Annotated in this window: 63 protein-coding genes, 1 tRNA gene and 5 pseudogenes (1 of these 69 running past the window's edge); 31 read left to right on the forward strand and 38 right to left on the reverse strand. The window is 41.6% G+C overall.

Going from position 1 to position 115,343, the window contains the following annotated elements; translation table 11 throughout:
- Positions 1-446: 446 nt before the first annotated feature.
- The 3 genes and pseudogenes from APHWEB_RS07160 to APHWEB_RS04145 form a co-directional block, all read right to left on the reverse strand.
- Positions 447-731: a hypothetical protein gene (locus APHWEB_RS07160; RefSeq protein WP_020849393.1), complete on the reverse strand. Its 285-nt coding sequence runs from the start codon at positions 729-731 to the stop codon at positions 447-449.
- Positions 732-837: 106 nt separating this feature from the next.
- Positions 838-1,110: pseudogene (locus APHWEB_RS06940) on the reverse strand (P44/Msp2 family outer membrane protein); the annotation flags it as partial.
- Positions 1,111-1,156: 46 nt separating this feature from the next.
- A pseudogene (locus APHWEB_RS04145) lies at positions 1,157-1,697 on the reverse strand (P44/Msp2 family outer membrane protein); the annotation flags it as partial.
- Between the two features lie 399 nt (positions 1,698-2,096).
- Here APHWEB_RS04145 and APHWEB_RS06450 point away from each other — a divergent pair.
- A complete protein-coding gene (locus tag APHWEB_RS06450; protein ID WP_155237143.1) occupies positions 2,097-2,279 on the forward strand; it encodes a hypothetical protein in 183 nt (60 codons plus the stop codon).
- A 314-nt stretch (positions 2,280-2,593) separates the two neighbouring features.
- On the opposite strand, the gene dprA is transcribed toward APHWEB_RS06450, so the two are convergent.
- Entirely contained in the window at positions 2,594-3,706 is a 1,113-nt protein-coding gene (gene dprA / locus APHWEB_RS04155) for a DNA-processing protein DprA (protein ID WP_044104119.1), read from the reverse strand.
- A gap of 228 nt (positions 3,707-3,934) precedes the next feature.
- Between dprA and APHWEB_RS06455 the strand changes: the two genes are divergently transcribed.
- Positions 3,935-4,099 carry a hypothetical protein gene (locus APHWEB_RS06455; protein ID WP_011451018.1) on the forward strand — a complete coding sequence of 55 codons (165 nt, stop codon included), beginning with the start codon at positions 3,935-3,937 and terminating at the stop codon, positions 4,097-4,099.
- Between the two features lie 266 nt (positions 4,100-4,365).
- Here APHWEB_RS06455 and fabF read toward each other — a convergent pair whose 3' ends face one another.
- Both fabF and APHWEB_RS04165 read right to left on the reverse strand, forming a co-directional pair.
- Positions 4,366-5,637: a beta-ketoacyl-ACP synthase II gene (fabF, locus tag APHWEB_RS04160; protein ID WP_011451016.1), complete on the reverse strand. Its 1,272-nt coding sequence runs from the start codon at positions 5,635-5,637 to the stop codon at positions 4,366-4,368.
- A gap of 129 nt (positions 5,638-5,766) precedes the next feature.
- Positions 5,767-6,081: an acyl carrier protein gene (locus tag APHWEB_RS04165; RefSeq protein ID WP_020849015.1), complete on the reverse strand. Its 315-nt coding sequence runs from the start codon at positions 6,079-6,081 to the stop codon at positions 5,767-5,769.
- Between the two features lie 812 nt (positions 6,082-6,893).
- Between APHWEB_RS04165 and APHWEB_RS04170 the strand changes: the two genes are divergently transcribed.
- Both APHWEB_RS04170 and APHWEB_RS04175 read left to right on the forward strand, forming a co-directional pair.
- Positions 6,894-9,566 (forward strand): ankyrin repeat domain-containing protein, encoded by a 2,673-nt coding sequence (locus APHWEB_RS04170; protein ID WP_020849014.1) that lies wholly within the window; start codon positions 6,894-6,896, stop codon positions 9,564-9,566.
- Entirely contained in the window at positions 9,556-9,831 is a 276-nt protein-coding gene (locus tag APHWEB_RS04175) for a hypothetical protein (RefSeq protein WP_011451013.1), read from the forward strand. Before APHWEB_RS04170 ends, APHWEB_RS04175 begins: the two co-directional genes overlap by 11 nt.
- Positions 9,832-11,042: 1,211 nt before the next feature.
- On the opposite strand, the gene APHWEB_RS06805 is transcribed toward APHWEB_RS04175, so the two are convergent.
- Entirely contained in the window at positions 11,043-11,186 is a 144-nt protein-coding gene (locus APHWEB_RS06805) for a hypothetical protein (RefSeq protein WP_155370112.1), read from the reverse strand.
- Positions 11,187-11,216: 30 nt separating this feature from the next.
- Positions 11,217-11,387: a 50S ribosomal protein L33 gene (gene rpmG / locus APHWEB_RS04180; RefSeq protein WP_011451011.1), complete on the reverse strand. Its 171-nt coding sequence runs from the start codon at positions 11,385-11,387 to the stop codon at positions 11,217-11,219.
- A 195-nt stretch (positions 11,388-11,582) separates the two neighbouring features.
- Here rpmG and APHWEB_RS04185 point away from each other — a divergent pair, with 195 nt between their 5' ends.
- The 3 genes from APHWEB_RS04185 to APHWEB_RS04195 all read left to right on the forward strand — a co-directional run bounded on the left by APHWEB_RS04185 (position 11,583) and on the right by APHWEB_RS04195 (position 14,451).
- Positions 11,583-12,257, forward strand: coding sequence for a phosphatidylglycerophosphatase (locus APHWEB_RS04185; RefSeq protein ID WP_230474282.1), 675 nt, complete (start codon positions 11,583-11,585; stop codon positions 12,255-12,257).
- 143 nt (positions 12,258-12,400) lie between these two features.
- Positions 12,401-12,874, forward strand: a complete 474-nt coding sequence (locus APHWEB_RS04190) for a disulfide bond formation protein B (protein ID WP_011451009.1) — start codon at positions 12,401-12,403, stop codon at positions 12,872-12,874.
- Positions 12,875-13,092: 218 nt separating this feature from the next.
- A complete protein-coding gene (locus tag APHWEB_RS04195) occupies positions 13,093-14,451 on the forward strand; it encodes a hypothetical protein (RefSeq protein ID WP_045895559.1) in 1,359 nt (452 codons plus the stop codon).
- 2,185 nt (positions 14,452-16,636) lie between these two features.
- On the opposite strand, the gene APHWEB_RS06465 is transcribed toward APHWEB_RS04195, so the two are convergent.
- The 6 genes from APHWEB_RS06465 to APHWEB_RS04235 form a co-directional block, all read right to left on the reverse strand.
- On the reverse strand, positions 16,637-16,813 hold the full coding sequence (locus APHWEB_RS06465; protein ID WP_020849011.1) for a hypothetical protein: 177 nt from the start codon (positions 16,811-16,813) through the stop codon (positions 16,637-16,639).
- 34 nt (positions 16,814-16,847) lie between these two features.
- Positions 16,848-17,963 carry a hypothetical protein gene (locus APHWEB_RS04200; protein WP_045895561.1) on the reverse strand — a complete coding sequence of 372 codons (1,116 nt, stop codon included), beginning with the start codon at positions 17,961-17,963 and terminating at the stop codon, positions 16,848-16,850.
- A gap of 486 nt (positions 17,964-18,449) precedes the next feature.
- A complete protein-coding gene (locus APHWEB_RS06470) occupies positions 18,450-19,313 on the reverse strand; it encodes a hypothetical protein (protein ID WP_133121443.1) in 864 nt (287 codons plus the stop codon).
- A 1,067-nt stretch (positions 19,314-20,380) separates the two neighbouring features.
- The gene (locus APHWEB_RS04220) at positions 20,381-21,190 is read right to left on the reverse strand and encodes a hypothetical protein (RefSeq protein ID WP_011451003.1); all 810 of its coding nucleotides are present in this window, start codon (positions 21,188-21,190) and stop codon (positions 20,381-20,383) included.
- 745 nt (positions 21,191-21,935) lie between these two features.
- Positions 21,936-23,000, reverse strand: coding sequence for an invasion protein AipA (gene aipA, locus APHWEB_RS04225; RefSeq protein WP_155237142.1), 1,065 nt, complete (start codon positions 22,998-23,000; stop codon positions 21,936-21,938).
- Positions 23,001-23,882: 882 nt separating this feature from the next.
- Positions 23,883-25,664 (reverse strand): hypothetical protein, encoded by a 1,782-nt coding sequence (locus APHWEB_RS04235; RefSeq protein WP_020849381.1) that lies wholly within the window; start codon positions 25,662-25,664, stop codon positions 23,883-23,885.
- A gap of 1,307 nt (positions 25,665-26,971) precedes the next feature.
- Here APHWEB_RS04235 and APHWEB_RS04245 point away from each other — a divergent pair.
- Both APHWEB_RS04245 and APHWEB_RS04250 read left to right on the forward strand, forming a co-directional pair.
- Positions 26,972-27,466: a demethoxyubiquinone hydroxylase family protein gene (locus APHWEB_RS04245; protein ID WP_011450998.1), complete on the forward strand. Its 495-nt coding sequence runs from the start codon at positions 26,972-26,974 to the stop codon at positions 27,464-27,466.
- A 52-nt stretch (positions 27,467-27,518) separates the two neighbouring features.
- The gene (locus tag APHWEB_RS04250) at positions 27,519-27,998 is read left to right on the forward strand and encodes a hypothetical protein (RefSeq protein ID WP_020849002.1); all 480 of its coding nucleotides are present in this window, start codon (positions 27,519-27,521) and stop codon (positions 27,996-27,998) included.
- 104 nt (positions 27,999-28,102) lie between these two features.
- Here the strand turns inward: APHWEB_RS04250 and mnmA are convergent, their stop codons facing one another.
- Together mnmA and APHWEB_RS04260 are read right to left on the reverse strand one after the other, a co-directional pair.
- Positions 28,103-29,239: a tRNA 2-thiouridine(34) synthase MnmA gene (mnmA, locus tag APHWEB_RS04255; RefSeq protein ID WP_044118513.1), complete on the reverse strand. Its 1,137-nt coding sequence runs from the start codon at positions 29,237-29,239 to the stop codon at positions 28,103-28,105.
- 407 nt (positions 29,240-29,646) lie between these two features.
- Positions 29,647-30,639, reverse strand: a complete 993-nt coding sequence (locus APHWEB_RS04260) for a twitching motility protein (pilT) (RefSeq protein WP_155237141.1) — start codon at positions 30,637-30,639, stop codon at positions 29,647-29,649.
- Between the two features lie 382 nt (positions 30,640-31,021).
- On the opposite strand from APHWEB_RS04260, the gene APHWEB_RS04265 reads away from it, so the two are divergent.
- Entirely contained in the window at positions 31,022-31,345 is a 324-nt protein-coding gene (locus tag APHWEB_RS04265) for a hypothetical protein (protein ID WP_020849378.1), read from the forward strand.
- Positions 31,346-31,609: 264 nt separating this feature from the next.
- Here APHWEB_RS04265 and APHWEB_RS04270 read toward each other — a convergent pair whose 3' ends face one another.
- The 5 genes and pseudogenes from APHWEB_RS04270 to APHWEB_RS04290 all read right to left on the reverse strand — a co-directional run.
- Positions 31,610-36,196: a hypothetical protein gene (locus APHWEB_RS04270; RefSeq protein ID WP_045895563.1), complete on the reverse strand. Its 4,587-nt coding sequence runs from the start codon at positions 36,194-36,196 to the stop codon at positions 31,610-31,612.
- Between the two features lie 1,867 nt (positions 36,197-38,063).
- Positions 38,064-39,545 (reverse strand): hypothetical protein, encoded by a 1,482-nt coding sequence (locus APHWEB_RS04275; protein WP_210164996.1) that lies wholly within the window; start codon positions 39,543-39,545, stop codon positions 38,064-38,066.
- A 749-nt stretch (positions 39,546-40,294) separates the two neighbouring features.
- Positions 40,295-42,274 (reverse strand): ATP-dependent helicase, encoded by a 1,980-nt coding sequence (locus APHWEB_RS04280; RefSeq protein ID WP_011450990.1) that lies wholly within the window; start codon positions 42,272-42,274, stop codon positions 40,295-40,297.
- A gap of 235 nt (positions 42,275-42,509) precedes the next feature.
- Positions 42,510-43,025: pseudogene (locus APHWEB_RS04285) on the reverse strand (P44/Msp2 family outer membrane protein); the annotation flags it as partial.
- Between the two features lie 334 nt (positions 43,026-43,359).
- Positions 43,360-44,178, reverse strand: a pseudogene (locus tag APHWEB_RS04290) (hypothetical protein); the annotation flags it as partial.
- 368 nt (positions 44,179-44,546) lie between these two features.
- On the opposite strand from APHWEB_RS04290, the gene gyrA reads away from it, so the two are divergent.
- The 3 genes from gyrA to APHWEB_RS07020 all read left to right on the forward strand — a co-directional run bounded on the left by gyrA (position 44,547) and on the right by APHWEB_RS07020 (position 49,022).
- Positions 44,547-47,267, forward strand: coding sequence for a DNA gyrase subunit A (gene gyrA / locus APHWEB_RS04295; RefSeq protein WP_011450988.1), 2,721 nt, complete (start codon positions 44,547-44,549; stop codon positions 47,265-47,267).
- 882 nt (positions 47,268-48,149) lie between these two features.
- Complete coding sequence (gene nth, locus APHWEB_RS04300; RefSeq protein ID WP_011450986.1) at positions 48,150-48,779, forward strand: endonuclease III; 630 nt, start codon at positions 48,150-48,152, stop codon at positions 48,777-48,779.
- Positions 48,780-48,887: 108 nt separating this feature from the next.
- A complete protein-coding gene (locus tag APHWEB_RS07020) occupies positions 48,888-49,022 on the forward strand; it encodes a hypothetical protein (RefSeq protein ID WP_268915749.1) in 135 nt (44 codons plus the stop codon).
- Positions 49,023-49,567: 545 nt separating this feature from the next.
- Here APHWEB_RS07020 and APHWEB_RS04310 read toward each other — a convergent pair.
- Positions 49,568-50,008 (reverse strand): MFS transporter, encoded by a 441-nt coding sequence (locus tag APHWEB_RS04310; protein ID WP_020849614.1) that lies wholly within the window; start codon positions 50,006-50,008, stop codon positions 49,568-49,570.
- Positions 50,009-50,318: 310 nt separating this feature from the next.
- Here APHWEB_RS04310 and APHWEB_RS04315 point away from each other — a divergent pair, with 310 nt between their 5' ends.
- Positions 50,319-50,927, forward strand: a complete 609-nt coding sequence (locus APHWEB_RS04315; RefSeq protein WP_011450983.1) for a hypothetical protein — start codon at positions 50,319-50,321, stop codon at positions 50,925-50,927.
- Between the two features lie 86 nt (positions 50,928-51,013).
- Entirely contained in the window at positions 51,014-52,927 is a 1,914-nt protein-coding gene (gene htpG, locus APHWEB_RS04320) for a molecular chaperone HtpG (protein WP_011450982.1), read from the forward strand.
- A 2,418-nt stretch (positions 52,928-55,345) separates the two neighbouring features.
- Here the strand turns inward: htpG and APHWEB_RS07165 are convergent.
- A pseudogene (locus APHWEB_RS07165) lies at positions 55,346-55,534 on the reverse strand (hypothetical protein); the annotation flags it as partial.
- Between the two features lie 4,279 nt (positions 55,535-59,813).
- Entirely contained in the window at positions 59,814-61,658 is a 1,845-nt protein-coding gene (gene uvrC, locus APHWEB_RS04330) for an excinuclease ABC subunit UvrC (RefSeq protein WP_052342475.1), read from the reverse strand.
- A 1,792-nt stretch (positions 61,659-63,450) separates the two neighbouring features.
- On the opposite strand from uvrC, the gene APHWEB_RS06485 reads away from it, so the two are divergent.
- Positions 63,451-63,930, forward strand: a complete 480-nt coding sequence (locus APHWEB_RS06485; protein ID WP_155370114.1) for a hypothetical protein — start codon at positions 63,451-63,453, stop codon at positions 63,928-63,930.
- A gap of 345 nt (positions 63,931-64,275) precedes the next feature.
- A complete protein-coding gene (gene miaB, locus APHWEB_RS04345) occupies positions 64,276-65,610 on the forward strand; it encodes a tRNA (N6-isopentenyl adenosine(37)-C2)-methylthiotransferase MiaB (protein ID WP_011450970.1) in 1,335 nt (444 codons plus the stop codon).
- A gap of 184 nt (positions 65,611-65,794) precedes the next feature.
- Here the strand turns inward: miaB and APHWEB_RS04350 are convergent, their stop codons facing one another.
- Both APHWEB_RS04350 and APHWEB_RS04355 read right to left on the reverse strand, forming a co-directional pair.
- Positions 65,795-66,031, reverse strand: a complete 237-nt coding sequence (locus APHWEB_RS04350) for a hypothetical protein (protein ID WP_133121417.1) — start codon at positions 66,029-66,031, stop codon at positions 65,795-65,797.
- A gap of 1,132 nt (positions 66,032-67,163) precedes the next feature.
- Complete coding sequence (locus APHWEB_RS04355; RefSeq protein ID WP_044104273.1) at positions 67,164-68,393, reverse strand: hypothetical protein; 1,230 nt, start codon at positions 68,391-68,393, stop codon at positions 67,164-67,166.
- Positions 68,394-70,479: 2,086 nt separating this feature from the next.
- Here APHWEB_RS04355 and APHWEB_RS04365 point away from each other — a divergent pair.
- The 6 genes from APHWEB_RS04365 (at position 70,480) to APHWEB_RS04385 (ending at position 78,060) form a co-directional block, all read left to right on the forward strand.
- The gene (locus APHWEB_RS04365) at positions 70,480-71,205 is read left to right on the forward strand and encodes a biotin--[acetyl-CoA-carboxylase] ligase (RefSeq protein WP_011450966.1); all 726 of its coding nucleotides are present in this window, start codon (positions 70,480-70,482) and stop codon (positions 71,203-71,205) included.
- 832 nt (positions 71,206-72,037) lie between these two features.
- The gene (locus APHWEB_RS06710; RefSeq protein ID WP_011450948.1) at positions 72,038-72,175 is read left to right on the forward strand and encodes a hypothetical protein; all 138 of its coding nucleotides are present in this window, start codon (positions 72,038-72,040) and stop codon (positions 72,173-72,175) included.
- Between the two features lie 1,215 nt (positions 72,176-73,390).
- A complete protein-coding gene (gene cpg1 / locus APHWEB_RS06945; protein WP_020849367.1) occupies positions 73,391-76,534 on the forward strand; it encodes a Cpg1 family polymorphic protein in 3,144 nt (1,047 codons plus the stop codon).
- Between the two features lie 75 nt (positions 76,535-76,609).
- A complete protein-coding gene (locus APHWEB_RS07025) occupies positions 76,610-76,741 on the forward strand; it encodes a hypothetical protein (protein WP_280939961.1) in 132 nt (43 codons plus the stop codon).
- A 434-nt stretch (positions 76,742-77,175) separates the two neighbouring features.
- Entirely contained in the window at positions 77,176-77,424 is a 249-nt protein-coding gene (locus APHWEB_RS04380; protein ID WP_020849365.1) for a hypothetical protein, read from the forward strand.
- A gap of 423 nt (positions 77,425-77,847) precedes the next feature.
- The gene (locus APHWEB_RS04385) at positions 77,848-78,060 is read left to right on the forward strand and encodes a hypothetical protein (RefSeq protein WP_011450960.1); all 213 of its coding nucleotides are present in this window, start codon (positions 77,848-77,850) and stop codon (positions 78,058-78,060) included.
- 330 nt (positions 78,061-78,390) lie between these two features.
- Here the strand turns inward: APHWEB_RS04385 and purB are convergent, their stop codons facing one another.
- A complete protein-coding gene (gene purB / locus APHWEB_RS04390; protein WP_011450959.1) occupies positions 78,391-79,689 on the reverse strand; it encodes an adenylosuccinate lyase in 1,299 nt (432 codons plus the stop codon).
- Positions 79,690-80,321: 632 nt separating this feature from the next.
- Here purB and APHWEB_RS04395 point away from each other — a divergent pair.
- Both APHWEB_RS04395 and APHWEB_RS04400 read left to right on the forward strand, forming a co-directional pair.
- Positions 80,322-80,393, forward strand: a tRNA-Gly gene (locus APHWEB_RS04395).
- Positions 80,394-80,869: 476 nt separating this feature from the next.
- The gene (locus tag APHWEB_RS04400) at positions 80,870-83,587 is read left to right on the forward strand and encodes a 2-oxoglutarate dehydrogenase E1 component (RefSeq protein WP_020849364.1); all 2,718 of its coding nucleotides are present in this window, start codon (positions 80,870-80,872) and stop codon (positions 83,585-83,587) included.
- A gap of 1,382 nt (positions 83,588-84,969) precedes the next feature.
- Here APHWEB_RS04400 and APHWEB_RS04405 read toward each other — a convergent pair.
- The 3 genes from APHWEB_RS04405 to ats1 all read right to left on the reverse strand — a co-directional run bounded on the left by APHWEB_RS04405 (position 84,970) and on the right by ats1 (position 88,800).
- Positions 84,970-86,301, reverse strand: coding sequence for a phage major capsid protein (locus tag APHWEB_RS04405; protein WP_011450954.1), 1,332 nt, complete (start codon positions 86,299-86,301; stop codon positions 84,970-84,972).
- A 992-nt stretch (positions 86,302-87,293) separates the two neighbouring features.
- Positions 87,294-87,668 (reverse strand): histidine triad nucleotide-binding protein, encoded by a 375-nt coding sequence (locus APHWEB_RS04410; protein WP_011450953.1) that lies wholly within the window; start codon positions 87,666-87,668, stop codon positions 87,294-87,296.
- 1 nt (position 87,669) lies between these two features.
- Complete coding sequence (gene ats1, locus APHWEB_RS04415) at positions 87,670-88,800, reverse strand: type IV secretion system effector Ats1 (RefSeq protein ID WP_020848986.1); 1,131 nt, start codon at positions 88,798-88,800, stop codon at positions 87,670-87,672.
- A 167-nt stretch (positions 88,801-88,967) separates the two neighbouring features.
- On the opposite strand from ats1, the gene mutS reads away from it, so the two are divergent.
- From mutS to APHWEB_RS06070, 3 genes are all read left to right on the forward strand, one after another.
- The gene (mutS, locus tag APHWEB_RS04420) at positions 88,968-91,430 is read left to right on the forward strand and encodes a DNA mismatch repair protein MutS (protein ID WP_011450950.1); all 2,463 of its coding nucleotides are present in this window, start codon (positions 88,968-88,970) and stop codon (positions 91,428-91,430) included.
- Between the two features lie 208 nt (positions 91,431-91,638).
- The gene (locus APHWEB_RS04425) at positions 91,639-92,091 is read left to right on the forward strand and encodes a hypothetical protein (protein ID WP_020849363.1); all 453 of its coding nucleotides are present in this window, start codon (positions 91,639-91,641) and stop codon (positions 92,089-92,091) included.
- A 1,765-nt stretch (positions 92,092-93,856) separates the two neighbouring features.
- On the forward strand, positions 93,857-94,174 hold the full coding sequence (locus APHWEB_RS06070) for a hypothetical protein (protein ID WP_020848985.1): 318 nt from the start codon (positions 93,857-93,859) through the stop codon (positions 94,172-94,174).
- Here APHWEB_RS06070 and nadE read toward each other — a convergent pair.
- Both nadE and hemB read right to left on the reverse strand, forming a co-directional pair.
- Positions 94,135-95,937, reverse strand: a complete 1,803-nt coding sequence (gene nadE, locus APHWEB_RS05810; RefSeq protein WP_011450945.1) for an NAD(+) synthase — start codon at positions 95,935-95,937, stop codon at positions 94,135-94,137. The genes APHWEB_RS06070 and nadE overlap by 40 nt on opposite strands.
- The gene (gene hemB, locus APHWEB_RS04440; protein ID WP_011450944.1) at positions 95,937-96,929 is read right to left on the reverse strand and encodes a porphobilinogen synthase; all 993 of its coding nucleotides are present in this window, start codon (positions 96,927-96,929) and stop codon (positions 95,937-95,939) included. Before hemB ends, nadE begins: the two co-directional genes overlap by 1 nt.
- Before the next feature lie 442 nt (positions 96,930-97,371).
- Between hemB and APHWEB_RS04445 the strand changes: the two genes are divergently transcribed.
- Positions 97,372-100,260: a PD-(D/E)XK nuclease family protein gene (locus tag APHWEB_RS04445; protein WP_020848984.1), complete on the forward strand. Its 2,889-nt coding sequence runs from the start codon at positions 97,372-97,374 to the stop codon at positions 100,258-100,260.
- Between the two features lie 169 nt (positions 100,261-100,429).
- Positions 100,430-101,707, forward strand: coding sequence for an MFS transporter (locus APHWEB_RS04450; protein WP_011450941.1), 1,278 nt, complete (start codon positions 100,430-100,432; stop codon positions 101,705-101,707).
- Positions 101,708-101,942: 235 nt separating this feature from the next.
- On the opposite strand, the gene APHWEB_RS04455 is transcribed toward APHWEB_RS04450, so the two are convergent.
- Complete coding sequence (locus APHWEB_RS04455) at positions 101,943-103,472, reverse strand: hypothetical protein (protein ID WP_020849361.1); 1,530 nt, start codon at positions 103,470-103,472, stop codon at positions 101,943-101,945.
- Between the two features lie 487 nt (positions 103,473-103,959).
- Between APHWEB_RS04455 and APHWEB_RS06810 the strand changes: the two genes are divergently transcribed.
- Entirely contained in the window at positions 103,960-104,124 is a 165-nt protein-coding gene (locus APHWEB_RS06810) for a hypothetical protein (protein ID WP_011450939.1), read from the forward strand.
- Positions 104,125-106,120: 1,996 nt separating this feature from the next.
- Here the strand turns inward: APHWEB_RS06810 and APHWEB_RS04460 are convergent.
- From APHWEB_RS04460 to APHWEB_RS06950, 5 genes are all read right to left on the reverse strand, one after another.
- Complete coding sequence (locus tag APHWEB_RS04460) at positions 106,121-107,464, reverse strand: hypothetical protein (RefSeq protein ID WP_210164997.1); 1,344 nt, start codon at positions 107,462-107,464, stop codon at positions 106,121-106,123.
- Positions 107,465-107,758: 294 nt separating this feature from the next.
- Positions 107,759-109,093, reverse strand: a complete 1,335-nt coding sequence (locus tag APHWEB_RS04465) for a hypothetical protein (protein ID WP_011450935.1) — start codon at positions 109,091-109,093, stop codon at positions 107,759-107,761.
- Between the two features lie 854 nt (positions 109,094-109,947).
- Positions 109,948-111,252 carry a hypothetical protein gene (locus APHWEB_RS04470; protein ID WP_133121382.1) on the reverse strand — a complete coding sequence of 435 codons (1,305 nt, stop codon included), beginning with the start codon at positions 111,250-111,252 and terminating at the stop codon, positions 109,948-109,950.
- Between the two features lie 814 nt (positions 111,253-112,066).
- Positions 112,067-113,371, reverse strand: coding sequence for a hypothetical protein (locus APHWEB_RS04475; RefSeq protein ID WP_155237140.1), 1,305 nt, complete (start codon positions 113,369-113,371; stop codon positions 112,067-112,069).
- A gap of 1,067 nt (positions 113,372-114,438) precedes the next feature.
- Positions 114,439-115,343, reverse strand: the 3' portion of a protein-coding gene (locus APHWEB_RS06950; protein WP_226988806.1) for a hypothetical protein. 520 nt of this gene lie beyond the right edge of the window; the window shows 905 of its 1,425 coding nt (coding positions 521-1,425); its start codon lies off the right edge, out of view — the gene reads right to left on this strand; the stop codon is at positions 114,439-114,441.

The raw sequence follows: 115,343 nt of genomic DNA on the forward strand, positions 1-115,343 counted from the left end.
TAACGCAGGTACTCTAGACATGAGCCTTGCAGCCTGTGGTACACACTTTAGGGGGTCAGATAATTTATATAAAGACGCCAATGTCCCTGATAATAGGGCGCAAGATCACTGAATGAAGCAGCTTGAGATTATTCACTCACTATCAGAACCAACTCTATATTCCTAACCGCTTTACAGTGCTGCGGTTATATTTAGAGGTTGTATAGGTGAAACTTCACACAATGTCAGAAATAACCATCACAAGGTTGATCTCAGCGGAAGGTGAATAAACGCGCTTTAGGTTCTAATGAGGGGCGGAAGAAAGCACACTGCTTTCATAGCGTTATGTAAGTTCCTATAACATCTGAAATGATATCCTGGATAGCTTCTCCTGGTATAAACCAAGCGCCTGATAATAGCACCGCTTCAGATATTAGATTACTGTAATGCACCTCCAGAGCATAGACTCAGTGCGCAATCTTCCATTCCCAAGTTAACAAGGGCATCAGTGATAGCAACTCGTCTCTGATCCTCATGAAGGTAGAAGAAACAGCCCTTATTTCTACAACTTCCCCCCCCCTTTCAATAGTTTTAGCAAGTAACCCAGCTACTATGGTTTTTTCTTCAGGGGTGAGCTTTGTTAGGTCTTTGGTTACGGCTTTGGCGTTGTCGTTAGTTTCCGACCTAGTGTGCGTATTTCGTGTATCCTCCCTAGAAGTAGGCCAATTCTTACTACCATCTTCTAGCATCATGGCCTTAACAAAGTCACGTAAAAACCGTTGAGGTCTAGTAGTACCACTACTACTCTGTACCCAAAGATAACCTGAACAGAAGCGGTAGCAAGCCGTATCAGCTGCTTACAAAGGTAGAAGAAACTGTCCTGATTTCCACAACCTCACCCCCTTTAATAGTTTTAGCTAGTAACCCTGCTACTATGGTTTTTTCTTCAGGGGTTAGCTCCTGTACTAGGTCTTTAGCGACAGCTTTGGCGTTGTCGTTAGTTTCCGACCTAGTGTGCGTATTTCGTGTATCCTCCCTAGAAGTAGGCCAATTCTTACTACCATCTTCTAGTATCATGGCCTTAACAAAGTCACGTAAAAACTGTTGAGGTCTGGTAGTACCACTACTACTCTGTACCCAAAGATAACCTGAACAGAAGCGATAGCAAGCCGTATCAGATGCTTACAAAGGTAGAAGAAACCGCCCTGATTTCAACAACCTCACCCCCTTCAATAGTTTTAGCTAGTAACCCTGCTACTATGGTTTTTTCTTCTGTGGTGAGCTTTGTTAGTTCTCCGGCTACCTTTGTTGCGTTATTACTACCTTTATCACTAGAACCCTGCGTAGTAGGCCAATGTTTATGACTTTCAACTTCTAACACATGCTGTCGAAAATCCTTAAAGGCTCCGTTCGCCGCTCCTAGAGATCCGCTCGCGTGGCCAACTCCACAAGTGAGTTCTCCAGAATTTGTTCCAGTGCCGTATTTATTACTTCCTGTATTTATCTTACAAATCTTCCCATCAATGGTGGGGGAGGATATCTCCACCGCCTTAGCAAACTGAACAATATCCTTACCGGAGGTCTTAGCAAGAGCAGCAGCAAGGTTATCAGTCTGTCCAGTAACAACATCATAAGCTAACTCCTTAGCTAGTAGATATACTGTATCTACTTCATTTCTCTAATAATACTCTTCCACTATCTCTAATACCCTTGGTCTTGTTTTTTAATAATAAGAGTTACTGCATAGGCTTTTAGTATACCTAGCAATTCATAACTTTTATAATAAATCCGTAGATAGCTCGATCAGAAAATCCTAGTTATAAACCTGCTACCGAGTAAAAGAGCTCAAAGTAGTGCTTATGGAGACTTACATAAAGTAATAAAGAATATTTAGAAAATATGGAGCACCCTAAGCTCAGTAAGGCAATTTAATCTGCATTGCCTATAATTGGTCATCCATAGGCTAAGAAAGAATATAAGTGGGGTTATTTTTGTTTTTATAGGGTACAACAGGTTTTTACAAATCCCAGAGGTATGTATGGTCACTACGGCGTGCTTCATTGATATACCACTCTAACGCAACTCGATATGCTGAGTTGACTTGTAGCGCACAGCACATGCCCTCTTGCGATCTTGATGAGATCATCGTTAACATTCGTGTAATAGCCGCCAATACCGCAAAAGTGACTCTTATGGCTGCACGAATAAAATCGCACTCCCCTGGGCATCTTAGCATACACCCTCGTATCAAGCCTCTAACACCTTTGCCAGGCTTTGATGCAGTTCCAATAGCTTCTTGAAACATATACACTACAAGAAAATTACCCGATACGGCTTGGTTGTAACGCTTTTTATAGGGCTTTCTAACCCAAAACAGCTACATATATATACTAGAATTGCGGCAGGTGTGAGTAATAATGATGTCTTGTAAGGCAGAAAAGAAAAACAAGATACATCCCTGTATAGCGATGATACTATCTTTGCCAGCGATATATGTACTTATCATTTACATATCTGTGTATTCACTTCATAGAGGACATATCCCTTCTCTTTGCCGCACTTACCCTTACTATAAATTTATCCGTGTTTTTGACAGGGTAGTGAGCTCACAACGCTAGGAGAATGTTGCGATTAGTGCAAATCTGTTCCCCGGGAGTCTTTCTACTCTACCAGCAAGTTCTAGCTCTAACAAAGCGGCCAAGAGCACGCTTACATCCAGGTTACAGCAGATAACAAGATCATCAATGTTTGTTGGTGAAATACTGAGATTTTTTAGGATAAGATCTTGTACAGGAGTCGTGGTAGTATTTTTTGAGGTGCGTTTTTGCGTATTACGTAATGCGTGCTCCATACCAGTCATGCCGGAGAAACCAAGAACACTTATGATATCCGTGGCAGACTCAATTAAGTAGGCGCCTTGCTTTATTAAATCATTGCTACCTGCACACCTGCTATCCAAAGGTGACCCCGGTACAGCAAACACTTCTCTACCTTGTGAAAGAGCAAAATTTGCTGTGATCAGAGATCCAGACTTCTTAGATGCTTCCACGACGACAACACATAGAGATAACCCAGAAATTATGCGATTGCGCTGAGGAAACAAACTTGCTTTAGGAATAGCAGAAAATGGTAGTTCAGAAATTAATAATCCACCTTCACGAACAATTGACTTATATAGTTTGGCGTTCTCCCTCGGATATATGACATTTATTCCATTTGCTATAACTGCTATCGTTGGTTTGCCATGATACGCAACGCTGTGTACAGCGCTATCAACACCTCGGGCCAATCCCGATACTGTAACGAAATTCATTTGAGATAGCTCGAGAGATAACTCGTACGCTAGCCTAATGCTATTAGCCGACGCATCTCGGCTCCCCACTATAGCCACGGTGCGTGGACTTTGGAGCAGGTCTTCGTTACCCAATACAGTAATGACGGGCGGGGGATCAAATATATTGGAGAGCATTTTTGGGTATTGCTTGTCGAATATGTCGATTATTCTTGCGCCAATGCGCCTACAAAATTCAATTTCCTTTTCAGCATCATATACTGAGCAAACAGTTGCTATATCCCTGCATGCACCCTCATGCAAAGCCTCTAACGCCTTTCTAGGGCTTTTATACAGCTCTAAAAGCTTCCTGAACATTACAGGCCCTACTCCGGGTGTTCGAGCTAATCTAAGACAATCAATCAATGTGCTTTCGGTTATTAAGGCATCGTTCATGGTAGCCTATAGATAAATTGCTCAAATCTATACTATGATTGGAAATAATCAAGTGTTCTGACATGAATAATGCACACTCCAAAGTATGCATAAGGAAGGATCACCATTAACATTGCGAGTAAATCCCAGAGATTACATAATCAATATAGAAGCATATAAACAATTTTTACAATGCCAAATCACCCATACTAGCGTTAATATAGGAGCTTATAGTCAAAGCGGGTGGATATGGTAAAAAAAGTATTAGAAGAGGGTGGGGGTATTTATACCGAAAATAGCGTTTTGGTAGAGTCGTCAGATGACGAAGAGACACGCCCCCTGATCGTTGGAGAGGAACAACTTAGGAAAGATAAAGAATCTGATACTAACCACCCCCAACATAGTAGTACATAAGAGCTTTTAAGCCCAAATAACAGTAATCAGCAGAGTATCGCAAAACTCACCCTACAACACAATGCTTGTGTCCACGCATATAAACACACAGTGCAACCCAACGAGCGAACTCTATCTCTCCCTTATTCATTGTATAACCAGCCGCAAACCCCACACATCTATCCCTACAAGCAAAACCCTATCCCTCTATGTGTTGCAGGGCTTGCTCTTAGGTTCAGACCACCTATCTTCTGCGACCAAGAAGGTATAACGTTCTCCAGCCGGGCTTAAACCTTACTAAAGATCAGAGACGCATTTACACCACCGAATCCGAAGGAATTACTCAATACATGAGAAATCTTACGCTCCTCAGCTACCAACGGTACCAAGTTCACGTTACTATCCTCGGTAGAATTGTGCAGATTCAGAGTAGGTGGCAGTACACCATGCTGCAATGCCAGCATAGAAAATATCGCTTCTACGCTACCAGCTGCACCTAAAAGATGCCCTATCGACGATTTCGTCGAAGATATAGCTACTTTATAAGCATGATCCTGGAACAAATTCTTTATCGCAACAATCTCCACACTGTCGCCAGTAGGAGTCGAAGTACCATGAGCATTGATGTAATCAATCTCACTAGGTGATATATTAGCTGTCCTGAGAGCCATCTCCATAGCGCGCATACCGCCTTCGCCTTGTGGATGCGGCGCTGTTATATGATATGCATCAGCTGTCAAACCATAACCGGTTAGCTCTGCGTATATTCTAGCTCCCCGCTTCTTCGCGTATTCGTAGTCTTCCAATACCACCACACCAGCGCCTTCACCCATGACGAACCCATCTCTGTCCTTGTCCCAGGGTCTTGAAGCAACTTGAGGAGTATCATTAAATTTCGTAGATAATGCCTTTATTATACTAAATCCAGCTATTCCTGACCTACACAACGCACTCTCAGAACCGCCAGCCACTACAATATCACATACGCCGCTCTCAATGACACGTGCTGCCTCCGTAATCGCAATAGCACCAGTAGCACAAGCTCCCACGACCGCATTGCAATATCCCTTAAGCCCGTAGCGCATGGATACATGACTAGGAAGCAAGTTTATGAGACTTCCAGGCACGAAAAACGGACTGATCCTCCTAGGACCGCGAGCATTAAGTGCAGTTACATTTCTCTCAATGTTAGGTAATCCCCCTATGCCAGAACCAAGTAACACACCGAACCTTTCAGGGTCAAAGTTACTTTCTAAAGCGCCAGAATCTTCTAAAGCGATACTAGATGCAGCAATGCCAAACAAGATGAAGAGATCGATTTTTTTTACTTCTTTTTCCTCTAACCAAGTCCCTGGATCAAATACGTAATCATCAGATTCTCCTTTGAGCAATACTTGCCCCCCGATCTTGCAGTCCAAATCGCTCACGTCGTAGCGACTAACTACTTGCCTTATTCCAGATTCTCCCTTAACGAGTCTATCCCAAACTGATGGGATCGCAACACCCAAAGGCGTGACCAAACCCATGCCGGTCACCACAACCCTCTTTCGCTCGGCCATCTCTAAATACCCTAACTATACCAACCAACCCTGAGCTACTTACTAGGCACAAAAACCACGCACCACAGCCTTTGTAGCAATAATAGCGCGGATTACCATTTTTCGCACAAACAAAAAAACTGACTGTTATCAAGCGTCACTAGACTTACTTGCTATGTAGCGACAAATGTCATCAACTGTTTCCAGCTTTTGTGCATCTTCATCTGATATTTCTAGGGAAAACCTCTCTTCTAGCGACATGATAAGATCAACAAAATCCAAGCTATCAAGATTAAAATCTTTTGCTAAGTTTGTAGTGCCAGAAAGAATCTGCTTTTGTTCGTCGTTTAATTTTAGACACCCGATCACTGACTCCATAACCTGTGCTTTTATTTCTTCTGACACAGCAACTCCTTCTCCAGGATTCAAGCTATTAGAGCTCCCATGAGCTTCACCACCTTCCATATTCACCCATAAAATAAAGAAAAAACCACTGCCCGTATCAGAACAGTGAAGTCCTAGAATATACCCATAAAAATAAGGAAATCAAATATAGAATTGCCTACCTAAAACAGAAACACATAGCGTATTTACACCACATAGTGTCATACGCTTGTATAAGATGTATATAGTACGCAGAAAATATACAGCGGTTTCGCTGTATATAACGTAAGTTCCACAATAGATACGCTTATTTTCTCTTTTTATTACTCTTTGAGTTGCAAGTAAACTCGATAGGGGTGCGCCATAGCCTGTTTTTATATGTATATAAAAATTTTATCGCCACTCCCTGTGCCTATATATATCACTTGCTTAACATGAATTATAATGCTGCATTTATGTATTATTTCTTGAACAAGCAGTTGCATTATTACCGCTAAAAGAAAATTGGTGCGTAGGAATTATGCGTTGCAAAATTCAACCTGGCTATACTATTCTGTATCCCCATTTTTTACTTAGTATGTTAATCTTGCAAGCTATACGTTATCATATCTGAAGATAAAGTTCCCGCGCTAGTAGCAGTTTTACAGAAAAATATGAGTATGTTTTAGAGTAAACGTTCATGCAGGGACTACTGCAATGCTGCTGGCATTATTCTATTTCTGATATATCGGTATGCTAGACTAAGTTTTTTCTATAGATTTCAGAAGTATCTCATTATATTAAAGTCATTACTCCTATATTAACTTAGTGCGTGCATTGCATCCCTTAATAACACCTAATGCTTGTGTTAAACCATATTTCCTGAAAATATGACTGCCTAAATCGCAAATTCAATGGAGACACAGGTGCATGGGCTTTCGCAGTCGCAGCAGCAGTTTCTCGATGCGTTCGTACGTAGATTAAATGCGTCGCATAGATGTATTGATGCACTGAATGAAATAGTACGTGCGTGTAAGGAAGTAGAGGGTTTTGCATCTCTAAGGCTGTGGGTATTACAGAATAAATCGCGCAATAGTGTGTTTTTTAGCAGCACTCTGGAAGAGCTGCGGGAGATAAATTTATCTCGTAGGGATCTCGTAGTGTTGCATGAATGTAGCATGATGCATATTCCCTTGCTGTTAGGAAATATGATGCTGGCAGATGAGGTTTGTGACCTATGCGACTTTATTGCCAGCAAAGGTGGGGATGTAAATGCTGATGCATCTCAGAAAATACCGACTAGGGGCAAAGAAGGTGCGGATGGGCCTTGGGAGATAGTTTGTGAACAAAATAATAAGAAGCCTATTTTTTATGCTGTAGACAAGAAGTGCGTACAGATGGTCAGAAAGTTGATCGACCTGGGAGCGGATTGTTCGTCAGTTATGTACGATGCCTACAGCAGGAGTGAGAATATTACTCCTCTAATATATGCCATGTCGGAAGCTATTAAGCTCTATGAGAGAGAAGATGGTTTTTTTGAAATCATCGACTTGCTGCTGGCTCAGGTTGGTGTAGATTCTTTTCTAGAAACAGTAAAAGGGGATAAGGCCTCTAGGGATGTAGTAATAGGCTTTGTATCTCTTGTAGGGCTAGATCTGGAAATATATCCAGGTGAGCCTATGGAAGCAGTCAAGGGCGAGCATCTCAACATAATTGAACTGTTGCTAAAATGCACTCGAATGTTTGGAGGGGAGCTATCCAGTGTAAAACGTAGCCAAGGATACAAAAACATGTTTTCCGGCAGGTTGTTCGGGAAAAGGGGTGCATCGGCAAAAGCCATACCATTGGGTAGCTTACCATTATCTACGCGGTTTCGTAGGTATGTAGAGTCTCTGCCAGAGATGGCATATTCTTCTTTCGTAGGCAAGAATGTAATATTTTCTACAGATATTGGAGATTTAGAGTCTCAGATCCTAGCGCTAGCGGCTTATTCTGGCCAAGTTGAGGTTATGAAATGGTTGCTAGAGCATGAGGTGATAGATGTAAACAAAGCCAACGGATACGGGTTTACCGCGTTACATTTTGCCGCTTCTGTTAATTGTGTTCCAGCAGTTGAAATGTTGCTAGATGCTGGAGCAGATATGGAGGCTAAGAGGGCTCCGTATGCTACGGCAGCTCATATAGCAGCCCTGAATGCATCTTTAGATGTTCTTGTGTGTATGCACAGAAAACGTCCTCTAGCATTATTGTGTGTCGATGGTGATGGGCAAAGTATTCTGCATTATGCAGCAAGCTCCGCAAACGATAATACGGGAGTAGTGCAGTTTATATTAGAGAATGTTAAGGGGATTAGTCCTGACGCGTCGGCAGATATAGAGAGAGGGCAGGTATTACTTATCAATAGCTTTGCGAAGGAGGTTATTAAGAAAAAAAGAGATAGGGTGACCTCAGAAGATATAGCGAATATTGTTGAGTGTGTAAGAGAAAGAGGCTTTGAGACAAAGGGGAGTACCGCGCTATATATTGCAGTTGAATCTAAGAACCTGAACATCGCGAAATATTTAATTGAGCAAGCAGGGTGTAATCCTAACATCAATGGGCCGAGCGGATGCACAGCATTGAATCTATATACCGAAGCTGGTACTTTGCTACACATGGCCGTGCGTGCAAAAGATTTAAACTTTGTAAAGAAATTACTTACCTATAAAGAGCTTGATCTTAGTATAAGACATCATGGCCATACGGCAATGGACTTGGCTATTCTCAATAGAGATAGACTTATGATAGCTACTCTTCTAGAAGATCCTCGGCAAAGTCTTGCTACGGAGCTTGGATATAGGAAGGTGCCGTATTCAAAAATTTTGTCCTCCAAGGGGTTGCTGGACTATAGAGGCAAGAAGATCCTCATAAGTCGAGTGAACAGAGGCGTATCTAGTAGCAATGCTATGCTTGCTGCAAGCGGTATATTTTGCATTTTTGCAATTGTATTCACAGCGTTAGCGATCGGTTTAAACTCCGTGCTACAGTGTTGTGGACTAAATTCTACAATGTCACTGGAAAGCAGAACTTTGGTTGCGTTAGCAGGTATTATTTTGCTACTAGTTGCATATGTCGTCTATGTTGGCGTACGCATCTCAAAAGAAGACGATAAGCGCAATAATGCAAGGTTTTATCTTTCAACTTCGCACGTAAAGCGCTCCAAACCCAGGAGATATATGTCAGATAGTTCTGGTAGTAGGTATTCTTCAGATGGTGTTTGTAGCGCAGGCTCAAGTACTAGCGGAGGCACTATACTTAATGATCAGGAAAGTTTAGATGAGTATCTAGCAGATGATAGTAGTCCCTCGCACCGCGAAAGAGGATGCCGAAGACATAAGGACTTTAGACGGGGGGCAGAAAGCAGAACAGGTTTAGGTAGAGAGACCTCAGCATATGCTATTGAGCTTGGACGTGAAGCAGTTTGCTCATCTTCCAATAGTGAATCTACTACACCAAGTAGCGCAATCGGTCATTGCGGTGTTTATGATGGAATAAAGCCTGTATATGTTAGAGCATCGTCTTCATTGTCCAGTTCCGTTGCCAAATAAAGCTTTTATCTTTGTTTCGAATATAGAGTTGATTCTACAGTTTGCTGCGCTAGGCAAGGGTATATACTTCGATATCATAGATAGTTTTTCATTACGGGTAAGACCTTTCTTTGCGTCTTCTACAGTGCATATGAGATATGTAGATCGTGTTTTCGAATCTTTCTACAATTCACATAACGTGCTCATGAGTATTCTTTGTAAAAAGATGAACTGTAACGTGATGTTATCTAAAAAAGGTGAAGCTCTTGCAGCAGATTCTGGATAATAAATTCCAAAAGTCTCCTGCTATAAGGTGCAAGTAAGGTTTTTTTGTATTGGTTCTACAGGCAGCGTAAATCCATAACTTAAAGGTGGGATAGCAACATCTGGTGGAAAAACTCACGCCACTACATTATAGATTTCCTTTGTAAAACACACCTGTAATAGTATGAATCCATAACTTAAAATAGTGAGGCACATTTAGGAGATTCAGTTAGGCTCCAGCTTTTCTCGCTATACATACGTCAATAGCAGCGTTCTTAGCGTATACCATTGAAACCTTAGTCATTTAACAAGCCCGGATAGTGCGCAAATGGCGCAGTAACTTTGGTATATTATTGATAGGGGAGGTGCCTTTTGTATCTAAGATTTACCCAACATTTTGATATAGCCTTGCAGGCTTTGTTTTGCTTCTCGTCAAACTCCTTAAATTTATATATGAGACTTCCTAGCAGGCTTCTGGCCCGGAAATTAGCACAGATAGTTATAAAAAATTAGAAAGTTTTACATATGCAGTGCTCATATGATAATTTCTGCTCTCTTAAACTCTATATGCTTAATCAAGTTATAAGCTTGGGTAGGACATACGTTTGCGATTCCCCTGCATGCAAATAGAAATTTGTTTTGCGGACTCAAGTAACATGTTCTCTGCGCGAAGCAGTTCAAGACGTATATCGCGTTATAGGTACAAAGTATTATATCATCGCGGGTTTATCAAAGAGCAATAAGATCAAGAGTACACATATGCATATGTTTTACCATAGCACCTGTGAATATAAGTGTACCTTCAGATTAACTTTACGTGCTGATGCAGGCATCCCCACGCTTATAGCCTTGCTCATTATACCGTAGTTTTGTGTAGGATCGGGTATCTATAAACTTCCAAAAAATTTCCTTCACAGAACCCACATATTTTGAACGAAAAACCCGTCTTCATTGGGTAGTATCTATGCTTTCTTCTACACAAGCACACGCTAGCTACCAAATAGAACAGCGTCACCATGGAAAGAAAAAACAGCAAAGCCTTAAACTATACCAGATGAAGCAGAAGCTCGACGACAAATCATCACGCCACGCACCCCTAATGAGGACTAGACATAAAGCGCTTACCTAACCACAACATCCAAGAAGGTCAGAGAAGCATCACAAACAATACTAGAAGAGATAAAAAACCACGCAAGTGCAGGGCCTAAGCCACACTAGTGACAACAAACCCCCCTACACACCTACAATACCAAACACACTACAGAGCAGGGACACACAATCCAGCCCTTTAGGCAAACCACTACTCACAGCAGAAAATACAGCAAACTCCCGCTTCTGAACTCTACGGAGATAAAACCCAGCGCAGGAACTGTACAATTTTTGAAACTTAAGCACGCGCAGCCAGAGCTATCTAAGCTTTTCTTCCTTGAATAGTACGTGCTTCCTCGCTACAGGGTCGTACTTACGAAAAGACAACTTCTGCACCAATTTTTTAGGATCACGCTTCTTGACGTAAAAATATCCCGTACCTTCGCTGCTTACCAGCTTTACCAACAAGGTAGCACCTTTCTTAGCCACTTAGAAGTACCAAATACCAAATGCGAAGATCTTACTTGTTTGAATACTATAGGTCAAGTGGTTTAGTAAAAACGATTGACATACTATGTGGAGTAGGTATTTAGGACTCTGTCCCTGTGAATCTTGCAAAGTGGCTATGGTATGTTGAAATCCCTATTTAAGCTTTTTATGAAGCTCGTTGGCGCGGTTGTACCAGTGAGATTAGTTAGTACTTTTCTAGGTATGGGTCATCTTCCTGCTTGGCAAGAACATTGGACTTCATTGGCGGTTTTGGTGATGGTGCATGCCTTGTGTTATATAATGCACGGTTCACCGCCTATGCTGGCTAACGCTGCGTTTAGTAGTGGATTGGTGATAGCACCGTTCTTCCTTCAAGTATCTGCGGGTTTACTGGTTTTAGGTATAGTTTCCGTATTTATACAGAATAATGATCAAGGGCGTGGTTTGGGTAGTGGAGACACAACAGTTATACAGTTGGCATTTGGACAATTGCTTACTGCGGCGCTTGCTATGCCTGCAGCAGTAGCGTTATACGAGAGTGTTATCAGTTTGTACGATAGGGTATGTATGGGGATATTTAGTTGTCCCTTATGGGTGAACTATTTTATGCACCTTTTAGTGTTCTTTATAATACCTTTTCTATTCTTTAACACCATGATCATTATTAAGCCGTGGCCTGTTTCTATGTTGCAACTAAGGTACAGTACTTGCATATCGGTAATGGCTGAGGGTTTGGTTCTAGCATCTTATTCTATAGTCGTTATGTATGTTGTAGCGTTCATATTTGCTGGGTTACAGATCACTAGTGCCGCAAAATACATGAAAGTAGTGATATACTTTGCTTTAGCGGGGCCTCACGCGTTTTTTTGAGTTAAAAAAGTATCTTTCCTGACTGTATTTTGTAAAGTAGTATACCGTATGGTGTGGCTTATTAGTGGGGAGAGGTTCATAATTATTACCACGGTTACTATGTTCTGTGCTTTGTTGTAATGAAGGACATATTTGGAGTGCATATGAAGAAGTGTGGAGCGTTATTCTTTGTGGGTAGTGTTATTGCCTTGGCAATTGCATATGTTGCCCAGATGTTTTTTGGTCTAGTACCGTGTAAACTCTGTTTGTATGAGCGTGTACCATACTTTATAGCCCTTATTCCCTCGATCATCATGATGTTTAAAAACTTCAAGGGGCTCTTTTTTGTAGTGGTGATATGCTATGTGGCAGGAATCATTATATCTATATATCATGCGGGTTTGGAGTATGGTTGGTTCACAGATTTCTTGCACTGTGCTGGGGATGTCGGCTTCGGTACAAGCCTTGAAGATATAAAGGCTAACTTGCTTAGCAAAGAGGAAGTAGTTTCGTGTAAGGTGCCTAGCTTTGTATTTATGGGCATATCTCTCTCAGGATGGAACGCCGTGTACGCAATTTCCATTTTAATCTGTGCTTTTCTGCTACGTGTTAGATATACTCGCGATCACCACAAGTAGTATTATCTGAGGAAATAGTTTCGTGTAAGGTGCCTAGCTTTGTATTTATGGGTATGTCTCTTTCAGGGTGGAATGCCGAGTATGCAGTTTCTCTTTTAGCCTGTGCTATGTGTTAGGTATACTCGCGATCACCACGGCATAGGCGATATTATGTGGAGACAGTTGCGTATCCATGTTAACATAATGGTGTGTGGTAGTTTAGCATCTGGAGGTTATGTATGGAGGCTATGTCTGACAGGGGCTTAATCAAGGGGGCTAGTGCTCCCCATGAAGCATTGTTCAGAACGGCATACAGGTGTTCAGGGTATGCGTCTAGTTATTTAAGGCACTTGAATATCTATGCAGTTGCTTCAGCTTATCAGTCTGCATATCCGATGTTTTACACAGCAAGGTTTGCCTATAAAAGGGTTAAGCGGGCGTACGCCACATTATTTTGGGGAGATCTTATCGTAATAAGTGTACTGCGTGCTTATATAGATGCATTCTTCAAGGTCTTAAAACTTTCTTTGGACGATTACAAGGATAAAAGAAAGACAACAAAGATAGCGCTAAAGATAGCGCTATCTGCGCTCATGTTAGTACTGATGCTTATTGGGGTATGTATTATAGTAGTATCTCTACTCTTTTTGCTATGTTTGCGCGTTAAGCTTCTCAGAATATGTGTACAGAAAATTTTCAATATCATAGGAAAGTGTTTAGTGGAAGTGTGTGCAGTAATAGCAGCTGCAATACCTGCCGTGCTAGCATGTGTACTGGCATTATACTCTGCCATATTAGCCATCCCCAGCTTGCTGATATCCCTGCCGTTTATGCTGCTTCACGCAACCCTGTTAACCGTCGCGTCTTCCATGAGAAACGTAACATCATTAACCTTGGAATTTATACGAAGCGCATACCATGTTACGGCTGAGTCGATTCGCAACGTACGCCTACTACAGCTCCCTGGGAAAGTATTGTCATTCCTGTGGAAAATGCTGAAGAGTTTTCTACTTGCATGTTTGTGCTTGGGTATACACCCTGTTGAAGAAGATGTTTATGATTTGACCGCATTACCAGATCAGAGCAGTGGTAGGAACTCGCAGTGTGGTTTTCTCAGAAATATAATTGCCGTTTCTGTAGGGGCGGTAGTAGCTGTTGTGGCTGGTGTTTTTTCTATTGCTACGACGCTAGTCTCATTATTAGTGCTGCCTATTGTATTGCTTGGGTTCACTCTCTTTTATCACCCTGACGTCTCATGTGACCGTGAGCGTTCGTCTAGAACAGGGCGCCTCGCAATATGTTTTGATACATCTAATGTACCACGTGAGCCCCATACACAGGCGGCACCCAACGGGGGGGTCAACGCTGCCAATACAGCGCGATCTAGTCATGCCACTACGCATGCTAATGAGGATATCAATGTGGCTGCTGGAGCTCAAAGACCTGTGATTGGGGAACGTGTACAGTGGGCAATATCGGTGATAGCGCAAGCATTTTCATCTTCTAATACACGGTCTGATACAAGTGTACCTGGTGCAATATGTTTTGGTGTTGAATATGTTTCACAGGGTTTGGCTACAGAGCCATTACAGCGCTGATAGACACTATACCTTTGTTGCGGAGTATTCTTCTAGTTTCCATACGGTGCTCATACCCCTGAGATGCATTCTCTGACCCCTAAGGTGGCTGCCAAACAAACGTTATTGTGTAACTTTTGCCAGCATCATATTAGTAGTGCTACGGAGTAATAACTTTATTCTTGGAGTAAGACTCATGCTTTGACGCTTGTTCTTCTCCTACACCAGAGATCGAGGAAGTCTTTTGCCTTGGATAGTATGAAACCCTTATGTTTCAATGTTGAACTGTGTCCCGTGTTGCGCCTAGGAGCCATTACAACGGCTATAAACCTTGCAATCGCTCTCGTAGTTAAATACCACAAGTTGGACTGGTAGTATGTGAATCCCTTTATTGTGATTGTATACCTAGAAAGGCACTCTTTTATGCTGTGTGTTTCTCATGTTTTATGGGCAAGAGGCCCTTTATTCTCTGCTTGAGCATCAGTACAGTTTTTGTGTCTTGCGACTGATTATAGTGAAAATGCATCTTTATTTTAGATTACGAGGTAGATACCACAATGTTAGTGCATGATCTTTGCCAGCATCACATTAATCATAATTCTACGGAGCAATACCTGTTCTTGGAGTAAGCTTCATGCTTTGACGCTTGTTCTTCTCCTACACCAGAGATCGAAGAAGTCTTTTGCCTTGGATAGTATGAAACCCTCAGTTTCGTATGTATAGATCATGCCCTTCTAGTTTCCATACGGTGACTCATGCCATTGGAGAGGCATTCTCTGCACTTCAGAATAGATATATCAAAGAAAATCTCTCGTAAGGCAGAGACCTTTGTTTCATATGTAGGGGTTCTACTTCGCTTTAGGTGGGTGTTTTATAGGGTTGAGTGTTGATGCTTATAAGACACATTTCTTCTTACACATGGTGCGATATTACTACATGTCATTATTTAAGCGGTCCATTAATACTCTTTTGTGTCCGTATTGCCTTATGTTTCATGTACAAATTTCTTTCAAAGCATGCTTCGTTCTCTTATCCCTGCTTTGCGCTTTTACTGCGAATGCTACATTCTCAACTATAGTTTGGTGTTGAAACAGTGCCGGGTGCTGGAAAATTAGCCCTACATTACGGGATTCTGTTGCGATTATTACGTATATCTTATTGTATCCAGCAAAGCGTTCTCTGTAAATGCGTTATGCTTTTATTATGTATAGGGCCCAGTTTCATCCGGAATGAGAGACAACCTCACCGGAAAAGAGAGTTCTTAACCCGATAATGCTGACGAATGATAACACGGGCAGTATTGCACCATGTGTAAGAAGAAATGTGTCTTATAAGCATCAACACTCAACCCTATAAAACACCCACCTAAAGCGAAGTAGAACCCCTACATATGAAACAAAGGTCTCTGCCTTACGAGAGATTTTCTTTGATATATCTATTCTGAAGTGCAGAGAATGCCTCTCCAATGGCATGAGTCACCGTATGGAAACTAGAAGGGCATGATCTATACATACGAAACTGAGGGTTTCATACTATCCAAGGCAAAAGACTTCTTCGATCTCTGGTGTAGGAGAAGAACAAGCGTCAAAGCATGAAGCTTACTCCAAGAACAGGTATTGCTCCGTAGAATTATGATTAATGTGATGCTGGCAAAGATCATGCACTAACATTGTGGTATCTACCTCGTAATCTAAAATAAAGATGCATTTTCACTATAATCAGTCGCAAGACACAAAAACTGTACTGATGCTCAAGCAGAGAATAAAGGGCCTCTTGCCCATAAAACATGAGAAACACACAGCATAAAAGAGTGCCTTTCTAGGTATACAATCACAATAAAGGGATTCACATACTACCAGTCCAACTTGTGGTATTTAACTACGAGAGCGATTGCAAGGTTTATAGCCGTTGTAATGGCTCCTAGGCGCAACACGGGACACAGTTCAACATTGAAACATAAGGGTTTCATACTATCCAAGGCAAAAGACTTCCTCGATCTCTGGTGTAGGAGAAGAACAAGCGTCAAAGCATGAGTCTTACTCCAAGAATAAAGTTATTACTCCGTAGCACTACTAATATGATGCTGGCAAAAGTTACACAATAACGTTTGTTTGGCAGCCACCTTAGGGGTCAGAGAATGCATCTCAGGGGTATGAGCACCGTATGGAAACTAGAAGAATACTCCGCAACAAAGGTATAGTGTCTATCAGCGCTGTAATGGCTCTGTAGCCAAACCCTGTGAAACATATTCAACACCAAAACATATTGCACCAGGTACACTTGTATCAGACCGTGTATTAGAAGATGAAAATGCTTGCGCTATCACCGATATTGCCCACTGTACACGTTCCCCAATCACAGGTCTTTGAGCTCCAGCAGCCACATTGATATCCTCATTAGCATGCGTAGTGGCATGACTAGATCGCGCTGTATTGGCAGCGTTGACCCCCCCCGTTGGGTGCCGCCTGTGTATGGGGCTCACGTGGTACATTAGATGTATCAAAACATATTGCGAGGCGCCCTGTTCTAGACGAACGCTCACGGTCACATGAGACGTCAGGGTGATAAAAGAGAGTGAACCCAAGCAATACAATAGGCAGCACTAATAATGAGACTAGCGTCGTAGCAATAGAAAAAACACCAGCCACAACAGCTACTACCGCCCCTACAGAAACGGCAATTATATTTCTGAGAAAACCACACTGCGAGTTCCTACCACTGCTCTGATCTGGTAATGCGGTCAAATCATAAACATCTTCTTCAACAGGGTGTATACCCAAGCACAAACATGCAAGTAGAAAACTCTTCAGCATTTTCCACAGGAATGACAATACTTTCCCAGGGAGCTGTAGTAGGCGTACGTTGCGAATCGACTCAGCCGTAACATGGTATGCGCTTCGTATAAATTCCAAGGTTAATGATGTTACGTTTCTCATGGAAGACGCGACGGTTAACAGGGTTGCGTGAAGCAGCATAAACGGCAGGGATATCAGCAAGCTGGGGATGGCTAATATGGCAGAGTATAATGCCAGTACACATGCTAGCACGGCAGGTATTGCAGCTGCTATTACTGCACACACTTCCACTAAACACTTTCCTATGATATTGAAAATTTTCTGTACACATATTCTGAGAAGCTTAACGCGCAAACATAGCAAAAAGAGTAGAGATACTACTATAATACATACCCCAATAAGCATCAGTACTAACATGAGCGCAGATAGCGCTATCTTTAGCGCTATCTTTGTTGTCTTTCTTTTATCCTTGTAATCGTCCAAAGAAAGTTTTAAGACCTTGAAGAATGCATCTATATAAGCACGCAGTACACTTATTACGATAAGATCTCCCCAAAATAATGTGGCGTACGCCCGCTTAACCCTTTTATAGGCAAACCTTGCTGTGTAAAACATCGGATATGCAGACTGATAAGCTGAAGCAACTGCATAGATATTCAAGTGCCTTAAATAACTAGACGCATACCCTGAACACCTGTATGCCGTAGCAAACAATTTTACTTGAGGAACACGAGACACTTGAAAGTAACCTTATACACCCGATGAGCTTATAGTTAAATTTTTCACGATGACTACAAGAAGCCTGGTAACTTGCGCGTACGTTGTATCACAAAATTTTTGGCCTGTGATAGTACCAAGAATTCAGCATGCCAGAATTTTGCGTACATGAGAAAAGCTCTACAATGACCTTCGCTTAACAGAAGCACTAGAAACACCTAAATACAGACTATAACATTTATGTAAACTTAACGAGTTTACTAGAGCTGCGCCGCTGGTACGTACAGAACTATGGTCACTTCAAAAGCAAGGTACAAGAACTTGCAAAACAATGCCGCACTTCATAAAAAATAGGCATTTAAAGGACCTTTATACAGAATGTAAAGATAATATAGACAATCCCCATTATAAACTGCAGCAACTGTTTTGTGTTATGTACACAATTTCAAATGTAATACGACTTGTACACTTGCTGTTCCAGAGAAGACGTTTTCTGTACTGTATCGGTTAGAACACTCCTCGGCCTGGGTTTGTTGTCTTTTGTTTATGTGAACTGCAGCGAGATGAAGCTGTATCCTCAATGTTTGAAAGCTCCCTAACGTCCCATTTTCCACTGCTAATCCTTTCTACAAGACTCGTCGTATATGTATTGGGTATGCATGCAGACAGTGGTGGTATAATAATGAGCGACAGTATAGGAAAGGCTACAGCAAGTCCCAAGGATACTACAATTAATGGTATAATCAGTGCCCCTGCAATACCCGTTATGATGCTGCTCAGCAATGACTTAGCAGCACGCTCAGTTATGTAGGGAAGAAAACCATCTGTAGTGAATAAGGATGGCTCTTCAAAGCGTTTGTGCGCGCTAGGTGGGCTGAGGAAGTCTGACACCTTTTTGTATATAGTGCAGAGGAAAGAAGCTGCAGACTTGAATACTAAGTGCATATTTGCAAGCATTACGCAGCTTGTGAAGAATATAAGGGAAACTACGGGAATAAAAACTAAAGAGAATGCTGCTAGTGCTGCAAGAGCGATGTACGAAAGCGACAAAAGCACAATCAAAGCAGATAACAGTACAACTTTCTTAGAGAACGAAACAACAGAGTATAAGCCTCTCTTTAGTTTATTTCTCGTCTTGGTCAACAGAGCAGATTCACCTGAGGCATGGTCATCAGGATATTCCTTACCTCGTAATATATGACGTACTATATCGTTGTACAATGAAGTGACTACCCCAAGTAGGAAGATACTCTTCATGATGCAGTACTCACTTGGGGATTTGGTGGCGCATAGTATTACTAGTGACGAAAGCACCATCCTATCGTACAGCATGCGAGATAACTTTTTGCTTTTTCGTACAATAGACATCACGGATACCCTAAATTTGAATTTTTGATTGTAGGAAGAACGGCGTTCTATATAAGTATAGCTGCAATAACTGTGCTAATGCAAAAATTAATTACTTAATTATTCTGCGTAAGCAATGGAATTTCTAGTATAAAATAGTCTTAATTACGACTTGTACCCGACATTTTACCATGTGTTCTAGTTTACGCATGAGATATTGCAGCACACTTTCCTTAAGATATGGAGGTTGCACATTGTAGCATTTGTGTGTTTTATTTGCAGCTCTTTATGGATATATTAAGCAATATGCGCATGTCTTAACTAGGCTGGTAGCGGCTGGCATGATAAAAATACTTTTATCTAAAATCAGCGTGTAGCAATATAAAACAGGTAGATGCAATAACACCAGAGCGTATTGCAGTCTGCGAGAATTTGGACTTTCTCCTGAAAGTGCCGCAGTCTACAGAGGGAGAAAAGACTCCTGCGTTCAAAGTAAACACAGCACTGAAATACGAGATCTCTATACAAGGAGAGGGACGAGTTCTCTATGATAACTGTTCATTAAACCTGACAATCATCACTCCACCAGACTGCAATATAAAGACCTCACCACCATTACTGTTTAGAGTATGTCCTCCGTTAGGACGTCTTCTACTCAGATTGAAGCATTGGTTCTATAAACGGAAAGTCTTTACTCCTCAAGATACGCGCGTACCAGATCCTACACTTGTTCGCGTTCAACGCATCCCTTGCATAGGCATGAATATTACAAAACTGCAGTACGCAATGGCTCCTCTGCAAGTTTCTCCGGAAGCGTTTTTCAGGGACCTGGTTAAAAACAGCACTATCTGTAGGGATTTATATCATGACCTCCTCTCTCAGGAGGTGCATCTGGCAGAGCCTCAACCCGAACATGCTGCGATTGATGTTTTTTTGTGTAATAGAACGCCCACCTAAAGTAAGTGGGCGTATGATTAGAGCAGCTCTTTCTATTGGTCAATGCTATAACTAACAGCGCCCTATAAAAAGTACCTTATTTTATACAAGCTATTCATAAGCTCTTTTACTACATAGCACGTTTTACAAAAGCGTTATGATATATAAGCTGGGAAACTACTACTGTGGTTCTCACTCTTGTAGTTCATTAAAACTGTGCGCGGTTCTGTATAAGGAGTGTCTTCAGTGGTGTTTATAAGAAAAAAGGAAGAGCGCATACCAACACTATATCCAGGATTCTTGATATCAGCGATTTCGTTGGATAGCATTCTGTTAGCATTGAAACGACGATTGGCTAAACCCTCTACAGCTTCTCTATATCCCATTTCTTCTAACTGGGCAGTTTCTGTTTTCAATACTACTGTTGTGTTCTCATAGATGTTATAGGTTCCTTTTTTTAAAAGTATCGGTAATGTGCTACAAGCAGCAATAATGACAGCAAATTCTAAAGAGAATGTCATTAGTAAGGATATGCAGAACACAGCTAGTACACTTTGAGGTAAGTGCTCAAGAGAAAAGTCAGCATTAGCAGTAGAAATTTCACTACAGAAATTCTTTCCGAACCTTTTTTTTAAGATACCTTCAGAATACTTAAGCCTATCCTCTGGAGTACTTATAAAAGGTAAAATATCTGTATTTGCGGCTAGGTAAGCAGAGGCAGCAATAACATAGTCGACGAAAAGACAAAGTGTGGAAACAAAATATGTGGCTATAAGTATCCAGTAAACCACATTCAGCAACGTGCTCATTAGAAGTGCGGCAATCCCGCAAACTCCAATTACTATACCCAGTTTTTCTACCGATTCCGGGATACACAGGGATGGTAGTTTCTTGTTACTAGTATCCTCATTTTCACTTTCCGCAAATACTTTACAACCTAACCCTTTATTTATCCTTGACAACATATATTCTCCTTAATTACCAAAAGCAAATGCACTATAACTTTGACTAGGAATCTTATTTTTCGGATTTTTCCAGCATAAAAAATAGCCCACATTTTCTACAATATCCGAACGATATACGCGGCAGGGCAGCACGTATGTACCCCTAAATCAAATAATAGTTAAATCATTAACGCTTCACTATGGCACGGCATTATAAGAAATACAAGGAAATTTCTATGAAATAAGATTGAAGAATTATTTTTTATAAAATTAAATTTGTAAAAAATAGCATATATCCTAATTAAATATGCTTTATCATAGAAATCAATGCGCAAACTATTGACGCATACCTGTTGCATGGAAATGGTTTAAAAAATTTAAAATTATAATTATGAACAAGACTAATCTTGATGATCAAGCTCTAATTCATTTGATATATATTGTGCTTTTGTAGCATGCATTTGGTGAAGTAGGCCAGTATCTTGATTATGAAATCCAACGCTTAGCTGGGCTTTCTTGTGTGTTATCGGTTGAAGGTTAAAAACGCCTGGGTACTGAGCCATGCTCCGATGGCAGTCGAGCTAGAGCAGGCTTACACATTAGGACGTTGTCTGCAATCCACGTAAATGTAAGTAACTACTCAAAAAACTCAGCGACATAAGAGAGCATGGCTCGTTTTGTTATTCATCATGCATTCTGTGCGGCTGGGGTAGTTCTTGTGAAGAAAAGGTGCTGCTAATAACTCCGTGAACGCGAGCAGCATGCTTTAGGAGACGCTCCTTTGTTGCTGCGACATGGTTTCTGCTACCACATTCTGTAGATTGCTCTCAGGGCGAGATTCTGGTTTGCTGCTACTTTTACCAGATGAATGAGAATGTGAAACCTCACCAGTTTCATTTCCAGTACCTGTAGCAGTGGCTGCGGAGTAACTTGGTAGCGATGTCTTACTCAAATCTCCTTCAGATATTATGCTGCTAAGGGACTCTTCAGAAGCACTTGCAGACATTGTCATTGGATAATATGTAGTACCGCCGCCACGGGAGCTACCTTTGTCGTTGTTGCGATCTTCGTAATTTCCTTGATAGATGTGGTGCACTGTAGCGCATAACAGATATACTGGCACCAACACTAATAGAACTACTGCAAGTAGTATTATGGGTGTGGCAACTAGCGCTGTTCCCATTAAGGAGACCAGATTTATCGCGAGTGATTTGCAGAGGCTACCCAAACCATGTTTTTTCTCTTCTGTTTTCTCTGCATCATGCTTCCGATCTGAATCCACCCCTTTGTGATCTAAATCCCCAGCTACCCGCTCTTCAGTTGTTCGCGCAGGTGACTTACCTCCGAGGCAAGACTTAGTTGCGGTGAATGTGCTGTGCAGGATATTGCATACCATGCTCAACAGTAGCGATGCACAACGCAACATCTGAGAGGCAATGTGGAGTACGGTGTACAAAACGAGGAACAGCAAAGCCATGCAAATGGTTATCAAGGCACATGTTATTGCCGCTCCGGCAGCGGCTGCGCCAAGCAAAGGTGCAGTTAAGCAGAGAGCGGCGGTAGCGCAAGTTCCTAGCATCCTTCTAGAAGCGGAAGAGCCCAAGGAACTACGTAGGGTTCCATACGACTTTGATGACGCTTCTTTAGTTGAGGAAGCTGCTCCTGTTACTGTCTTCCAAATAGTGCTGCTTGTACCAGCCCACGTACCTGCTAACAGTTTTGCAGTGGACTTTACACCAAGTACCATATCAAAGATAGAACAAGCAATATTCTCTGCTGTATGTGAGCCCTGAGTAGGGTCAAGCGATAACTTCGACATTGTAAAACTCAAGTTTGGGGAATTACTACGGGAATTGTGTTGTGGTAACACACCTATAATGATGCATCGCAGCGTAAGAAATTGCAAGTTTATTGTATGTGTCCGTGTGGAAATCTCGCGACTGTAGCGTATAAAAAATACGTTCTACTTCTGTCAAGTGTATAATTTTGCAGAGGATAAAGCAACGTGTTTTATAGCTTCTATGTCTCTGGCATAGTATCTATCTAGTCAGGTTTAATAAGCGCAGCATTTGAGCAATGTTCTCTCTCAGAAGAATTCTTTGATTAGCAGGGAAGGATTTTCTTTCACATAAGGTCAAAATTTTTGTTGGTTACGTATATATACAGCTCATAGTTTCAAATTTCCGTTAGGAAGCGTTTTTTGTTACCATAACGTTAGCTGTATATCGTGCTTATTTTGCCTGATGAATATGGTAGGGCATACGACATTACACTCTATCAATGTTTTGTTCCTGTGCATTCATAACGTTGGAGGGTAGGGTATTGCGACGTGCAAGCCTTATAAGCAAGGCGTAACTTTACCAGAAAACTCCGAGCAAGGTTCAGAGGTGTATTCAGATGTTGCCTCAGGTATACAAGGGGGAGCTAGGCAATTTACAGAGTTTAAATGTGCGGTGTATCATTTGTGAGATGACGGTCTGTAAGTAAACTCCTGGAGTCACTCGCAAATAGAAACAAAGGAAGTGCTGTATTAGTAGCACATCATGATTATGATTTACCGTAAGTTTTTCTTTGGATAATACAGGGGAGCGCGCAACTGGATGTGCTACAGTGTGCATTGTACGGAGGTATGACTTCCTGAGTACTAGTGTAGAGAATCGTAGAAGTAGTGGGCAACATACGAGTGCCCATATTTTGGTTATAGAACTGATTATCATCTTTCAAGGTTTGATTGCGAATGCTGCGCAACATGAGAGATATCAACACTATCTAGAACGTGTTTCTCTTGAGGTGATGTCGTATGTTCTTCTGCCGGTACACAACTGGTGCTACTCTCAATACCGCTTTTATGAGTTTCTTCTTGCAACAAGGAGTGATTGTTAACTCTACTATCTTCGGAAGATGATGTTTGTGTATTATCCCTAGCGAAGTCGCTTTCATCATTGGGTGTGCGTACGCAGCTTGCGACAGTAGAGCAAACTCTTTGAAAAAATCTTACTATACATAAGAAAAGCTCCCTTACTGCAGTGTATGCGCTCCTGACCTTGTTTCCAATATGTTGCCATAACGTTGTTCTCTCCGGGTGAGAGGTGTCAGTTTCTGGGTTGACAGCACTAGTTTCCTCATGGGTCATACTAGTTTCGCTATGAGTAGTGCTATCTGCTGCGTGGGTCGCGTCAGTTGCTTCATGAGTGGAAGGAATCGCCATATGGGCGATGCTAGATTCTACGTGAGACTTTTCAGCTACTGTATCGTCAATGCTGGCTTTTGTATCATAGATTATACCTTCTTCTATGTCGGATTTTTCAGATTCTTCATCGTGGATACTAGCTTCTCTACTCTTGATTCTACGTTTCAAGTTTACCTTAAAGGTGCCCTTAGGAAAAATGCCATAAGGAGAGGGATCATAAGCAGGTGTTTCAGCAGGCATTGTATCGTGCGCTGCAGCATCTAAGGCATTCGCATATTCTTCGGCCACCTGTAGAGAAATATCTTGGGGGATGCTGCGTAATGACAGCATCTCCTGTATTTTTATGGAAAAATCATCTAATTTACCAGAGATTGTGAACTGATTAAGTGGATACTTTTCAGGAAAGTGCTCGAATTGGTGCTGAAAATTAGCTTTATCAGCAAGTATACTTTTCAATCTCTGTATATCCAGAAAATCATCTGGCCTGGAGAAGTGCCATTTATCCTCTGGCAGAGGATCATCCCCTGATGGTAATGCAATGCAGGTATATACGTCACTATACTCTATGCATCCAGTGGCTTCGTTGATATAAACATCGTATCGAAAATTTGAAGATACGAATCCTCCTATCCATGGATAAGGAAAAAAGTGAAGATATACGGAAACTTTATTAGGCTCAGTACAGCGCATGTGTACTGAATGCTTTATAGGTACTTCGTTTTTATCTCTAGGGATATGCTTCAGAAGATCCTTATAATTGCTTTCAAATGGAAGATACTCATTATCTTTGTCTGCCATACGTGCAATAGCACAGGTGGTTGCGTTTGGATACCCTTCGACACAAGATTGATTGAGGGTGCTGACTAGCTCCTCTAACAGTAATGGATTTGGTATGCCTGCACTACCAGTTTCACCAACTGCGTTAGCCCTTTCAAACATCAATTTGAGTTTACAGAAAGATTCCCTTCTATCTCCTTGAGCATCCAGCACTGAGGTGTATTCTTCAGGCTTTATCCCCGTTTTTTTACAGATCTCTTCCAGTGGAAATAGCGAAAGCCTCGCACTTGGTGACATATCATCATAGATCTTGGTGATTTCTGTAGGGTCAGAATATATGTTGTTTATGTATAGGAAGGTTCTGGATAAATCCTTTTTTGTTCCTTCCCCGTGAAGAGCGGATTCGTAGAAAAGACATCGCACGGAATTCTCTATTGTTGTTTTGTTTAAAGCAAGTAGTAACATTTTTGTACCTACCAGCCTTACGTTTTGCATTGCACGTGCACTATCAGTAGTTTCCCTTGGCATAAAATTCCTCAATATGTTAGATCCTTAAGCACTTGACTAACAGCGTCCTAACGCTATCAATTAGGTGTTAGAAAATTGTATAAACCAAACCATGGCGCCACCATCATTATGGGCGTGAGAACCATGCAAAATACCACTGCTATAGTGCAACAACTGTTCTACTATAGGGTGATAAGCACGCCTAATGCGTAATTGCTGTACGACAACGCTGAAGCCTTCTTCGCAGTCTTACTTAACCCAATTAGTCCAATATAAACCATATATATCGGATTCTATAGAGGTAATAACAACACAAACCGTACACAGACGTGACCCTACTATAGATTACTGAGTCTTCCCAATTGAGGTTAAGCCAGTGAACTCTTCGAAAAGTATTAATTATTTTTTTGATCTTGCAAATTAAAATTTTAATAATATATTCATTATCGTATACCAATGCTGATATAAGACCAATTTTTTTCTTGCATATACTATATATAGCATGATTTGCTCAACTACCTCATGAGAGAACAAGGTTAGCGTTTTTACATGCAAGGAGTGTATTGGGCTAAGACCCAGTATATATCATCGCGCAATTTTCTAGCTATTAAAGTTATCAGCATGGTACTACGCATATACGGAGTATCGATTTGAAAATATGAAGAAAGATGGCGCAATAAGTGATGAAATCTTGTGTGTATGTGTTATTACAGCCACAAAATTTTGGATGCCTTAGATAGAGTTTTGCAACATGCTGAGAGTAGGGAAGTTGCCACACTTTTTATCAGAACACTGCACATAATTTTCACAAGGCTTTTTCTTAAAGGGTTAGAAATCAAGGCTGCGATAGTGGTGCTTAGTAGAGGTAAAGCTTTCTGCTATAAGCGCTAAACCCCGTAGTATTATTTGGAAATAATCTTGTGTTTAGAAGGAGTTTTTAGCTGTTGGAAAAAAGGTAGCCAGTATATACTTTTACAGGGAAGGTGCAGTTGCTATTGATAACTCTGTAGAAAGCTATGTGTGTATTATTGCAACATACCCTTTCTAGTATTTTATCAAAGGGTTTTGCCGCTAAAGTTAAAGATGTGCTTACAGTGCTTAGCAGTGATAGGGCTTTGTGCTAAGCTATAAAACCCATCATGCTCTTTGGAAGAATACTGTGTTTAAGAGGAGTTTTTAGCTGTGGGAGAAAAGGTAGCCGTTATATACTCCTACAGTAAGGTATAGTTGCATTCTAAACTTGGGGAAGGGTATAAAATGGTCTGTAGCTGCTTTTATGTGCTAGCAATATATGGTGCACTGCTATGAGAAAAGAATGCGTTGAAAGTATGATAAGAGTCAATCATGCTGGGGAGTATGCAGCGGTGTGCATATATCATGGGCAAGAAATGGCTCTTAGGGGAAAGGCAGAAGCGGAGAGTATACGAGAGATGCAACAACATGAACTGGTGCATTTTCGTTACTTCGATAACGCTATAAAAGAAAGAAGAGTAAGGCCAACAGTGTTTTTACCAATATGGCATGTCGCAGCTGTATCATTAGGATACATTGCAGCTATGATGGGCAAGGAAGCGGCTATGGCTTGTACTGAAGCTGTTGAAGAGGTAATATGTGGGCATTACTATGAACAAGCAGGGCAGCTAGAGCGTAGTGATAGCGAGCATGAATTGAGGGATGCAATAGTGCGATTCCGTGAAGAAGAGTGTGAGCATATGGAGATAGCGGCGCATAACGGTGCAGAGCGTGCGTTGGGATATAAGGCCATTTCTTGCGCAGTAAAGACTGCTTGTAGGTTGGCAATAGCAATTTCCAAGGTGTTATAAGTTTTGCTATAGCCCGAGTTTTTATTGGGAAAAATTAAGTACGCGAGTTTTTATGTATAGTTCTAGCAGTGTAGTCAGGTTATTGACTGACAATTTTATTGTTTTTTCCGTTATGGTTGTTTTAACGGTTTGTGAATTTTTACTTAATGGGATTACTCAAAGTTTTACTCCAAGGTTTGACATACTGTTTATGATTTTTATGCATAGCAGATATAAAGTCCCGGGTTATTTCCCACTGTTTTGTGTTGGGATAATGAGAGATCTTTTATATTTCTCTACGCCTGGATTTTCGTCAGTATTGTATGTCTTGTCTAATGCGGCACTGCACACCCAACAGAATAAACTTGAGGGTTTTAGGGGAGTATTGCTTTCTGTCGTGATGGTTTTGATCTTGCAGTGGGTAATGAGCAGTCTTATAAACTTTAAGTTCGCTTCGATAATTTATCTAGCTAAACAAGTAGCGGTATGCTCAGTTCTAGGGGTGTTGCTTTGTAGGAGAAAGAGCGCAACCATTGTAAAACAGTTCTTATAACCGTATCTATCCTGCAATTCTCCGGAATGCTATTTCATGAAGTTTGCATATGTGAATAGGGCATTCTGTTTTTCGTAGCGAGAGGTACCGCATGGGTTGGGACGTCAAGCAGTCTCAGAGTAGCGTACTTGGTTGAGTATCCAACCTCCACCTAAAAGCCTTTCATTATCATATATCACGCATGCTTGACCTGGGGACACCACGCATCCTTCATGAAGTACTACTCTACCTTTTCCATCTTTGGCACTGCGAGAAATTGTCGCTTGAACCGCGGAAGATGAAGACCGCAGCCTGACGCTTGCAGACAGTCCGTGTTCAGGAATTTGATCTTTTGACAGCCAATTTAAGTCCCTTAGAAATAATTGTGTTTTTACTAGGGATGATGATGGTCCCACTATTACTGTATTTTTTACGGGGTCAAGCGCTACAACATATAGAGGATAAGGATAAGCAATACCTAGACCTTTGCGTTGCCCCACGGTGAAGTTGGCTATACCGTCATGCTCACCTAGTACACTTCCATCAATGTGGTGAATCTTTCCTTTTTTTATTGCAGAAGGGTCTAGTGATGCCAGAGTTTCCTTGTAGTTTTTCGGGACAAAGCATATATCCTGACTGTCTGGCTTATCTGCTACCTCTATGTTGAGATACTGTGCAATCTTGCGCACATCACCTTTTACTAAATTACCTAAAGGAAACCTGACAAACTTTAATTGTTCTAAAGTCATGGAAAATAAAAAGTAGCTTTGATCCTTATTCTTATCTTTTCCTGACCATATTTGTAGCTCTCCCTCTACTTCCAAGCGCCTCACATAATGACCTGTGGCAACAACATCCCCACCTATGGTCCTAGCCATTTTCAGCATATCCCTAAACTTTACAGTTTGGTTGCACTTTATACAGGGTATAGGAGTTTCACCAGCCTTGTATGAATTTACGAAATCTTCGATGACTTCCTTACGGAATACTTCTTCGTAGTTTAAAACATAGTGGGGAAAGCCAAACGATGCAGCAACCTTTTTAGCATCATAAATATCCGCGTTTCCGCAACATGACTTGCCTGAGGACGCATTGGGACTACTATATAATTGCATAGTAGCACCTATAACTTTATAACCCATCTTGTGTAGCAGCACCGCCACCACGGAGCTGTCAACACCCCCGGACATGGCAACAACAACGGTAGTTTCTTCAGGACGTTTTCCAGGAACTAAGGAATCAAGTTGTAAATTGTTAATCAATTCATGCATCCAACTCAATGAAAAAGCAGAAATACGTACCGCCGACATTGTACGCTAGATTCATCGCCCCTTCAATGTGAAAAGTAGCGTCAACCCAAGTAAGAAGCAGTTTTAGGCTTTCACGGGGATAATTTGCAATAAAATGTATTTTTCTGATGTGTGCTAGGAGGTCTTGTTACGTTTATGTATTCCATACTATTCAGGAAATCAGGAAAAGCGTGGTGTGCACCATCCAGGCCCAAGTCTTTTTATACGGAGTAAAAGATTCTTTAAGCCCATGTGTACGGGTAAAAGTGGGTGAGCAAAAGCTTACGTGAAGTTATAGCGCAGCCATGATTAATAGGTCACCAGCTTCATGATGTCTACTCTGAAGCGTCAAAGATTTTTATACATAACGTATCACAAACCTAAAATACGTCTGTAGCTTCTATGGCTTTACCAAAAGAGTTCATAAGATTTACAAATATTGGGTGAGCATCGTAGTGGGTCAGCTTTTCATCTTCAATGAGCTTATTGATCATCTCTACGATTTTTTTGCTCTCTATAGTAGCCACTTTATCATCCATGATACACTGTTTTATTTCATCATTGTTCCTAATGAAATCACACAGATATAGGCTGTCGCTAGATAATTTCAAACTCACCAACACCTGGAAAGCTATTCCCAGTAGATTATCAGCTAAAAAATTAATGCCAGATTTTCTATCTGGAAACATGGAAAGAGCTCTTGTAACTGTGTGAGCTGGAGATGAAGCATCCACCTGTACTATTACAAGTATACCCTGCATAACGCACTCATGTGCTAGTTTCATAATATCAGGTGTTATCTTGCTGAATACTACTATATCTGCCGCATAGCAGCGTATTAGCTCCATATTTGCTTGAGATAAGGGATAAGAACTAACGATAGCGTTCTCTAGATGTTCATTATGCGTGTTGGGCATACCGAATGTCAAAATAAGACGCTTGTGCGCTTCACTTACAGTATTGATTAAGCACTGAATGGTCAGATCTTTATTACAGCAATGGCTACCACCTAGCAGTATTATGCCATATGTAGCGCTGCTCACGACCTGTATTAACTCTTTGGGCAAATCTTCTCTTGTTGGAAGATGTAGCTTTTTAATTATTCCGATAATCTCTGTAGAGTGCTGCCTCTTGGTGATAAATATATGTAATGCGTGCAATGCATCAAATTCAAGGGAGACTTGCACTTCTCCATGTGTATCTAGTGCTATGCGAGATTCTTCCGTAAGTATCTCGCCTACCATGTCTTCTATATCCTGAGCACTGTTTTTTCTTACTTGTAAGAACTCTAAGCGGTTTAGCCTTTTTATGGCAGGAGGATGACCAACCATGCAGTATAAGCGTGTTGCTTCACGCTGAATAGAAGATGCCACAAGCTGCTTAAAATAACCCAAAATTTCCAATGTTATAACCAGTACATGCTGCGTGTATGCTAGGAGATTTCTGTAAAATAATTATTAAAGTACTCAAAACGCTGTTACCCTTCCAAGGCGTAATTCATAAGACATTATGAGTATAATTTTACTTCGGACAAATACATCAGTATAAGCACCAAAATTGACGTGAGCACCAGTGGGGTAATAACTTTTCATACGAGACATACCATAATCATGCATGTTTAAAAGGGGAAGGGTGGCGATATAGGTGAGAATTTGTAAAGAGAAACTTTTATTCTGGACATTGTAAAAGTATACGGAACCTGCATTGGCGAGGAGATAAGCCCGATATTAATGGGCTAATTTGCGGGGGGCGAATATGTTCAGAGGGGATATTGGTCAATTTTTTGTTCGGTTCAAAGGGACAATAATGGGTGTGGTACTGTTGACATTATGTGCCTCAGGCATTGTGTTCTTCCTTGATAGTAGAAGCGAAGAGAAACGCATCAAAGATGGAGATGCCATTTATGATGTTTTGCGTCGAAATGATGAGTCTGTAGAGCAGAAGCTAGCCGAGGTTTCTGAGAAGTTCTACGAAGACTATAAGAACAGAACATTTAGTGAAGGTGTTTGTTCAATACTGATGTTGTTGAAGCATAATAATTTAAGAGAAGTATATTACGCGACCGGGGCACCTGCTTGAGCGTTGTGGGCACGCCTATTAAAGCACATTAGCAAACCCACGCGTGACAGCACCTGGAGCACTTGTTGTTTGGGCTACAAAACAAATTCCCGTATCTGTTACGCATAGAACCTTTGTACTGCCTTCCTCAAAAGTTCTGTCAGGGTTTCGCTGTGGCAGTAACCCAAAGAAGCAAAAGCATTACTTACTACTCTGCCCTGACCTAAACCATGCTCTATCAGGGCCGTAGTAGTGTGGTGTGCTTTTGCCCGCAAGTACCTCAGATTAATGCTGCTGCTGTGATACGTTACTCGCTCTCGATGACTGAAGCTGTGAGACAGAAGAGGCTGCCGTAGGATCTGCAACACTTGTAGATGGGCCCCCAACCTCCCGCGTAACATCACCTGCACCACCTTGGGTAACACCCGCTACAGAATGTGCGCTAGAAGATTTAGCACCACGAGCAGGCCTAGGAGGTTTTTTAGGTACTGTAGTAGAGGGTTTCTTACCGTCAGTTCCTTTAGCCTTCGTACTGCTTTGTGCCGTGTCTACATCATTGGAATGCACATGCTCTGAGCTTGTGCCGATGACTGGTGCAGGTGCACTTACCTCAGAGACGGCGCTTTCACATTCATGTGAATCACGATTACTATCCAGTAGTGTAACATTGTCCTCAGAAACATTCTGAGGGCGAACACAAGAGCAGCAAGCTCTAAAGAGCCTCATCACGTATCCACCGGCATTGCTTACAAATGATTTTAAGCTATTCCAAGCAGTTGTAAGCCACCTGCACATCTTATCCAGAAAGCTCTCTGGGACAACCGGTGGTTTGAGCATTTCCGAAAAAATATTCCATTTGTTCTCAGATACTTGTACGTTCTTCGGTATCCGTATTGAAAAATCTTTTTTTGAAGGAGTATCACCCGAAGCAACATTGAAACTTCCATCGCATATCTCAAAAATGTCCCTGCCACCATGTGGAGACTTCTTCCTATCTACCTTATAATGCAACTCAACCATCAATACTCGAAGATCAGGAGTCATAAAGCATGCGTTGTGCAAGACCCATAGCCTATTTTCTGACATACGAGCGACATTAGTGTATAGCGCACCTTTGTGACTGCTTTCGGGCGATGCGCAAATGATCTGACCCCGAGATGCTACATCTACCAGTGCTTTCATGGTCCGCAGTATGTGATCATTCTCAGGAAAACGCTCCCCTCCAAAGGCTGCAGCTAGTAAGTTAGAAGATCTGAGATCTTGTAGAACTTTCGGATCCATTGGCGTAGGCAAAACCCTACCATGCCTCTTCATAGTATGAGAGCCAGCGTCACTCGCTTTTGGACCACCTGGTGCATGTTCGTGTTGCGTATGAATGCCTGGATGTTGTTTACGACGCACATAGTTCGCAAGCTTAGCCGACTGCACTCTAGCCTGTAGACAATGCTCGGAAAGATCACTACAAGGTTCCAGAGAATGCAAGAACTCGCTGTACTGTGCATGGTAGATTCCTTGATCAGGAGAAGTGGATAAGAAAAATTTCAACAAATTTCTCCCGCTGCACAAAGATACTTTCAATCCACGTACCTGCACAAGTATTTCATTATTTCCTCCAGGACGCACTGATATGTTGCATGTACAAACAAGTCCCAATGTGCTTGTTTCAGAACCTTTACGAAGCTTAACTAGATAAGGTCGTGCCGTAAATAAACCATCGGGACCTGAGGCAATTACCCCTGATACATCTTGAGGATTCCTATATCCCCCACGCTCTACAGGTGTAATTTCAAGATTAGGACCTACAGAAAAACGTAGGAATTTACATACATTTCCAAACCCTGTTGCATTGAACAAAGCTTCCGATATGATACCACCGATGTCGTCCCCATGTCCCGGATAGTTTTTACTGATCCAATTATAAATGTCCTGTTCAGAGGTTAGATGTTCACCTACGTCCTGACTACTATCAGTAAAGCAGAGTAGGGGGTGCCTTACAACACCATCCACCCCGAATACATTGAGAAACTCCCCTATACCTGTACGTACCAAAAGCAGTAGACTATCATTTGTACTCCGTGTGTCTTCTAAAGGATCAACAAGTAGAAATGAATACGCTGATCCATAGTAACGTTGTATCGCAGCCATTACATGTAGTGCACGTGAAGAATATACGCCTTCTTCCTCGCTAGGCTGGACATCTACTGTGCAGCAAAGGCCAAGGAGAGACGGCTTACACTCAAGCAGCAGAGCTGATGTACTCAGAACAGTATTTTGAGATGCTCTTAACCCAAAACGGACACTCTCTATGTTGAATGCCAACGCACCAGTAAGATCTCTATGAATGACTAAATCACTTCTTACTACCAAGTGTATGGCAATAGGCTTCTCTATCCACCATGCCACAGGAGCAAAGAGTACATGCTGATACAAGCGCAGAGTTCCAGTTCCACCTTGTTGTACGTCTGGTATTATACGTAAGCCCGTATCAACAACTTGCACAGCGCACTTCTTACTGAGTATAGTTGTGCATATGAGCTCCCTACATAACCTCACTAAGTCTGTTCCCCTGACGTCGGACATGCTCACGATCGCTTCGGACATAGCGACATGGATCCGAGGGTCACCGAGCATATTCTGCAGTGTTGCTGCTAAACGTGCCCTAACCCCCCCGGCTTCACGCACATCATCTTCTTCACATTTTGCAGGGTTAAAATTCGGTGAAACAAACGCGGTACCATATTCTTCCACGGAGAGAATATTAGGTGATTGCACCAAGACTTTGCCGCTTTCCAACATCTGCGCTAACCATCGTGTATCAGCGCTGCCTCGCAGAGGATCGCCCGTAACCCTCAACATACCCTCAGCATTTCTTTTCGCTATCTTTTTAGCATATAGGGTAAGTGCCGGAAGCATACGTTCCTTCACGGCATTTTCAATCTTCGAACAATCTCTAGAAAAATATGTAAGGTCTGAGCTCAATAGGCTACGTGTCGAGGGCAGTATAGGTAGTGTACCTATGGCAGCTCTAAACTCGGCACGACTGGTTTCTACAAGAGATTGGTCGACATTAAACCATGCGAAATCATTGCGATCAATTCTTCCTTCTTTTTCCTGTATAGCACTACAGACTTCCTCTGCACTAGAAGCCACTCGTGTCCCGATGCGTACGTCACGGATGCAAAGCCCCAGGTCTTTTACGCTGCCGGGTGTGTCTATATCTTCCACAACATAATCAACGCAAGCGTGAATATGGATACCAGAAACAGAGGTAACCCTGTATACTAAATGCTCTTCCAAAACATGTTGATTAACAGGTAAGCGCCTAGCACTATCACCATTATCAGCAACAACGCCTTCATGCGCAACGTAATGAGCAGCGAGCTCAACTGGCAGAGATGACCCACTACTGTTACTCAAGATACTAGATAAGAGTACCCGGAGATTTTCTGTGTTTACACCAGTTTTCTCCACAATATTTGCAGCATGCTTCGGCTGTGACCTTAAGATTTCACGTATTTCATCGGAGTGTTGTATGAAAATACCACAGTCCCCACGCACAGGTACAGAGTGAGATGCCCAGCGATGGCGCTTCCTCAGATCTTCCCATAGCGAAAGGCCGTGAGCTACTATTTCCTCAGCAAAATTGAAAATGTGGCCTCCGGCAAAATCTGTATCTTTTGCACTGCCAGCGAGGAAATCTCTAAGTGATATACCGCCTCCAAGTGTAAGTACATTGCCAAATGTATTCACAGTTACCGCCACATGACGGAGAATAGTGGCGCATGCATCGTGCGCCTGAGAGGCCACAAAGGACATGCAGACCCCCATTTTGGATACAGCATCCCTGCCATGAGAAACAGCGCCCTGCTGTACTACACTAGATTTATCGTATCCTACCAGACCAACAACGCCTCGTACAACTACTCGGAATACACCGCTCGCTTCTTGACTGATTACTGTATTACAAAAAGAAAGCTCTAGGACTTCTAGCGGCATACCGCTAATAACGCTGTAAGCTCTTAGGATGCATTCATCAATATCGCTTACATCGTAAAAAACCCTACGAGCCATGTAACGTGGGTTATGCCTCTGCAGATTACACGCGCTGTACAATACATGAGTAGGCCTCTCAGGGACTCTCACATAGTGTTTTGCCAGAGCTTTGGGAATATTGTGCCAAGAACATACAGATCCAGGCTCGCCTTGCCTAACGTCGCGGCAATCTCTCTCAGTAAGCACGAGCTTTACTTTTTTCACAGCTGTACGGTAAACACCCTCCGCCTTTGTCGATGGAGCAATGTCATACTCTACCCACATCTTAACTTTGGCTATGGGTACACCACTGTTGTCCTGAATACTAAATATGCATGATTCGTGTACTGTCAGAGCACCGTTCTTGTAGCTACTAGGTGCTGAAGCCAATAAAGAATGCACCCTGGAGAAAGTAGTATAACTCTGAACTTCAAATGTGGTAGAGTCCTCTTCTCTGACTATTGTCATATCTTCAGACACCCCATCCAGGCATCCAAGAACAAAATTAGTTAAATCCTCTTCCTGGTTTTTTCCTGGCAAGCTGTTATAGGCAAGTGCAAGGGCATGCCACAGCTGGAAAGGTACTTGTTGGAAGGCAGTACTGTTACTCGCTGTCTTATGCAGAGCTCTTGCTAATAAATCTGGGGAAGTTAGATTCTCATGTATGAGTGCAGGAGGTACCGCACTGCCCTCACGTAGAGTAAACCCCTCTGCTAAGAGTATGACCATTCTGCGTCGTGCAGGATGACTGTTCCGATCACGACATAAAAAGAAATCTATCGCGCTACCAAGCAGTGCAACGGACGCTTTCGATGGGTTTTGCTTAAGCAGCAGAGTCATGGGTGCCTCATCTTAGTTACTTCTAGTGACAAAGCGGTACTTTTATTCCTGTAAGGACAGAAAGGCCTGTTTTTTTTCCAGAAATCTACGCCTTACATGTATGGAAACCTGCGCATCCAGCTATAGATATCGCAAGGCATAGTGTGCAGAATACGGAGCTGTAGCAGGCGCTCTTACCCCCCAGCAAAGTACGCAAACCTAGCGACGACTCGTTCTCACACGTTGTGAACATACGTAGTAACACACCTTGACGTACCTAGCCTACACCACTAGACATATAGTGTAAAACAAAAAGTACCAGATCCCCGTCTCAGGGGTTGTAAAAGTAGCACATTGGAAACGGACTGTTAAGTATTTATATTACTACTTAGGTTCAGAATAAACATTCGAATTGTAATGCACCATAGGTTAGTAATGCACTATGAGTGAGAAATTACGCGAATTGGTACTGTGCGATGATCTTGAAATTTACAGTTGTAGACACGGCGCATGCGGAAGATATAACCTCTCAAACCCTGCAGAGGTTTTACTAATCATATGTTTTGTCTAATACCTGCCCACAAAAAACATATGAAAGCCTTCGTAGCTCAGGTCGGTTCTCTGGCTGTTTTCATCTCTAGGTTTTAATTCCCAAGAATTCGACTTTTCGCGCTACCTAAGCATTTTTAATCACCGTTGACTATAAGAGACGATATAATAAGCTACATTGATTATCTAAAATATGTGATCCTTCTAAAAATCTTTAGGTGCTTTAGAAGAAGTACATATTACCCTCTATGGCAACAACATTGATAATTTAGGTAAAGTGTCACAGCGTTTCATTATGAAAAAAAGGGATACTTATTTATGGGGAATGGCACCTTATGCAATATGAGCCTTAGGGATTGCCACAGTGTTTTGGTTTCACAGCATGAGTAAGGACGTGGTTTTTTAGCAAGTATTTATTGTGCTATGTGTGTAAAAAGTAACATATGAAGATCGCTAAAGAATTCACACTAGAAATAAGTTGATACCTGATGATGTAGTATAAAGGTTGAGCAATAGTCTTTTTTTGACTGTAAATCCCGCATGCAGCTTTATGTGTGTTTATCGCAAAAAGTGGGCGTTTGTTGCAATAAAAATTGAAATGCCAACTATTATTGCACATACCGTGCTCATACCCTTAATCTTGTAGATGCGCTGTAATCACAATTCGCATGTGCAGCAAAACTGTAATAGATAGCTTAGCACAGGGACGAATAATCCCTAGATTCTACGCTGCGGGCTAGTGCTTTTTTTAGCATCTATACGGGAGTATCTTTGATATGATAAACACACAACAGCATGATGCTGTGCTTATATAGCATTGGTATATATTCTGCGATGCGGACTAATCAATGTTGTAATCAAGTAAAAAATGCTTTTTTGAACCGTATATTGTTCGTAAGGCATGTATTACTCAGTTGTCGTACTACAAATTCCTCTTCCTCTAGAGCATGCAAGTATGAATACAGCTTATGTGTGCGATGCGTAGATTACTAATGCATGATTAGTGTAGGGTATGCTGTATTTTTTGCATGCGTTTTAGATATGTTACGCAACACATGTTTTTCAAGGACGCTGTGGCTATCACGGATATGATAGCCACAATGCGCTGCTCTTAGGTCAACTAGGATTGGGCTGTGGGTTTATGCATATTAAGCAGTGGCTCCTGCATTCAAAGCTATTCTTTGTTGTGGTTAACAATCAAAAATAGAGAGTAGTTTGTTTATAAGAAGATATGCAAAAAACCTTTTTATCCACAGTAAGCCCCAGGCGTATCGATGCACAAGGATCCACCATGGCTATGTCTTAAGGATGTACCCAGAATATGATCGTATCTCATTGGCTAAGCAGAGCGTCCTCCAGTTTCTGATTCTACAGATAGTACATCCTGTAATGAAGAAATGGATCCTTCATCAAGTGTCGTTGATGGAGCATCATCCGGACAGTACTTTGTAGTAGTGCTCTCGGAGTTCAGATCATCGCTTGTACTTACATCATCATATGACGAAGAAACATCAATCGTAGCATGTTCGGGTTGAGGCTCTGCCAGATGCACCTCCTGAGAGAGGAGGTCATGATATAAATCCCTACAGATAGTGCTGTTTTTAACCAGGTCCCTGAAAAACTCTTCTGGAGAAACTTGCAGAGGAGCCATTGCGTACTGCAGTTTTGTAATATTCATGCCTATGCAAGGGATGCGTTGAACGCGAACAAGTGTAGGATCTGGTACGCGCGTATCTTGAGGAGTAAAGACTTTCCGTTTATAGAACCAATGCTTCAATCTGAGTAGAAGACGTCCTAACGGAGGACATACTCTAAACAGTAATGGTGGTGAGGTCTTTATATTGCAGTCTGGTGGAGTGATGATTGTCAGGTTTAATGAACAGTTATCATAGAGAACTCGTCCCTCTCCTTGTATAGAGATCTCGTATTTCAGTGCTGTGTTTACTTTGAACGCAGGAGTCTTTTCTCCCTCTGTAGACTGCGGCACTTTCAGGAGAAAGTCCAAATTCTCGCAGACTGCAATACGCTCTGGTGTTATTGCATCTACCTGTTTTATATTGCTACACGCTGATACATAGATGCGATTTAGTAGATTTAGCGTGGCACCTGCATCGCTAAAGAAGTATTCTTTATCCAAAGCATGTTTTATAGGCCAAATTACATCGAAACATACCCAGGCTGACAGCCCTCCTTGATGGCAATGGCTTGCTATTTCATCAAGCAGTCTAATGTCTGGGACGACCCCATGACGATCATCTCGGAACATTTTTTGCAGCATGGCTATCGCGAGACTTCTTTCACGATAGCGGCGCAAAAATACCCCTCTACTTACTCCATATGTTCTCTGACATACAAGATTAAGGTTAGTGATGCTCGACGATTTTATGCTCCTTTCTAGTCTTGCAATATGAGCACTTACATTTTGTCTAGGGTAAAATGTTTTATTGATGCACCAGTCACATCTATGCATATCGATTAGAAACTGATGGCCGTACAAGTTAGACTTGTTTTTATACGAATCGCAAAGTGCGCTGTGGAAGGAAAACCCCGATGCACCTTCCAGCCATTTTTTCTTTTGAGAATACTTTAAACTTACATCTATAGAAGGGCGATGATCCTTATGCTTAGCTTTACTATCCTTACTTGCGTCAGAGCTATTGTGTGTGCAGATATGTACTGAATTAGCCTCATCTTCTGCCTTAGAGACAGCACTACTAGATGTTGAAAAAATTGAGATTATCCTAAAAAACAGTGCTCTCAAATAGTTCAGGATACCACTGACAGTTCTTCTAGATCCATTGTGAGTATTCTTTTTACGCAACTTAAACCTCCATGTTACACAATATGCAGCTTTGCTATTTTCCTTTCTCATGTGGATGCGCTAATCTGCGTTTGATCAGTAGTAACGACGCGCGCTGTAGTGTAGTTGTTCCAACAATGAACATGCAAAATTGCTGCAATACTTTACTTCCTCCTTCTGAAATGCATTTCCCACATTTCAGGCTTTTACTATTTCATGCTTTACATCGTGTAGCGCATTTTTGAAAAAACAAGATATTAGTACAGCATTTCTGGTAAACCAGTAATTGTTCCTATTCAAGGTCTCTGAATCATGACGACCACTTTCTTTGCGGCAATTGAGAAATTCCTCACATATTTGATATACACCGCACTTTTTGTTTTTGCTCCATGAATGGATTACCGGATCCAAGGGCATTGCTATACTTCACTGTGCAACACTACTGTAAGTGTCGTTAGCATATCATGAAATTATTAAATAATATGTAGAATATGTTGTGCAAAAGACGCTTATAACAACTTAATAGTGAATTTCATGAAATTTGTGAGTAGTTTTCTATCGGAATACGTGTTTTAGCAACGCTATAGATGGGGTAAGATCGCTTTTATGTTCAGAAATTCGCAACCATACTATTTTCTCTGTATGCGAAGACATGTCTTAGCGTCAAGCCACATATGTGGGGTACTTAAGCGTTGCCTTGCACGCAACAGCTCCACATTGCCTGGATTTTTCTTAACATTAGCTAATTATATACCAGACTCACAGATATACTACGCGTAACCAGTCATATTATGCAGCACCTGTACATGTTCTCTGGGGAGTTCCTTTATGAAACGAGACATTTTCATGGATTGGCTCCAGTTATTGATTTCTCTCATTGCAGCACATGATATGTATAGCTGCTCTCTAGCTCTTGTTATGCCAACATAGGCTAAGCGCCTCTCTTCTTCCAGAGCGTTTCCAGTTATGTCATTCATGGATTTTTCGTGTGGGAAGACTCCTTCCTCCCATCCGGGGAGGAAAACCAACGGGAACTCCAACCCCTTTGCGGCATGTAATGTCATAACGTGTACGTAGTTATTGTCTTCTTCTAAAGAATCATTTTCTGCCACTAAGCTAATGTGTTCTAAAAACTTCGACACATCATCGAATCCTGATACGGCTGAGAAGAGTTCCTTTATGTTCTCTATTCTTGATAGACCTGATTCCCCGTCTTTTTTTAGAGATTCTATATATCCAGAGTCATGAGCAATAGCTTTTAGTACATTGACGGATGAATCTCTACTTAACATTTCTCTCCAATCATCAAACTGCTTGAGAAGATCTTGCAGAATGTTGGATGTATTATCAGATAGTAATCCATCTTTTATCATTGAGTGTCCGGCTTCAGTTAGGGAAATACTGTGCTTTCTCCCATATGCACGAAGCTTATTGACAGTAGAAGTTCCGAGCTTGCGTTTGGGCTTATTTATAATTTTCTCAAACGCTATGTCGTTATTGGGGTTGACTACTACTTTGAGATATGCAACAAGATCGCGGATTTCTACCCTATCATAGAACTTGGTTCCGCCGATAATTTTGTAAGGTATACCATATCTTACGAAGAACTCCTCGAAGACTCTAGTCTGAAAGCTGGCTCTTACTAGAACAGCAGTTTCACTAAATTTATAATCGTAAGAGCTCTTAATATGCTCACTAATGTATTGAGCTTCGAGCCGTCCATCGAAGAACTTCATTAAACCAACTTTTTGTCCTGCCTGATTGTGCGTCCATAATGTTTTTTTAAGGCGGGATTTATTATTATCAATTATCGCTGATGCTGAGGCTAATATGTTAGACGTTGACCTATAATTACATTCCAGCCTTATTACTTTAGCGTCTGGGAAATCATCTGAAAATCTGAGTATGTTGCCGACTTCTGCTCCTCTCCAGTTATATATGGATTGATCATCATCTCCTACGCAGCATAGGTTTTTATGTCGACGCACTAGTAAGCGAAGCCACAGATATTGTATTGTGTTGATGTCTTGATACTCATCAACCATAACATATCTAAGGTGTTCTTGATAATGCGCAAGGACATCAGGATTTGCACTAAGTATAGTAACGTTGTGGAGTAATAAATCACCAAAATCGGCACAATTTAGGGCTTTAAGGCGTTCTTGGTATTCTTCGTATACTCTAAGAGCAAAACTGTTAGAAGATCTTTGTAATTCTGTTTCAGTAATATCATGAGGCAATAGTCCTTTCTCTTTCCACCTCTGTATAGTATGGAGAATGCCTTTGCATTCTGTGGCTGGATAACCTTGTTGCATATCCGCCGCTATTGTCTTTGTGATCTGTAGCTGATCATCAGGGCTTATTATCGTGAAATTGCTGCTTAATCCTACCAATTCTGCGTGGCTACGCAAAATACGCGCAGCTATTGCGTGAAATGTTCCGAGCCATATGCCAGAAGCAGTAACAATATTATTAACTCGAGAGAGCATTTCTTTTGCAGCCTTATTTGTGAATGTAACTGCGAGAATTTCGTGAGGTTGTGCATATCCCTCTTTTATTATATGCCCCATTCTAGCGGTTATTGTGCGAGTTTTCCCAGTACCTGCGCCTGCCAAGATCAAGACTGGGCCTGCTACTTGCAGCACTGCTTCTTTTTGTTCGGCATTTAGGTTGAGCATGAAGTCTTCAGGGTAATGTTCTTCGACCTGCTGAGATGTGCAGTTTGCTTGCGGAAAATCGCGATATTCCATAACTTAACGCTCCTAGAGATGTAGATTGCCGTACAGACGCGGTGTCTGTTTATAGTAACTTAAAGGAGCATACAATCAACAAAAACAAGGATTAAAATAGTTCATTTTCCAAGAGAACTCTAAGTATTGAACAATAAAGTCCTGGACCATTCACTAATTATGACACTCTAGAACGCACTCTTTATCTTGAACAACCTCCATAACCTCAAACTCAGAATGGCATGAGTAGAAGAAACAGCCCCCTTATTTCTATAACCTCACCCCCTTCAATAGTTCTAGCTAGTAACCCGGCTACTATGGTTTTTTCGTCATGGGTGAGGTTCTTAGTTAGGTCTCCCGCTACTTTAGCCGCGTTACTCTCACCTTTATCCGTCGCACCCTGTGTAATAGGCCAATGCTTATAATTATCAACTTCCAACACATACTGACGAAACTCTTTCAAAGCCCCATTCAGCGACTCACTCTTAGCGCCACTAGCGTTCCCTACACCACAGGTATTAACCCCTGAATGTCCCGCTTCTCCATATTTAGCACTGCTGGGCAATTTACAAACCTTCTTCCCAATATCGGAATTAGAAATCTCCACGGCCTTAGCAAACTGAACGATGTCTTTACCGGAGGTTTTGGCAAGAGCAGCAGTAAGCTTATCAGTCTGTCCAGTAACAACATCATAAGCTAACTCCTTAGCTAGTAGATATACTGTATCAGCTTCATCTTCCTTACTACCACTATCTCTAATACCCTTGGTCTTGTTTTGCATAATAAGAGTTACTGTGCATACGCTTATTTATACCTAGCAATTCACAGATAATGGGTACACTTACCAGTGTTGTCTCAGGGAACTAAAAGACAGCTTGAGTTTGTTATGCGTTCAACAGCATCCGCATCAGACACAGATTAGCTTCTTCTAGAAGCAGATTTAACATTTGTAAAGTTTCTTCAGAGATTCCTAGATAACAAGGAATTTCATGCTAGGTAGGAGTATAAAACCACTGTACGGACCTGCTAAGTATGGAGAATTGCTGATCATAGTTTGTTTCGTGAGTGATAAAGCACTAATTTCGCCTAGTGCTTAACTAGGGTATTCAGGTCAAGGACGGATTGTGTAACGCCGCGCCATCAACAACCCCCACGAAGTTACCCCCTAAACCAACGCAAGCATAAGGAACAACACCTAGACTTTTTCCTAATTTCTTAGTCTCGTTCTAATAATAATGACTTCTGAGGCTTCCGGTATACTTAGAGATCTATATGTAATGCACATACTGATACTTTACAGAGTATTCGAAAGTAACTTCCGAACTCTGAATGGTAAGGCTCTCTCTGAAGGTAGAAGAAACTGCCCTAATCTCAACAACCTCACCGCCTTCAATAGTTTTAGCTAGTAACCCTGCTACTATGGTTTTTTCGTCACTATTAAGAGCTACTAGGTCTTTGGCTACCGCTTGCGCGTTGTCGTTAGGTTTAGAAGCAGGTTTAACACTTTCAGTCCCTTTAGAAGTAGGCCAATTCCCATTACCATCTTCTTTTAGAGTTTCTCTAATAAAATCTCTCAACTCTTGCGAACTACTATGCCCTGTGCTTGCCACGCCTTCTCCACCACATACCGATACTGTGTGACTAGTGGTACTCCCCTGTGTTGTAGTACCATACTTTGCGAAAGTGCTCCCACTACTCGCATTGTCTTGCCTCTTCGTCACACAAACCTTCTTATCAATATTAGGGGCAGAAATCTCCACCGCCTTAGCAAACTGAACGATATCTTTACCAGAGGTTTTGGCAAGAGCAGCGGTAAGCTTATCAGTCTGTCCAGTAACAACATCATAAGCTAACTCCTTAGCTAGTAGATATACTGTATCAGCTTCATCTTCCTTACTACCACTATCTCTAATACCCTTGGTCTTGTTTTGCATAATAAGAGTGATTGCAGAGGCTCTTGGTATACCCAGCGATCCACAGGTCACTGGCATACTCGCCAACGTCTCGGGAAATAGAAGATATGCAGCGTAGTAAATAAAGTTCAGGTGAGTACTTAGTGTTGTTTCTGGGAGTAATGCTGGAAGTAAGGATAGAGGCACTATATTGAGAACTCAGCTTAATTGCAGTGCATGGGGCTCTAAAAAGTGTTAGTTGAAAGTACTAGTTGTTGTATAGCTTCTAGATCTGGACGATCCTATGTATTATACGAAATACGGCAAATAATTGCCTTGACCTGCGCTGTTTGGGGAACTAAGATCAGTGGTTCTACAGGTGTGGTTTTCTCAAGATTAAGATGAGCGATGGTGTCTTACCAGTTTCCATAGAGAAGGAGTTAGAAGACTCTTATCTATCTTATGCCATGAGTGTAATAGTCAGTCGGGCGATTCCTGATGTTCGTGACGGGCTAAAGCCTGTGCATCGGCGTATTCTGTACTCCATGTACAAGTCTGGGTACGACCACGATAAGCCGTACAAGAAGGCGGCCCGTGTAGTTGGTGATGTAATGGGTAGATATCACCCGCATGCTGATACTGCTATTTATGATGCTTTAGTGAGGATGGCTCAGGACTTTTCTCTGCTTGTGCCGCTCATAGATAGTCAGGGAAACTTCGGTTCCGTAGATGGGGATCCTCCGGCATCTATGAGGTATACTGAGGCAAGGTTGGCGCAAGCTGCACACTTTTTGTTGAATGACATTGATGAAGATACAGTAGATTTTCGTCCGAATTATGATGAAAACGAGCAAGAGCCAGTTGTTCTTCCAGCTGAGTTCCCTAATGTTTTGGTCAATGGAGCGGGGGGTGTTGCGGTTGGGATGTCTACAAATATCCCGTCTCATAATCTAGGAGAGATTATAGATGCATCCGTAATGTATATAGACAACCCTGAAGTAACCCTTGAAGAGTTGATGACGGTTATTCCGGGGCCAGACTTTCCTACTGGTGGCGTGATAATGGGCGATGCGGGTATAAAGTCCGCTTTTGCTACGGGTAGAGGAACGATAATAATCCAGGGTAAGACTCATATAGAGGAGTTGCCATCAGGTAGGCAGGCAATAATCATCGATGAGATACCTTATCAGACTAATAAGGCGAAGTTAGTAGAGCGTATACATGAGCTCGTAAAAGAAAAGAAAATTGAGGGTGTTTCAGATTTACGAGATGAGTCAAATAAGTCTGGTATCAGGGTAGCGATAGAGTTAAAGAAGCAAATAAATTCTCAGGTGGTGTTGAATCAGTTGCTTGGTCTGACGCCGCTTAGGACAAGCTTTAGTATAAACACGTTGGTTCTGGATAACAGTAGGCCGCGTGTGATGTCGTTGATAGAGATTATCGAGACGTTTGTTGCTTTCCGAAAAGAAGTTTTGGTGCGTAGAACAAGGTATCGCCTGAAGAAGGTGAGGGAGCGGGCGCACCTATTTATAGGAATGTACATTGCAGTTTTAAACATAGATGAGATTGTAGCGATCATTAGAGCATCTAAAGATGCGGCTGAAGCTGCTGCTGCGCTTAGGGAGCGTACATGGAGTCCTTCAGAGGAAGTGAGGGGAATGATCGAGTTGGTATCTGATAGTACCGGGGTTATAGAGGGTGGTAGATATAGGTTAACTGCGCCGCAGATTAAAGCAATTCTAGAAATGCGCTTACAAAGGCTTACGGGTTTAGAGAAGGGTAAGTTAGAAGTAGAATTGCAGTCTATGGTGGCGCTAATCACGGAATATACCAAGATTCTGAGCACCGATTCTTTGCTAATGTGTATGGTGCGAGAAGGTCTTCTTGATGTAAAGAGGAGGGTGGCTACGCCTAGAAGAACCACGATAGAGGAGTCGAAGGGAGATATTGATGCAGAGAGCCTTATTCCTAGAGAGGAGATGGTTGTTACTGTCACTATGAACGGCTTTGTGAAGCGGGTGAAGTTGTCTAATTATAGGGCGCAGAAACGTGGTGGAAAGGGTCGTGTTGCGCAGGGAATCAAGGAAGAAGACGTTACTACTAAGCTCTTTGTAGTAGACACTCATACCAGTGTGCTTTTCTTCTCTAATGTAGGAAAGGTTTACAAGTTAAAAGTTTATAAGTTGCCTTTGGGAGAACCTGCATCTCGTGGAAGGTCGCTGGTGAATATTTTTCCGCTTGCTGAGGGTGAGACCATTACTAGTGTCATGCCGCTTCCTGATGTTGGAGTGGATGGTGGTGTTGAGAGTATGGATGTGGTGTTTGCCACTTCTTCGGGGAATATCAGGCGTAATGCGCTTGCTGATTTCCAATATGTGCCTTCTAACGGAAAAATTGCGATGGTGTTGACCCCTGGTGATCAGCTCATATCGGCGAATGTATGTGTTAGTACGGATCATGTTTTACTATCTAGTAGGATGGGTAAGAGTATTCGGTTTTCCGTAGGTAACGTTCGTCAATTTAAGGGTAGGATGTCAGATGGTGTAAGAGCTATTAAGCTTGCTGAGGGTGATCAGGTCATCTCTATGTCTGTGTTACATGGCTCTGAGGCTAGTTCTGAGGTCAGGGAGGCGTATCTGAAGATTCCTGTAGATTCTAGAATAAAGGCGGCTGAATCTGATGGTGAGTCAATCGGCAAAAGAGTTTCTGGTATGCTGGAAGGTCTTCAGTTATCGGAAGAAACCTTTGTGGATATGGTGAAGAAGGAGCAGTTTATACTAACTGTTACTGAAAACGGGTTTGGAAAGCGTACTTCTGCTTATGAGTATCGTACGACGGCTAGAGGGGGTGTGGGAGTATTGAATATACTTACTACAGCGCGGAATGGTAAGGTCGTGGCTAGTTTTTCTGTTGCGCATACTGATCAGGTAATGTTGATTACAGATAAGGGTAAGCTAATCCGTATTTCTGTGTCGGATATAAGGATAATCGGCAGGAGTACACAGGGTGTCACGTTGTTCAAGACAGAAAAGGGGGAAAAGGTAGTTTCCGTGGCTCTGGTGATTGATAGTGGTGATAACTGTGACGATGATGAGGGCATCGGAGGAGAGGTTTCAGCCTAAATCTTCTTTAGTGCCGGTATACTCTAACTTCTGTGAGGTATCTGAGACCTATCCCTTGCGCTGTGATCAATTGTTTGCAGTTGTTTATGGGGTGCTTCTAAGGTCAGAGGTATTTCTTCGGAATCTTTGATGTAAGGTGGCTTGTATATTCTGCGAGAATAGGGGTCTTATATATCTCTTTAACCTTCTTGAGCGTTTATCTTGGGTGATACTGATGGTGCCGTGTATCGCAATGGTTATACACATGTGTAGTAGCTAGGTTACTATGCCAGAGAGGGTTGTGAGGTGCACGCTTTTGACCGTATACGCAGGATGCGTATTATTTTATTATGCATGATAGGGTAATGGTTGAAGTGAGTTCTGACGGCGTCGACAAGTACGGGCAAATTAGAGTGTTTTTACATATACTGAGTTTTAATTGGTGCTCTGTGGGAGCGAAGTATTTCGACAAGCATAAGTCCTAAGATCCAGGTGAATCGAGTGTAGTTTCGGTTTCGGAAGATATAGGTGTTCTGGGTATGATGACACTTACAGAGAGCTTGGAAATAACAATATATTTAAACAAAAACCCATGTAGATAGAACTTTTTCCCTCTTCAGGTACATGCTCTATATCATGTAGGATTGGACTCAGCTGCCGTATGCAGGTAAGTTCCCCGGAAGTTACCTATCTACATATATATAAGAGCGCCATAATCGATATGGAACTCGTTCCGCTAACTTTAAGCTTTCAGGAAATATGTAGTGCCCATCAGTAATACCCTATACTAGCGTTCACTTGCATGGTGTGTCAGCGTGGTCTCTACACAGGCCTTATGTGTATTATAGCTGGTCAAATGGTTTATATTGGGTGATAATCAAATTTGTTTCCTGCTAAAAGTATATGCAGAAAGCTGATATAATTTTCAGTCGTTTCTTCAGCGATAATCCTCATCCGCGTATAGAGTTGCAATATCGTAATGAGTTTACGTTGTTGGTTGCGATCGTGTTATCTGCGCGTACTACGGATGTTAGCGTAAATAAGATCACGGCCAAGTTATTTGATGTTGCTAATTCTGCGAAGAAAATGCTTGCTCTGGGGGAAAGTGGGCTAAAGCGCTATATAAACAGTATAGGTTTATATAACTCTAAGGCTAAGAATATAATTCAGTTAAGTGAGATAATTGAGAATACCTATGGTGGTACGATCCCTAGAGATTTTGATGCATTGACGGCTCTTCCAGGTGTAGGGCGGAAGAGTGCAAATGTGTTTTTAAATTCATGTTTGGGCGTACCTACTATTGCGGTTGATACTCATGTATTCAGGGTGAGCAATAGGATAGGATTGGTACAAGAGAGCAGTGTTTTGGGTGTTGAGAAATCGCTTGAAAAAGTTGTGCCGGAGAAGTGGAAGTTATATGCGCATCACTGGTTAGTTCTACATGGACGGTATGTGTGTAAAGCGCGTACTCCTTTATGTGGCAAGTGCATAGTTAGTGATTTGTGTGCTAGCAAGAGTGTGTTGTTGCGATAGAGTGTGAAATCTGCTCCTAGTAGTGTGAGAAGTGGGGAGCGTGAATACGTGGAGTATTGACTATTACATGTCTATGGTGCTCTGTAATATGCACATAGGGGCCGGCATATGGGGTTTCAGATGCTATGGTGGCAACATCCTATGGGCGTTGAGAATTGGCTACATAGATTGGAGCACATGCATTTGGACATGTCTTGTATTGGGTATTGCAAGATTGGTTATCTTTATTGCGGATGTAATTGATTTACCTGCTGAAATTAAAGGGCTTTCTTTTCGTAAATTTTGATTACGGAGGTCATTAATCCGTAACTTGCAGCATATTGACGCTGTGAGTGGTTTTTTACTAAAAAGCTTTGCAGTGATTGATAAAAAAGCAACGCTGTCTTCTCCTGAAGTGTCTCTAAAACTTCCAAATTTGTAGTATGTTTTATAACTTATGCTATGTGTGAAGTGGGGCTTTAAGGTAATTCCGGAATTTTCGTTTATAAGATCGGGCTTTTGGGATTTGAAGTATGAGTACTATCTATTACTTGATCCGTAGCTAGAACAGAGACCCTAACTCTACCAGCACTATTCTCATCGAAGGTAGATGCTAAGACTATATTTGCCTATTCATCCTGATTAAGCGTAATGGAGTCTATTGTAAAAGACTGATGGTAAGTCATTGTGTTAGCGTAACACAATGTAGATGCTATGTGTTTTTGTGGCAAAAGCTAGCTAAAGGAAACTAACAAGCAGCCATTAACAATGGCTGCTAGACTTTAGTAAGAAACCCCAGCAGTAGAGTACTACTGTTTGACCCAGTCTCTATGAATGTCCTTTGGGGTAATCCTACTCAATGCAATACATGCAATCAACGCCCAGAACATCACACAAAAACCAGGTGCAACCTTCCAACCTGTAATTTGCATAAGCCATGTACAAAGCACAGGAGCCATACCTTCACCAAGAGCTGAAGATATGTTACGGGCTATTCCAAAGCCAGTATAACGCACTTTTGTGGGGAATAGCTCAGACATCGCAGCACTGGATGGACCAAGTGTAGCGGCAAACGGAATCGCAAACAGAAAGTAACCCAACCCTACATACCAGAAACTTTCCTGACTCAATAGCCAGAACACAGGTATAGCAAGGAAGAAGAGCGCAATAGATGCGCCACCCATCACCTTCTTTCGACCAATCACGTCAGATAATGCACCGAACCCTACAGTCATCACCCCACTGATCATCACGTTTACTATTTCTATAAATTCGCCAATTTGCGGATTTACTGCAGATGATAGAGAGATAAAATGAGAAAGCTATGTGCATATGCTTGGTTAGAGAGTTTTTGTTCAGTATTTTTCTGCGTTTCTATGTAGTGCGAAAGTATATCTTTTTGTTGACTGCTATACCGGTGGAAGATTTTTCTCGTAAGGGATTTTGTTAGCCTGTTTACGCGCTATTATAAGCTAAAAGATTGGATGGATTTCGAGTCTAAAGTTATTGACTGTGTGTACTCATACCCTTACATTATGGGCTAATTTGCGGGGGGCGAATATGTCCAGAGAGGAGATTGGTCAATTTTTTGTTCGTTTCAAAGGGGCAATAATGGGTGTGGTACTGTTGGCATTATGTGCCTCAGGTATTGCGTTCTTCCTTGATAGCAGAAGCGAGAAGCAACGCATCAAAGATGGAGATGCCATTTATGATGTTTTGCGTCGAAATGATGGGTCTGTAGAGCAGAGGCTAGCCGAGGTTTCTAATACGTCTAAGGGTATAGTTGCGCGTTTGGCGAAGTTTAAGCTTGCGGCAGGACATGTGAGAAGCGGTAGTGTGGTATCTGCTAAGGAGTTGTACTACGATCTTGCTGCGGATACAGGGTTAACGCGGGAGTTACGGGAGCTAGCTGAGTATTTTGCAATTGTGCTTTCACTGGATGGAGAAGATATAGATGAGGCATTAGAAGAGAGGCTTGTGCGGCTTGCTTCGGGGAAGGATTCCATATACCGGTCGTCTGCGAAAGAAGCGCTTATTGTTTCCGAGCTTAGGAAGAATGACGTAGATGCTGCGGTATTGGTCATGAAAGAAGTTCTGGGTGATCCCGCTTTAAATATGGAGATAAGGAGAAACGTTGAGGGTCTATTGAGAGTATATGGCCATAAGTAAAGTTTTCATGCCTCTAATCCTTGAAACAAGGGTATTGAATGATTAGTTAGAGGTAAGATTCGGTTTGTAGTGTCGTGGAGTTTGTTGTGGCGGATATTGAAGAGTTAAAATTTGATGCGGAAGTAGGGAAGGTATTGAGTCTTGTTGTACATTCTCTGTACACAAATAAAGATATATTTCTAAGGGAGTTGCTCTCTAATGCTTCAGACGCCTGTGATAAGTTACGGCATGAGTTTTTGTCTAATCACGACCTTATGGAGGAAGGTGAAGAGCTAAAGGTGGTGATTAGCGTAGACAAGGATAGTAAGCAGCTTTCCATTTGTGACAATGGAATAGGTATGAATCGTGATGAGCTCATAGCAAATCTGGGTACTATTGCAAGTTCAGGTACGCAGCGGTTTTTGGAAGCTCTGGGTGGTGATAAGGCCAAGGGGTATGATCTCATCGGGAAGTTCGGTGTGGGTTTTTATTCCGTCTTTATGGTTGCTAGCGAGGTAGTGGTTGATACTTGCAGGGCAGGGGAAAGCGTTGGTTATAGGTGGAGATCTTCTGGTGATGGGGGATTTACTATAGAGAAGCTGGGTGAAGATGTTCCCAGAGGCACAAAGATAACTTTGACTCTTAAGGAAGACGAGTCAGGATTTTTGGATAAGTTCAGAATAGAGCATGTAGTTACTACATATTCTGATCATTTGGGTTATCCGGTATATTTTCTGGATGAGAAGGGTGAAGAGGAGAAGCTGAATAGTGGTATTGCTATTTGGACTAAGCCTAAGGCTGAAGTTACTGCTGCTGAGCATTTGGAGTTTTTCCGCTCTGTTGCCCATATAGGCAGCGAACCATGGATGGTGATTCACAATAAAAATGAGGGTGCTATTGAATATACTAACTTGCTGTATATTCCGTCGGTCAAGCCCTTTGATCTTTTTCACCCCGATAGAAGATGCTCTGTGAAGTTATATGTGAATAGAGTATTCATTACTGAGGACAACGTGCAAATCATACCTCAATATCTGAGGTTTATAAGGGGTGTGATAGATTCTTCTGATTTGCCTTTGAATATCAGCAGGGAAACTTTACAAAATAATCGCATAGTAGAGAAAATTAAGACTTCCGTTACTAAGAAAGTCTTGTCTGCTTTGAAAGAAAAGGCGGAAAGTGATCATGAGAGCTATAGCAAATTCTGGGAGAATTTCGGTCCTGTTCTCAAGGAGGGTTTGTGTGAAGCTATGGACACGGAATCACGCGAAGGTGTGCTTTCGGTCTGTAAGTTCCATACTAGTGCTTGTGCTGCGGGGGAGCTTGTAAGTTTGGCTGACTATATTTCCAGAATGAAGCCAGGGCAGGAGAGTATTTTCTATCTTTCAGGTGATGACTTAGAATCTACTAAAAGGAGCCCTCAGATTGAAAAGCTCGTGAGTAGCGGAATAGAGGTTATCCTGCTTGTTGATCCTGTAGATGATTTTTGGACTAGTGTTGTCTCCGAATATAAGGGGGTGCCGTTCAAGTCTGTTATGCGTGTTGGTGAGAAGGATCTTGAGAAGTGCATAGGTGCTAGTGACGACAGTGGTGATAAAACTAGTGAAGATAGTGGTGAATCTGCGTCAGATAAGGAGAGTATAGGTTCTTTTATCGAGTATTTGAAGAAGGTGCTCGATGGGGTAGTGAGTGATGTACGCGTTTCTAAGAAGCTTACTACAAGTTTGGTTTGTCTCGCAGTGCCTGATAATTCAATGGACATTCGAATGGAGAGGTTCTTAAGGGAGCAGAAGCAGCTGAATTACAAGGGTAACAGGATTTTGGAGATTAATATTGATCATCCTATAGCTAAGAGTCTCCTGAAAGAACATGAAGCGCGTGGCGAAAGTGAGCTTCTGAATGGAATAGTGCATTTGTTATATGACGAAGCGTGTATAATTGAGGGTGAGGAGATAAGAAGTACCGTTGATTTTGCGAGTCGTATAAATGGGGTGCTTGCTAAAATATTTTCTAGCAAGTAGGCATTTGTTTCTGGGGGAGAAGGGCTACTATGTGCGAGCTCTTTTCCCTTACGGAAGTGCATTAATGAACTCCGTGTTCTATTCTCCAATCTGAGTTCTGAATGGGGACCTAAGTTTCCTGGCTGTGGGTATCAGTAAAGTTTAAAGCATAAGGGTACCTGTGCAGTGGTCTTAGAAGTTAAAATCCAGAGAGGGGTGATCTAATAATCTGACACTTTTCTTCTTTATCCAGTTTTGTTACAGCCATTGTTCAAAAAGAATGTAGTGGTCATAGATTTTCACATATTACGGTATGTGATCTGTAGTAACACTGCTTGTAAATAGGGAGATATGACTAATAAAAATCAGGAAAATTTTTCCTATATGCTAGCTATACAAAGGATATAAAAAGCATCTCCGCTATAATATCTGTAAGGTTACCGTATATTGTTTTAAGAACTTGAAAGGTTGTTGTTAGGTACCCTGAAGCAAAGTACAATTAATAAGTGCTTGGGGATTTGATGTAGCACATATTTTAACTCGTTGCTAGTAAGGTCCTTAAATTAGTTTTTGCTGCAAAAAAATACTACTAGAAAAAAATACTACTAGCTATGCTACTAGCGCACCAGGAATAATAATTTCAGCATATTCTCGGTGGGGATACAGCACTCTTCTAATGGTAAAGAGGTGTATGTTTCTCCACATTATGTCACGAGCTGCCTCAGCAATGAGTTACGAATGCAGGACTCTTTCTCTGATAAGCAGCGGGCCGTTGATGCTGCTATTGGTCAGATAGAACGCGCTTTTGCGTGGATCTATTATGACGCTACGTAATAGCCCTGTAGAAGCTGATGAAGATTTACTACTTCTGCTGGAGATATGTGTTATGCGGTTAGTGTCATACTATTATACTGAGCCATGATCTAAGGATAGTCCAGTCATTGTAGGCCATACATCGGGATGTTGTCTGGAATACACGTGAACAGTAACTACTCAAAAAACTCAGGAGCACGGCTTGTTTTGTACTTCATCATGCATACTGTGCTGCAGTTAGGGTAGTGCTTGAGAGGCGCTGCTAGCATACATAATAACTCCGTGAATGCGAGCATGTTTTAAGAGATGCGCCTTTGTATGCGTCTGCGCAGGATTATTGCCGTATACCACCTCTTCAAGATCGCTCTCAGGGACGAGGGTCTTCATCATTGGTTATAGCAGATGAAAGATGCTGTGAAGCAACATCTGTATTTCCATCATTTTATAGAAGTGGCTGTAGAGTAACGTGGTGGTTCATGCCTAGAGGTTATACTAACGGGATCCTCTGAGCTACATGCCATAGTAAGATCTCTCATTTCATATGTAAAAGTATTGCTGGTGCTGCGATCTTCATAATTCCCCATATAGATATTAGGTCCCATCATACATAATAGGCATATTGGCACTGTCACTGAGAAAACTACCGAAAGTGGTATTATAAAGGCGCGGCAACTAGTGCTGTCCAAACAAAAGATACTAGATTTATTGTGAGTGATTTGAAGAGGTCGCTTATTGTAGCAGTATTCCTTTTTTCTCCCATAGCTCGCTGTTGAATCGCTTAAGGTGAGAGTATTGCTCAGCGATTTTTAGCCTTCTGTTTCTAATAGTTTTTTAACACGATTTTCTTTTTATACGCACTTATTTGTGCCTTAGCTAAGACATGCTAAAATTTATTAAGAATTCTTAATTCCTGATAGTGCCTCTGAAAAAACTAGGTTAACTAAGAGCTAAATTGCATTGTACCGAAGCAAAAGAGAATACAGTGGAGAGTTATACGCTCCATTTCAATTTGATTCCTAACATAGCATGAAACCCAACATCGAACTTCAGAAAAAGCTCCAGAGGCAATAGTGCAAACCTCTAGGTAAAAGCTGTATTACATACCTTAGTCAAGATTAAACAGTTTTTATGCGCTGCGTTTTCTCTTTATAACACATCCTTGTCTACACCCACATAGCCCTACAAACTTTACCGTCAAGCTTCACCTGTTCAAGTTTTTAGAATGTATCTGCAACTATATGTATTTTTTACTAGCCTACGTAACGATGTAACCCTCTATATTTCCTATAGTGCAGGTATACTGTTAGTCTAGTGATCCCGCAATAGATAGGAAAACCATTGAGAAATCTAGATTATTGTATTTTCAAGGGGCTAGAATTTTTTGTTAAGAAGTCGCTACGGAGCATCCAGATATCTGGTAAGTGCAATTCTTCTCTTCGGGTAACGGAATGAGATATACAAAGGTAAGGATACTGCCGCGTGTACCCTGTTTTAGTGCTGCCGTATAGATAAAACTGTACCACCAATGGTACTGTGTTGTCAGTCAACCCTTCTGAATTACTTAACTATTACATCAAAGCAGGTAAATTGTATTGAGTAATAATGAAGTTGCTAACTAGGTGTACTTTTGCGCCTTATAATGTACAAACAAAACGCTGCAGACGACATGCTTTGCAGAGTCTGATTCTGGATCGAGTACTGTATAGAAAGATATCAATCATCTGCTGTCTCGAAAGCGTAGCCTGAAAGCTTAACTACCTTAAGTAACCAACCATCCTTCGTAACAAGAGTAGTGCTCTTCCAATGCTCTGGATACAGCAAGACAGAGATGGGATTCCCTTAACAATCTTGCGCTTTCTCGTCGCAGAAGAAGACAAACTTGGCTTTTACGTCTGCATCATATCATAGAAATTAGAGCAGGGATTGGGCTATTAAGATACTTACGGCACTTCCGCATTTTTATGCACAATAAGTACATGAGTAAAGGATCCTTTGCAGATGCAATAAACACTCACGCGTATATGCCATATGCTACAATGAACAATCATATGAAATGGTGAATTGGGATGCTGCAAGGAATGGAAGATTGAGATGAAAGCATCTGTCGCAAAAGCTTTGGAAAATACATTGTAACATTAAGGTTTCAATCTCCTTGAGAAACTGTAAAGTACACAAAATTAGCGGCTGTTGCACAAGAAGTAAACTTTCACTCTGGATGTTAACTCTTTAAAGGCTAACGTACACCTGGTTAGCAACTCCATTATTACTCAATACAATTTACCTGCTTTGACGTTACGGTTAAGCAATGCGTTCAGGAGGTTTCGTTTGTTGTAATCAATTTGCTAGTGTGTTTGCAGATGCTGTAATATGTAGTGGTGCAAAAGCATACGACCAAGCAATATTTCACGAATGATCTTTATATAACGATCTCAACATAGGACGCGTTATTTAAGATAAATGGAGTGCTTCCAGTTTATTATTTCTGCAACACTGATAACGCAGATAGTTGCCGTTTAGGCACTTATAGCTCAAAAAACACTTGCCTGATAGGTTAAAAAACATACAATTAATTCTACCGGGGAGTGAATTCAGGTAGCCCCGCTCTACTTAAGATAAAGTGTGTGTGTTACCTAATGGTTATGCATTGACCGCAGAGCGGGGCCTAGCGGCTTAATTAATTTCTTAATCAAGCCACACCGCATTGTAGCTGCAGTGAGTTTCCTAGTCAATAGGGATATTAAATTTTTCCATTTCCATGAGGATGTATTTCTTCTTTGATGCCAAATACATCATATACATAGATAAGTATCTATTTGCGCTACTGTATGCCGCAATGTGGCTATTATTGCCTATGGTAGCGCATTTTGTGCCAAAAGCCTGGTTACTCTAGTTGTGTTGTACTATGTTCATACAGTTTTGCGCTATACAAAACATTTGCATATCTAATGTTATATTTATTAAATAAGTTTACCAAAAAATTTTTACTATATTATAATTTTTTAATTATGCAATCTCAAAATATCTTACTTTTTAAGTATATCGCACCTATGTGTGATGTCTTTAATTTTCTAGATGCCATGTCTCATTAGTCACTACTCTGCTGACTTGTGGCAGATATAATGTGGTGCATTAATAAGAATTTAATTAATAAACTTCTATGCTTAGGCATCTAACATCTTATGGCTTTTATTTCAGTAAGTTACAACATTTGAAGTTTTTACCCCGAGAGGTTTTTAAGGCATTTGCGATACTGTAGTTAAAATTAACTGCTAGAAATGGATTGTGAGTATTGGCTTATTTTGCGTAGTCATTTAAGTATTCAGGACTTATAGAGATACCATTCAAAGGGGGATTTTATGAGAATCCGCAACTTCTATAGCGTAAAAGCAGTGAGCACGTTGATATTTTCTCATTATAGTACTGGCAGCTTTGTCCACTCACCTCCTTAAATGATAGGGAGGTGATATAACTTCTGTGCGGTAAAAACCGGTTACTGTGCCGGCTAAAAATTGATGCAGTTCTACCCGCTTGGGTGGTAGAACTTCCCCGCAAAAATGTACCTCTACTCCATTGGGTGTTGTTCCTATTCCAGGTGCAACACCTTAAGACGGATCAGCCTAATAATATTGTGCGCGGTATGACGCGCATGATACAGGTGCGTTAAAAGCATTGAATAATCAGCAAGTTGGTACTTTTTTAAAGATTCGTACGACATACGAATAGTTTCTACATGCGCAAGAAGCAAATCTAGGCGCTTTAGGCATTGTACATGAGCGAGGGCCGTAGAAGTGTTTTTTATTAGGTATGCTGGCTACTTTTTCTTAAATAATTTTATATTGCTTCTAAATAGTAAAGTGATCGGTATAAGCACAGCCACTTGTCATATAATACCTTCATTGACTATAAGAAAAGCAGCACATAGTGCAATTCCTGTTTTACCAAATCCAGCATCACCGCATATTAGCCGTCTATGACTTTGCCACCACTTGCATGGTCATTAGCTGCTATGGCTTTCAGCTGGGCTTCTGTTTCGACATAAGGGCATTCTTTGCAAAAGTCTATGTACAAGAGCTGGGTAGAAATCTACTTCCGTTAGCTAATTTACGCATATCTTTGGAATGTAAGAGGGTTTTTGCAAGATCATTTATGCGCTTTTTCAGCTATAAGACATTTAGAAAACTAACATATATTCTGTGCGTGAAAACATCTTCCAAAGAGTATGTAACCGATATCGCGGTGGAGGTGTTAACTTTCTATGGCTAAGGAGATTTTGATTAACATGGGTAGCATATCAATGAATATGCTTAGGTATTATAACTTTTTTGAATTCTCCATTTTCTCATATCATAAGCCATCGAGGTTTTGCTTGTAGCCGATAAACGGCACTTATATACCTTGTGTATAGATTATGATGGTAGCTTCTGGGTATACTGCTAATAACGCTGTAAGCTCTCAGGACGCATTTATCAGCATTGTTACATCATAAAAAAACCCTACAAATCATGTAAGATGAGTGATGCTTCTGCATATTACGCGAGCTATACCATGCATGACTGGGCATTAGGAGCTCTCACATAGTTTTTGCAGATGTGGGGGGAATATTGCGCCAATTACATACGCACAAAAATTCCTGACTGATACCTAAAATATACAAATTAATAAACTTAGGTATGTGTACTTAACCTGTGACTTGATCCTTCTAAATAATGCAACTCAAGCTTTAGATCACCTAACCAAGGTATCGGTCTATTGTGCGTTTCAGAGTTACGTCAATTTTCCACCATTAGGAGCATCATAGCTCCGATCCTGTTACCGTGTATCACCTGTAGGTAATGCTTACCCTTTAAAATTTCACTTCTCAAAAACACATACTAAATTGCTGGTTTTTTGTTGCTTACTCAGCTTGCCTGGAGTGGGATGCAGGTTTTTTGTGAGTTTGCTAGTTACGTATATTCTCTGCCGTTGAGAACACAATTATTATGACGCCATTGTTGTGTGTCACAGGTGACTAATGCTCATCTTATAAAAGTTTCACTTTTTCAAAAACGTCATATCGGCTTTTGGGGAATTATTTGGCTCTGCTTGCCTGAGTGGGATGCAGGCCTTTTGTAAGTTTTCTAGTTACGTATATTCTCTGCCGTTGGGAACACAATTATTATGATGCCAGTGTTGTGTGTTACAGGTGACTAATGCTTATCTTATAAAAGTTTCACTTTTTCAAAAACGTCATATCGGCTTTCGGGGAATTATTTGGCTCTGCTTGCTTAGTCGTTTTACATTATAGAAAAATGTCTGTTGCTAAGCAGATGTAAAACGTCATGCTCTTCATTGATTAACGTACTAGCGCCGTGTGGTCATTGAAACATGCACGGATGTACAGCAGTAATATCTTATGGGTACGCTAGTAGCAACAGAAATAATAGTAATCTTGCAGGGTATTTGACTATATCTTATCGTATCACCCATATGTTGCGTAACCTGGTTTTTTTACAATATACGATCAGGGAAATCGGATAGTAGTGATGCGCGCACGGGCATCAAGCAATAATACTCCATGGGAGTACCATAACGATATAAGGGTATTTGATAGCACTTCATCTGTTATCTATTAAACCGATTTTTCGTCAATCTTATAGCAGTAGAAAATATGACATCTTACCCGGAGGAAGAGCAGTGCTATTTTCGCTATCGCAACGAACATCGAACTATGCTTCAATGGGTTCTTTGCTTGAGAGATTTTGCCTTGCAGGGAGGAATTCTATCATTGAGTGATGAGTTCAGAGGTAATACGACGGGCATGTTCTGCTCTCATATTCATAGAGGAATCTTTGCCTCATATGCCCATCAATAATTGACAAGAATGTCACGCAGATAATAGCCTTTATATAAGGAAAGCAAAAGACCTGAAAAGGCTGCCGAGAAGCTACTGAAGCATTAATAGAATGCCTGTTATGTGTATACGATGGTGAGGCAAGTAGTCAGACTGGAAATTGCCGTAACGGAAAGCTAAGGCACTACTACTGAAAGCAAAGTTGATAGGGGTTTTTGCGATCAAAGTACGATGTGATAATAATGCTCAGTTACTCTTTAGTATTCATGCACGTAACGTAGTTTGCGACTCTTTAAGATAGTCTGCTACGCGTTTTGCTAGTTTTAAACTAATTCCAGGAACCTTGCTTATTTCCTCCACTCGAGCATGTTTCATTGCTTGAATGGAACCAAAATAAGCTAGTATTGCTTTGCCTTTAGTTTTTCCAATACCTGGAATATCATTAAGGAGTGTAGAGAATTGCAGCTTACCATCACGGCTTTTTCTATGAGAAGTTATGGCAAATCTGTGTGCTTCGTCACGTAATCTACAAAGAAAGTGCATAAGCTTACTCGCTGGATCTAAAGACAGCTTTTCTCCATTTGAAAGATAAAAAACCTCTGTGCCAGCTACGCGTCCAGGACCCTTTGCAATACATGCAAACGGTATACCCAGGCGCGATAGTTCGCCATATACTGCTGATCTCTGGCCGCGACCTCCATCAATTAGGATAAAATCAGGCAATACATCTGGTATCTCTTTAAACCTGCGGGAGATAACTTCATGCATCATAGAGCAATCATCACCGTTGGTTACGGTATTTATCTTAAACTTCCTATACTCTTTTTTTAGGAGACCATCTTTTCCGCACACTACCATGACTCCATACGGATGAGTGCCAGAAATGTGGCTATTATCGTATATCTCTATTCTTTCAGGCGCTTTCAGTAAATCAAAAAATGTGGCAAATTCTTCTAAATCTGTATCTTGCGCAGTATTTCGTACCCTACGATTTAAGGCTTCCATAGCGTAATTCCGAGCTAATCCCATAGCTTTCAATTCATCTCTAGTAGCGGGAAGCCTAATATCTACTTCGCGCTTCATAAGCTGCTTAATGGCAGTGCTCATTATGTTAGTGTCATAATCGGAAGGCAGGTCTACATAGACTACAGAAGGAAAATCATTGTATATTTGCAACATAAACATATTTACAATATCTGCGTCTGATGCATTACCGACGCTTTCTATAAAATAAGGCTGGCTTCCGTAATTTACTCCATCTCTAAAAAAAACCACTTGCATACAGTATAAGTCTTGGCGTTTGTAAACGGCTATGAAGTCCACATCACCATGTATTCCCGTCTGAAATCCCATGCATTCCTTCATGGATTTGAGAGCATGCAGCCTATCACGGCATACTATAGCACTTTCATAATCTTGATTATTGCTAAACCTGCACATCATCTCAAACAGCTCGCACTGTATTTCTTTACTCTGTCCCGTGAGGGCTTTGTGGGCCATTTGTACCGCTTTTGCGTAATCTTCTTCTGTGATTTTTTGCATGCAGGGCGCTGAGCAATTTTTAATTTCGTACTCAATGCATGGTCTGGCTCTTGTAGCGAAAAAGTTATCCGGACACGACCGTAGTAGAAACGCTTTTTTGATTGTTGCAATTATGTGCCTTGTCATGACAGACGATAAAAATGGGCCGTATAATCCGGTATAGCGTCCCTCGGATCTCTTTTCTCTATGAAGTACGATACGGGGATATTTATGCTTTGAAAACAATATATAAGGATAAAATTTATCGTCCCTCATGATTATATTGTACTTTGGCTTCAGGGACTTTATCAGCTTTGCTTCCAGTAGCAGCGCTTCTGTTTCATTCTCTGTTACGGTAATTTCCAGTCTGACGATCTGCTTCACCATCGTATACACATTAACAGACATTCTATTAATGCTTAAGTAGCTACTCAGCCGCTTTTTCAGGTCTTTTGCTTTCCCTACATAGAGTAGGCGGTCTTCTGTGCCAAACATCTTGTATACTCCGGGAACGCTTTTCCGGACAGAACATGTAGCTTTTTTTAGAGCGTAAAAAGCGTCATTCAAGCGTTCATTTGAGTTTTTCACGATATTTCTACATATTCTTAATGGTGCCTTTATGTGATTATAACTTATAACAGTTTTGTGGTCTTCAACGCAGAATACACGCTTTTATTATGGGATAAGAGTACGCATTGATATTGTATCAGTTTTTGACGAACGCTATTACCATTTCGGAACCATATAGAAAGCAAATAAATTCACTCAGGAATCATGAATTGTACTGCAACCTGTGCTTAAGCAAAGATGCGCAATGTGCCTGTGCTGGATATTAATGAGCTTGGCTGTTAGGTTATGCAGAGGAGGTAAAAACATGCAATCCTGCGCATACGTTGTAAGCATTCGGTCAATTAGGCGGAAAAAAATAGCGCTCCACACTCATAACGAAATTATCATGCAAAATGCGATCTATAAAATTAGCCTTCTCTAATATACTGGTACAATATGATATATATGTCATACTTACTAGTAGAAATGTTGCATTAATACTCAAAGGAATATTACTCATTTCGTTGATGGGTGAGCTAAGCTGCGACACCTCCTCCAGAGCATGTGTAGGAACGTTAAAGTTAAGCTTAGGCATGCCACTATACTAATATAATAAAGGATTCGCCATTATAGAGGGGTACATGCTTACAGGAACCATGTGAGTAACAGGTCGCTTTGTGAGGTGATTAGTGGAGTTATTAATGGGTGTCCCGATATTGAGCGCATATTGACTAGGATAAAGTTTTCCAAAATGAGGGGTACACATACCGACTGTAGCCATTGGGCGTGAATCTTCGCTACATGATAGGGAAAGATAAAGTGTGACACTCTAGAGTAGGCAAGCCGTTAGCATATGAATGCACTAGGTTGTGTGCTGTCCCGGTGGTGCTCAGAGTTTATATTTGAGCTTGTTTTGGGCATGCAAAGAGTATTAGAGTGCCAGAGCATAAAACTGACACCAGGAATAGGTGCTTCTCTGTGGATCTATGATCAACGTGATGATACAAAGAGCACGTGGCGACTAGCAGACAGCAATCCTGGAATCACAAAATGATAGAGCATGCATTTTCGCTAGTGTGAGTCATGAGGCAAAAACTATACTAATGCTCCGCACATAGATGAGCACGTAAGAATTTGCTGTGCGTAATTTAAATTCAAGCATGTTTTTTTCAGAGCATTTGTTGCTATTTGTCTCTATGCAAAAAATTTAAGACTGAAGTGCCAGAGCATAAAACTGACACCAGGAATAGGTGCTTCTCTGTGGATCTATGATAAACGTGATGATACAAAGAGCACGTGGCGACTGGCAGACAGCAATCCTGGAATCATTAGTAGAGCATGCATTTCCACTGGTATGAGGCAAAAACTATACTAATGCTCTGTACATAGATGAGCGCGTAAGAATTTGCTATTTTCGTGGCGCCATTCAATGCCGGGCTATTACCCATAGCATGTGGTGTTATTGATTTAATACAGGTAAGAAATAAAAAGTTTAAGGTGGATTCTGATATACACGCTAAGCATTGTACTGCCTATTCCACTGGCATACTAAGGACTTAGGCTGCAATCTTATATGCTTACAAAGACTATAGAAAGAACTAGGGAACGGTAAGTATGTGCGCAGCTATCGACATACACATATCACCATCTAGCTCTTGGAAGAAAGCTACGTGTAGAGATCTCCATACAGTTATGTATGGTATTGCCAGCATATACCGTATTGCCCATTAGTTGCCTTAGTTCTATAGATTCGGCGCTGATGTTTTGGTAGGAGATTCCGGCAGCAATATGATATCAGCAAGATGTTGACAACCAGCTATAAATTGTAAATGTGGGCTATTGGGCTATTGGGCTATTGGGCTATTGGGCTATTGGGCTATTGGCTATTGGGCTATTGGGCTATTGGGCTATTGGGCTATTGGGCTATTGGGCTATTGGGCTATTGGCTATTGGGCTATTGGGCTATTGGGCTATTGGGCTATTGGGCTATTGGGCTATTGGGCTATTGGGCTATTGGGCTATTGGGCTATTGGGCTATTGGGCTATTGGGCTATTGGGCTATTGGGCTATTGGGCTATTGGGGGCTATTGGGCTATTGGGCTATTGGGCTATTGGGGATTTAGACCGCATTTCTAGTACGCTTGCAAAAGCGATGGAAAGAAAGGGGATGCTAAAAATGTATTCGCAGACATCTACACATATATCACCATCTAGCTTTTGTAAGAAAGCTACGTGTAGAGATCTTCCATACAGTTATCCATGGTATTTCCAGAATATTCCGTATTGCCCATTAGTTGTCTTAGTTCTATAGATTCGGCTCCGATGTTTTGGTGGGAGATTACAATATCCGTATGTCCTTAATCTTATTATAAGCAAGAGGCTATCAATCTAGGTGGAAAAAAAACAAAGCACTTCGATGAAAGGGCCTTTCGAATATTTTACGAGGCTTTGAAGCGCATACTTCGTGAATGTAGAAAATACGGTGATTGTCTGATATAGGAGCAATGACTCCCAGATAGTATGTTTGCCGTTTGGGTTGCTCGTCCGAGAGTTCAAGAATTACTAGGTTTCTGGCAAGTGGCACACTGGAACTTCGTGATTGTATTACTTGTTTATGTGGTATAGAATCGCGTTTTATTCTCCAAAAAAAGTTCTTATGACAAGGGGTCTGTATATAGAGTCCTACGGGTGTCAGATGAATGTGTACGACGCTCTAATGATGGAAGATCTGCTAAGGCCTGTGGGCTATGCTGCAGTTTCGCGTCCAGAAGATGCTGACATAATATTGATTAATACTTGCCACATAAGGGAAAAGGCGTCTGAGAAGCTTTACTCTACCCTCGGGCGTATGCGCGTAATAAAAAAGGAAGAGTGTATTCTGATAGTTGCGGGTTGTGTGGCACAGGCTGAGGGCGAAGCTGTGTTTGAACGTGCGCCGTACGTGAATGTGGTTGTTGGGCCGCAGGGGCTGCATACTCTGCCAGAACTCATAATGAAGGTAAAAAGGGATAAGAAGCAGATCAACATAGAGTTCCCAGTGGTCTCTAAGTTTGACGCAATTTCAATAGATAGAAAGGCTAATGGAGGGGTTTCTGCATATGTCTCCATTCAGGAAGGTTGCGATAAATTTTGTACTTTCTGTGTAGTACCTTATACAAGAGGGCCGGAGTATTCTCGTGATGTAGAAGCTATATTGGAAGAGGTAAAACAACTTACTGATAGAGGTACAAAGGAGATAGTCCTAATAGGGCAGAACGTTAATGCCTACCATGGAACGTACAAAGGTAATGAGTGGGATTTAGGGAAGTTAATTCAAAAGGTATCACTAATAGACGGAGTTGAGAGAATACGGTACACAACCTCGCACCCCAGGGATATGCATCCTTCTTTATATGAGGCTCATAGAGACGAGAAGAAACTGGCACCGTTTGTGCATTTACCCGTGCAGTCTGGTTCTGATGCGATATTACGAAAGATGAATCGCAAGCACACTGCTGAAGAGTATCTTCGAGTGGTTGAGCAATTGAAAGACTCGAATAAAAATATGGCTCTGTCTTCAGATTTTATAGTTGGTTTTCCTGGTGAGACTGAAAAAGACTTTGAAGAGACTATGAAGCTGGTAGAAAGCGTTGGCTTTGCCTTGTCGTATAGCTTTAAGTATAGCCCAAGGCCTGGTACTCCTGGTGCTGAGTATTCTAATCAGGTACCAGAGGAAGAGAAGAGCGCGCGTTTGGCTGCCTTGCAGGGCCTACTTACAAAACAGCAATTGCAGTTCAATAAGAGTATGGAGGGCAGGGTAATGGATGTCTTAGTAGGTGATCCTAGTAGCATGCGGAGCGATAGGATTTTTGGAAAAAGTGAATATACTCAGTCTATACACATATCGGCTCCAAGCGGATCAGAAGACTGTTTTAATAGGATGGTTAGGGTTGAAATACTGCATGGACGGCAGAATTCTCTGGAAGGGACTGTGTTGTCTAATGCAAACTAGCATTATTTTATTAGCGGACGTGTATTGTTTTGATCTAATCAGAGCTAAATCCATGAGTCGTACCACTACATTACTGTTATGACAGCATTGTTCTTTGGTTGCGATATTGTCGCTCATTAGTATTGCTTTTATGGGGGATACTGAGTAGGGAGGGAACGGCTTGCCATAAAAAGCTCTACAACTACTAAAGGTATAAAGAAGTTGTATTAGCAGGGGTTGATGCCGATTCTTCAACCGACAGGTCATCCCATCTTGAACCATGCGCTGGCTCAAGCAGATCAGGTTCAGCGGCCTGTTCTACGATGCAATGCTCGGAAGCTTGCATGATTCCGTTACGAAGCCTAGTTCGCGCCTTGGTATGACAGCGATTCGGTAAGTCAGACGTATCTACTCTATCAAGAGCTTCCCGCGCAGCATGCAAGCACCCAAGAGTCACTCAATGAGTTACTTCTGCCATGGATGCACCGATATCACTACTGGATGCAGTATACGATTATGGCAATTCAACTGGCAGAAGTTAGCAATCATCCTTGCAGTAGTGCAATCATTTGACTCTAACACTGTACAACATCTGCAGTGCATGGAGGGAATGCAGGAGCTTCCCGCACAGCATGCAAGCATCCAAGAGTCACTCAATGAGTTGCTTCTGCCATGGATGCACCGATATCACTACTGGATACAGTTACAGATTATGGCAGTTCAGCTGGCAGCAGTTAGCAATCATTCTAGCAGTAGTGCAATCATTTGACTCTAACACTGTACAACATCTGCAGTGTATGGAAGGAATGCAGGAGCTTTCCGCACGGCACGCAAGCACCCAAGAATATCACTTAATGGTTACTTTCTCCCATGTGGTTGCACCTATACATTATACTCTTGCAAACACAACCTTAATCCTATACAGCCAAGTATTACATTTTAGGACGCCACCTCTGGCAATTCATCCTATATGACCGCAGTGTTTGTATTTCAGCAGGTCTGAAGCCTGACGAAAGATTAGAGACGCACTGACACCCCAAAATCCGAAGGCATGACTCAATACAAGTGCTAACTACCTCTACAAAGTACACAAAAGCTTCTAAGCTCAAACAACCGGAATCCTCGGGGGATGGCAAGGCTTGTCCTAAGCGCAAACCATAAACCAGATTTATCTAGCACAAGCAAACTGGGAGGTCGAAGCTGTATTCTGAAACAAAGAGGAACCTTACTAGCTCAAGGCGCTAGATAAGGTGTGGCTTCGTTTAAAAATGACATAACTACGAACTTATCTCTGGAGATTCGAAACACATTACAACTTTTGATTATCCGGGTACTTAACCTATGTCGCAGAAATGCACTCGTCTGTATCAAATGAAAAATTCGCAGTTGTAGACCTTGATGTTTGCGAGATTTGCAATACGTTTATTCTAGACGTGTCCTCATGATAGCAGGAACTTTTACGGAGATATAACGCATTTATTAGCGGTATTTATCATTACGAGCCAGATAGATGTTCAAGTAGTAGAACTCTGGAGCAGGTATACGCAACAATTGTCGGGAAGTTTTTTGGATGATCATCTATTTTCATTACTACGAGGAGAGCGTGTATATAGCATGAAATTAACCAGGAGATAGTAAAGTAAGGCCACTACAGACATAACTACTAGCATGTCTGATAACCTGTAGAATTGAGATAGCAGAGTTAAAATCAACACAATTATCCCAGAAAGCACGCACATGCACCCATTGACAAAAGCGCAGTACGTGGTGATTAGTCTTATATCTACCAACTCTCTTCCTGCAGAGAATGCTACCATGTGTCCTCCAGAGGCAAAACCGAAGATACTTGCCACGAGGCAAGCCGCATAGGCTACCCAGTTTTTTTCAGGATGTAATGCTTCGACAGCCTGTATTAATGTAGTGACTAGCAGTAAGCTGCCGCTTTGAAGCAAACTGGATCCCCAAAAAATATGCTTACTTTTTACTTTGAGGAAAGAAGAATAAGCCCAGCAGAAAAAGGGAGCTCCTATAGCGAAGCCTGTCCACATGCATAAGGATGCCACACTACCTAGTGTTGCGCTTGCTTTGTATAATAAAACTCCTGCGACAGAGAAAAATATTCCAAACTCCATACCTCCTATTAGAGACACTAATACTACTCTAGAGTTAAATAGCATCTTGTATATAGAGCTAAGTATGTCTGAGAATTTTATGTTCTTTTTCGCTGAGCAATACACTGCAGGATTACTAGCAGTGCATAAGATTGTAATAAATACCGTAAATTGAAAAGCTGCTATTGACCATACCAGAAAATTAAAGTTTTGCTTTAAAAATTGTTCATAATATGTAGAAATATACCAAACTATGGCGTAGCACATGCTGTAGCTTGCTTGAGCAAAGCCAAACATAATTCCTGCAATAGATTCTTTAAAAAATCCATTGCATAGGTATCCAATCCCTATAAAAGCAAATGACGCTCCGAATGTTAAAAAAAACTGCGAAACTGTAAGCATGATAGGAAAATTGAGATCATCAGTGTATATCTGTAGTACCATGCCAATGAAAACACACAAAGCTGCTGAAGGTAAGGAAAGCTTGGATCCTGCGTAGTCGATAATAGAACCTGAGAAAAGTTGAAACACAGAGAAAAGGCACATGTGCGTGAACAACAGTGTGGCAACTCTAACTTCACTGTGAAGTACTTCTTGACCAAAAGCTGTGTACATCCACTCAAAACAGCATATTGATAGTAACATCATCACCGCTGCAGCCCAGAAAATTCCTTGAGAATGTCTAATGGGCATAAGAGGGGAATCCTTTCGTATGATAGCCATAAATCTTAGCTTTTTTGTAAAAAATCCGAACCTGTGAAAAGTACTCATGCTACTTTCCACGGTAAGCGCAGAATATATAGTATGTATTCACGATTTGCAGCAAACTCGTTAGTAAAATATACCTATTAAATAGCTGTAAGAAGCCTACACATACCTAGTTACACTACAAAGCATGGGGCAAACTTTTAAATGAGCTGTGGTGAAGCGCGCTTTTCTTATAAACTACAAGAAATAAATACGCTCTCAAACATCTGAGCAATCTGATTGAGAAGCACCGTAGTAAGCAGGTGGAGTTCTCGAGAATAATTCTGCGATCCTGCCCACTACTACACATATTCAATACTATATTTTCTATACCCTTATCAGAGCGCAGCGGAATGCGCCAGTGAAAAGCCTATCCTGACTCTGATAACTATAAATTAGTAATACGTAAGGGAAGAAAAATAGGGTTTTCGGAAAATAACTCCGCGACACTACACACAACAAGACCATATCGTATTGAACCGCATACAACAACCCTAAGAACATGCTGTATCTACTCAAATACTATATCTAGACTATTATTAGAGTTAGTAGGAACAGCAGCAGGGAAGGGATTTTTCTGGGATGACTTAATCTATGGAGCAGCCTATGCTTCCAGCAGTAGTAGACGTTTTGAAATTTACAATGATGTCGCTTCAAAAGTTGTAAGGAATGCCATGCAATTCGCTATTGTGACATGTCGTATCATCGCTTTGGTAAAGCATAGAACGCTTTTTGATTAGATTGATTATTAGTGAGTGGTGCATCTAAGCTATTCAGGCAGCCATGCACTTGTACGTAAATTGCTGCATATATATTCAAAAATACACTTTATGATAAGTGCACGCGCATGTGCCGAAACTCATTCTAGAAGGCTAAACTCTGGCGATAAATACATATGCTTGCTTTGTAATCATACCACAAACCGATGCGGCAATGACTATACTTTCAACGACATGAAGGTGTGGGAGGTTAGTTCAGTGATAATGCGCTAACATTATCTAAAACCTGTACGCAAATGGTGCTATCGTTGCTTACTGTATTCTTCAAGAATGCTTTTTTCAAGGAGAAATAATCTAGTGCTAAGATATGGCAGTTATTTCGTATGATAAATGCTGCTATATAAAGTATTCCTTTAGCATAGTAAGCAGCGATAAAAACAACAAAGGTTCTGCAGAATTAAGAATACATCAGTGTTGTATCCTACAATTTGTGATGCAAAGTATTCCGAAGATACAGAGGTAAAACATCATCATTCAAAGCAGGCTTTTTTGAGGAAGCTTTGAGGTCGAGAATAAAAGCTGCTATACCCGAATGTATGGTAATAACTACCAGTTTTTATGATGCAATATACGCATTGAGTGTTGCATACGATAGACTATTTTGAAATGTGTAAAGTTACTCCAACGTCGCTTTGCGTATGTAAAATTGCCCATGTGCGCATCGTAAGTATCAGACCTAAGTTCTAGTAATGCTACTGAATTTTTATATACACTGCATTTTTATACACACGGCGGTTTCTGGATGTATATAGAGCTTTTATGCACTTTTAGCTAGAGGCTACTTGGGGATGTTACTTGCATGAGCAGTTAAAGGCTATTAAGTGTGTGAATTAGAGAAATGATGGTTAATTCTGTGATAGCGATTCTGCTGACGAATTCGAGAAGTGATCGATGACATAAAGTGATCGATGACATAAAATACGATCTAGATGCGATGATAGAGTGCATCCTGCGGATGGTACTACTGGTATCCCTTTCGTGCAGTCTTATTGTTTTAATTCGTGCTCAGTTGTTCAGTGTAATGTGGTCTGCTACTTACCGTTGGGGGTCACTGTTGCCATCTTTACGATTATAAAGCCGAGTATGCAGAATTATGTAATTTCTCATGTACTGTTGAACACTGGATCAGTAAAGAGCTATAGAAGCGCGGGAGTTTAGCAACAGTGTGACATAATAGTCAACTTTTCGCTGTTCTATTATTGCAGGCAACATAAGGGGAGAGTAAATTTACAGCGAGATAATAGAGGCAAGTAATGAAGCCATTTGTAATTCATAGGCGTAGCATCAGCCAAAGTACTAACTTAGATGCAATGGAATTAGCGGAGCAAGGTGCAGATTCAGGTACGGTGATTGTCGCTGATGAGCAAAGTTCAGGTGTTGGTAGGCGCGGCAGACAGTGGTATAGCCCTAAAGGAAATCTATATTTTAGTATTGTTTTAAAGGAGCATTTGCATGTACCCACGCTTTCATTCGCTTGTGCCTTATCCGTGGGGATATCTCTTGAGCAAATTTTTTCCCAACATATAGAAAATTCAAAAATTCCAACTCTAAAATACAAGTGGCCAAACGACGTTTTTGTGGACAACAAGAAAATTTCTGGCGTACTGCTGCAGAGCAAAGTGCAGGGCCATTCTATACCCTGGATAGTATGTGGCGTAGGTGTGAATATATTGCATCATCCAGAATATGCGACCTCGATAAGCAGCTATATTCCAGATCTCAAATTGACCAATATAGAGCTGTTGGATGTGGTATTGGAAAATCTAGCTAAACTTCTCGATATATATTCTGCGTCAGGATTTGCTCCGCTAAGAAGTTTGTGGCTAAAGAAAGCGCATGCGCTAAACTCACACGTCTGCATAACAACAAGCGATGGAATCACCCATGAAGGTACGTTTACCGATATTGGTCTTGACGGTTCTATAGTATTGAAATCTGGTGAAGATACCTTGAAGCTAGACTATGGCTCGATGTTATAATAGCCATAACGGGAACTATACTGCTATAAGCTGCGGGTTTGTGGAGAATGCATGATAAAGACAAGGGTTTGTTCTAAAATCTCATGAGTACTACTGAGGCTTTATATACGATACGTTGGCCTTTGTGCTGTTAGTGGCAATTCCTGCCCAACTATTTTTACAATGTTTTTCCTGCGTACGTGACGAAGTTATCACATAGAAAGGAAGAGCACTTGCTCGCACTCAAAGGCAATTCACTCGGAATAGCTGAAGTGATAGTATAAAATCTGTGATACCTAAGTGGTGATAGATAGTGATGAGAAAAACGTTTTCTGAAACCAAGGGCAATCCACCCAATAGCTGACTAATTGGCATCAAAATTGGTAATATCTAAAGTTTCCATGGATAGCGATTAGCAAAACCTCAACTCAGAGGTAATACGCCAGGTAGAAGCGGAGCAGTATATAAAAAATCTGTAACATCTCAGTGATTATAGTGACGAGCAAGGCGCTTGCTGAAACTTAAAGGCAATTCACCCAATAGCTGACTAATGGGCATCAAAACCGGTAACATCTAAAGTTCCCATGGGTAGTGATTAGAAAAACCTCAACTTGAATACGATGCAGCATGTGGCGTAAGGGGGAACTGTATGTGAGTTGATGGCATCTTTGATTATAGTGACGAGCAGGGCGCTTACGAAAACTCCAAGGTTATCCACCTAGCAGTTGCTGAACTAGAACACCTCAATGATAATGATGATGCTGATGAGAAAAACGTTTTCCAAAACTTCAAGAAACCCCGCCAGTCATAGCTAAACTATACAAAAAGCTACAATACTTCAGTGGTCATATAGGTGAGAAAAACGTTTTCGGAATCCAAAGGCAATCGCCTAATAGCTGAACTAAGTGCATCAAAACTGGTAACACCTAAAGTTTCCATGGGTAGTGATAAGAAAAATCCCAACTTGAATACGATGCAGCATGTGGTGTAAGGGGGAACTGTATGTGAGTTGATGGCATCTCTTATTATAGTGACGAGCAAGACGCTTGCTGAAACTTAAAGGCAATCTACCCAATAGCTGACTAATGGGCCTCAAAACCGGTAACACCTAAAGTTTCCATGGGTAGTGATAACGAAAACCTCAACTCAAAGGTAATACGCCATGCGGAAGCGGAGCAGTACATAAAATCGGTACAATCTCAGTGATTATAGTGACGAGCAGGGCGCTTACTAAAACTTAAAGGCTAAAGGCAATCTACCCGGAATAGCTGAAGTGATAGTATAAAATCTGTGATACCTAAGTGGTGATAGATAGTGATGAGAAAAACGTTTTCTGAAACTTAAAGAAACCCGCTAATCATATAATCATAGCTAAACTATACAAAAATCAGCAACACTTCCGTTATTCTAGTGATAAGCAAAACCCCAATACATAAACAATCTACCAGCAGTAGCTGAACTAGGAGAAGATAATTAGCAACGCTGTCATGATTATGGTGAAAACAAAGACACTCACTGACAATCCACCTAGAGCAATGGCGAAACTAACAACATCTCAATGATTATTATGATAAGAAAAACGCTGCCTGAAACTCAAATGGAGTTTACGCAACAGCCAAAAATGTCTATGTAAAGATGCAGATGTTGCTGCAAGTGGTACTTGTAACTTGTAAACTGGAAAAGCAAATATTTTTCTTGGTGCCGCCCTAAAAGCCTGAAAAATTTAAAGAAATGTTACTGCTCTAGTCATTCATAAAATGCAAATAGCCTACAGAAGGAGTATTTACTGCTATAGGCTTGAAAGTGCAATCGTTATTTACTATTTTTTATACATATCGCAGTACAGAGATTTTACGCGCTACGCCTGTGCATCATAGCCGTATTGCATCAATAAATTGTCGTTGCTACGCGGGAAAGCTGCTTAGCGCTTGACCATTTTTCATACACATTGTACCATCATAGCGAGTGTGGTGCTCATGAGAGTGCGTAGTGTTGCCGCCGGTTTCTCATGTTATAATCTTGCTGCCGTTTTGTGCAGAAGGAGGAGTAGTCTCGTTTTTTTCCAAAAGACAATGTGCTGGAGTGTCCCGGTGAGCCTCAAGGTTCTTGTGGGATTTGTGTGGGCTGTTGTATAAATACCACGTTCGAAGCTGTCCTAGTGTAATTCAGCATATGTTGAGGAAGTTGTTGCTATGAGGTTGATGGTATGGCGAAAAGATTCTTAAACGACACAGAAAAGAAATTACTATCTCTGCTCAAGTCGGTAATGCAGCATTATAAGCCTCGTACCGGTTTTGTCAGGGCTTTGCTAAGTGCCCTGCGTTCTATAAGTGTAGGGAATCCGAGACAAACAGCACATGATCTATCTGTGTTGGTTACACAGGATTTCCTTGTCGAGGTTATTGGCTCTTTCAGTACGCAAGCTATCGCTCCTTCCTTCCTCAACATCATGGCCCTGGTAGATGAGGAGGCATTAAATCACTACGACCGCCCTGGGCGTGCTCCAATGTTTGCAGACATGTTGAGGTATGCGCAAGAGCAAATTCGTAGAGGTAATCTGCTTCAGCATAGATGGAATGAGGAGACATTTGCATCTTTTGCGGATAGTTACCTCAGGAGAAGGCACGAGCGTGTCAGTGCGGAGCATCTTCGCCAGGCGATGCAGATCTTGCATGCACCGGCTAGTTATCGCGTCCTGTCTACAAATTGGTTTTTGCTGCGTTTGATTGCTGCAGGGTACGTGAGGAATGCAGTTGATGTGGTCGATGCGGAAAGTGCAGGGCTTACTTCTCCTCGGAGCTCCAGTGAGCGTACTGCTATTGAATCGCTCCTGAAGGATTATGATGAAGAGGGTCTCAGCGAGATGCTCGAGACCGAAAAAGGTGTCATGACGAGCCTCTTCGGTACTGTGTTACTCAGCACTTACGTTAACGAATTACGGGCAGAAGTAGCGCAGGAATTCGCTGAGCATCATCGATTTTTATCTAGGGTACTTTCTACCTGTTCTGCGCTACTTAGCCCGCTGGGTACAGTTGCTGTTGTTGCGTACTGTGCATCGATGTTCTCCTCGATTATTCAGCAGGCGACTAATCCTTCTAGTGATAAGGAGAAGTATTGTGCACTGATAGACTATATAAATGAGACCATTGCAAGTTTTGGTTCCGGGAATGGCAATGCCACTATTACCGAAGCTCTTATACGTGGAAGTAATCTAACCGCTCTTTTCGGTAATCACAGTTGCTCTGAAAGCAGTGAAGCTCTTCATGATATTTTGAGTAATCGCAGGAATGAGAGCCTTTCAATAACGAACATGAGTGCGATGCCGGCATCTATCTCCGTGCTAACGACTATGTATCTTGCTCTGCCGATAATAGCGTTTGGTGGATATGCTGCCCAGTGGGTCAGTAGGAGGATGTCTAGCAGAGGGAGGGGGGGTTTTTCTTCACCTGAAATGTTCTCTATGCTCTCGGCTGTGGTCTGTGCTAAGCTCGGGTTGAACACTTTCTTAACGCTTACCGCGCACGTCTCTCATAAGGCGTTTAGCACTGCTTTGAATTGGTCAGTTACCAGGCTCTTCTTGCCTTTGTCGCTGATAGAGCAGCCCAAAAAGATAGGTCTCTTCGTCAACTCTGCAATGTCTGCTGCATGGAGCAGTAGAAGGTTGCGCTTTGAGCCTAGTAGCCGGGCATGTGCTATCGCTGCAGCATTGTCTATACCGTTTGAATATGCTGGGCATATTGTGGCGAAGCTACATGTAATAAACACTGGATGGACTCAAGTTCCGCCGTCTTGTAGGCAGATCTTAAATTTCACAGTTAAGCACGCCAGAGTTGCTGCCTTTTTCGGTACCATAATTGCTGCTCGTAGGCATATTAGAAACATGCCATACTCCAGGCGGCTCGAAAGGATTATATGGGCAGATGGTGTAAAAGCTACTACAGCTCCAGCTGCGCTGCTACTCTTAGACGTTGCAGCCGGTAATGTGTTCCTATCTACGGTCGTGTTGACAGTAGATTCACTGGTAAGCCTCATTCCAGATATGATATGTAGTGCTAACGTAGATATGCTCAATAATGCTGGGAATCAACTGGCTGCGCTTGAGCAATGGCTTGTGGAGAATCTAGACGAAGAGGCGCTGCTAAAGATAGCAATGCTCACTTCATTGCAGAGGCTCCCTGGTAGTACGCATGGTGAGTTGGAGAAGATCCTAGAAGAGTTCTACAATAAGGATCAGATAACTGATCACGGGGTAGATTTGACAGTAGATGATGACTTTACGGAAGGTATTACCGAAAGGCAGTTATTAGAATGGCAATCCGATGACGCGTCTCGAAGACGGACACGAGGCGGTGATTGTGCTGATGCATCTAGTGAAGGTGAGCTTATAGGTGCTACTTCTCGTGACTACTATGATCCTCCAGAGAGGAGGAGAGGTCCTACTTTATACGAGGAGCTTGTACGTGGTATACTAGAAAGGCATGGTACGCGTTTCTCAGACGCTCTTGCTGGTGAGGAAGAAGATGCGGACGAAGCATTGCTTTTCAGTGACCTAAGGCTGCAGCTTGATGATGCTGCGGTACCTCATGAGGAGCAAAGTGAAAGAGGAAGGTCGTCGCGTCGCGGACGTTTCTGTGGCGATGAAGATTTTGATGTTAAGTGCCAAGGGCAAGGCGATGGTCGGCGTTCAAGGAGGAGTGATAGGAGAGGGTATAGTGAGGAACCTGCTCTTGGTGATATGAGGCATTCTTCTCGGGGCGCGGCTTCAGAATCGGATGCGAGACGTAGTAGAAGATCTGATAGGGAAGAACCTGCTACTTCACCAAGGAGACATCCTGCTGGAGAAGTGCCTCAACGGCAGGATGAGGCGTCGCCAAGTGGTCTAAGGAATCACCCTAGTGGTGCGATACCTAAGGTCAGAAGTGCTTCTGCTGCAATGCATACTAAAAAAGATAAAAGCAAAAAGAGTGCAAGGTCTTCTGAGTCAACGCGTAGAGGGGTGGATTTAGGGTTTCTTGGTTCTCCGAAAGATCTTGAGCGTTGCGTATTAGAGGGGGAGAGGGCTCGTGCGAGGAGCCCGCGGTGTGGTGTAGGTACTCCTCCTTGTCATCTCGATAGGGTGGTGTATGAGACTGAGGGTGCTCAGGATGTTGATAATGACGTCTTTGATGTTTTGCGCTATGTTACCCCGCGCAACCAGGCGGGAGAGAGAGTGCGTGTGGGTACTTCTTCTTCCTCTCGTGCTCCTCAAGGTGCTACTGGTCTTGCTCCGGGAACTAGTCTAACGTCTCTTGATGATGATGCGCTGGATATTTTGGATGCTATCCAGGGGCAGCGAGGGCGAAGAAGGTAGGGAGCGCAGTGCTTATTTGTCATATATCTGTGCTGAATATACTCTCGAAGAGAAAGGGTTTGACGGGAGTAGAGTTTGTTAGTGTTGAGCCAGTTCATGCTGGATGGGCAAGCATGTAGGCGTGTGTGTTTGTGGTATTTTGAGAATTATAGGGAGCATGAAGTTGCGGTATGTGTAGTCTTTTACAGGTCTGCGGCGCCCTTATAGAGATTTTGCATCACTGAAAACACGCATACCCAAAAAGAGATGGCATAACGCCTGCGATGCATTCTGGTGGCAATACAGATAGTGCAGTTCCTGCCACCATAGCAAACAACAGTGTACTTTCTTATAAATATGCGATAGGTAGGTGCCTTATGCGCCTACTCAAAGGTCTTGAAGTGGCCTTGCTAGCGGCAGAGGCTGCAGTGTGGTGTAGGTGCTCCTCGTCGTCCTCTCGATAGGGTGGTGTATGAGACTGAGGGTGCTGCTTCAGTTGATGTTGACCCGGATGATGATGTCTCTTTGATCTTTCGCGTTATGTTACTCCGTGCAACCAGGTAGGAGATAGTGGATTGCGTTCAGGTCCTTCTTCTTCCTCTCGTGCTCCTCGCTGTGCTCTTAGTCTTGCTTTGTGAACTAGTCTAACGTCTCTTGATAGTATGGTGTATGAGACTGAGGGGTGCGGTTTAGTTGATGTTGATACGGATGAGGGCATCTTTGATATTTCATTCTATATTACCCCGCGCAACCAGGCAGGAGGTAGTGGATCGCGTTCAGGTCCTGCTGCTTCCTCTCGTGATCCTCAAGGTGCTGCTGGTATTGCTCCGGGAACTAGTCTAACGTCTCTTGATGATGATGTGCTGGATATTTTGGGTGCTATCCAGGAGCAGCAAAGGCATAGAAGGTAGGGAGTAGTATATATCTCGCTGGATATACTCGCAAAGAACAGGGGTTTTGCAAGAAGTAGAGTTTGTGATGTAAAACCTGCCGGATGGGCAAGCGAGTGGGCGTGTGTGTTTGTGGTATTTTGAGAATTATAGGGAGCATGAAGTTGCTGTATGTGTAGTCTTTTACAGGTCTGTGGCGCCCTTATAGAGATTTTGCATCACTGAAAACACGCATACCCAAAAAGAGATGGTATAACGTCTGCGATACATTCTGGTGGCAATACAGATAGTGCAGTTTCTGCCACTATAGCAAACAACAGTGTACTTTCTTATAAATATGCGATAGGTCGGTGCCTATGCACCTACTCAAAGGTCTTGAAGTGGCCTTGCTAGCGGCGGAGGCTGCAGTGTGGTGTAGGTGCTCCTCGTCGTCCTCTCGATAGGGTGGTGTATGAGACTGAGAGTGCTCAGGATTTAGATGATGGCATCTTTGATCTTTCGCGTTATGTTACCCCGTGCAACCAGGCGGGAGAGAGAGTGCGTGCAGGTCCTGCAGCTTCTTCTAGTAGTGCTCCTCGCAGTGCTCTTAATCTTGCTCCGGGAACTAGTCTAACGTTATGGTGTATGAGGCAGAGAGTGCTGCTTCAGTTGATCTAGTTAACTGATGAAGCACGTAAATGTAACTGTGTAGTATTGTATTTTTAGCATAACGAGGTCATATTTTTTCTGCTATATTGCGTAATTCTGTAAACTAGTTTGTAAGAGTTTAGTTCTATATCAACGCTGCTGAAAGGGCTGACGACGGGGAGTATGCTGCTTTGTAATTCGCTAAAGGTGTTTTTCCAATTGATAATGCAGGGGCATACTCTTTGCAGTAATGTCTCAGTTTTTGCGCCCCACAGGTGTTTAAGGGCACACAATACGCGTACCCTCATACAGTAGTCCCTAGGCTCGTATGTTCTTGCTAGGAACATGGTGGGTGATACTTTACTCTGTGCCAAATACCTTATTAAAAATAAAGTCTACATGCTTTGTATAGTAGCTCAGGTCAGCAAGTTCCCCTATATCCTTTAAGCAATCTCTCGCCTGAGGATGATTACTGATGTTTTCAACAAAGTCAGTGCCATTTTTCCAGCTATCCATAGCGCAGTCTTGCACAATTTTGTATCCTTGCTCCCTACTCATCCCGGTATCGACAAGCGCGAGTAAGACACGCTGTGACAGCATCATATTCTTAGACGAATCAAGATTTGCCCTGATCCTCTCTTCGTTTATACACATATTTTGGAGAAGGTGAGCTAACCTAACCAGCGCAAAATTAAGCGTCACGCAGGCATCCGGGGCTATGAATCTCTCAACAGAAGAGTGGGAGATATCCCTTTCGTGCCATAACGCAACATTTTCCATAGCAGGTACAACATAACTTCTGATCATCCGTGACAGACCTGTCAAGTTTTCACCAAGGATCGGATTCTGCTTATGCGGCATCGCAGAACTACCCTTCTGACCTTGTGAGAATGGCTCGGTTACTTCAAGAACCTCTGTCTGCTGTAGGTGCCTAATCTCGGTAGCTATTTTCTCCATTGAAGAAGCTATAACGCCTAAAGTGGCAAAAAATACAGCATAGCGATCTCTGGATATGACTTGAGAAGATATGGTCTCAGGCTTTAGCCCAAGAGAATTTCCCACATATTCCTCAACATATGGATCAAGATGCGCAAAATTCCCCATAGCTCCGGAGATTTTACATACAGATATCTCTTCACGTGCTCTTATCAAGCGTTGACGGTTGCGCTCAAACTCCGCATAAAACCTGGCAAGCTTCAAGCCGAACGTTATGGGCTCTGCGTGAACACCGTGGCTTCTACCCATACAGAGAAGGTATTTCGTCTCTTCTGATCTTCTTTTGAGGATACCAAGGACGTCTTCTATGTTTTTTAGCAAAATATCACATGATTGCTTAAGCTGGAACGATAAGCAAGTATCCAGAACGTCGGAGCTAGTCATTCCATAGTGAAGATACCGTATATCCGTGGAAGTGGATTCTGCGATATATGATAGAAAAGCTATAACATCATGTTTCACCTCGGCTTCTATTTCACAAATCCGCTTGATATCAAACTTTCTATCGTCAACTAACTTTAGGCTATCCAAAACATGGACTGGCACAACACCTAGCTTAACCTGTGCTTCACACGCACTTTTTTCTATGGCGAACCATATCCTATACTTGTTTTCTTCTTCCCAAATTTCCACCATTTCGGGGATACTATATCTTGCGATCACAGAAGTACTTCACAAACTCTACTGCCGGGAATGATGCAATATATGCTTCTGCTTTGCAATAAGTAAAAGTGTAGTATTGTAACACCTCTAGTGCATTGTGCTTTTCAATCACTTTCCTTTATCAAGCTCTTCTTTGTTAAGACTCTCAGCGTCAGTGCCGAGGTTTACAACACAATGACGATAACCTACTTGACAGGCAAATGTGGGTGAAGTGCGCCTTCATTATCGAGTTTGAGATTGCCTGTATTGAAAAACAGGTAAATCGCCTGAATATCTATGCCTATAAGCAGGGTTGATGAAGTATTGAGGTTTTTTCGTGTTTAAATTCGTATTTAAAACGGTTTGATATGTACAATAAGCGGAATTCGTTATTATTTTTTGTGCAATATCCGTGGCGTGCGTTGCATAGAAGCGACGCTTAAGGTAGCAGTATTTTTGCTATAGACAGCGTTGTGAATGTTTAGATGCGAAATTTCAACAGCCTTAATAAAGTGAGCTATGTCCTTATCAGTGCGCTCCTTAAAGGGGATTGTATCGAGAGATGGATTTTTGAGTCGGCATGAAATTTTATTTTGTGCTTGATTCAAGTTGCATGCTCATTTATGATGGGGCTCCCAGTGGTGCTGGGGGTTGCGGGAGTAGCTCAGTGGTAGAGTATAACCTTGCCAAGGTTAGGGTCGAGGGTTCGAACCCCTTCTCCCGCTCATTTTTTTCAAGTTTTACGATCTCTGAAATGGGTTTCTAGCTGCACGTGTGGAGTTTCTAGGGGAGTGCATGCTTCTATGTCTTGCATTGGCTGTTCTGGATAAGTGCAGGTCTAGTCTCTAGGTTTGTGTGTTGGTGCACATTGTTTTATAGTGCGAAATAACTTTCTATATTTTCATATCGCAATTATATGGTGAATTTCCTCTACCAGGAGGACTTTCAGAAATTGTGGGTGACACACTCAAGGAATATTTCGATAATGTTTTCAGCTCATTAGTGTTGTAGAATATCTGCTAGCTGTTGTAGGAGTACTTGAGAAGCCGCTTGCGTTCCAAGGAAAGTGACTGCCTTGTGTAATTGCGAGGCGTTATCTTCTATAGGATTTGCTCGCTTTATCGTCTATGATAGGGTATGTTCAGGTGCTCATTGTTGTGTTCTGCATTTTGGGTGCATGGTGTTGAAGTAGGGTAAATAGGTGTCTAACAGTAGTTTTCGCAGAGATGGCTGCTTATACGGTGATAATGCTCTTTTTGTTGAAGAGGTATACGAAGGGTATGAAAAGTGTGCCAATGCTCTTCCAGATGGTTGGGGTGAGCTTTTTACACGCATAGAAGAAGGGAAACCGGAGCATTCTGATCGGGGTAGAACAGATTATGAAGCTTGTTCTTCTGGCACTAGCGTTTCGCCTAAAGTGTGGGGATTGATAGACTTTTTTAGATCACATGGGCATATTGCTGCGGATTTAGACCCGCTTGGGCTGACGGAAAGAGTTGGACTGGGTCATGAGGAGTATCTTTCTTCAATAGATCCTAATAAGGATGGGTCGCTTTGGCAGAAGTCAGGTTTTTCGTTGGATAGACTTTTGGAAAAACTAAAGAAAATTTACTGTGGAAAAATAGGGTTTGAGTTCATGTACATTCGTTCGAATGAAGAACGTACATGGCTGCAAAACAAGATAGAAAATATGCGCCTGGAGTGTGCAGGAAAAGAGAAGAGAGAACTCTTGTTCCATTTGCAAGAAACGGAATTATTTGAGCAATTCTTACACGTTAAATACCCGGGATATAAGAGATTCTCTGTAGAAGGAGGAGATGTTCTTATTGTAGCATTGGAAGAGATAATATCACTATCACCTTCTCTGGGTGTACAGGAGATTGTGATAGGAATGTCACATCGTGGTAGGTTGAGTGTCCTTACCAAAGTGATGAAGAAGCCATACGTTGCGATGTTACATGAGTTTTCTGGTGGTATGGCATATCCGTCTGAGCTAAATGTTACGGGAGACGTAAAGTACCATTTGGGGTATTCTTCTGATAGGGAAGTGCAGGGCGAAGTTATTCATTTATCACTAGCGTACAATCCCTCTCACCTAGAATCCGTGAATCCTGTGGTTATGGGAAGGGTAAAAGGGAAGATTGATAGTGGGTTATCCGTACTCGGCGTGCTAGTGCATGGTGATGCTGCTTTTATAGGGCAAGGTGTTGTGGCTGAAGGCCTCAATATTGGTGGTGTGGAGGGCTACACTACTGGTGGTATTGTCCATATTGTTGTTAATAATCAGGTGGGGTTCACAACTAGTCCTAACAGTGCCAGAACTTCTCTTTATTGTTCGGATGTTGCTAGAATAATCGATGCTCCTGTTTTTCACGTTAATGGGGATGATCCAGAAGCTGTGGTAGCAGTTACAAAGCTTGCTATGGAGTATCGTGATAAGTTCAAGAAAGACGTTGTGATAGATGTGGTGTGTTATCGCCGTTATGGCCACAATGAAGGTGATGAGCCTATGTTTACGCAGCCGCTTATGTATAAGTGCATAGCGCAGCATAGGACTGTAGCGGGTTCTTACGGTGATAAGCTGGTTGCAGAAGGCGTGGTATCTACTCAGGAAATAGAGGAGTTTCGTAAGAAGTTCCGGGTAGAATTGGACAAAGCGCATGCTGCAGTTTCTGCGTATAAGCCGATGAAAGCTGACTGGTTCGAAGGATGTTGGAAAGGTTTGAGATATGCGGTTCCAGGGTGCTTTGACGACTACGTGTCAGATACTGGTGTTGCAGGAAAGAGGCTTCTTGCTCTGATGGAAGCTATGTGTTCTATTCCCGAGGGGATATCGCTGGATAAGAAAGTCTCCAGGATGTTGAATGCGAGATTAAACGGTGTAAAGAGCGATAGCATAGATTGGGGAGCTGGTGAGGCATTAGCATTTGCATCCTTGTTGGCGGAAAACAAGAGGGTGCGTCTATCTGGTGAAGACTGCGGTAGGGGGACTTTCTCGCACCGCCATGCAAGGTTGATTGATCAAGCTACAGGTGCGGAATATTTGCCTTTGAACAATCTGGGAGTTGAGCAAGCAAAGTTTGAAGTATTCAATAGTCCGTTATCTGAGTTTGCTGTTATGGGATTTGAGTACGGTTATAGCTTGGATTCTCCGGATGTTCTTGTGATATGGGAAGCTCAGTTTGGTGATTTTGCTAATGGTGCGCAGGTAGTAATAGATCAGTTTATAGCGGCGGCTGAAACCAAGTGGTTGCGTTCTAGTGGGTTGGTTTTGTTACTTCCCCATGGGTATGAGGGACAAGGTCCAGAGCACAGCTCTGCGAGGATAGAAAGATATCTTCAGCTTTGTGCGGAAGACAACATGCAGGTTGTTAACTGTACTACACCGGCTAACTATTTTCACGTACTCCGTAGGCAGTTACACAGAGATTTCAGAAAGCCTCTTGTCATTTTCACTCCGAAGTCTTTATTGAGAAATAGGATGGCTGTGTCTAAATTGTCCTGTTTTGAAGGTAGATTTCAGCCGGTGATAGGTGAGGTGATGGCCCATGACCATGCTCAGGTAAAGAGGGTGGTTATATCTAGTGGAAAAGTATACTACGATCTCCTTGAAGCAAGGGGTGATAGGCAAGATGTTGTACTATTGAGATTGGAGCAATATTATCCATTTCCGGAAGAGATTTTGGCTAAAGAGCTTGCGAAGTATCCTTCAGCAGAGGTGATATGGTGTCAGGAAGAGCATTTCAACATGGGAGGATGGGATTTTGTTCGGCCTCGTATAGAAAAATCGATGAAGCTAGCTAATTTGAAGGGTGTTGTGGCTTATATTGGTCGAGCTGAGTCTGCGTCCACTGCGGCTGGTTACGCGCGCGCTCATGAGGAAGAGCGTAAATGTTTCATAGATGAAGTATTTGCCTAGGGGTTGTACTGCAGGGTTATAAAAGAAGGGCACATCGTAGTGTTATGCACGTAACGTTGTGGCTGAGTAGAGTTCTGGCGTGGGGTTCTAAAATGGATGGTGAGCACCACGCCTGTTGAGTAGGGTTATCCCAAAAATGTAGAACTAACTCTATAATGGATGCGAATCCATACCTGATATTCACCCCAGTATAGATTACAATATGTCTTTCTGTATGACTCAGAGAGTCAAGTTCTATGCTATTTTAACTGTCTGAGCTGCTTTTCCGAAATTTGCACAGTTCTGCCTTTTCTGAAGATGCATGAAGAACCTGTTTTTTTGGAAGGAGCACCGAGTATGTTATATGTGTTGTAGGGTGATCATGAAAAATGTGCACTGCTTGTTACACGTGCTCTGAATGCGGTAGCTAGGTGACATAATGCTCATCTCTTTAGCAGCTTTTTTCATCAAGAAGTGACCATATATTCTATAGTTGGTCCTGCTGTTATGCTTGAGCATCATGTCACCTACTGTGCTACTTTAACTTTCTGTTAGCTTTCCTAAGATTTGCAAAAAAGCTATTCTCTCCAAAAGACGTGTCAATACTCTACTATCCCAGCATATGTCTCCGTAAATGTAAGGAGAAGGAGGTATGAGTCTTGCGGTTTCCGATCAGTATACTTTCCAAATTATTTTAGTATAGGTTGTTGAGAGGGTTCAGAAGCCAGCGAACATTACTGGTGGCAGATCTAAAAGATGTATAAATATCTTGGGTTTCTCTGGTGGAAGAGATACAAGTCTGTTGTATGTGTGGCAGTGCCAGTAAGGGCTATCCTGGAAAATCTGCAACTGATTCTGTGATAAAGGCTATAGGTGCAGTAGTGAGGTGACATAATGAAAGCTTCACTTCACAAAGAATGTATATACAGTTGTTCTTGCTTTTGTGATGACGCAGTATGTTGCCTGCTATTTTAACTTTCTGAGCTGCTTTTTCGAAATTTGCGAAGTTCTGCCTTTTTTGAGGATGCATGAAGAACCTGTTTTTTTTGGAATGAGCACCGAGTCTGTTATGTTATATGTGCTGTAGGGTGATCATGAAAAATGTGCACTGCTTGTTACACGTGCTCTGAATGTGGTAGCTAGGTGACATAATGTTCATCTCTCTGACAGCTTTTTTCAGCAAGAGGTGACCATATATTCTATAGTTGGTCCTGCTGTTGTGCTTGAGCATCATGTCACCCACTGCGTTACTTTAACTTTCAGCTAGCTTTCTCTGAAATTTGCAAAAAAGCTATTCTATCCAAAAGATGTGTCGATACTCTACTATCCCAGCATACGTCTCCGTAAATGTAAGGAGAAGGAGGTATGAGTCTTACAGTTTTCTGATCAGGATACTTTGTAGATTATTTGAGAGTTTCAGGATTAAAGACTTCAGAAACAGGAGGTTCAGCTACAGGAGATTTAGCTACGGGAAGTACAGCTACAGGAGATTGAGCTATGGGAAGTTCAGCTACAGGAGATTTAGCCGCGGAAGATTTATTAATTTTAGGTACAATAGTGGGCCTTGTGACGGTGAGTAATTTTATGGCATTGCAATTTACTGCAGCTCCTCCGATACGTTTTGTCGTATAAAATTTTACAAAAGATTTCTCAGTGTACGGGTCGCGCAGTATACGCATATCTTTATTTTCCACTATCTTGTAGGCACTTTTGAAGTCGGCTATTGCTATGATACTATTACTCCCATCAGAATACATAGGCATATCTGAAGTTTGATATACTGGAATACCTAGTAGCATTTCATCTCCTGAATTTCCTACTTGCAATAAATACTGTCCTGTGTTGGATTTGAGTGATCGAATTTCTTGTAATATGCTGCGATTCATGAGAAAAGCAGCTCGCGATGAAAAGTTCTCGTTTAATGAATAGAACAATTTTATAATCGCGTCTGTATTCAGTGTTTCTACTTTGACTCTCTCAATTTGGCCAGGGCCAGTACCCTCGTCATAAGATAGTATGCCTGTCGGCTGTGATGCTCCGCTGCCTGAGATAAATGCCTGATTCTCTTTCCGACTAAAAGCATCTACTAAGTTATTCATAAGCCAGCGTTCTAGGTCTATACACGTATCTTCTAAAAGATTTTTTGCCAGTTGTGGTTGTGCATAGAGTTCAAATAAACGAATATTAATATGGGATAATTTGGGTGTGAGACTTTTACTAACTATAGTGTTGTGATCGCCACTCCATCCTACGAAAGTTTCTTGGTTGTTTGAGATGAGGTACTCTAGGCTATCACTCGATATTTTCTCAATTGAGCACAATTTTCTCATTATTGAGTTTTGAGACAATAACTTATCGAAATGCAAGTGGATTTTTTTGGGTATTAAGTACGAAAAGTTAGTATCAGGAACAGCGGCGGAAGTTACAAATATGTTTTTGCATTCTAATGCTTGATGGCCGTGAGTTATATATTGGCGCAGAGATTTGTATTCTGGTGTTTCGGGATTTTCATTCAAGTTTATCGCATTACGTTCGGTTTCTAGTTTATCTAGTCGATTGGCGTAATGGTCAAATTTACTATTTATGTCTTCAAGTTGTTGCAAAAGCACATCATTTGTAATGTGTTTGTTGTTTATATTTTCTGTTTTGTTTTCTTGTATAGGTGCTAAGTCTGCATCACACTGAGATAAGAATTCTGTGATGCCATCTTTTACTTCTAAAGCGGCTGTTGTCATATAATTTCCAGATAAAGATTATGATGTGGGTAGTAATAGTGGAAAAAAAGCGAAAAGCTCTTTTACCCAGACTATTATTCACAGGTTTCTTACTATGGGTAAGCAATAAGTTCATATGTTGAATGATGGAAGTGTTTGTCTTTCCTATATCTCGGTTTTATACCGTAACTTGGGTTATGCTATGGAATAGAGCTTTGGTTATTGCTGCCAATTTTATAGCTAGGCAATAGGCCGCGTGCCCGTTTAGAAGGGCAGTTTTATACTGTCTTAGGGTTAATACTAAGAGCATGCTGTGTTTAGTTGTTACTATGTCAAAATTACGTATCACATGGGTTTCGTGAGAATAATGGTCGTGCAGGTATTACTATGTAGAATTATGATAAATGTGATACTGGTGTGGGGGTTACAGTGTTCATCACCGCTGTAATGACTACGTAGCCTGAGCCCTGTAAGACATATTCCACGCAGTTAGTTTTTTGCTGTAGGGAGGAGAAGTGAATCTTTGTATCCCAATGTCTCTGCATTAAGCTAAAAAGCTCTATAAAAGCTTGTTAGAACGTGCATGGGCATGATTCCGGAACCGTGTTGCTATTATGGTTAAGTGTTGAACGCAAATTCTGCAGGAGCATTGTAAAAGAGCACATGGGAATCCTACATATGTGTACTGTCTTCATGTATAACTGCAAAATGTGAATGCGAAAGTTCATGATTAACCTTACGCGCCTGTGGCAACTCAAATAAAAATGGGATTTTTAAAAGAGAGTATGTGAAAGACTTTCTTACTTGATATCTCGCGGTCGTTTCTGAGGCCACGTATACTTATAGTGCATAGATGCAATTGGCCTCTAGAAAATCGTCCTGCCGGTGCCGCACCACGGGCTGTATTGTATGGAAAAACCATCATAGCGGCAAAACGTAATACAACCCATAGTCTCATTATAGCCAGCTCATTAGGCTTGCAAATGTAGGTCCACTGTGGTGCAAAGAGTCGGTCATTCACCGCTATTATTAGTGCAATCGTGTTCACGCTGTGGATAGCCTAATATATGAACATGAAAATGATGCACTATTTGTCCAGCAGATTTCCCATGATTTGTTACTAGCCTGTAGCCGCCAGTATGTAAGTTAAACTGGCGTGCAATTTTTCCTACAGTCTTAAAAAATTCAGACACGTCATACCCAGATTCGACAAAGTCGTCAAATGACACAAATTTTCCTTTAGGGATCACCAAAACATGTACAGGGGCTTCTGGTTTTATATCGTGAAATGCCAGGACATTATCATCTTCGTAGACTTTTGTGCACGGCAACTCCCCTCTAAGGATTTTTGCGAATACGTTGTCGTTATCGTATAGTGATGGTTCCATTTTACCTCGTACCTTTACCATGTGTTTCTGGGCCTCTATTCTGTGCGCTTACTAAAGGAGTGACAGTAGGATTCCCTTGTGTTTGCGCTGAATCATCATGAGAAACATCGCTTAGTCCTCTAGCAGCAGAAAGCACCGCTTGTTGCATAGCCGCTGCTCCTTGGTTGGTGATACCGCTGCTGCCATGCACACGATCCTCTGAGTCTCTTAGGAAGTGTGCTTGCTGAACGGCCTGATCGGTGCCTGCACCTGAAGAAGGTCTGCTAGGTGACGCATCTCCGCTCAATGAGAAAATGCGTTCTTCTCCATTTGTAGTAGAGTTTCTGCGGGTTGTATCACGGGGTGAATTTTCTTCTTGATCAGGTGCCTGAGATCTATTTTTAGCGTCTGCTGATGCAGATTTTTCACTATTTTCTTGAATATCACTGTCAGGTTTTGATTGTGCAGGAGGAGTATGGCTTACTGGAGCAAGAGCATTCATATCTTTTGTTTTTGCTTGGTGCATTAGCTCTTTAGCAATGGACTTGGCCAGTATTTTACTTCCAACACCTAGAGTGCCCAGTACCAGTTGTACTTCTTTTTCTACCTCTTCCTCTGATTTATTTTTTGTGTCTATTTTTATCACTAGCATTCTAGTGAAGCCGTCGCCTGTGCGCTCTACGGAAATCTTACCACCTGTTTCTTCCAGCTTTTTTCTAAGATCTAAAAGCGCACCACACTCGTTTTTAGCTCGGTTATGATCCATTCTGGCGCCAATATCCATTCCTGGATTTAAACCTTTACTACTTGGATCTAGTTCTCCTACGTCACTATTATCCAGTGCTTCTAACATCTGTAAGGCGCCTTCAGATACCCTTCCATCGCCAATTTGCAGTACCAACTGCCCTGTTTGAGCATAGTGCGAACTTATTTTTGTGCCCCTCTCTTTATCCCAGGGGAGATTCTGCATCTCAGAAGCGCGATGGTAAAAAGGCTTTCCTTTACCCATGAGGCCATTAAAGAAATTTCCTGTTGTACCTAAGAGATTTCTTGAGGTTCTCGCGCTAGTATTTTCAGTGGCTGGAGCTGTGAATCCAGAAACAATGCGCGCAGCGACGTTCCTAGATGTAGTCAGAATTCTTCTTATTAGCATAAAATTACCACGGATGATGTAGGATTATAGAGACCTAATACTTTGAACGCAAAAAAATCAAAAAATTATTAAGTAGAAGTGCGGACAGAATTAGGTAGGAAAACATTTATGTTGTGTTAAAATGCCAAAACTGAACTTAGCATTCGTAAATTAATAGCTACTTAAAAGTGAGTAATAATACTGAGTATACGCCTGTTCTTAGGCAATATAGAGCGCTAAAAGAGCAATACGGTGAGTGTTTACTACTGTACCGTTTAGGGGACTTCTACGAGCTTTTTTTTGAAGATGCAGTTATAGCATCGAAGACTCTAAACATAGTTCTCACCAAAAGAGGCACTGATACTCCTATGTGTGGTGTTCCTTATCATAGCAGTGAGAGTTACATAGGGAGATTGGTAAAATCTGGATACAAAGTTGCAGTATGTGAGCAGATTGAAACTGCCGAGGAAGCCCGTAAAAGGAGCGTTAGAGCTTTGGTACGTAGGGAGGTTACCCGGATAGTGACTCCTGGTACACTGGTAGAAGATAGCCTATTAGATGCTAAAGAGAATAACTATTTGGCATGTATTTCAAATATTGGGGAGAGATACGGTGTTGCATGGATGGAGTTATCCACCGGATTGTTTCACGTGCGTGCAAGTAAGTTGGAAGACTTAGATAGTGAAATACAGCGTTTGGGTCCCAGTGAGCTATTGATTTCGGACAAGCTTAAGGAGCAGCAATCTATGGAGCTTGTGCTGAAGAGGCATCGCTGTGCTATTACTAGCCATAATGAGAGTTTTTTTGACTCCAAAAGAGCGGAAAAGGTTTTGTGTGGGGTATACGGAGTTACTACTGTACAAGGATTAGGTGATTTTGAAGAGGTAGAAGTATCAGCTTGTGGTTCTTTGCTTGAGTACGTTAGAATGACGCAAAGAGGTTCTCTTCCCAAGCTTAGCTACCCAAAGGTTCGAGATAGTAATAGTTTTGTTCTGATAGATGGTCCTGCACTGAGGAATCTTGAACTATTTTCTACACAGTCTGGCGAGAAGAAAGGGTCTCTGATTTCTACTATTGATCATACTGTTACCGCTATGGGTAGCCGTATGCTGAAGAGGTATCTCGCATTTCCTGTGGCCTGTCATAATGTTATAAATGGTCGCCAAGATGCTGTTGAATTCTTTGTGAGTAACAGGTCTCTTTGTGAGGTGATTAGGGGAGTTATTAATGGATTTCCCGATATTGAGCGCATATTGACTAGGGTAAAGTTTTCCAAGTGTTCTCCGAAAGATATACATTTGCTTGGGCGGGCATTAAGCAAGATTTTTGAATTATCAAGGATAATCAGCAGGTCTACTCATGCGATAATTTCCAAGATTTTGGTTTCATTGGGTGATCATAGAGACTTGCTGAAGCTCATTAGTGAGGTAATGCTTGAAAACAATGCAACCATTACTAAGGACGGCGGTTTTATAAATCCAGGATGTAATGAGCGGCTGGCAGAGTTAGCACGTATTCAGAACGATAGCGGTGTATTGATACAGAGGTTGCGCGATAAGTATAGAGCTCTAACAGGTATTAGTAGCTTGAAAATTCTGTCTAACAATTTGCTTGGGTACTACATCGAGGTATCTTCTTCGTATAAAGTAAGTGACGAGTCTTTTGTTCGTAGGCAGAGTCTGGCTAACAGCACGCGCTATACCACTGCGGAATTGAAGGAGCTTGAGGAAAGGATAGTTTCAGCGCAAAGCGAAAGTGCAGACTTAGAAGCGCAGATTTTTAAGGGGCTGTGCTCAAGGATTGCTGATGAGTGTCAGGATATAGGGTTAGCCGCAGAGGCTGTTGCAGAGTTGGATGTTCTTACGACGCTTGCTGAAGTTGCGGTGGAAAATAATTATGTAAGGCCTATTGTTGATGATAGTAAGCAGTTTAAAATAGTACGAGGTCGTCATCCAGTAGTAGAAGTAGGAACGGATTTTATTGCGAATGACTGTGATCTTTCAGAGGGGAACAGTATGTCTCTCATTACCGGGCCAAATATGGCAGGTAAGAGCACGTTTTTGAGGCAAAATGCTTTAATAGCAGTTTTGGCTCATATAGGGTCATTTGTTCCTGCTGAGCACGCGCATATAGGGGTGATAGATAAAATATTTAGTAGGGTAGGTGCATCGGATAACATAGCGCTTGGGCACTCTACTTTTATGGTGGAGATGGTAGAGACTGCAGCGATTTTGAATCAAGCAACTTCGAAGTCACTGGTTATTTTAGATGAAATTGGCCGTGGAACCGCTATTAATGATGGCCTTTCCATAGCTTTAGCCGCTATTGAACACATACATGATGTTACAAAGAGTAGGGCGATATGTGCAACGCACTATCATGAGCTACCAAAACTTAGTTCGCATTTTGAAAATATCAGGTTTTTTTGTCTTAGAATTGAAGAGTGGAAGGGTGAAGTGGTGTTCTTGCATGAGCTTATACCGGGCATTTCGAGTAGATCTTATGGTATACATGTTGCGGGGCTTGCGGGGTTTCCGAAGGGTGCTTTAGAGAGGGCGAAGTTTTTCATGAGCAAGTTTGATGAGGCAGAGCACTATAGAAGCATAGATAGCATTGATATTACTTCTGGACGACATATAACTGATGAGTGAGCGTATTACGGTCTGTTGCAGAATGCGTTATTATCATCGTGTAGTTAATTGACAGTAAGATGATGGTATATCTGCAGGTTTTTGTGTTTGCAAAACAGTAGCTTGTCACGCATTTATGAGTGTGATTTTGGAATTGTAATATGTAGCAACAGTACTTGCTATATGCCCTGACTGTTGGTATCAATTCAATACTGCATAAGAGATACATATGGAAGATATGTTTCAAAGTGCTATTCGGAGACGTAAGATCTTTAAGGGGAATAGATATTCAGTGACATTCTACAGTGAGGGTGGAAGATGTGATAACGATCTTTGTGGGGTTATAATCTCACACCTAGAGACTTTGAATATATTGCATCATCCAGAATATGCGACCTCGATAAGCAGCTATATTCCAGATCTCAAATTGACCAATATAGAGCTGTTGGATGTGGTATTGGAAAATCTAGCTAAACTTCTCGATATATATTCTGCGTCAGGATTTGCTCCGCTAAGAAGTTTGTGGCTAAAGAAAGCGCATGCGCTAAACTCACACGTCTGCATAACAACAAGCGATGGAATCACCCATGAAGGTACGTTTACCGATATTGGTCTTGACGGTTCTATAGTATTGAAATCTGGTGAAGATACCTTGAAGCTAGACTATGACTCGATGTTATAATAGCCATAACGGGAACTATACTGCTATAAGCTGCGGGTTTGTGGAGAATGCATGATAAAGACAAGGGTTTGTTCTAAAATCTCATGAGTACTACTGAGGCTTTATATACGATACGTTGGCCTTTGTGCTGTTAGTGGCAATTCCTGCCCAACTATTTTTACAATGTTTTTCCTGCGTACGTGACGAAGTTATCACATAGAAAGGAAGAGCACTTGCTCGCACTCAAAGGCAATTCACTCGGAATAGCTGAAGTGATAGTATAAAATCTGTGATACCTAAGTGGTGATAGATAGTGATGAGAAAAACGTTTTCTGAAACCAAGGGTAATCCACCCAATAGCTGACTAATTGGCATCAAAATTGGTAATATCTAAAGTTTCCATGGGTAGTGATAACGAAAACCTCAACTCAAAGGTAATACGCCATGCGGAAGCGGAGCAGTACATAAAATCGGTACAATCTCAGTGATTATAGTGACGAGCAGGGCGCTTACTAAAACTTAAAGGCTAAAGGCAATCTACCCGGAATAGCTGAAGTGATAGTATAAAATCTGTGATACCTAAGTGGTGATAGATAGTGATGAGAAAAACGTTTTCTGAAACTTAAAGAAACCCGCTAATCATATAATCATAGCTAAACTATACAAAAATCAGCAACACTTCCGTTATTCTAGTGATAAGCAAAACCCCAATACATAAACAATCTACCAGCAGTAGCTGAACTAGGAGAAGATAATTAGCAACGCTGTCATGATTATGGTGAAAACAAAGACACTCACTGACAATCCACCTAGAGCAATGGCGAAACTAACAACATCTCAATGATTATTATGATAAGAAAAACGCTGCCTGAAACTCAAATGGAGTTTACGCAACAGCCAAAAATGTCTATGTAAAGATGCAGATGTTGCTGCAAGTGGTACTTGTAACTTGTAAACTGGAAAAGCAAATATTTTTCTTGGTGCCGCCCTAAAAGCCTGAAAAATTTAAAGAAATGTTACTGCTCTAGTCATTCATAAAATGCAAATAGCCTACAGAAGGAGTATTTACTGCTATAGGCTTGAAAGTGCAATCGTTATTTACTATTTTTTATACATATCGCAGTACAGAGATTTTACGCGCTACGCCTGTGCATCATAGCCGTATTGCATCAATATACGCGTGCAGATTAATCTATTAGAAAAAGTAGTATAAGGGTTTAGATAGCATACTCCATTCTGCATGGGACGTGTGGGGTTTTTCCCTGCATGGCTACTATGGCGTGCTCCAAATGTACAAGTGAACCGAAAGCTGTATACCGTGAGCTCTTTTTATTGTTAGTGGCAGGCAGAACAACAATGTGATGCACACCTTGTGCGTACCATATGTGTTTTTGTGAGTATTAGTCATTGAATTTGTTATATCTTGAGTAATACATGAGATATGATCTACCTGTTTTTGAGAATATTGCGAAATGCCGCTTTAGTTCGTTCATCAACACAGGCGGCTGTGTGTTTTGTTTCTCACGGTTTAGCAGATTATCAGGTCTTGGTGATGAGTTTAAAAGCATATTTTCCCCAAGACCCCTTTATGCGTTTGAAAAGAAATTCTAGGTGCAGTGAAGTGCATCCTATTATCTACCCTGGGGATAACAAACGTGGCATTCATTAAGAAATGGGCTCTTTCGTAAGATAAACACGCATATCCACACAATTTTACGCTGTTCAGCCAATATTTATATAAGATTGTGGGATAAAAAATGCCAATACAGTAGCAGTTTTGTTTCTTATGGTTGAGTACATATATCAGGCCATGTTGATAGATGATCATGCAGCTGATTTTTTTTGCAAGATTATCTGTACGTTTAAGGTAGCAAAGAGATTTAGTAGTGTAGCAGAATATGTCTTGCTGCAGATAAACACAAATCTTTACCCAGGAGCGCGCTCCTCTAGGAAAGGCATGGCTCTTTCTGAGATCAACCGCATGTCCACGCAATTTTATGCTGTTCAGCCAACATCCCGAGATTGTGGAATAAAAAAATGCCAACACAGTAGTAGTTTTGTTTTTTATGATTTGGCACGTATGTCCGGTCCTGGTGCAACCTGATCGAGCTTGAAAGCAGATTTTTTCACAAGATTCATAACCAGATCCACTTCTTCTTCAGTGTAACCAGAAAGCACGATATCTTCCCTAGTAGCAAATCTGTCTACTAATAAACTTAGAATTCCATCAAGTTTATCGTACTCAGGCAAAGTATCTTGATCAGTCTGATTAGGTTTTAACTCTGCTGAAGGGGCCTTTGTTATTATATTTTCGGGAATTACATGCATTTTTCTACAAAGTGAATTTGCGGGAATATTGCTGTTACGCCACTTCACAAGATCATAAACCTTTGTCTTATATACATTGTTAATCGGAGCATATCCCCCGCAAGTATCCCCGTATAACGTCATATAGCCTGTCAGCAATTCCGACTTATTTCCCGTAGCTAGAAGAAGAAGCGAGTTAGCATTGCTGATGGCCATCAAATACATCCCCCTAATTCTAGACTGCATGTTTTCTAGTGCATTATTAGGAGTAGGAGTATCAATATATGTCTTTAAACTCTCAATACAAGTGCAGAACGCCTCTTCTATCGATACAACTTCATGATGCGTTCCAAGAAGTTCTGCGCACCTTTGTGCGTCGGTTACGCTGGACTGAGAGGTATGTCTTGTGGTCAACATAAATGTATGCACATGCTCTGCCCCTAGAGCGTCAGAAGCTATAGCAGCGACGAGCGCGGAGTCTATACCGCCAGATAACCCCAATAGCACACCGGAGAAACCGCTTTTTTTTACATAATCCCTCAATGCTAGCACCAGCATTTGATACGTAAACACATCCCAGTCCATGTTCAGGGACTTTAGCTCAGCAAGACTAAAAACTTTATCGGTTTTGAGACTATGCAATTGGGAGTGCGCATTTAGAGTATGAGATTCCAATACTCCAATGTTAGGGCTCTGCTCAACGTGTTTTGAAGTGGATAAAACCCCTTCAGTTACACTTCTCTCTGAAGTAGGAGATGCATCAAGGGTAAGATTCTCCGACGCAGAGATACCGGAAGTACAATTGTGATCCGAAATATGTTCTGAATGCGCTCTAGGAACTCCATCAGCGCACGTTACTATGCTGTTCGTAGCTGTAATTTCAATAATCCTAGCGTCTTCCTTACAAAGTGCCAGTGTAGTGGCATTTATTCCATCGTGTATTAAAGACCCCCCTGCAAAGACATCGCTGCCATACCCTCCCAGTATGTTAAGATAAATAAATGCTCGATGGTTCTGCATTATAGAAATTGCAGCATTGGAACTAAGCAAACTGTAGTAGCTATACTGTGACCTTCCTAATAGTATTAGTACATCTATATCGGTGGGCACATTTTGATATGCACCATGCCAGGTTTGCGCATTTGAATGTGCAGTATGTTCTTCCAATAGCAATGCTATACGCAAGCCACCTAAGCTTAAAACAATATGTTTCTCTGCTGCATTGTACGAAGAAATAGGAAGCTCTATAAGTTTCTCGTAGTTACCGTCTGATATGAGATATATAGCTTCAGTCAACACCCCATCTTGCAGCGCCAGCCCTCCTATAATAGCACAAGCGCTACCTATACTTGAAGCTAAGCTCTCCAGGTGTTTGTTACAAAGCTGCAAAAGGTTTCCAGAAAGCAGGGGAGCCTTGTCAAAGTATCCGCAAACTGCATACCTGCTAAATAGCACAATATCTCCGGCCGATGCCTCTCTACATTCCGCAAGTATCCTCTCACAGTTACTATGAACTGCATTAGGGCCATAATTTAGCTGCTTTACGAGTATTCTTGTCACTACACATCACCCGCGCCGCGTAACTTCCTTGCAACTTCCAGCGCGGCATAGGTAATAATATTTCGTGCGCCAGCACGCTTCATACTCAGCAGTGCCTCGTGCATACATTGTTCATAATCCAACCATCCCTGCAGGGCCGCGGCCTTCAGCATGGCATACTCCCCACTAACCTGATAAGTAAGCACAGGTATATCAAACGTGTTGCTTATGGAAGAAAGGACATCTAAGTAAAAAATTCCTGGCTTGACCAGTATCATGTCAGCCCCTTCATCAATATCAAGTTGTGCTTCTAGCAGCGCCTCTCGGGCATTTGCAGGATCCATATGGTATGTGCTTTTATCCACAGATTGAGATGCTGTACGCGACCCAACCACTACGCGGAATGGCCTATGGAGGTGTGAGCAAAACTTTGCGGCATAAGACAAAATGCTTACGTGACTAAATGAACAATTATCAAGGAATTCACGTATGACTCCAACCCTACCATCCATCATTTCAGAAGGGGCTACTACATCACACCCAGCTGCAGCAAGGACAACCGCTTGCTTACACAATACATCCAACGTGGCATCATTATCCACTACCTCATTTACGACAATCCCATCGTGCCCAGAGGTCGTGTACGGATCTAAAGCAACATCTGCCATCACGCCTATATCAGGAACAGATTCCTTGATGAGTCTTATTGTTCTGCAAACTAAATTTTCTGGATTACAAGCCTCAGCAGCATCAGGAGACTTCTCACAGTCTGCAGGAAATAGTATGACAGCACTAATGCCTAAGCTGTGAGCCTCCTGAGCGAGATTTGCCGCTTCCGTCATTGAGACTCGCCTCATGCAGTCCAACCCTTCTAATACTACAGACGCTTCATCTTTCTCATGGATAAATATAGGCAAGATCAGATCCTTGGGATGTAACACCGTCTCCCTAACCATGGCACGCATCCACCCGTGAGCGCGCTTACGTCTAAGTCGAGTTTTTGGGAACTGCATACTCAAAACACAAAATACCTGCTCTGAGTATATTTTTTTTGTAAGATGACATCAATCCATTTGTATTGGGTTATTAGAAATTAAGATAGTTAGTAATTTTTCCTACTGTGACGTGACACGCATATGTGAAATTTCTTGATGTATACATGCAGATAATTGACGCTGACGTATATTGGAGATACCCATTATCAAGCTCCGCAGCTGTTTTGCAGTTTAACAGCATAGTAAACACAGAGGTACTTTCTACTTCTTCGGATGAGCTACACTTCTGAACTTGAGAATATGGAATTTGCTATGTGTAGTTTTGCGTTTCTCTCACAAATATCATAGATGTGTGTGAAGGTTTTAGCGGTTGCTGACGAGCATTCTATGGCATAGTTTATTGTTCGTGACTGTGTGTTGTCTCATGTGTACACTTGCCTGAATTTGCACAGGTCTGTATGTGAATTTGGGTAATGTGAGCGGTAGGATATTTGTAGTCCACAGTAGCGAACTATTTTGGGAAGTCGTCGCTAAATTTGTGGATTGCCGGAAAATTGACACTGTTGTTGTGCCCAATCGCAGTGATGCAGAATGCTTACAATTCTACTTTTCAAAGCAATGCGGAATAGAAGATAACATAGAGGTTTTGGCGTTTTCAGAAATTGTCAAGAGCGCATACGAGGATGATATAGAAGCCCGCGCAGGAGCACTGTTGTTATGCATGCAGTTTATAGAAGAATGGAATGCACTGCGCCATACAGACTATCCTGCAAGTTTGGCAAAAGAATTACTTTTGATGCTTGATGAAATCTATCTTAACTGTACTGATTTGGATCGATTGAGCACATCGTTAGAGGAGGAAGATCTCTTTGGGTACCGGTGTTTAACTTCAGAATTTTTAATCGACTTTGCCCGGTGGTGGAAAAGTACAGGGCATAGTAATGCATCAGCTATTGCACAAGTTGAAAGATTCTTCTCAGAATTGTGTTTATCAGGAAAGAAAGTTGCGGTGGCAGGCATAGCCTCTAATAGAGCATTTTCAGAACTTTTACGGTCAATTTTCGAGAGTATCTCCGAGAGCTTTATCATACTGCCAGACTTAGATTTGGAAATGCCTGAGAATAAATGGAAAACTCTGGAAATGGGGCATTATCAGTACCGTTTTATGAAGCTGCTTGATGAATTAGGAATAGGCAGAGAAGAAGTGAGTATTCTTGATCAACGGGATAAAAACCATCTCGTTGATCTAGCATTCAATTTTGAAATACCCAGCCTATCAGATGAGCGATACTGCCACATTAAGGAGCAACAAAACATTGAATTAGTGATATGTGGCTCAGAAAATGAAGAAGCGCGCAAGGTTATAGAGATTGCACAACGGTATTGTTGTGCGTCAGGGAATGATAGAGACGTATTTTGCGGCACCGAAAAAAATGCAAATAACGCGGTATCAACCAATAATACGGCATCAAGTAGTGCGCTAAATAACAATATAGCACTTTCTCAGTATGCGTCGGAGATCGCAGGCTATACACGGTCTATCCAGGGGGCATGTACGGTATTTTTAGGGAGTGATTCTTTATCGTCTAGAATATACTCTACTTTGTCATTGAGGGATACAGAGGAAGTTCGGTGCGATGATGAGCATGTTATTTCGACTCTTATGCTATGTGTTATAGAGGTTGTGGTATCAGAAGGCGATGCAGCGCACCTTTTGTCAATGATAAAACACGGCATGGTAACAATAGGCTATGAGGATAAAGAAGCATATGGGGCAGCAGTTTGTCAATTCGAAACAGAAATAATAAGAAAGCACGCCGTTTCAGGCTTTGAAGCAATTACTCATGCTGTATATGAAGTAGGAAGCGCAGAATCAAGGGAATATTGGCGCAGAGTAGTAGAAGCGATTGGGCCATTTATGGAACTAGATGGTAAACATTCTTTAGGCGAAATAATACAGGCCCATTTGAAAAGTATTAGGAATCTAGTTGGGGGAAATTCTGCATACGTTAAGAGGGATAACTGTGATGGAATCTTTGAGAATATAGAAGCATTCTTTAGAAACCTTACGGCCTACTGTAAGGGTAAGAAGATATTCACCGTACGCAACTATAAGCACATATGCAAGGATCTCTTGGAGTGTTATTTTAAGGATGCAAGGAACGATATATTCTCAGTGGGTTCAGTCAGGAGCGAAGTTGTAATTATATCTGGTTTTAACGAAGGAGGGTTTGCTCCGGTAAGACGAAGTTCATTACTCAACAATACCATCAGAAAAAAGCTAAAGATACCCACTGATGAAGGGTATAAAGGCATCTTCTTAAGTATATTGTATAATCTCTTTCATGCGAAACGTCTTTATATCACTAGATCAGTTGAAAGTTGTGGTAAAGTCACTGAAGCGCCACTTCTCATTAGGTACTTAGACTTTTTGTTATCATCTTTTTCCAATGCGTCTAAATCTTCTTCTGACAGTACAGTTTCTTCTGTAGATTTAAACATAGATAAATCCGCTTATCTCAGTAAGTTTCTTTGTGAACCTAATCCTAAGCTTGAAGTTAGGAGCCAGGTGTTTTCTGTATTAACTGCTGAGGCTTTGGGGATGCTGATTAGCAATCCTTACGCTTTCTATTCACGTTATGTTTTAGGCATCTATCCTGTAAAATCAGTAAATACCGGGAATATGGCGAAAAATTTTGCCGTTACAGTACGCAGTATATTTCTGCAATACTTAAAAAATATGGGCCTTGGCAGCGATTATAGCGCTCTGATAGATATCGCAAAGAGAGAGTTTGCTACTGTATGCAAGAGCTATCCGTACATTGAAAAATTATGGTGGCCAAGGTTTGAAGCGATGGCAGAGAATTTTTTTCAGGCCGATAGAGAAAGAAAATGTAACGTCTCTGCAATAGAAGTGGAGTCTGATTTTACTTGGGATGTAAGCGAGGGAATAAAGGTCATATCAAAGTGCGATAGTGTTTCGTATTTGAGGGATGGATCTCCATTGGTGGTATGTTACAAAATTGGTATGGTACCTTCTCAAGTTGACATACAGTGCGGATTTGCGTCTAGGGGCATAATTGACTCTATATGTGTTTCAGAAAGCAATGAGAAGAAAGATGCGTCTTTTGCGTACTGGAGAATTACACCGGAATCTGTAGAAATTACAGAGATTAAAGATCTTCCTGATGTTATAAAGGCTGCAAAGGAAGGGCTACAGAACTTTTTGGTAAAATTTCAGGAAGAAATGATACCATTTTACCCCCGTGAAGATTTTTCTAAGTTTGTGGAATATGAGCTTTTTTCCAGAATCAGAGAAAAGATACCACAATATGGCAGGCCGTATTAGTGCGTAAAACAGAAAATAGAGTGATGGGGATGATCAGAAGGTATTTATCTTCTTAGTTTACGCAATTGATTCATGTAAATTGTTTAGTATATATGCCGTTATCTGCACTTGTCATGTTTGTGGCGCTGTGTTACTTTTTGTCAAACTCATACTAATCGTAGAGGATAGGGTGTTTATCAAGACATGTAAGAGAGTTTTTTGCCTTAATGGTGTTGTGCTATCTACCCTTCTATGCAACGCAATAGAGCACTACGATTTTATGGTGTACGGTATAATGAGTAGTACCTTGAATAAGGTATTTTTCGTACAAGGTGAGCTTTTTTCCGGCACCAATAGCACGTATCTTGCTACGTTGATAGGTTTTTTGGTCTTTGCTGCTGCGTTTGTTTCTAGACCCTTGGGGGCTGTGTTTTTCGGATATGTAGGTGATAAAAAAGGCCGTAAGGTGGCGCTAACGCTCTCTACCGGTTTGCTGGTAACTTCTGTTTTAGGAATGGCATTACTCCCTACGCCGAAGGTTTGGGGCATTTTATCTATATTATTTTTGGCTCTTCTCAGAGTGGTTCAGGGTTTAGCTTTTGGAGCAGAGGTAGGAGGAGTGGTCCTGATGGCTGAGACTGTAGGCGGTAGGAAAGTGCATGCTATTTGGGTTGCGCGTATTTTCTCCACGACAGTGGGCACGATCTTGGGTGTGTTTGTTGTGCGGATGTGCGAGCTTATTCTATCTCCTGAGCATATGAATGATTGGGGATGGAGAATACCATTTTTTGCTGCTGTCCTTGTGAGTTTGCCGTTACCGTACTTGCGTAAGTTTCTCCATGAAAGTGCTGAGTACGTAGAATACAAAGCCAGTGGGCAACGGGAGAATATTTTTAAGTCTTTGTGCTGCAATATATCCTCTGTTTTGCTCATAATTTCTATGTCGGCGCTTTCATCAGGGTTTTTCTACATGTCTGTGGTGTATATGGACATTGTGCACAAGTCTATGTTTTTGGAGCATGAAATGTCCATGCTAGTTTTGGCCTTGGTAGCTTGTAGCAGTTTGGCGGTATTAGACTTTGCTAAAAGGAAAACTTGTTTTATCTTGATATTGCTTTCGATAGCCTTAACTGCCTATCCGACGGTTTATTTTATCGGCAAAGGCTACATGGTGGCACGTGTGCTGTATTTCTCGCTGTTGGGTTTGTATATTGGCTGGTATGGGTCGTTTATAGCGCTAATTTTTCCGGTAGGAGCTAGGCAGACCTGTTTTTCATTTGCATATAGTTGTGGATATTTGACGGGTGCTCTGTCGCCAGCGTTATGTTTATGGTTTTCTCACATCACGGGCAAAGACATAATGCCAGCGCTATATATAACATTTCTCTCATGTGTGATAGCTTTGATATTTACTTTCGGCGTACGTGTTGAAGGCGATCGGTATCGTCTTACGTTTTCAAAGTGCTAATTCAGTTGTATCACTGTATATCTCAAAGCTACGCAGTGGCAACGCGATATAACATTCTCTGATGGCGCTGATGTTTGTTTTTCTATGCACACACATAGAGGGGTGGTTCTATGTCTCGCGTTTTTCCAGGTGTTAGGTGAGTTTTAATAGGTGATCTTTGCGCTTTTGAGGGCGAGGGGCTGTACTCCCCAAGGCGTTAAGCTGCACGAGAAAATAAAATATAGCCTTTGTGCGATTATTGTAAATTTGGGAATAACGTACTGCTAGCGGCTTTAGAGAATATCGTGCTGCGGTTTGTTAGAATATTAGTTAATAAGGTGGCAACATCGCCAGTGGGTTCAGGCTGTCCAACATTTTCAATAGAGCGCTCTCTAATGCGTCTTTCGCACCTACTTTCAATGGTTTGCAAGGCATTTCTACATGCAGCCACCAAGATACGTGACTCGCCTGGGTTTATCATGCTATTGGTATTAAGAGATTGCAAGCATTGCTGTGTGCTAGTGAAATGTCCCATAATTTTTGACAAACACGCACTTGTAAAGGTATTGCAAAGACTACCGTCTCTTTTTCGGTTATTATTCAAATCTGTTACGCACTCCTGGAGGGACAGCGCAACGTCCATCATAGCATTACGGACAATGTCAGAATTTGTGGGATCTCCTTCTATATTCGCTGTTTTTCTGTACCAACTGTGCATTAAATGCATACAAGATATGCATTCCAACAGGTTTGCATATATGTGCTCTGCATCTTCAACTGCGCTGTCAAGAGTAGGTTTATCACTAGCAAAAGCATTTAGTTCTGTGCGCATTATGTCATAGGCCGCGCAAGCAATGCTACAGCTCATAATTGCTTCACTGCTACAGTTTGGTGCTTCTGAGACCGCCTTTGCGACCATAACAAGTGGTTCAAATTTTTGCTGTATGCAATCCTGAAGGAGAATTCTATTTTCCTGAGATGTCTCACGACATACCAGATAAGACATGCTCAAACTTACAGCTGAACTCTGTGCAACAATAGTACGGAGTCTCTGTATATTGCACTCCATGACAGGTTTTAGGGCATTTTGCAACGCGTCATCACTTATGGAATCAAATGCATTACATAGAGTCCGTGCTGCTCTCCTAAATCGCAGTACTGTTTTATGCATTGCAAGTTCTTTACCAAAGATCCGTGAAGGGTCATCGACTTTGTAACGCCCGAAATGCAACTGTAGTATTTCAATCACATTCGAAGCATAACTGAGAGCATCATTCAGATGTCCAGCTAGTAAGTTATTGGGGCTCAGCAAAAGTTTTGGATTACTTGAAAGCTTGGATAGACCATATAATATATCATATGGTAGGCTGCTGTGTTCTAAATGACATGCTTGCCGAGAAAGATCACTTAACTTCAATGCAACTTCGTCGAGCAGTTGAAAATCAATCTGCTCTGATATATCAGGTGTAGCACTATCAACATCGGTACTGGTAGCATCAAGACCTGCAGCACCAGCAGCATCAGCACCGGCAACATCAAGGACTGCAGCATCAGCGTCAGAAGGTGGATTTCTCAGTGCTTCAGCTTCTTCCAGAGCAACTTTTACTGCGCAGTGAGCTTTTCGTATTCTTTTTTTAACAATGCTAAAAACCTCTTCAGAAGACTTTTTACCATGTCTTACTCTTCTCGTGCTGCGATAACTGTACAAGGGTTCTCCTGTTAGAGTTCTTCTCCCTGGAGCTCTTTGTGTACTAGGCTGACCTAATGGATTTCCATGATTATGCACCGCGGCACCCCATATACGCGACAATATTCTCTATAATCATGATCACAAGGAAAGCAAATGACTGTCAAGACACTATCTACACGAGGATCTACCTTAGGGATTATATGGAGCATGCCTTAACTTTTTCTCAGTGTCTGGAGCGATGAAGTGATGTCTAAAAGGGAAGTACATGTATGTGGTGTTGGGTTTTAGCAGAGATAGTCGTGGAATTACGCATAGCACATAGACATAACAAGGCACCGCATATTCTTCACCATTGGGAATTATACGGAGTATACCTTAACTTTTTCTCAGTGTTCGGGTGATGAAGTAATATCCAGAAGTAAAGTGCATGGATGTGGTGTTGGGTTTTAGTGGTGATAGTTGTGGAACTATGTATAGCGCACAGAACCAACAAGGCCCACGTATGCGAGGATCTGCCGTTAGGAATTCCACATAGTATACCTTAACTTTTTCTCAGTGTTTAGGTGATGCAGTAATATCCAGAATGAAAGTGCAGGGATGTGGTATTGGGTTTTTCGAATTTTGGAAGAAGAGTATAGTGGCAAGATTATATGCAGCACATGTGAGTACAAAGGCTGTTGTAAGAATATTAGAGCGTTATAATATTCGTGCAACAAGAGAACATATGCCTGTAAAACTACTCGTATAATCCGGTATCCATTGGGTATTGTAACTACATAATAATTTCAGAAGACATAAATCCTGCAATGCTAGAGGAAGGCTTTTTTGCCATTAGACTCTATACTTGGCGTGCAACTTTCAGAGCAAATATTCTCTTCGGAATTATTCTGAATGTGTCTCAGTTCTGTAAACTGTTCCATCACATAAAAGCGTGCAGCATACAACACTTAGTAGGTCTGATGTTGTTACCTATTTGCTAGTGCTACGGGATTATTGTATGCATTTGCCGTGTTGACAGCTTTTCTTGTTTCATATTTTTTAAGGTAGCATACAACACAAATCAACGTACCCTATCTTTATTTTAAAGTGCGCTGCCTCTTGTGAGCAGCGTTGTACCCCGCTATTAGCGGTATTTGTAACGTTTCCAGCTTTTTTCTTTTTTATACTTTTAGGTATGCATCATATAACGAACATTACCCGTTTAATCCCATCTTCAGTGGTGCTGCAATCCGTATAGTCAAAGAAAAAGTACATCTTATGGAAAAGTGATGAGTTCTTTTAGATGCGCAAAGTGGAAGGGCTAAGAGTGATGAACGCTGCTTTTTCGTACCACAATGGTGTTGTGATATGTGTTCAGCACTATGCCAAGGGCTATAAAAGTGAGCTTTGACACGAGCAGGTGCATTCTAGGACAATACTGCTTTAGAGATGTGTATAGTATGCAAAATAGACTCCGTATAATTAAACATATACAAATACAAACCATTTGTTATTCTAAACACGTAGCCGTATATAGCATGTACACTGCCATCATGTGTTTATCCCATGGGAGGATAGGGTAATAATTTGTGCCTTAGCTTCTTGTAAGCTCCGCTGATTTTTTGTTACTATCAAGTTTTTTCTTAATATGGTAAGAATATTCTCACTCATGTACTGTTTCCAGAACCGCAGAGGTTACCAGCTCCAAAATCTATATAAGAGGCTTTGTATCCGAGCACGTTTTGATATAAGGCCATGGCTTGGTATAGAGCAACAATTGGAAGTAGAGACGTTTCTTCTAAGAGTTTTATAATGCACAAAGTCCTACAATGGATTTTTGTAACAGATTACAAGATGGAAAGCATATTTTTCTTGCATACACACTCCTTTCTTGACAATTGAGAAACACCTCTTGTATTGTACTGTTCTTGTACTGTTCTTGTACTGTTCTTGTACTGTTCTTGTACTGTTCTTGTACTGTTCTTGTACTGTTCTATATTCCTTACCTGAATCTTATGAAAAAATTTATTCTTTCTCGTTTATTAATATTCTAGCCCTTTTCATATCCTTATGCTCTACATATTTTTCCCCTTTGGAAGCGAGTTTTTTAATTTTTCTATGGTCTCTGTTATTTTCCTGCTTCCTGAAGCACTAACGAATATATTCTCTTGATACTTTTCTATCTCTTCCCCCAGCGCGCATAATAACTGATGTCACAAAACTGCTTAGCCCTACTCGTTTTTTACCACACTTTCTTTCTTCAGAATACATAGGATCACTATGATCGACTTTAGTACGCATGTACTTAGCTCGTCGCCTACGTAGTCAGTTATGCTTTTTCTATTGTAAATAAATTATAATTTCACCCTACTAGATGTGGCATACTATTATACGCTTCTTTCACTCGTTGAAGAGGCTACCGCTTCAGTTCAACCACCCACCATACAGTCATTATTAAGCCCGTTTATAACTCTGATCACAGAGCAGTCCGCTTGAGAAGGTGAGTACTTGAATGAAAAACCTTCCATTGCTTCTTAATCCACTACTGCTCAATTTACTAAAAACTATCTTGAAACATAGAACTCTCCTTATATTTTCAGCCATTAAAATATGGCTCTAGCTTCTTCTTTTCAGTTTCACAATCTATTTCTAGTGCTCTTCGGTAGCTCATTAAATAATTACAGCATTTCTAATACCTTACTTACATATAATTCAGAAAATGATTCACTACTGCAAAATAAATCTGTCGACGGTTTTCTTTTTATCTATGATGACGCTTTACTTTTATCTCCGACATCTTTAACTTCTGTGCTTAATAACGCTAATATTTCGTCAATTATTCCCTCAGGTTCTTTTACTTCGCGTCTTCCTTTACGTGTGTTGATGCACCTCTCCTCTAACTTTTCTATTGTTTTTTTCATGTTATTAAACACAACCACATCATTTATTTGATTTGGTAAAGTGTCAGTTTGTATTCTGCAAAGAGAATCGCGCGCAATCCGTACTAAGTTAAGAAAAGATCCAGAATAAGCTACATCTTCTATTCGCTCTTCTTCCAAACTCCCAACATATCTAAAGAGCAAGTCTTTTAGCACTATAACGTATAAGCTAATATCATCCACGCAAGGAGAGGCAGGTTCACAATCTAAGCACCTTAATGTAAGTGCATGCCCCGCTGCTATAGTTCTTAAAAGATGGCAAGTAAAAAACTCCTTGTCGCTAATATCAGTGTCTCTATGTCTTTCATTCTCATAATAGTCTTTAAAGTCTTTTTCTATATCTTTTGTCGCTTGATTTATGATTTTATTCAATATACCACAAGGATTTGTTTCGTTTATCTTTATTTCCAACTTCTGTATCGGCATAAACAGGGTACTAAAAGAGTTTAAAAGCATACACCTATCGGGCCAGATGATTTCTGGCCCTAACATGTGTGCAAAGACACGGAGCTCTTCCAGACTGCTAACTACATAAGACTTCGTAATGCGTATTCCGAGAAACCCCTCTTTATCTTCTATAAGGTGCGAAAATGCCTTTTCAGGAAGCGCAATCCAAGAATCCAAAAGAGCGTCTAACTTAAGACATAATCGGGTACGTGCCTCAAAAATACCCTTCCTATCAATTTTCCCAGATCCTACAGTGTAACATTCATGATTCTGAATAAAACCTATAGCAGCAGCAAGATAGGAAGAAGCAGAACATGCTTTGAAACAATCAATTCCCATGCGCATGTTTTCAGGAAACGGCCTTTCTCGTAACATTACAATCTCATTCAATGCCGCTAGTAATAGCGTAACGTGCCGTTTAGCATCTTCAATAAGAATTTTTCCTAAATCATCAGGTGCCTGACATGCTGCAGTTAGTTTATCATACACAACGGACATAAGCTGCGCAGCATGACGAGCGCGCTCTATATAAACAGAGTTTTTACCGGAAGCTTCCTCCGCTAATTTCACACCATCGTTCCACAGAACTTCAGGGAGCTTACTAATTGACTTCTCTAACGCATAACATACCTTCATAGCAACACCCTTCTGTGATATCTTTCCCCGCCGTATGCCGTTACTGACAGCCTCATAAAATCTACCTGCTGGCAGCCACCAACCCATATACATCTTGGGCATAACTATACCTTAACGCACCTGTAGGCAGTATAGAGACGTTTTTATACAATGCACAAGAAATATATTAATTTTTTAAGAATTATTAAAAGAAAGACATCTGTCAGGCACATTTGTACAAGATGTGTCAATGACCGAAAGATGTTTTAACTCTATCTATTAATTTCAACAATTAACAGACTTAGAGAAATTTGCCGTCGGAAAACGGCCCTTACTATGCTCAAACCATTGTGCGCACCTTTGAGATGCGCACAGCAATACCACGCAACAGCTCTACAACTACTAAATGTATAAAGAAGGTGCGGTAGCAGCGGTTGGTGCAACTTCCTCAACCGATAGGGCATCCCATCCTGCACCAGGTGCTGGTTCGATAAGATCAGGTTCAGCAACTTGTTCTGCGACGCAACGCTCTGAAGCACGCATTATTCCGTTACGCAGTCTAGCTAACGCCTCACGATCGCGATTACTCGGTAAGGCAGACGCATCTACTCCATCAAGAGATTCCCGCGCAGCACATAAGCACCCAAGAACATCACCAAAATGGAGGTTAGCCTCAGCATCACTACTGTATTCACTATGCCGGTTATAGCAGCATGACTTATAGTAGCTCTTAACAAGCTGACCCGCACACTTGACAATATCTGTAGTGCATGGAGGAAATGCAGGAGCATTATTCGCGCAGCTAGCAAGCAACCTCAGTGCAGATCCTGCAGTACACAATGTAGCAGAAGAGATAACATCCTCGGCATTCATCTCCTTATCACTAGTGTGTTGATCCTGAGTATATCCTTCGATAGCTTTCTCACTATTTTCTATGAGACGGTTAGCGAGCAGGCAATGTAATGCTGTTTGAGCACGAATATCAGGTGCTTGGGAAAGTATTGAGATCATCACTTTTACAGGTGCGAGCACAGCTGCAAAACTTTTCTGAATACACTCGCGACTTAAGTCATCAGCCATATGATCTATTGTAGAGGCTATGGCACGAAGCTCCTCTAGGGAGAGTAGTAACGATGCCTTTGCAGTAGAATTGACGGCAAAGTCGTACTCACCAACCCCTTGAGTAACGCATAGAAAAGCATCTTCTGGAAGAGACTCAACTAGATCCACTAATGAATCTAAATACCCGCACAGTCGTGCTCTAGTATCATCGGTGTTCTTTTCCACGGGATGTGCATTATCTTGCAAAATACACAAAGCTGAGGCAATGTTAGTAGATGCAGCACTTATGGCCGCGGCATGTTCTCCTGCTTCGCCTTGCATCGGCATTAACCCATGACGGCACTTAGAAAGACATAGCAACGCAATCTGTAAATTGTCTATGTAACTATAGTTTTCATCAACTAGCACCTGTTTTATATCATCTGCGGTACCCTCCCGTGCTAGACAAAGATCATTGTACGCCTTCTCTAAATTATCCAAAGCTGTCTGAAGTAATGGATGAGGCTCTTCCTCAGAGGTTTCTACCACTTCTTGCAACTTTGATATAGACTTTTCCAATAACCAGCTGAGATACACAGAAACAGCCCGATGCGTGAGCTTTCCATTCTTTATCTCATCTACTACGCGACTATAAACTCTGTAGGTTTTTGACTCATAAACCATCGAAGAATGCATAACAACACTACCGTAACACATATGCCCACATATATCATGCGTGTCATGTAACTTTCAAGGGAATAACATTCGTGTTATAGCTTTCAACAATTGCCGGTTTCACAAAATTTACATTGTGCACACGCACGCAAAAATATGGGTAATAGCTTTAATATGACCGTGATAAACGCTTACATATGGAATGAAGAACCTGGGATGATAGAGAAACTTTGTGCAGCGCTATGCTACAGAGAAGTTTCTTAATCTCGAAGACCTCACTTAAAACATTGCCGAAGCACTACTCAGTATTTTAAAGACTAGAATATCCCCGTTGATGGGAACGGCTTTGCCGGCAGAATAAACGCCTAAATGTAGAATAAAACAGCACGAACATTAGCTCAAATATAGGTGCCATGCTGCACACATGGTCGATAGGGCAGGTGAGTCCATTTTCTTTCAAGTACTTCAAGATGAAGCCGAAAATCTTACACAGACAGATCGCTTGTGTTAGAATAATAACATAGACGTTACTATAGCCAAAAGTTCCCTCATCAAAGGCCTAAGCTTTGATGTTACAAACTGTCCTTTTGCAAACAAGGCACTGGAAATATTCACGATTCCGGCTTAGAAGAGACTATCATCGACAGATGAGAGACTTAGAACAAGTAAATACTATTTCATGTTACATGTAAAAAGCAGTAAGTAGTTATACAGAGCGTACAACAACGTGCACCACACTAGCAAAATGAAAGGAATAATCTATGAGAATTAATGCAAGCATAACAAGCTGCTTGTAGAAACTGCCGTACGCACCTGCAAAGGCGCGCACAGCAATACCGTAAAATGAATCTACAACTACTAACTAATGATGCAAATCAGGAGAAGCGCCAGCAGCCAGCCCCCAATCCCTCAATCGACAGAGCATCCCATCCTGCACCGAGCGCTGAATCAAGAAGATCAGGCTCAGAGCACTGTTGCATGATGCATCGCCGAGAAGCTTGCATTATTGCTTCACGAATTCTAGAGTATGTCTCAGCATCACGATGACTCGGCAAATCAGACGGATCTACTTCGTCGAGAGCTTCACGTGCTTTGTTTAAAGCAGGAAGTATATTGTTGGCACCATGAGGGTTAGCCAGGTCTATGGATTCACAGGTACCCAAATGTGAATATACCTCACGCAGCATGCCACTACACCGTATCACATACTCAGAAGACGATGGTCTCTCCTCTGGTGGCACAGAAACGCAACTAGCAAGCAGGTGACGTGCACTTGTGAACGCACGTATAACGTTATTACTAAGAAACTCTTTGTCACTTACGTCAAAATCGCGAGTATGGGTATTGCTGACATAACCATCAAACACTTCCTGGATAGTATACATCATTTGACTAGCCAGCGCACAACTCCATGACGCTCTGGAACTAATATTTTTTCCTCTAATCCCACATATTACTCGTTTTATTGAATATAGCACAAGTTCTAACGCGCCTTGCACACATCCTCTAGCATCTTTGTCAGCACTGTCATGCGTAGTGTACACCAACGCGCGTGCCTCTTCTACAGCCAACAATAATGCATTTCTTACCTCAGATGGGGAAATAAACCCAGTCGAGCCCCGTACTGAGCGAAGTAATGCACGGCCAGGAATTAGCTCAATAGTACCACTAAGTGAGTCTAGCAATACACACAATCTATCTCTTGTATTGACCGATGCTTCATCTGGAAGACCAAGATTTGACTGGAGAATAGATAGAGCCGAGGCGGCATTGTAGGAAGCGGCACTTATTTCAGTAACAGATGCTCCTGCCGGCCCTTCATTAGGCAACGATTTACTACGTGCAAGCGCAAGGTAAAGCAACACAGTGCGCAATTTAGAAATATGTTCACGACCATTATCAACTAGCGCCTTTTTTATATTGTTGGCAGTACCTTCACGCGCCCTATAAATATTACTGTATATATCCCTTACGTTCTGCAAAGCCATCTTGACGAGAGATGAAGGGATCCCTTCTTCAGAGGCTTCTACAACTCTGTGCAACCTTTCTAGAGCCTGTTCCAACAACCAAGACGTACGCACAGCAACAGCGCGCTCCGTAAACTCACCACTTCTGAGACTCTCTTCTACATTACTATAAACTCTATAGGTTTTAGATATAGGATCTATGAAACTATGCATAACAGCACCATAACATACACACATTCGTGTATAACATGTTATTAGTATAGCTTTCAAAGGGAAACGCTACTTTAATGAGCTGTAGCGAGAATTTGCGATATAGATAGTTGTTTTGTTTGTAGTTACAGATAGCGGCAGAGTTGTCTGCTTTTCTGCCTACTAGCATTACCATAATACATACTTCAGTGCGGAGGTAAGATTTAGGTCAAAAATCCAAGTACATTTATTGTGGTATTGCCTGCCTAAGCGGCACAAATTTGCTGACCCTGAATAAGCAACTAAGCACTATGACATGTTTAAGTAGTATGCGAGCGCGTTTGTTTTCAAGGTCTTTGAAGCAGTTTTACCAAATGAAAAGAGCAGTATATGGTGCCGTGAACAAGATCTATAACAAATTGATATACAAAACGCACGCTGTGTCCCGATATAAAACTACATACATGTGCAGAGTCTTAGGTAACGGGGAAGAACAACGCAAGCGCAACTAGTTAGAAAAACGGTGCAATGCTCACTCCAGCATGAAAAGATCTCGACAAAAGAAGGGTACAGACTCCTGAACCACACATCTAAATTCTAGCTTAGAAGAGAGACCGTTCTCTATAGGTGAGAAATCTAGAACAAGTAAACACCACTACATGTCCACCATAAACAGTCCATAGTTATACAGAGCATGTAACAACGTGCACCACACAGCAAAATAAAAGGGCTAATCCCTAAGAATTAATGCAAGCAAAACAAGCTGCTTGTAGCAACTGCCGTACGCACCTACAAAGGCGCGCACAGCAATACCACAAAATGAACCTACAACTACTAATTAATGATGCAAATCATGAGAAGCTCCAGCAGCCCCCAATCCCTCAATCGACAGATCATTCTGTCCTGTACTAGGTGCTAGATCAAGATAATCAGGCTCTAACTGTCTCATGATGCATCGTCCAGAAGCTTGCTCTATTGCTTTACGAAGCCTATCGTATATCTCAGTATCACGATTACTAGGCAAAGTAGACCGGTCTACTTTGCCTAGAGCTTCACGTGCTTTGTTCAAAGCAGGAAGTATATTATTGACATCATGTGGATCAGCCAGGTCTATAAATGCACGGGCACTTAAATGTGAGTATAGATCATACAGTGCGCTAGAACACTCTATAATAGAAGGCACACACGGCAGTTCTGAAGCCGCAGATATGCAACTATAGCACAGGCTACGTGCGGCTGCATATGCAGATACAATAGTAGTACTCATATACATTTCGTCGCTGAGGTCAGAATCGCGAGCGTGGGTGCCATTTACGTAATTCTCAAACATAGCTTGGATCCTGGCAAGCGCCTTATTAGCCAGTGTACAACTACAGGATGCTCGAGCAGTAACACCTGGTGCATCAGAAACTCTACGTATTGCTTCTCTAATATTTTCTAGCAAAGCTTCAAAGCTATCTCCTAAACATACTCTAGCAGCAGTGTCAGTATCTGTGTGCACAGTGTAAGCCAGAGCACGCAATTCTTCTACTGCGAACAGAAACGCGCATCTCGCATCGTATACACTAGCAAACCCAGCAGAACCCTGAGCTAAGTGCATAAAAGCACTATCAGGCATTGCAGTAACAGAATCACTAAGTGAGTCTATCAACATACACAATCTGTTTCTTGTATCGGATGATACCCTATCGGGAAGACTTCGATTTGTCTGGAGAAGAGTGATAACCGAGGCGATATTAGAGGAGGCAGTACAGAAGCTAGAAACGTCGTCGCCTACAGGTCCTTCTAGAGGTAATGACCCATCGCGGAAACGTGAAAGATGAAACAACGCACTGCGACATTGAAAAAGATACTGATCACAATTAGCAGATAGTGCTTTCACTATATCATCATGAGTACCTGCTCGTGCCTGATAAATATCATTATATACCTCTTCCATACGATCTAGAGCTAGCTGAACGAACACATAACCATCCGGTCCAGATGTCTCTAGAACTGCACGCAACTCATTTATAGACCTTTCCAGCAACCAGCTACAATATACAGCAACAGCTCTATGCGTAAGCCTATCATCTTTGATCTCACCTGCTACACGACTATAAACCCTGTAGGTTTTTGAATTATAAATCATTGAACTATGCATTACATAACCATAACATACACACACTTGTGTATAACATGTTATTAGTGTAGCTTTCAAAGGGAAATGCTACATTAAACTATAGCTAGAATTTGTAAGACAGATAGTTGTAAATTCTTTCGGCCTGCCACCTGTTAGCATTACCATAATACATGCTTAAGTGAGGAGGTAAGATTTATGTCAAAAATCCAAGTACATTTATTGTGGTATTGCGTACTTCAGCAGCACAAATTTGCCGACCCTGAATAAGCAACTAAGCACTATGACATGTTTAAGTAGTGTGCAAGTGCGGTTGCTTCCAAGGTTTTAGAAGCAGTTTTACCAAGTAAAAAGAGCAGGGGAATTTTTGTGTAACGCGGCGGACAAGAGCTGTTTTTTCAAATCAGCGTATCGTAATTGTAACTAAAAAGGGCCTGCCCAAAAGTAGTCACTGAGATTTATTACGTCAACGTAACCTCATAGTGCCACTACAAAGCACTTCTGATGGAGTATTGAACGAAGTTACTCTATGCCTTTTCTTCAATTTTACTATCAACATGTATCTGATTTGACGTACAACTGTTGATGAGGTGTAAAAAGGCATACTACTGAAACGGTTATATACTGCCTTTATTAAAAAGGCTTATGTTCGACCTCTGTCAATATGATTCCGTCTGAGACAACCATGTTCAATAGCGTTTTACGGACCTAGACATGAAAGCTCGTTGCTTTGTATACAAGGTTTACTGCTTGTAAACGCATATGGCCATATGCGTAATTCCTAACTACACCCAACCAAGCCCATCATGCATTGCATTTACCACCAAACACCCACCTCTACAACTATAACGAGCCATGACACAAGTAGTCAACTATTGATTTCTTAAAAAATATTGGGATTTGATCAATAAAAAGAAGCAATACCTAAAGAAGAAAATATGCCTTGCTATGAAGATAATAATGTGCACTTCTATAGAGTATTCACTCCCTTACATCGGCTATTAGGGCTTTTATACAGTACACTTTTACGAAGGCACGGTGCCGTCTATGTGCAAGCACCGTTTTTCGCTAATTGGTAGAAAAATTACCTACTATAGTATGTGATACCCCATGGAATCTGCAACTACACTTGGATAAGCAGCTTCGACGTTAGTAGATGGGAAATCCCAGTCTTGAGGATTAGCACAATCACATTCTGCAGGAACGCCATACTCAGGATTTCCCATGCACTGCTGCTTTACGCATACTGCTGCTGCTTCGCACAGTGTCTTCCTAACATTATTCAATAACTCCCCATGCAGTTCTGGGTTTGGTAATGAATGCACATCTATATCTTCGAGTAAAAGTTGAGCATCAGCTATTAAACCTGTTATATAAGAGACAGCATTCGCATCTCCCAGAGATTTAACCTCATTGAGACTTCTGCCACGAAGTACAGATAGTGCTGCTTGTAATTTTGCTCCGACACCCAAAACAGTGCGCTTACAGTTCTCAATATCACCTTCTGTTACTGTTGGTATTGTATTGAAAGAAGTGTGCACTGCGTGCGTGGTAGACACAGCTTCTAAAAGCATTATGGAAAGGCAATGACCATCTCCAACGTCACTATCACGTTGGTGCGTACCCTCTGCATTACGTCTGTGCTCGTCATAAGCACACTTCATTGCAGCACGTACCACTGAAGTGCAGAATGCAGTTGTGGAACAGTCAAGCACAGGCAATTTGGCTATACACTGTAGCAAATCTTCTGCTACAAAGAAGGCACCCGACACGCTTTTACGGGATACTTCCCCTTCATTATCGCGAATTAAGTCAGAGAGAGCAGAAGCTTCCTTCAAGATAGCATACGCCATTTCTCGTATTTTTTCTCCTGAGCCACCCTCATAAAACATCTCTATCGAGGACTGCAACGAAGTTTCTGGTATCGAACGAACAGCACTATATGACGCATTAATACATCTACTAATACGTCGTTTAGTTTCTGTGACTTCTGAGC

The sequence above is a fragment of the Anaplasma phagocytophilum str. Webster genome, assembly GCF_000964685.1.
GTDB lineage: Bacteria > Pseudomonadota > Alphaproteobacteria > Rickettsiales > Anaplasmataceae > Anaplasma > Anaplasma phagocytophilum.

Bases quoted from the DNA above. Each gene is read 5' to 3' on its own strand.
- APHWEB_RS04410 (WP_011450953.1), bottom strand. From the start codon at position 87,668: ATGGAACCATCACTATACGATAACGACAACGTATTCGCAAAAATCCTT.
- APHWEB_RS04190 (WP_011451009.1), top strand. From the start codon at position 12,401: ATGAAGAAGTGTGGAGCGTTATTCTTTGTGGGTAGTGTTATTGCCTTG.
- APHWEB_RS04250 (WP_020849002.1), top strand. From the start codon at position 27,519: ATGTATAGTTCTAGCAGTGTAGTCAGGTTATTGACTGACAATTTTATT.
- APHWEB_RS04270 (WP_045895563.1), bottom strand. From the start codon at position 36,196: ATGACTCTGCTGCTTAAGCAAAACCCATCGAAAGCGTCCGTTGCACTG.
- APHWEB_RS04220 (WP_011451003.1), bottom strand. From the start codon at position 21,190: ATGTTGTCAAGGATAAATAAAGGGTTAGGTTGTAAAGTATTTGCGGAA.
- APHWEB_RS06455 (WP_011451018.1), top strand. From the start codon at position 3,935: ATGGTAAAAAAAGTATTAGAAGAGGGTGGGGGTATTTATACCGAAAAT.
- APHWEB_RS04470 (WP_133121382.1), bottom strand. From the start codon at position 111,252: ATGCATAGTTTCATAGATCCTATATCTAAAACCTATAGAGTTTATAGT.
- APHWEB_RS04280 (WP_011450990.1), bottom strand. From the start codon at position 42,274: ATGGAATATCGCGATTTTCCGCAAGCAAACTGCACATCTCAGCAGGTC.
- hemB (WP_011450944.1), bottom strand. From the start codon at position 96,929: ATGCAGTTCCCAAAAACTCGACTTAGACGTAAGCGCGCTCACGGGTGG.
- miaB (WP_011450970.1), top strand. From the start codon at position 64,276: ATGACAAGGGGTCTGTATATAGAGTCCTACGGGTGTCAGATGAATGTG.
- fabF (WP_011451016.1), bottom strand. From the start codon at position 5,637: ATGGCCGAGCGAAAGAGGGTTGTGGTGACCGGCATGGGTTTGGTCACG.
- APHWEB_RS04165 (WP_020849015.1), bottom strand. From the start codon at position 6,081: ATGGAAGGTGGTGAAGCTCATGGGAGCTCTAATAGCTTGAATCCTGGA.
- APHWEB_RS04265 (WP_020849378.1), top strand. From the start codon at position 31,022: ATGTTCAGAGGGGATATTGGTCAATTTTTTGTTCGGTTCAAAGGGACA.
- APHWEB_RS04425 (WP_020849363.1), top strand. From the start codon at position 91,639: ATGGAAGATATGTTTCAAAGTGCTATTCGGAGACGTAAGATCTTTAAG.
- ats1 (WP_020848986.1), bottom strand. From the start codon at position 88,800: ATGCTAATAAGAAGAATTCTGACTACATCTAGGAACGTCGCTGCGCGC.
- APHWEB_RS04170 (WP_020849014.1), top strand. From the start codon at position 6,894: ATGGAGACACAGGTGCATGGGCTTTCGCAGTCGCAGCAGCAGTTTCTC.
- cpg1 (WP_020849367.1), top strand. From the start codon at position 73,391: ATGGCGAAAAGATTCTTAAACGACACAGAAAAGAAATTACTATCTCTG.
- gyrA (WP_011450988.1), top strand. From the start codon at position 44,547: ATGAGCGATGGTGTCTTACCAGTTTCCATAGAGAAGGAGTTAGAAGAC.
- APHWEB_RS04460 (WP_210164997.1), bottom strand. From the start codon at position 107,464: ATGGGTTGGTGGCTGCCAGCAGGTAGATTTTATGAGGCTGTCAGTAAC.
- APHWEB_RS04380 (WP_020849365.1), top strand. From the start codon at position 77,176: ATGGTGTATGAGACTGAGGGGTGCGGTTTAGTTGATGTTGATACGGAT.
- APHWEB_RS04475 (WP_155237140.1), bottom strand. From the start codon at position 113,371: ATGCATAGTTCAATGATTTATAATTCAAAAACCTACAGGGTTTATAGT.
- APHWEB_RS04405 (WP_011450954.1), bottom strand. From the start codon at position 86,301: ATGACAACAGCCGCTTTAGAAGTAAAAGATGGCATCACAGAATTCTTA.
- APHWEB_RS07160 (WP_020849393.1), bottom strand. From the start codon at position 731: ATGATGCTAGAAGATGGTAGTAAGAATTGGCCTACTTCTAGGGAGGAT.
- APHWEB_RS04245 (WP_011450998.1), top strand. From the start codon at position 26,972: ATGATAAGAGTCAATCATGCTGGGGAGTATGCAGCGGTGTGCATATAT.
- APHWEB_RS04355 (WP_044104273.1), bottom strand. From the start codon at position 68,393: ATGCCCATTAGACATTCTCAAGGAATTTTCTGGGCTGCAGCGGTGATG.
- APHWEB_RS04315 (WP_011450983.1), top strand. From the start codon at position 50,319: ATGTCCAGAGAGGAGATTGGTCAATTTTTTGTTCGTTTCAAAGGGGCA.
- dprA (WP_044104119.1), bottom strand. From the start codon at position 3,706: ATGAACGATGCCTTAATAACCGAAAGCACATTGATTGATTGTCTTAGA.
- APHWEB_RS04195 (WP_045895559.1), top strand. From the start codon at position 13,093: ATGGAGGCTATGTCTGACAGGGGCTTAATCAAGGGGGCTAGTGCTCCC.
- APHWEB_RS04465 (WP_011450935.1), bottom strand. From the start codon at position 109,093: ATGCATTCTTCGATGGTTTATGAGTCAAAAACCTACAGAGTTTATAGT.
- APHWEB_RS06070 (WP_020848985.1), top strand. From the start codon at position 93,857: ATGGTTGAGTACATATATCAGGCCATGTTGATAGATGATCATGCAGCT.
- APHWEB_RS06450 (WP_155237143.1), top strand. From the start codon at position 2,097: ATGCCCTCTTGCGATCTTGATGAGATCATCGTTAACATTCGTGTAATA.
- APHWEB_RS06810 (WP_011450939.1), top strand. From the start codon at position 103,960: ATGAAAGTGCAGGGATGTGGTATTGGGTTTTTCGAATTTTGGAAGAAG.
- APHWEB_RS04310 (WP_020849614.1), bottom strand. From the start codon at position 50,008: ATGATCAGTGGGGTGATGACTGTAGGGTTCGGTGCATTATCTGACGTG.
- APHWEB_RS04365 (WP_011450966.1), top strand. From the start codon at position 70,480: ATGAAGCCATTTGTAATTCATAGGCGTAGCATCAGCCAAAGTACTAAC.
- APHWEB_RS07020 (WP_268915749.1), top strand. From the start codon at position 48,888: ATGGGGTTTCAGATGCTATGGTGGCAACATCCTATGGGCGTTGAGAAT.
- APHWEB_RS04235 (WP_020849381.1), bottom strand. From the start codon at position 25,664: ATGCCAAGGGAAACTACTGATAGTGCACGTGCAATGCAAAACGTAAGG.
- nth (WP_011450986.1), top strand. From the start codon at position 48,150: ATGCAGAAAGCTGATATAATTTTCAGTCGTTTCTTCAGCGATAATCCT.